The organism is Campylobacter sp. VBCF_04 NA7, assembly GCF_027737405.1.
GTDB lineage: Bacteria > Campylobacterota > Campylobacteria > Campylobacterales > Campylobacteraceae > Campylobacter_B.
On sequence record NZ_JAOVTT010000003.1, the window covers coordinates 115344 to 224357 of the forward strand.

At 41.0% G+C, this 109014-nt stretch carries 115 protein-coding genes, 1 tRNA gene and 3 pseudogenes (1 of these 119 cut by a window edge); 70 read left to right on the plus strand and 49 right to left on the minus strand.

Annotated features, from left to right (window positions below; translation table 11 throughout):
- The 4 genes from OFO00_RS03880 to OFO00_RS03895 form a co-directional block, all read right to left on the minus strand.
- A protein-coding gene (locus OFO00_RS03880; protein ID WP_270864949.1) for a lytic transglycosylase domain-containing protein crosses the window boundary here: on the minus strand, positions 1–497 show its start. 556 nt of this gene lie to the left of the window's left edge; 497 of the gene's 1053 nt are visible here — the first part of the coding sequence; the start codon lies at positions 495–497; its stop codon lies off the left edge, out of view.
- Positions 497–1288 (minus strand): TatD family hydrolase, encoded by a 792-nt coding sequence (locus OFO00_RS03885; protein WP_270864950.1) that lies wholly within the window; start codon positions 1286–1288, stop codon positions 497–499. Before OFO00_RS03885 ends, OFO00_RS03880 begins: the two co-directional genes overlap by 1 nt.
- Before the next feature lie 110 nt (positions 1289–1398).
- Positions 1399–2919 (minus strand): AAA family ATPase, encoded by a 1521-nt coding sequence (locus OFO00_RS03890; RefSeq protein WP_270864951.1) that lies wholly within the window; start codon positions 2917–2919, stop codon positions 1399–1401.
- Entirely contained in the window at positions 2913–3794 is an 882-nt protein-coding gene (locus OFO00_RS03895; protein ID WP_270864952.1) for an NAD(+) kinase, read from the minus strand. Before OFO00_RS03895 ends, OFO00_RS03890 begins: the two co-directional genes overlap by 7 nt.
- Positions 3795–3880: 86 nt before the next feature.
- Here OFO00_RS03895 and aspS point away from each other — a divergent pair, with 86 nt between their 5' ends.
- The 7 genes from aspS to OFO00_RS03930 all read left to right on the plus strand — a co-directional run bounded on the left by aspS (position 3881) and on the right by OFO00_RS03930 (position 8925).
- Complete coding sequence (gene aspS / locus OFO00_RS03900) at positions 3881–5635, plus strand: aspartate--tRNA ligase (RefSeq protein WP_270864953.1); 1755 nt, start codon at positions 3881–3883, stop codon at positions 5633–5635.
- Complete coding sequence (locus OFO00_RS03905; protein ID WP_270858806.1) at positions 5632–6207, plus strand: adenylate kinase; 576 nt, start codon at positions 5632–5634, stop codon at positions 6205–6207. The genes aspS and OFO00_RS03905 overlap by 4 nt, the downstream gene beginning before the upstream one ends.
- A 23-nt stretch (positions 6208–6230) precedes the next feature.
- Complete coding sequence (locus tag OFO00_RS03910; protein ID WP_270864954.1) at positions 6231–6395, plus strand: hypothetical protein; 165 nt, start codon at positions 6231–6233, stop codon at positions 6393–6395.
- Between the two features lie 29 nt (positions 6396–6424).
- On the plus strand, positions 6425–6943 hold the full coding sequence (ppa, locus tag OFO00_RS03915) for an inorganic diphosphatase (protein ID WP_270858808.1): 519 nt from the start codon (positions 6425–6427) through the stop codon (positions 6941–6943).
- A 39-nt stretch (positions 6944–6982) separates the two neighbouring features.
- Entirely contained in the window at positions 6983–7405 is a 423-nt protein-coding gene (locus OFO00_RS03920) for a Sua5 YciO YrdC YwlC family protein (RefSeq protein ID WP_270864955.1), read from the plus strand.
- Between the two features lie 60 nt (positions 7406–7465).
- The gene (locus OFO00_RS03925; RefSeq protein ID WP_270862482.1) at positions 7466–7849 is read left to right on the plus strand and encodes a YgiW/YdeI family stress tolerance OB fold protein; all 384 of its coding nucleotides are present in this window, start codon (positions 7466–7468) and stop codon (positions 7847–7849) included.
- 350 nt (positions 7850–8199) lie between these two features.
- Complete coding sequence (locus OFO00_RS03930) at positions 8200–8925, plus strand: hypothetical protein (RefSeq protein ID WP_270864956.1); 726 nt, start codon at positions 8200–8202, stop codon at positions 8923–8925.
- Between the two features lie 122 nt (positions 8926–9047).
- On the opposite strand, the pseudogene OFO00_RS03935 reads toward OFO00_RS03930, so the two are convergent.
- Together OFO00_RS03935 and OFO00_RS03940 are read right to left on the minus strand one after the other, a co-directional pair.
- Positions 9048–9266 (minus strand): annotated as a pseudogene (locus OFO00_RS03935) (CDP-alcohol phosphatidyltransferase family protein); the annotation flags it as partial.
- Between the two features lie 32 nt (positions 9267–9298).
- A complete protein-coding gene (locus tag OFO00_RS03940; RefSeq protein WP_270864957.1) occupies positions 9299–9430 on the minus strand; it encodes a hypothetical protein in 132 nt (43 codons plus the stop codon).
- On the opposite strand from OFO00_RS03940, the gene OFO00_RS03945 reads away from it, so the two are divergent.
- The 3 genes from OFO00_RS03945 to OFO00_RS03955 all read left to right on the plus strand — a co-directional run bounded on the left by OFO00_RS03945 (position 9414) and on the right by OFO00_RS03955 (position 11137).
- Entirely contained in the window at positions 9414–9575 is a 162-nt protein-coding gene (locus OFO00_RS03945) for a DUF1328 domain-containing protein (protein ID WP_270864958.1), read from the plus strand. The genes OFO00_RS03940 and OFO00_RS03945 overlap by 17 nt on opposite strands.
- Before the next feature lie 93 nt (positions 9576–9668).
- Positions 9669–10853, plus strand: coding sequence for a replication-associated recombination protein A (locus OFO00_RS03950; RefSeq protein ID WP_270864959.1), 1185 nt, complete (start codon positions 9669–9671; stop codon positions 10851–10853).
- Complete coding sequence (locus OFO00_RS03955) at positions 10850–11137, plus strand: hypothetical protein (protein WP_270864960.1); 288 nt, start codon at positions 10850–10852, stop codon at positions 11135–11137. Before OFO00_RS03950 ends, OFO00_RS03955 begins: the two co-directional genes overlap by 4 nt.
- A 703-nt stretch (positions 11138–11840) precedes the next feature.
- Here the strand turns inward: OFO00_RS03955 and recG are convergent.
- The 6 genes from recG to OFO00_RS03985 all read right to left on the minus strand — a co-directional run bounded on the left by recG (position 11841) and on the right by OFO00_RS03985 (position 18421).
- Entirely contained in the window at positions 11841–13679 is a 1839-nt protein-coding gene (recG, locus tag OFO00_RS03960) for an ATP-dependent DNA helicase RecG (RefSeq protein ID WP_270864961.1), read from the minus strand.
- Entirely contained in the window at positions 13676–14938 is a 1263-nt protein-coding gene (locus OFO00_RS03965) for a M16 family metallopeptidase (protein WP_270864962.1), read from the minus strand. Before OFO00_RS03965 ends, recG begins: the two co-directional genes overlap by 4 nt.
- Positions 14935–15984 carry a dehypoxanthine futalosine cyclase gene (locus OFO00_RS03970; RefSeq protein ID WP_270864963.1) on the minus strand — a complete coding sequence of 350 codons (1050 nt, stop codon included), beginning with the start codon at positions 15982–15984 and terminating at the stop codon, positions 14935–14937. The genes OFO00_RS03965 and OFO00_RS03970 overlap by 4 nt, the downstream gene beginning before the upstream one ends.
- Positions 15985–16003: 19 nt before the next feature.
- Positions 16004–16402, minus strand: a complete 399-nt coding sequence (locus OFO00_RS03975) for an NfeD family protein (protein WP_270864964.1) — start codon at positions 16400–16402, stop codon at positions 16004–16006.
- Positions 16399–17334, minus strand: a complete 936-nt coding sequence (locus OFO00_RS03980) for an SPFH domain-containing protein (protein ID WP_270858837.1) — start codon at positions 17332–17334, stop codon at positions 16399–16401. The genes OFO00_RS03975 and OFO00_RS03980 overlap by 4 nt, the downstream gene beginning before the upstream one ends.
- 130 nt (positions 17335–17464) lie before the next feature.
- Positions 17465–18421: an SLAC1 anion channel family protein gene (locus OFO00_RS03985; RefSeq protein ID WP_270864965.1), complete on the minus strand. Its 957-nt coding sequence runs from the start codon at positions 18419–18421 to the stop codon at positions 17465–17467.
- Between the two features lie 181 nt (positions 18422–18602).
- Here OFO00_RS03985 and OFO00_RS03990 point away from each other — a divergent pair, with 181 nt between their 5' ends.
- The 13 genes from OFO00_RS03990 (at position 18603) to hypA (ending at position 29604) form a co-directional block, all read left to right on the plus strand.
- Positions 18603–20012, plus strand: coding sequence for an alanine/glycine:cation symporter family protein (locus OFO00_RS03990; protein ID WP_270864966.1), 1410 nt, complete (start codon positions 18603–18605; stop codon positions 20010–20012).
- A gap of 63 nt (positions 20013–20075) precedes the next feature.
- Positions 20076–20501, plus strand: a complete 426-nt coding sequence (locus tag OFO00_RS03995) for a hypothetical protein (RefSeq protein ID WP_270864967.1) — start codon at positions 20076–20078, stop codon at positions 20499–20501.
- Between the two features lie 10 nt (positions 20502–20511).
- The gene (gene hypB / locus OFO00_RS04000) at positions 20512–21339 is read left to right on the plus strand and encodes a hydrogenase nickel incorporation protein HypB (RefSeq protein WP_270864968.1); all 828 of its coding nucleotides are present in this window, start codon (positions 20512–20514) and stop codon (positions 21337–21339) included.
- On the plus strand, positions 21339–21620 hold the full coding sequence (locus OFO00_RS04005; protein WP_270864969.1) for a HypC/HybG/HupF family hydrogenase formation chaperone: 282 nt from the start codon (positions 21339–21341) through the stop codon (positions 21618–21620). Before hypB ends, OFO00_RS04005 begins: the two co-directional genes overlap by 1 nt.
- 3 nt (positions 21621–21623) lie before the next feature.
- Positions 21624–22139 carry a pyridoxamine 5'-phosphate oxidase family protein gene (locus tag OFO00_RS04010; RefSeq protein ID WP_270862455.1) on the plus strand — a complete coding sequence of 172 codons (516 nt, stop codon included), beginning with the start codon at positions 21624–21626 and terminating at the stop codon, positions 22137–22139.
- An 8-nt stretch (positions 22140–22147) separates the two neighbouring features.
- Positions 22148–22519 carry an MmcQ/YjbR family DNA-binding protein gene (locus tag OFO00_RS04015; protein ID WP_270864970.1) on the plus strand — a complete coding sequence of 124 codons (372 nt, stop codon included), beginning with the start codon at positions 22148–22150 and terminating at the stop codon, positions 22517–22519.
- 2 nt (positions 22520–22521) lie between these two features.
- Entirely contained in the window at positions 22522–23619 is a 1098-nt protein-coding gene (gene hypD, locus OFO00_RS04020; RefSeq protein ID WP_270864971.1) for a hydrogenase formation protein HypD, read from the plus strand.
- A 36-nt stretch (positions 23620–23655) separates the two neighbouring features.
- Positions 23656–24570 (plus strand): DNA adenine methylase, encoded by a 915-nt coding sequence (locus OFO00_RS04025; RefSeq protein ID WP_270864972.1) that lies wholly within the window; start codon positions 23656–23658, stop codon positions 24568–24570.
- Positions 24571–24819: 249 nt separating this feature from the next.
- The gene (locus OFO00_RS04030; protein WP_270864973.1) at positions 24820–26442 is read left to right on the plus strand and encodes an AlwI family type II restriction endonuclease; all 1623 of its coding nucleotides are present in this window, start codon (positions 24820–24822) and stop codon (positions 26440–26442) included.
- Positions 26435–27484: a DNA adenine methylase gene (locus OFO00_RS04035; RefSeq protein ID WP_270864974.1), complete on the plus strand. Its 1050-nt coding sequence runs from the start codon at positions 26435–26437 to the stop codon at positions 27482–27484. Before OFO00_RS04030 ends, OFO00_RS04035 begins: the two co-directional genes overlap by 8 nt.
- On the plus strand, positions 27481–28485 hold the full coding sequence (gene hypE, locus OFO00_RS04040; protein ID WP_270864975.1) for a hydrogenase expression/formation protein HypE: 1005 nt from the start codon (positions 27481–27483) through the stop codon (positions 28483–28485). The genes OFO00_RS04035 and hypE overlap by 4 nt, the downstream gene beginning before the upstream one ends.
- A 57-nt stretch (positions 28486–28542) precedes the next feature.
- Positions 28543–29247, plus strand: coding sequence for a hypothetical protein (locus OFO00_RS04045; RefSeq protein WP_270864976.1), 705 nt, complete (start codon positions 28543–28545; stop codon positions 29245–29247).
- Positions 29248–29262: 15 nt separating this feature from the next.
- Positions 29263–29604 carry a hydrogenase maturation nickel metallochaperone HypA gene (gene hypA, locus OFO00_RS04050; RefSeq protein WP_270864977.1) on the plus strand — a complete coding sequence of 114 codons (342 nt, stop codon included), beginning with the start codon at positions 29263–29265 and terminating at the stop codon, positions 29602–29604.
- 232 nt (positions 29605–29836) lie between these two features.
- Here hypA and OFO00_RS04055 read toward each other — a convergent pair whose 3' ends face one another.
- The 4 genes and pseudogenes from OFO00_RS04055 to OFO00_RS04070 all read right to left on the minus strand — a co-directional run.
- A complete protein-coding gene (locus tag OFO00_RS04055) occupies positions 29837–30412 on the minus strand; it encodes a metallophosphoesterase (protein ID WP_270864978.1) in 576 nt (191 codons plus the stop codon).
- A 133-nt stretch (positions 30413–30545) separates the two neighbouring features.
- The gene (locus OFO00_RS04060) at positions 30546–31742 is read right to left on the minus strand and encodes an acetate kinase (protein ID WP_270864979.1); all 1197 of its coding nucleotides are present in this window, start codon (positions 31740–31742) and stop codon (positions 30546–30548) included.
- Positions 31742–33142, minus strand: a complete 1401-nt coding sequence (pta, locus tag OFO00_RS04065) for a phosphate acetyltransferase (protein ID WP_270864980.1) — start codon at positions 33140–33142, stop codon at positions 31742–31744. The genes OFO00_RS04060 and pta overlap by 1 nt, the downstream gene beginning before the upstream one ends.
- Positions 33143–33286: 144 nt before the next feature.
- Positions 33287–33521 (minus strand): annotated as a pseudogene (locus tag OFO00_RS04070) (IS1595 family transposase); the annotation flags it as partial.
- Between the two features lie 325 nt (positions 33522–33846).
- Here OFO00_RS04070 and OFO00_RS04075 point away from each other — a divergent pair.
- From OFO00_RS04075 to OFO00_RS04095, 5 genes and pseudogenes are all read left to right on the plus strand, one after another.
- On the plus strand, positions 33847–34635 hold the full coding sequence (locus OFO00_RS04075; RefSeq protein ID WP_270864981.1) for a hypothetical protein: 789 nt from the start codon (positions 33847–33849) through the stop codon (positions 34633–34635).
- A 9-nt stretch (positions 34636–34644) separates the two neighbouring features.
- Complete coding sequence (locus tag OFO00_RS04080; RefSeq protein ID WP_270864982.1) at positions 34645–35220, plus strand: hypothetical protein; 576 nt, start codon at positions 34645–34647, stop codon at positions 35218–35220.
- Positions 35221–35369: 149 nt separating this feature from the next.
- On the plus strand, positions 35370–36431 hold the full coding sequence (gene ispG / locus OFO00_RS04085; RefSeq protein WP_270864983.1) for a flavodoxin-dependent (E)-4-hydroxy-3-methylbut-2-enyl-diphosphate synthase: 1062 nt from the start codon (positions 35370–35372) through the stop codon (positions 36429–36431).
- A gap of 49 nt (positions 36432–36480) precedes the next feature.
- A pseudogene (locus OFO00_RS04090) lies at positions 36481–37839 on the plus strand (replicative DNA helicase); the annotation flags it as partial.
- Between the two features lie 462 nt (positions 37840–38301).
- A complete protein-coding gene (locus OFO00_RS04095; RefSeq protein WP_270864985.1) occupies positions 38302–39537 on the plus strand; it encodes a multidrug effflux MFS transporter in 1236 nt (411 codons plus the stop codon).
- Between the two features lie 403 nt (positions 39538–39940).
- Here OFO00_RS04095 and hemC read toward each other — a convergent pair whose 3' ends face one another.
- From hemC to lolA, 4 genes are read right to left on the minus strand one after another with little or no spacing between them, the layout of a single operon-like run.
- A complete protein-coding gene (gene hemC, locus OFO00_RS04100) occupies positions 39941–40882 on the minus strand; it encodes a hydroxymethylbilane synthase (RefSeq protein WP_270864986.1) in 942 nt (313 codons plus the stop codon).
- A complete protein-coding gene (locus OFO00_RS04105; RefSeq protein WP_270864987.1) occupies positions 40883–41323 on the minus strand; it encodes an FxsA family protein in 441 nt (146 codons plus the stop codon). It lies immediately after the preceding gene.
- Positions 41324–41358: 35 nt separating this feature from the next.
- Positions 41359–41835, minus strand: a complete 477-nt coding sequence (locus tag OFO00_RS04110) for a low molecular weight protein-tyrosine-phosphatase (protein ID WP_270864988.1) — start codon at positions 41833–41835, stop codon at positions 41359–41361.
- A gap of 9 nt (positions 41836–41844) precedes the next feature.
- Positions 41845–42357, minus strand: coding sequence for a LolA-like outer membrane lipoprotein chaperone (gene lolA / locus OFO00_RS04115; protein WP_270864989.1), 513 nt, complete (start codon positions 42355–42357; stop codon positions 41845–41847).
- 121 nt (positions 42358–42478) lie between these two features.
- Between lolA and secA the strand changes: the two genes are divergently transcribed.
- The 15 genes from secA (at position 42479) to OFO00_RS04190 (ending at position 57876) form a co-directional block, all read left to right on the plus strand.
- Entirely contained in the window at positions 42479–45145 is a 2667-nt protein-coding gene (gene secA, locus OFO00_RS04120; RefSeq protein WP_270864990.1) for a preprotein translocase subunit SecA, read from the plus strand.
- Between the two features lie 38 nt (positions 45146–45183).
- Positions 45184–46374, plus strand: a complete 1191-nt coding sequence (locus OFO00_RS04125) for an ABC transporter permease (protein ID WP_270858822.1) — start codon at positions 45184–45186, stop codon at positions 46372–46374.
- A 24-nt stretch (positions 46375–46398) separates the two neighbouring features.
- The gene (locus tag OFO00_RS04130) at positions 46399–46602 is read left to right on the plus strand and encodes a hypothetical protein (protein WP_270864991.1); all 204 of its coding nucleotides are present in this window, start codon (positions 46399–46401) and stop codon (positions 46600–46602) included.
- Between the two features lie 125 nt (positions 46603–46727).
- The gene (gene folD, locus OFO00_RS04135) at positions 46728–47582 is read left to right on the plus strand and encodes a bifunctional methylenetetrahydrofolate dehydrogenase/methenyltetrahydrofolate cyclohydrolase FolD (RefSeq protein WP_270864992.1); all 855 of its coding nucleotides are present in this window, start codon (positions 46728–46730) and stop codon (positions 47580–47582) included.
- Entirely contained in the window at positions 47583–48428 is an 846-nt protein-coding gene (gene lepB, locus OFO00_RS04140; protein WP_270864993.1) for a signal peptidase I, read from the plus strand.
- A 9-nt stretch (positions 48429–48437) separates the two neighbouring features.
- The gene (locus tag OFO00_RS04145) at positions 48438–48956 is read left to right on the plus strand and encodes an RpiB/LacA/LacB family sugar-phosphate isomerase (RefSeq protein WP_270864994.1); all 519 of its coding nucleotides are present in this window, start codon (positions 48438–48440) and stop codon (positions 48954–48956) included.
- Positions 48957–48965: 9 nt separating this feature from the next.
- Positions 48966–49208, plus strand: coding sequence for a hypothetical protein (locus OFO00_RS04150; protein WP_270858827.1), 243 nt, complete (start codon positions 48966–48968; stop codon positions 49206–49208).
- Complete coding sequence (gene apt / locus OFO00_RS04155; protein ID WP_270864995.1) at positions 49205–49768, plus strand: adenine phosphoribosyltransferase; 564 nt, start codon at positions 49205–49207, stop codon at positions 49766–49768. The genes OFO00_RS04150 and apt overlap by 4 nt, the downstream gene beginning before the upstream one ends.
- A 1-nt stretch (position 49769) precedes the next feature.
- Positions 49770–50393: a DedA family protein gene (locus tag OFO00_RS04160; protein WP_270864996.1), complete on the plus strand. Its 624-nt coding sequence runs from the start codon at positions 49770–49772 to the stop codon at positions 50391–50393.
- Positions 50362–51825 (plus strand): leucyl aminopeptidase, encoded by a 1464-nt coding sequence (locus tag OFO00_RS04165; RefSeq protein ID WP_270864997.1) that lies wholly within the window; start codon positions 50362–50364, stop codon positions 51823–51825. The genes OFO00_RS04160 and OFO00_RS04165 overlap by 32 nt, the downstream gene beginning before the upstream one ends.
- Positions 51825–52928: a redox-regulated ATPase YchF gene (gene ychF / locus OFO00_RS04170; RefSeq protein WP_270858831.1), complete on the plus strand. Its 1104-nt coding sequence runs from the start codon at positions 51825–51827 to the stop codon at positions 52926–52928. The genes OFO00_RS04165 and ychF overlap by 1 nt, the downstream gene beginning before the upstream one ends.
- A gap of 191 nt (positions 52929–53119) precedes the next feature.
- The gene (locus tag OFO00_RS04175; RefSeq protein ID WP_270862500.1) at positions 53120–53935 is read left to right on the plus strand and encodes a transporter substrate-binding domain-containing protein; all 816 of its coding nucleotides are present in this window, start codon (positions 53120–53122) and stop codon (positions 53933–53935) included.
- A gap of 410 nt (positions 53936–54345) precedes the next feature.
- The gene (gene hisD, locus OFO00_RS04180; protein ID WP_270864998.1) at positions 54346–55638 is read left to right on the plus strand and encodes a histidinol dehydrogenase; all 1293 of its coding nucleotides are present in this window, start codon (positions 54346–54348) and stop codon (positions 55636–55638) included.
- A gap of 58 nt (positions 55639–55696) precedes the next feature.
- Positions 55697–56815, plus strand: coding sequence for a hypothetical protein (locus OFO00_RS04185; RefSeq protein WP_270864999.1), 1119 nt, complete (start codon positions 55697–55699; stop codon positions 56813–56815).
- A complete protein-coding gene (locus OFO00_RS04190) occupies positions 56812–57876 on the plus strand; it encodes a hypothetical protein (RefSeq protein ID WP_270865000.1) in 1065 nt (354 codons plus the stop codon). The genes OFO00_RS04185 and OFO00_RS04190 overlap by 4 nt, the downstream gene beginning before the upstream one ends.
- A 542-nt stretch (positions 57877–58418) precedes the next feature.
- Here OFO00_RS04190 and OFO00_RS04195 read toward each other — a convergent pair.
- The 5 genes from OFO00_RS04195 to metK form a co-directional block, all read right to left on the minus strand.
- Entirely contained in the window at positions 58419–58781 is a 363-nt protein-coding gene (locus tag OFO00_RS04195; RefSeq protein WP_270865001.1) for a hypothetical protein, read from the minus strand.
- A 160-nt stretch (positions 58782–58941) separates the two neighbouring features.
- Positions 58942–59304 carry a tetratricopeptide repeat protein gene (locus OFO00_RS04200; RefSeq protein ID WP_270861734.1) on the minus strand — a complete coding sequence of 121 codons (363 nt, stop codon included), beginning with the start codon at positions 59302–59304 and terminating at the stop codon, positions 58942–58944.
- A 133-nt stretch (positions 59305–59437) separates the two neighbouring features.
- Positions 59438–60880: a pyruvate kinase gene (gene pyk, locus OFO00_RS04205; protein WP_270865002.1), complete on the minus strand. Its 1443-nt coding sequence runs from the start codon at positions 60878–60880 to the stop codon at positions 59438–59440.
- A gap of 72 nt (positions 60881–60952) precedes the next feature.
- Positions 60953–62299 carry an FAD-dependent oxidoreductase gene (locus OFO00_RS04210; RefSeq protein WP_270861732.1) on the minus strand — a complete coding sequence of 449 codons (1347 nt, stop codon included), beginning with the start codon at positions 62297–62299 and terminating at the stop codon, positions 60953–60955.
- Between the two features lie 163 nt (positions 62300–62462).
- On the minus strand, positions 62463–63662 hold the full coding sequence (metK, locus tag OFO00_RS04215; protein WP_270858903.1) for a methionine adenosyltransferase: 1200 nt from the start codon (positions 63660–63662) through the stop codon (positions 62463–62465).
- Between the two features lie 155 nt (positions 63663–63817).
- On the opposite strand from metK, the gene sstT reads away from it, so the two are divergent.
- The 13 genes from sstT (at position 63818) to OFO00_RS04280 (ending at position 78387) form a co-directional block, all read left to right on the plus strand.
- Positions 63818–65083 (plus strand): serine/threonine transporter SstT, encoded by a 1266-nt coding sequence (gene sstT / locus OFO00_RS04220; RefSeq protein WP_270865003.1) that lies wholly within the window; start codon positions 63818–63820, stop codon positions 65081–65083.
- A 91-nt stretch (positions 65084–65174) separates the two neighbouring features.
- Positions 65175–66890, plus strand: a complete 1716-nt coding sequence (locus OFO00_RS04225) for a M3 family oligoendopeptidase (RefSeq protein ID WP_270865004.1) — start codon at positions 65175–65177, stop codon at positions 66888–66890.
- Between the two features lie 2 nt (positions 66891–66892).
- On the plus strand, positions 66893–67294 hold the full coding sequence (locus OFO00_RS04230) for a hypothetical protein (protein ID WP_270865005.1): 402 nt from the start codon (positions 66893–66895) through the stop codon (positions 67292–67294).
- A 7-nt stretch (positions 67295–67301) separates the two neighbouring features.
- Positions 67302–69353 carry an ATP-dependent helicase gene (locus tag OFO00_RS04235; RefSeq protein WP_270865006.1) on the plus strand — a complete coding sequence of 684 codons (2052 nt, stop codon included), beginning with the start codon at positions 67302–67304 and terminating at the stop codon, positions 69351–69353.
- Positions 69350–70183 carry a tRNA pseudouridine(55) synthase TruB gene (truB, locus tag OFO00_RS04240; protein WP_270865007.1) on the plus strand — a complete coding sequence of 278 codons (834 nt, stop codon included), beginning with the start codon at positions 69350–69352 and terminating at the stop codon, positions 70181–70183. Before OFO00_RS04235 ends, truB begins: the two co-directional genes overlap by 4 nt.
- Entirely contained in the window at positions 70180–70935 is a 756-nt protein-coding gene (locus OFO00_RS04245) for a 4-(cytidine 5'-diphospho)-2-C-methyl-D-erythritol kinase (protein WP_270865008.1), read from the plus strand. The genes truB and OFO00_RS04245 overlap by 4 nt, the downstream gene beginning before the upstream one ends.
- A 4-nt stretch (positions 70936–70939) precedes the next feature.
- Positions 70940–71395, plus strand: coding sequence for an SsrA-binding protein SmpB (gene smpB, locus OFO00_RS04250; RefSeq protein WP_270861725.1), 456 nt, complete (start codon positions 70940–70942; stop codon positions 71393–71395).
- 12 nt (positions 71396–71407) lie between these two features.
- The gene (locus OFO00_RS04255; protein WP_270865009.1) at positions 71408–72022 is read left to right on the plus strand and encodes a TlpA family protein disulfide reductase; all 615 of its coding nucleotides are present in this window, start codon (positions 71408–71410) and stop codon (positions 72020–72022) included.
- Positions 72012–72308, plus strand: a complete 297-nt coding sequence (locus OFO00_RS04260) for an ATP-dependent Clp protease adaptor ClpS (RefSeq protein WP_270865010.1) — start codon at positions 72012–72014, stop codon at positions 72306–72308. The genes OFO00_RS04255 and OFO00_RS04260 overlap by 11 nt, the downstream gene beginning before the upstream one ends.
- The gene (locus OFO00_RS04265; RefSeq protein ID WP_270865011.1) at positions 72305–74656 is read left to right on the plus strand and encodes an AAA family ATPase; all 2352 of its coding nucleotides are present in this window, start codon (positions 72305–72307) and stop codon (positions 74654–74656) included. The genes OFO00_RS04260 and OFO00_RS04265 overlap by 4 nt, the downstream gene beginning before the upstream one ends.
- Before the next feature lie 2 nt (positions 74657–74658).
- Positions 74659–75330 carry a leucyl/phenylalanyl-tRNA--protein transferase gene (gene aat, locus OFO00_RS04270; RefSeq protein WP_270865012.1) on the plus strand — a complete coding sequence of 224 codons (672 nt, stop codon included), beginning with the start codon at positions 74659–74661 and terminating at the stop codon, positions 75328–75330.
- Entirely contained in the window at positions 75327–77141 is a 1815-nt protein-coding gene (locus OFO00_RS04275; RefSeq protein WP_270865013.1) for a peptidoglycan D,D-transpeptidase FtsI family protein, read from the plus strand. Before aat ends, OFO00_RS04275 begins: the two co-directional genes overlap by 4 nt.
- Positions 77142–77151: 10 nt before the next feature.
- The gene (locus tag OFO00_RS04280; RefSeq protein ID WP_270865014.1) at positions 77152–78387 is read left to right on the plus strand and encodes a nucleotide sugar dehydrogenase; all 1236 of its coding nucleotides are present in this window, start codon (positions 77152–77154) and stop codon (positions 78385–78387) included.
- 23 nt (positions 78388–78410) lie between these two features.
- Here the strand turns inward: OFO00_RS04280 and hemH are convergent, their stop codons facing one another.
- Both hemH and OFO00_RS04290 read right to left on the minus strand, forming a co-directional pair.
- The gene (hemH, locus tag OFO00_RS04285; RefSeq protein ID WP_270865015.1) at positions 78411–79358 is read right to left on the minus strand and encodes a ferrochelatase; all 948 of its coding nucleotides are present in this window, start codon (positions 79356–79358) and stop codon (positions 78411–78413) included.
- Positions 79355–80215 carry a Gfo/Idh/MocA family protein gene (locus OFO00_RS04290; RefSeq protein ID WP_270865016.1) on the minus strand — a complete coding sequence of 287 codons (861 nt, stop codon included), beginning with the start codon at positions 80213–80215 and terminating at the stop codon, positions 79355–79357. The genes hemH and OFO00_RS04290 overlap by 4 nt, the downstream gene beginning before the upstream one ends.
- Before the next feature lie 120 nt (positions 80216–80335).
- Between OFO00_RS04290 and alaS the strand changes: the two genes are divergently transcribed.
- The 4 genes from alaS to OFO00_RS04310 are packed head-to-tail and all read left to right on the plus strand — an operon-like array spanning position 80336 to position 85833.
- Positions 80336–82888, plus strand: a complete 2553-nt coding sequence (gene alaS / locus OFO00_RS04295; RefSeq protein ID WP_270865017.1) for an alanine--tRNA ligase — start codon at positions 80336–80338, stop codon at positions 82886–82888.
- Positions 82885–83379 (plus strand): hypothetical protein, encoded by a 495-nt coding sequence (locus OFO00_RS04300; RefSeq protein WP_270858886.1) that lies wholly within the window; start codon positions 82885–82887, stop codon positions 83377–83379. The genes alaS and OFO00_RS04300 overlap by 4 nt, the downstream gene beginning before the upstream one ends.
- Positions 83376–83936 (plus strand): septum formation inhibitor Maf, encoded by a 561-nt coding sequence (gene maf / locus OFO00_RS04305; RefSeq protein WP_270865018.1) that lies wholly within the window; start codon positions 83376–83378, stop codon positions 83934–83936. Before OFO00_RS04300 ends, maf begins: the two co-directional genes overlap by 4 nt.
- Entirely contained in the window at positions 83917–85833 is a 1917-nt protein-coding gene (locus tag OFO00_RS04310; protein WP_270865019.1) for a transglycosylase domain-containing protein, read from the plus strand. The genes maf and OFO00_RS04310 overlap by 20 nt, the downstream gene beginning before the upstream one ends.
- A 385-nt stretch (positions 85834–86218) precedes the next feature.
- Here OFO00_RS04310 and OFO00_RS04315 read toward each other — a convergent pair whose 3' ends face one another.
- Complete coding sequence (locus tag OFO00_RS04315; RefSeq protein ID WP_270865020.1) at positions 86219–86980, minus strand: pyridoxine 5'-phosphate synthase; 762 nt, start codon at positions 86978–86980, stop codon at positions 86219–86221.
- A gap of 55 nt (positions 86981–87035) precedes the next feature.
- Here OFO00_RS04315 and OFO00_RS04320 point away from each other — a divergent pair, with 55 nt between their 5' ends.
- The 7 genes from OFO00_RS04320 (at position 87036) to OFO00_RS04350 (ending at position 92038) form a co-directional block, all read left to right on the plus strand.
- Entirely contained in the window at positions 87036–88019 is a 984-nt protein-coding gene (locus OFO00_RS04320; RefSeq protein ID WP_270865021.1) for a Ppx/GppA phosphatase family protein, read from the plus strand.
- A gap of 50 nt (positions 88020–88069) precedes the next feature.
- The gene (locus OFO00_RS04325) at positions 88070–88510 is read left to right on the plus strand and encodes a GatB/YqeY domain-containing protein (RefSeq protein WP_270865022.1); all 441 of its coding nucleotides are present in this window, start codon (positions 88070–88072) and stop codon (positions 88508–88510) included.
- Positions 88511–88658: 148 nt separating this feature from the next.
- Positions 88659–88922 carry a co-chaperone GroES gene (gene groES / locus OFO00_RS04330; protein ID WP_270858878.1) on the plus strand — a complete coding sequence of 88 codons (264 nt, stop codon included), beginning with the start codon at positions 88659–88661 and terminating at the stop codon, positions 88920–88922.
- Positions 88923–88933: 11 nt separating this feature from the next.
- Entirely contained in the window at positions 88934–90571 is a 1638-nt protein-coding gene (groL, locus tag OFO00_RS04335) for a chaperonin GroEL (RefSeq protein WP_270861706.1), read from the plus strand.
- Between the two features lie 131 nt (positions 90572–90702).
- Positions 90703–91029, plus strand: a complete 327-nt coding sequence (locus tag OFO00_RS04340; RefSeq protein WP_270865023.1) for a hypothetical protein — start codon at positions 90703–90705, stop codon at positions 91027–91029.
- A 14-nt stretch (positions 91030–91043) separates the two neighbouring features.
- Positions 91044–91373, plus strand: coding sequence for a DUF4298 domain-containing protein (locus OFO00_RS04345; RefSeq protein ID WP_270865024.1), 330 nt, complete (start codon positions 91044–91046; stop codon positions 91371–91373).
- A 2-nt stretch (positions 91374–91375) separates the two neighbouring features.
- The gene (locus OFO00_RS04350; protein ID WP_270865025.1) at positions 91376–92038 is read left to right on the plus strand and encodes a tetratricopeptide repeat protein; all 663 of its coding nucleotides are present in this window, start codon (positions 91376–91378) and stop codon (positions 92036–92038) included.
- A 47-nt stretch (positions 92039–92085) separates the two neighbouring features.
- On the opposite strand, the gene OFO00_RS04355 is transcribed toward OFO00_RS04350, so the two are convergent.
- From OFO00_RS04355 to murA, 14 genes are all read right to left on the minus strand, one after another.
- Positions 92086–92892: a M48 family metallopeptidase gene (locus tag OFO00_RS04355; protein ID WP_270865026.1), complete on the minus strand. Its 807-nt coding sequence runs from the start codon at positions 92890–92892 to the stop codon at positions 92086–92088.
- Positions 92885–93355, minus strand: a complete 471-nt coding sequence (locus OFO00_RS04360; RefSeq protein ID WP_270865027.1) for a YbjQ family protein — start codon at positions 93353–93355, stop codon at positions 92885–92887. The genes OFO00_RS04355 and OFO00_RS04360 overlap by 8 nt, the downstream gene beginning before the upstream one ends.
- Positions 93356–93358: 3 nt before the next feature.
- Positions 93359–93700, minus strand: a complete 342-nt coding sequence (locus OFO00_RS04365; RefSeq protein WP_270865028.1) for a YbjQ family protein — start codon at positions 93698–93700, stop codon at positions 93359–93361.
- A gap of 54 nt (positions 93701–93754) precedes the next feature.
- Entirely contained in the window at positions 93755–94924 is a 1170-nt protein-coding gene (locus tag OFO00_RS04370) for a pyridoxal phosphate-dependent aminotransferase (protein ID WP_270865029.1), read from the minus strand.
- Complete coding sequence (locus tag OFO00_RS04375) at positions 94921–95394, minus strand: hypothetical protein (RefSeq protein WP_270865030.1); 474 nt, start codon at positions 95392–95394, stop codon at positions 94921–94923. Before OFO00_RS04375 ends, OFO00_RS04370 begins: the two co-directional genes overlap by 4 nt.
- A gap of 11 nt (positions 95395–95405) precedes the next feature.
- On the minus strand, positions 95406–96101 hold the full coding sequence (gene cysE / locus OFO00_RS04380; protein ID WP_270858868.1) for a serine O-acetyltransferase: 696 nt from the start codon (positions 96099–96101) through the stop codon (positions 95406–95408).
- 9 nt (positions 96102–96110) lie between these two features.
- On the minus strand, positions 96111–97946 hold the full coding sequence (gene speA, locus OFO00_RS04385) for a biosynthetic arginine decarboxylase (protein ID WP_270865031.1): 1836 nt from the start codon (positions 97944–97946) through the stop codon (positions 96111–96113).
- On the minus strand, positions 97943–99184 hold the full coding sequence (gene hisS, locus OFO00_RS04390) for a histidine--tRNA ligase (RefSeq protein ID WP_270865032.1): 1242 nt from the start codon (positions 99182–99184) through the stop codon (positions 97943–97945). The genes speA and hisS overlap by 4 nt, the downstream gene beginning before the upstream one ends.
- The gene (gene tmk / locus OFO00_RS04395; protein WP_270865033.1) at positions 99177–99806 is read right to left on the minus strand and encodes a dTMP kinase; all 630 of its coding nucleotides are present in this window, start codon (positions 99804–99806) and stop codon (positions 99177–99179) included. The genes hisS and tmk overlap by 8 nt, the downstream gene beginning before the upstream one ends.
- Positions 99806–100279, minus strand: coding sequence for a pantetheine-phosphate adenylyltransferase (gene coaD, locus OFO00_RS04400; RefSeq protein WP_270858864.1), 474 nt, complete (start codon positions 100277–100279; stop codon positions 99806–99808). The genes tmk and coaD overlap by 1 nt, the downstream gene beginning before the upstream one ends.
- A complete protein-coding gene (locus OFO00_RS04405) occupies positions 100276–100836 on the minus strand; it encodes a UbiX family flavin prenyltransferase (protein WP_270865034.1) in 561 nt (186 codons plus the stop codon). The genes coaD and OFO00_RS04405 overlap by 4 nt, the downstream gene beginning before the upstream one ends.
- Positions 100837–100867: 31 nt before the next feature.
- Positions 100868–100942: transfer RNA gene (locus OFO00_RS04410), tRNA-Gly, on the minus strand.
- A gap of 46 nt (positions 100943–100988) precedes the next feature.
- Positions 100989–102167 (minus strand): molybdopterin molybdotransferase MoeA, encoded by a 1179-nt coding sequence (locus OFO00_RS04415; RefSeq protein ID WP_270865035.1) that lies wholly within the window; start codon positions 102165–102167, stop codon positions 100989–100991.
- Positions 102164–103432: a UDP-N-acetylglucosamine 1-carboxyvinyltransferase gene (gene murA, locus OFO00_RS04420; RefSeq protein ID WP_270865036.1), complete on the minus strand. Its 1269-nt coding sequence runs from the start codon at positions 103430–103432 to the stop codon at positions 102164–102166. Before murA ends, OFO00_RS04415 begins: the two co-directional genes overlap by 4 nt.
- A 122-nt stretch (positions 103433–103554) precedes the next feature.
- Between murA and OFO00_RS04425 the strand changes: the two genes are divergently transcribed.
- From OFO00_RS04425 to OFO00_RS04435, 3 genes are read left to right on the plus strand one after another with little or no spacing between them, the layout of a single operon-like run.
- Positions 103555–104208 (plus strand): NlpC/P60 family protein, encoded by a 654-nt coding sequence (locus OFO00_RS04425; RefSeq protein WP_270865037.1) that lies wholly within the window; start codon positions 103555–103557, stop codon positions 104206–104208.
- Positions 104209–104228: 20 nt separating this feature from the next.
- Complete coding sequence (locus OFO00_RS04430; protein ID WP_270865038.1) at positions 104229–104786, plus strand: rhomboid family intramembrane serine protease; 558 nt, start codon at positions 104229–104231, stop codon at positions 104784–104786.
- 33 nt (positions 104787–104819) lie between these two features.
- Positions 104820–105308 carry a SixA phosphatase family protein gene (locus tag OFO00_RS04435; RefSeq protein ID WP_270865039.1) on the plus strand — a complete coding sequence of 163 codons (489 nt, stop codon included), beginning with the start codon at positions 104820–104822 and terminating at the stop codon, positions 105306–105308.
- Positions 105309–105395: 87 nt separating this feature from the next.
- On the opposite strand, the gene OFO00_RS04440 is transcribed toward OFO00_RS04435, so the two are convergent.
- From OFO00_RS04440 to OFO00_RS04470, 7 genes are all read right to left on the minus strand, one after another.
- The gene (locus OFO00_RS04440; RefSeq protein WP_270865040.1) at positions 105396–105881 is read right to left on the minus strand and encodes a hypothetical protein; all 486 of its coding nucleotides are present in this window, start codon (positions 105879–105881) and stop codon (positions 105396–105398) included.
- A 96-nt stretch (positions 105882–105977) separates the two neighbouring features.
- On the minus strand, positions 105978–106457 hold the full coding sequence (locus OFO00_RS04445) for a hypothetical protein (protein WP_270865041.1): 480 nt from the start codon (positions 106455–106457) through the stop codon (positions 105978–105980).
- 191 nt (positions 106458–106648) lie between these two features.
- The gene (locus OFO00_RS04450; RefSeq protein WP_270865042.1) at positions 106649–106939 is read right to left on the minus strand and encodes a type II toxin-antitoxin system RelE/ParE family toxin; all 291 of its coding nucleotides are present in this window, start codon (positions 106937–106939) and stop codon (positions 106649–106651) included.
- A complete protein-coding gene (locus tag OFO00_RS04455) occupies positions 106932–107195 on the minus strand; it encodes a hypothetical protein (RefSeq protein ID WP_270865043.1) in 264 nt (87 codons plus the stop codon). The genes OFO00_RS04450 and OFO00_RS04455 overlap by 8 nt, the downstream gene beginning before the upstream one ends.
- A gap of 26 nt (positions 107196–107221) precedes the next feature.
- Positions 107222–107737 carry a hypothetical protein gene (locus OFO00_RS04460; protein ID WP_270865044.1) on the minus strand — a complete coding sequence of 172 codons (516 nt, stop codon included), beginning with the start codon at positions 107735–107737 and terminating at the stop codon, positions 107222–107224.
- Positions 107738–108162: 425 nt separating this feature from the next.
- Entirely contained in the window at positions 108163–108468 is a 306-nt protein-coding gene (locus OFO00_RS04465) for a hypothetical protein (RefSeq protein ID WP_270865045.1), read from the minus strand.
- Between the two features lie 299 nt (positions 108469–108767).
- A complete protein-coding gene (locus OFO00_RS04470) occupies positions 108768–108905 on the minus strand; it encodes a hypothetical protein (RefSeq protein WP_270865046.1) in 138 nt (45 codons plus the stop codon).
- Positions 108906–109014 lie beyond the last annotated feature (109 nt).

Genomic DNA, 109014 nt, shown 5'->3' on the forward strand with positions numbered 1-109014 from the left:
TACGCCATGAGGGCAGTGTACCATTTGCCAAAATTTTGTCTTAAATGCAAAATATACGAAAACGCAGCGTCCGTCGAGGCTGCGGGGTCTCTACGCTCATCTACATGTGTATCTATACGCAGGCCGAAATTTTTGGCAGTTGTAGGCATGAGTTGCCACATACCACCTGCTTTGGCGTGCGAAGTAACGGTGTTTTTGAGGTGAGATTCTACCATAGCAAGGTAGAGCAAAAACTCAGGCGCTTCAATGCTTTCGATTTCGGTTTTTACCAAAAAGGCATTGTGAGCTTGTGAAGTGATGATGTCTTTGAATAATTTTTTATCCGAAGAATCGATAGAGCGGTAAATGTCAGCAACGACTTTTTGGCTTGAAAGGTTGTTTTCTATGCCAAATTCGTTCATAATGTAGTCGTGATTTACCCGTGAAATTTTTGACTGGCTAGCGTGCGCAAAACCTGCGAAAATTAGCATCAAAAAAATGATTTTAATGACTCTCATTAATCTCCTTTAATTTGATTTGCAAAAAGTCTGTAAGCATTTTGCGTAGTGATACTTTTAATCAATTCTACATCTTTATCCAAAATTTCGGCTATCTTATCCACGACAAGGCTCGTGAAGGCTGGCTCGTTGCGCTCGCCTCTGTGAGGGTGCGGAGTAAGATATGGCGCGTCTGTTTCGACGACGATTTTATCAAGTGGAAGTTTTGGTAAAATTTCGACTAAATTTTTTGCGTTTTTAAATGTCAAAACACCGCCGATTCCAAAATAAAATCCAAATTCGCTTAAATTTGCGAGTAGTGGGCTTGCATTGTAGCAGTGCAAAACACCGCCATTTAGCCCGTTTGCGTGAGTTTTTAAAATTTGATAAGCATCTTCGTTTGCATCTCTAATATGCACGATTAGTGGTAAATTTAGCTCTTTGGCAAGCTCAATTTGCGCCAAAAAAATCTCTTTTTGGCGTGCTTTTTCGCTAGATTTTTGCTCGTCGCTAAGGCCATTTAAGCGATAATAATCCAAACCGCACTCGCCCACACCCACGCATTTTGAGTCGTTTGCGAACTCTTTTAGCGTATTAATGTCAAATTCATCTATTTCATAAGGATGCACGCCCACAGCGAAGAATACATTTGTATAAGTGTGAGAAATCTCCCTAGCGCGCGCTAAATCCGACATACTAGCACCAGGGATGACGATAGTGCCGACATCGTGCTCGCCTGCTCTTTGAACTACGGCGTCAAGGTCGCTAAAATAGCTACTATCATCTAAATGGCAATGTGTATCAATAATCATAAAACTCACTTAAAAATTTATAAACAAAACATTTTACGCCAAAATAGCCAAATTAAAATTAAACAAAGATTAAATATACCAAATTAGTTTCATTTTTGGCTTAAATTTAGCTAATTTTTTAGCTTTTTGGCGAATTCTAATGCTTCCTTGCTTATCGTCTCGCCGCTAATCATTCTGGCTAGTTCTGTGATTTTTTCGCTCTCATTTAGCAGTTTTACGCTCGAAATTTCGCCATTTTTGGTGATTAAAAAGTGCGAGTGAGCTTTGGAGCTGAGCTGTGGCTGGTGCGAGATAGCGAAAATTTGGTAGTATTTCGAGATTTTTTCTAGCACGGTTGCGATACTCATCGCCTCTTTTCCGCTTAAATTCGAATCAATCTCATCGAGGATTAAAATCCCGCTTCCTTGGTTTGTAATCTCCAAATTTGCCCCGATGAAGGCGAGGCGCAGGCGGTTTGTCTCGCCTGAGCTTAAATTTTTAAATTCGGTATTATTTAGCATTACGCGCACTTCGTCGCTGCCGTTTGCTTCCAAGCTCTGCTCTAAAAATTCCAGCCTCACGCTAGGCATATACAAATCGCCCAAATAGCGATTTATCAGGCTTTCTAGCGCGTTTTTATTTGTTTTTCGTTTTGCGCTGATAAGAGTAGCTAAATTTGAAATTTCCAAATTTAGCGCGCCAAATTTCGCGGTCAAATCCCTTTTTTCGAAGCTGATTTGCTCGTAGTGCGCTAGCTCTATTTTGCGCCTTTCAAGCGTGTCAAGCGCGCCGGCAATGTCGCCGTAGCGTTTGTTTAGGCTAGAAAGCGCTTCTAGTCTGTTTAACACTGCCTCGATATCGATTTCATCTAGTTCGTCGAGATTTAAGCTTTCCATTTTTACGCGCAGTTCGTTCATGCTATCTTCGAAAAATGCGCTATCCATTTCGCTTAGATTTAGCGCTTCTATCACGCTTCGCTCAAATTCGAAAATCCCTTCGGCTCTCCCCCAAAGTTCTTCGATTTTATCCTTTTTGCTAAGCTTTTTTTTGACTGCTAAAAGCTCTTCATATTCGCCGATTTTAGGCGAAATTTGCTCGATTTTTTCGATTTCAAATTTGGCAAATTCTTTAAGTTCTTCGATTTTGTTTTCTTCTTCTTCGATTTTTCTAAGCTCTTTTTGCACTCTTAAAAATTCGCTAAATTTAGCCCTAAAATTCGCTAAATTTGCGCCATGAGTGCTATCGTTTTTGCAAATCATAAAATCAAGCAACTCCAAAAGCGAGGTAGAGTTTATCTCGTCGGCATTTTTTGCGCCTAGAAATTTCACATATTCGCCCGCGATTTTGGTCAAATTTTTCTTTGAAATTAGTTGCGAGTTTATGAAATACCGCACGGATTTATCCCGCAAAATGCGGAAATTATTCGGCGTTTCGTTTTCTATGCCAAACTCATCAAGCCCAAATTCGTGGCTAATGTCGGCTTCTATGATCTTCGCTTCTGCCTCCCTTAGCCCAAACACAGCCAAAATCGCGTTCATTAGCACAGATTTTCCAGCACCGCTCACACCGGTAAATACGCTTAGCCCTGGGGCGAAATTTAGCTCGATTTCGTTGAAGCTAAGGTGATTTTTGATATACACTCTCTCTAACATCCAGCATGTCCCCAGCGCAATTTTTCCTTCAAAACCGCGAAATAATCGTATGAACTAGCGCGGATTATTTGGGATTTGTGTTTTGAAATTTTCACTTCCACGCTTTTGAATTCGTCCATATTGTAAAAATTTTGCCCGTCGATGACTACGCAAAGCTCGGAATTTCCGCTGTTTTTGAAGCCTAGTTTGTATCTTTTTGGCAAAATTAGTGGGCGTTGGGTCAGGCTGTGAGAGCAAATCGGCGTTATAGCGAAAACTTCGCAAAGCGGGTAGATTATCGCGCCGTTTGCGCTCATATTATACGCTGTCGAACCCGCTGGCGAGCTGATTATGACGCCGTCTCCATAGTATGTGTTAAAGTGCGTATCGTCCAAAAACGCGTCGATTTTCGCCATTGACGAGATATGAGAGCGCGTGATAACCATATCGTTAAATGCGCTGATTTCGAGCTTCTCGCCATTTTTGCGCTCCAAACTCACGCTCAAAACAGGCAGTTTATCTAGCCTAAATTTCCCAGCCATAAATTCGCGCCAAAATGCGCTAAATTCGCTATTTTTAATGTCTGTTAGAAAGCCAAGTGTGCCAGCATTCACACCTATTATATATGCCCCTTTTTTTAGCACGCTTCTAGCTACGCCAATTAGCGTGCCGTCCCCTCCAAGGCTGATTAAAACTTTGGTGCGAGATAAAATCTCATCTATGCTAAATCCAGTTTTGCCAAAATACTGCGCGCAGGTTTTTTCGCATAAAATTTCAATGCCCCCCAAGCACAAAATTTTAGAAATTTCCTCCATAATAGGCAAAATTCCCGCCTCTGTTTTGGCGATGATTCCGACAAATTTTAAATTTTTTTGTAATGCGATTAAATTTTCCATGGCGCGATTTTATAAAAAATTAGCTTTGTAAAAGCAAAATTTAAATATAATCATTGGTTTTAATTATTTTTTTTAAGGAGAACACATTGCGAAGTCATTATTGCACCGATCTAAGCAAAGCAAATATCGGCGAAAATGTTAGCGTTTGTGGTTGGGTGAATTCTTACCGCGACCATGGTGGCGTTATTTTCATCGATTTGCGCGATAGAAGCGGACTTTTACAGCTAGTATGCGATCCAAAAGATAGCAAAAGTGCTTACGAAATAGCAAACGATGTCAGAAACGAATATGTTTTGCGCGCAAACGGAAAAGTGCGCGCCAGAGGCGAGGGTTTGGAAAATCCAAATTTAAAAACCGGAGAGATTGAAATCGTAGTCGATGAGCTAATCATCGAAAATCCAAGCCGTGCATTGCCATTTGTCATCGGAGATGAAAGTGTAAATGAGGAAATTCGCCTAAAATACAGATTTTTGGATTTAAGGACGAGCGATAAATTTGAGCGCTTTGCAATGCGTTCAAAAGCAGCCATTGCGGCACGAAATGCGCTTGATAGACTTGGTTTTGTCGAGGTTGAAACCCCTGTGCTAACTCGCGCTACGCCAGAGGGTGCGAGGGATTATTTGGTGCCAAGTCGTGTTTATCCGGGTAGCTTTTATGCACTTCCGCAAAGCCCACAGCTTTTCAAACAGCTTTTAATGTGCTCTGGATTTGATAGATATTTCCAAGTGGCAAAATGCTTCCGTGATGAGGATTTGCGTGCAGATCGCCAGCCAGAATTTACCCAAATAGATGTCGAGATGAGCTTTTGCGATCAAAACGATGTAATGAAGGTCGCTGAGACATTTTTGAAGGATATTTTTGCTGCTTGTGGTCACGATATTCCAACTCCATTTCGCGTAATGGAATACAAAGACGCTATGGAGAATTACGGTAGCGATAAACCAGATCTTCGCTTTGGTATGCCATTTATCGATGTGGCTGATATTTTCGCGCGTTCAAATAATGAAATTTTTGCTAATATTGCAAAAGACACCAAGAAAAACCGTGTAAAAGCCCTTGTTGTCGAGGGTGGAGATTTGAAATTTAGCAAACGCCAAATGCAAAGATTTGAAGAATATGTGCGTAAATTTGGCGCACAAGGCCTAGCATTTATCCAAGTCAAAGAAGATGGCCTTAAAGGACCTTTGGTTAAATTTTTCGATGAAGCAGATGTGGCCAAGCTAGTCAAACGCTGCAACCTAAAAGTCGGCGATGTCGTATTTTTCGGCGCTGGAAAGAAAAAAATCGTGCTTGATTATATGGGTAGATTTAGACTTTTTCTTGCAAACGAGCTTGGTATTATCGACGAGAACAAACTCGAATTTTTGTGGGTTGTAAATTTCCCAATGTTCGAGCAAAACGACGACGGAAGCTACTCTGCAATGCATCACCCATTTACTATGCCAAACAATGTCGATGAGCCAGATATGGAAGAAATCACCTCTATCGCTTACGATGTCGTGCTAAACGGCGTAGAACTTGGCGGCGGAAGTATCAGAATCCACAAAGCCGATATCCAAGAAAAGGTCTTTAAACTACTTAAAATCGAGCCAGACGAGCAAAGAGAAAAATTTGGCTTCTTGCTTGACGCGCTTAGCTTTGGCGCACCACCACACGGCGGTATCGCGATTGGCTTTGACAGACTTATGATGTTAGTAACTAAATCAAGTAGCATTAGAGATGTCATTGCCTTCCCTAAAACTCAAAGAGCGCAATGCCCTATGACAAAGGCTCCAAGCGAGGTTAGTAGCGAACAGCTCCAAGAATTAGGACTTAGAATAAATTTAAAGGATAAAAAATGAAAAATCTATTTTTAATCATCGGCGCACCAGGCAGTGGCAAAACCACAGACGCTAGCTTGATCGCGCAAAACAACGAGAGTATCGCTCACTACTCTACTGGCGATTTGCTTCGCGCAGAGGTAGCAAGTGGTAGCGAACTAGGCAAAACAATCGACAGCTTTATCTCAGCTGGAAATTTAGTCCCGCTTGAAGTGGTTGTAGGCACGATAACTTCTGCGATTAAAAGCTCGCCAAAAGATTTTATCATCATCGATGGCTACCCAAGAAGCGTGGAGCAAATGACAAAACTCGACGAAGTTTTAAAAAGCGACGATGAGATCGAGCTTAGCGCAGTAATCGAAGTTGCAGTTAGCGAAAACACAGCCAAAGAGCGCGTTTTGGGTCGTGCAAGGGGAGCTGATGATAACGAGCAAGTCTTTTATAACCGCATGAAAGTCTTCAACGAACCAATCGGCGCAATCCGCGAATTTTACGGCAAAAAAGAGATTTTTTACTCAGTTGATGGCGAACGCACAATCGAAGAAATCGTCGAAGATATCAACGATATAATCGCGAAAAAAATCATTGGCTAATGAGTGAAATTTAGGGAATTCTCGTGAAATTTAGCCCCAAATTTGGCATGAAATTTTGCCTTAGAATTTTCGCTGTTTTTGCTGTTTTGGTTTTTTGCGTTGGTTGTGAAGCCAAAAAATCCGTGAGCGCAGCAGGAAACAGCGGTGGTGGCGGAGTTTTCACGGGATTTTCTATAAGTGCGTGGTAAATTTACAAATTTAATAAAAAGGATAAAAAATGGATATTTCTAAAATCAAAGTAGGTTCAAACCCTGATAAAATCAACGCTGTAATCGAAATCCCTTACGGCTCAAACATAAAATACGAAATCGACAAAGAAAGCGGTGCAGTGTGCGTCGATCGCGTTATGTATTCGGCGATGTTTTACCCTGCAAACTACGGCTTCGTGCCAAATACACTAGCAGATGACGGCGATCCAGCGGACATTTTGGTGCTAAATGAATACCCGCTTCAAGCAGGCTCAGTTATCCCATGCCGCTTAATCGGCGTTTTGGTTATGGAAGATGAGAGCGGAATGGACGAAAAACTCCTAGCCGTGCCGGTTAGCAAAATCGACCCTAGATATGACAATATCAAATCTCTAAGCGATTTGCCAAAAATCACCCTTGATAGAATCAAAAATTTCTTTGAAACTTACAAGGCATTAGAGCCTGGCAAATGGGTGAAGGTCAAGGATTTCGAGGACGCTAGCAAGGCCGAGGCAATCCTATCTCGCGCAATCACAAACTACAAATAAAAATTTCGCCCAAATTTCGGGCGAAATTTCACTTCCGCTATGATTTACCTAGCCCAGACAGACACCACAGCCGGATTTTTAAGCAAGGACTTTATGCAGATTAACCGCGCGAAAATGCGCCCCAAAAACACTCCTTGCGTGCTAACCACGGCGAATTTAAACGAGCTAAAAACCTTAGCACGCGTGCCAGAAAAATTTAAAAATTTCGTGCGAAGAGCGAAAAAATCGACCTTCATCTACCCAAATCAAATTTCACTTCGCTATGTGCAAGGTTGTGAGCATGCGAAATTTCTGCGACAATTTGGCGCGATGTATTCGAGCTCGGCGAATTTGCACGGCGAGAAATTCGACGAGGAGTATGCTAGGGATATCGCAGATATCATCGTAGATGAGAAATTTAGCGAGCATGCCCCCTCGAAAATGTATAAAATTTCAAATTTTAAAATTAAAAAAATTCGTTAAATTTAGGTTTAATTCAAATATTGTAAAATCACACAAAAAATTTCTTAAAAGGAGCGAATTATGGTAAAAAAATTTCTAATCCTTAGCGCAGTTTGCGCATTTGCCTTGGCAAAGGGCGGTTTTGTCGGAGGCGATGGCAGCAGCAAGGGCGAGTTTGTCGAATACGGCGCCAAATCATACCGCGTAGTTAGCGTCAAAGAGGCGAAAGATTTGCGCGATGATACGAAGGTAACCCTAGTGGGAAATATCAAAAAACGCCTAAATAACGACGATAAATATCTATTTGTGGATAAAAGTGGCGCCTCTATCACCGTAGATATCGACGATGATGACTGGAACGGCCTAGTCGTGAGCCCTGATACCAAAATCCGCATAGTCGGCGAGGTGGATAAGGATTTAGTCGGCGTAGAAATCGATGTCGATGATGTCTTGCCTGTGAAATAAATTTTGTTTTTGGCTAAATTTGCACTAATTTAGCCAAATTTTACCAAATATGCAAAATTTAATGTAAAATTTTGCATATTTTTAAATTTCATATAAATTTTTTATTTAAATTTTTTTTCGTTTGCTTAAATTTACGCTATTTTTATACTATTTTCGCTGCCACAAGCCCGAAATACTGCCCCGTAATCTCAAAATTAGCAATCTGTGTGAAAAGGAATAAATACGCCAAAAACTAAGTGTAAAATTTGAAACAAATGTTTAAATTTCTAAGAATTATTTTAATTCACCAAATTTTCAGAAAATTTTAATGGGGGGGGGTATAATAAACAATTTTTTTCGAAAGGATTTTTATGTTTTTTTGGGGATATATCGAAGATGTCAAAAGGGAAATTGTAACAGATTTTCAAGTCAGTAGAACTCCGATAGAAGTAAATACTAAGGTTTCAGGTGGAGGTCCGCAGTTTGGGCTGGGATATGGTCATTTTTTGGCATTGACTGGAAGTGGCGTAAAAGCCGAAACTTCTGTTAGTGGTGGCGAAGTAAAAGTAAATTCTACCCGTGAGACGATTTGGACTTTTGATATAGGCGATACTTCGTTTAAATTAATTAGCGATACAATGCACCTAAAAAACGGCGATTTTGTAGTGGTGGAGAGCTATTTTAGGGACGGAGTTTATTATATTGCTGATTGTTTGGATAATGCTACAAAAAAATATTCAGAACCAAGTTGGTTTCCTAATTATTTAGAAAAAAAGAGTATTCCGCAAAAACCAAACATATTATTAATAATATTATTGATAATTTCGATTATTTCTCTTTTAACCACTATGTTACTATTTATATCAGGTAATATTTTTTATGGTATTATCGGAGCCGTTGTCTTTGGTGTTCTTTTTAGCATTCGTTCTTACAAGAGCGATGATTATAAAATAAAATTGCAAGATGCAATTGAACAAAATAACTGGATAGAACGCCATAACGCAGAATATAGAGAGTATGAAGGTAAAATTTGCAACGCATTACAAAACGAAGGCTTTCTACCTAAAAAAGAAGAAATTAAACAAATAAATAGCTAAAATAAAATTCGACAAATTCACCTTCAAATTTGTCGAATTTACAATATTTTAAAACTATGAATTTCAAAAGTAAAAATTAAAATGTCAATTTAGTAGTAAAATTTAGCCCACAGGGCTAAATTTTAATTTTTGTGATTTTTCGTGTAGGCCAAAATGTATTCTAGCCCTGAATATAGTGTGAGTGCGACCGCGACCCATAGCAAGAAATTTCCGCCACTCCACTGCATTGTCAAAAATCCTATGGCAAACATTTGCGAGACCGTTTTTACCTTGCCTGCCATTGAGGCCGAGACGCTGATATTTTCGCTCGCCATAACCGTGCGAAAACCTGTGATAAAAAAAGGGAATTTGGCAAATTTGCTAAATTCCCTTTTTATTTGCCAAAATTTGGCTCGTAGCTCAAAATTTCACAAATCTTTATCATTTCATTACCAAATAGAGTTAAAATTTCCTCAATCGCTTTGGCGAAATTTTTAATGGAGGCTAAAATGCTAAGATACGCCATAATCTTCCTAATCATCGCAATCGTGGCTGGAATTTTCGGCTTTGGCGGGATCGCTGGCACAAGCGCAGGTATTGCGAAAATCCTGTTTTTTGTATTTCTTGTGCTTTTTGCGATTTCATTTATTTTTAAGCTCATCAAACGCTAGCTTACGAAGCCTTTGCGCTTCGTAAATTTGGCGTGTAACTTAAAATTTATCCTTACTTCGCTACAATCACGCATTAAATTTCAAAGGTTAATCATGCAAAGTCTAGCGCTAAAATTTCGTCCCAAAAGCTTAAATGAAATTCTAGGTCAGAAAAAAATCGTGGAGCTTTTTAAAAAATTTATCGCCTCTGGCAAAATTCCACATAGTATATTTTTCGGCGCGGCAGGGTGTGGCAAAACCACTATGGCGCGCGTGCTCGCAAGCGAGCTGAACTACGATTTTTACGAGCTTGACGCCACGAGCCTAAAAGTCGAAGATATCCGCAAAATCCTATCTGCGCACTCTGGCGTGCTAGCCAAACCGCTGATTTTCATCGACGAAATCCACCGCCTAAGCAAAACCCAGCAAGAGGTCCTCTTAATCCCAATGGAAAATTACGAAGCGATTATCATCGGCGCAACTACGGAAAATCCGCAGTTTGTCATAAGCTCTGGGATTCGCTCTCGCTCGATGATTTTTGAGTTTGAGCCTTTGGGAGCGCAGGAAATGAGTGAGCTTTTTGAGCGAGTGCAGGGCGAGCTGGGCTTCGCGTGCGATGATGATGCCAGAGAGTATCTCATACACACTAGTGCAGGGGACGGGCGAAGTCTTTTAAATTTGCTCGAATTTGCGATTTTGGCTGATAGTAAAATCTCTCTCGATACTCTAAAAACACTGCGCGCGAGTGCCGTAGCACAGGGGGTAAGCTCGGACGATACGCACTACGAGCTAGCAAGCGCGATGATAAAAAGTCTGCGTGGAAGCGAAGCGGACGCCGCACTATACTATGTGGCGCGCCTAATCGAGGCTGGCGAGAGCGCGGATTTCATCGCTAGGCGCATGGTAATTCTAGCTAGCGAAGATATCGGCAACGCCAATCCAAATGCCCTAAATATGGCGGTTAATACACTTTTGGCAGTCAGCAAAATCGGCTACCCAGAAGCTCGCATAATACTAGGACAATGCGCGGTGTATTTGGCACACTCGCCCAAATCAAACTCTGCTTACAACGCCATAAACGAGGCTTTGAAATTCGTGCGAGAGGGGGAAATTTTGCCTACGCCAAGGCATTTGATAAACTCGGACAAAGAGATTGCAAACTACCTTTATCCGCATGATTTCGGTGGCTGGGTGGAGCAAGAATACACTAGCGCGAAAGTGAAATTTTACCACAGCAAACAAATCGGATTTGAAAAAACGCTAGATGAGTGGCTTAAAAAGATAAAGGGTGAAATTTGAATTTTATGAAAAATTTGGCTTTGGTTTTAATGGCTCTTTTGTTTTGTGGTTGTGCGGATAAACAAATCCATAGTGGCGATTATGCAAAAGCAAGTAAAGCGCATATTATTTTATCTTTTGTAAGTGGTCCAAATAAAGACCGCTTTTTAAATAAAAAAGGCAACTGCGAGTTTTTGGGGGCTGAGGCGATAGATAGTTCAGAGTTGTTAAATTTTATGATTGACGATTTTAATAAAATGTTCGACTATGACGATTATATAAAATTTGGAAGTTTATATATTTAAAGCGAAATAAGAAAAAGGGCTTATCAAAAAGGCGGAAATTTCGTTAAAATTTTAAACGGCTATACTTTTTCATCTTTATGGTTTGATTTAGAGGAGTCTAAAACCCTAAAATTTGATATTTATAAATGCAAATGTGAATGGGAAAATTGCCTTTAACCCTTAATCACATTTTTTATCACTTTTGCGCCACCGCGACTATTCGCCCAAATCTGTCATTGCGAGGCGACGCAGTCGCCGTGGCAATCTACGAGCCAAAATTACCAAACGCTATAATCCGTGTCATTGCGAGAAAACGAAGTTTTCGAAGCAATCCAGTAAAATTTAGAGAGAATTTCAAAATTAATCAAAATTTATCTGAATTTCCCTGGATTGCTTCGCTACGCTCGCAATGACAATAGCGGGCGAATTTTGCATAATTTGTCATTGCGAGAAACGGCGTAAGCCGTTTCGTGGCAATCTACGAGTGAAAAATTTAAGGTCGGTATTTTTGCAAATTCACCGCAAAGAATTTTAAACTCGTAGATTACTTCGCTTTCTGCGAAAGCTCGCAATGACAAATCAGAGCGAATTTGCTCCGCTAGCTCGCAATGACAAAATCGGGGCAGTATTTAAAAACTTGCGGTAGCGAAAATATCGCAATGACAAATCAGAGCGAATTTACTCCACTAGCTCGCAATGACAAATCAGGGCAAATTTGGCGATTTTAAAATTTAATCTCGCTACTTGTTTGCGTATCGGCGAAATTTTCCGCTCTGCTTTTGGCTCGTTCGGTTATATCCTCTTCATAATCATACCACGAAAATGTCGCTCCGTGCTGAACCGAGCCATCGAGCAAATCCCCGCCTTGGCGGTTTTTCAGATCAATTCCTGCGACCTTAAATCCATCTAGCGTTTGCGCGAATTCTTTTAGTCTTTCTGGTGCTTGCTTTAATTTCGTGTAGAGATAGCACCAGCCTTCGCCGCCGTTTCGCCCCACGCGACCGCGCAATTGGTGAAGCGAGGCTAGCCCCATGCGCTCGGCTCCGACGATTAAAATTATGCTAAGTCTTGGTAGTGAAATGCCCACTTCCACGACGGTTGTGGTGATTAGCAGTGAGCCATTGTCGCGGAATTTCAGCAAAATTTCCTCTTTTTCCTTGTCGCGCCCGTGTGTAACATACACGCCAGAGAATTTCGCCTGCCAAAACGGCGCGGCTTCCTCGACGCTTTGGTAAATCAGCTTTTCGGATTGTTCGACGAGCGGATAGACGATGATTGCTTGATTTCCTTTGTCGATTTCGCGCTTTAAATGGCTCATAAAGCCCTCAAATCCGGCGTTTTGCAAGATTAGCGTGTGGATATGTTTTTCGTAAGGCATTTGCTTTAAAAAGCTAAAATTCACAAGCTCGGATTGGATTAGCGAGAGTGTGCGCGGGATCGGCGTGGCGCTAAATTGCACGAAGTGCGCGCGATACTCGCCACACTGGGTGAGGGCGTTGATTTTTTCGCGCTGATTTGAGCCGAAGCGGTGCTGTTCATCGACCATGATGAGATTTGATGGCGTCAAATCATGATAGAGCAGGGCGTGCGTGCCGATGACTAGGTGCGCGCCCTCTAAATTTAGCGATTTCTCGCCACCTTTGACCTCCAAAATATTCATAAACTCTGGCAAAAGTCGCACCGCTTCTGCGTAAATTTGATCGGCTAAAATCGAGGTTGGCACCATTAAATAGCTGGTGCGAGGGTAGTTTAGCAAGGCTGCGCCAAGGATTATTAGCGTCTTGCCCGAACCCACATCGCCCATTACCACTCTGCGCCTTGCAAGCGGGCTAGATAGGTCGGCTCTGATATCATCAAGTGCCTTTATTTGGTCGTTTGTGGGGGTAAAAGGCAGGGTGCTAAGCCACGAGGAAATGTCGTTTAAAGGGTAAATTTGCGCCTTAAAATCCATTTTTTTGGCTTTTAGTTTTCTTAAATAATTATAAATTTCAACGAATTTTAAAATTTCAAGCCCGTTTTCGTTTTCTTCTAAATTTTGCACCAAACGCACGCTGTTTTGGTCGTTTTGGTGAATTTGCATTAAAAATTCAGCCTCATTTTCACCAAGCCCCTCATCAAGCAAGGCCTGCTTGGAAATGTAGCTTAAAATGAGCTTTTGCGTCGTGGCGTCCGTGAGGGCGTTTTTGTATTTGGGGATAATTTCGCCTACTTTGGTGACGATTTTGGGATTTACGAACTGCCATGCGCCGTAAGCGTTGTCGCTTTTGCCATGGATAAACATCTGCTTGCCGATTTTAAAGACGCCGTGGTGCCAGCTTTTGGCGTTGAAGATGACGATTTTGATCTCGCACTCCCAGCTTAGGCAAAATGCGCTGATGATGAGCATGCCATTGGCGCGACGGCTTGCTGTTTTGCACTCGATCAAAACCGTGTTTTCGCCGGTGTTTGGCTCATCTTTGACGCTTAAATCATCATAGCTTTTTGGAAGTGCCAAGGCTAAATCAAGCAGTGAAAAAACGCCGATTTTAGCGAGCGTTGCGCTGTCTTTGGGGCTAAATTTCATAATTTAAAATTTGACTTTGCAACTTCTGAGCAAACCACGCAAAAGCTTAAATTTAAAATTTCAGCGTGCGAGGCGATAAATTCATTTAGTGTGCGCAAATCTAGATTTTTCGTGCGCTCTAAATTTCGCTCAAACTCGCCAAATTCGAAGCCTTGATAGTATTCGTTGGCACTGATATTTGCGCGCTTAAACATAGTCTCTTTTTGTAAAACCGCGCTTCCTAGGATAAATTTTTTCGCACTTTCTAGCTCGCTTTGCGTAACGCCGTTTTGGACGAAATTTGCGATTTCGGATTTGATTAGCTCGTAGGCTTTGGCTAAATTTTCGTTTTTGGTCTGCAAAAATCCCCAAAAATCGCGCTTAGACAGGTCGAAATTCGCTCTGGCATACACGGAGTATGCAAGGCCGTGTTTTACACGGATGTTTTCCATGAGGCGTGAGCCAAATCCGCTCGAACCAAGGATAAAAAGCGCCACATTTGCGATATATTTTTCTGCGATTTCGGCGTAAAATGGCGCGCCAAAATAGATATAGGCTTGCTCGCTTTTTTGGGCGATGATTTGGGATTTGGGCGTAGAATTTGTCGCAAAAACGGGTAGTTCGCGCGCGCTTGTGGCGGCGAAATTCTCTAAAATTTTGGTTATATTTTTGCGCACAAGGCTAGCCTCATCGCTTGCGCCCTGCGCGTCGCCCACTACAAGGACATAGGCGTTTGCAAGATTAAGCGAGGCGAAAAATTCCTTGACATTTTCAAGGCTGATTTGCGCGATACTAGCCTCGTCGCCGATTAGCGGGGAGGCTAGTTTGGTGCCCGAATAAAGGCAGTTTTGCAAGCCTTGGTTTGCGATGTAGTCAAATTCGCTCTTTAAAATATCAATTTCGCCTAAAATTTGGGTTTTGATTTTATCTAAAATTTCATCTGTGAAATTTGGCTCTTTTAGCAGATTATCCAGCATTTCTAAGGCAAATTCGAAGTGTTCTTTGAGCGAATTTACCTCGATTACGAAGGTCTCAAACCCTGCGTCGATATCGAAATTTATCGCATAGATATCGAGTTTTTCGTAAAATTTATTTACCCCTAGGCTCTTTGTGCCCTCATTTAGCATTTTTGCGGTGAGTTTGGCTAGGCCATTTATCTTTTCGCTCACTGCGCCACTGGCTTTGAAAACGAGCTTGAAACTCGCCACTGGCAGGGAATTTTCGATTTGTGTGAGAAAATCTACTTTAGTATTTTTTGCTAAAATTTCGCTTTTTATCATTTATAAATCTCCAAAATATCATAGTTTGTGTTGCGTTTGGCTGGGATTTCGCCGATGTCTTTGATTAAGCTTATCATTTCGTTTGCGCTCATGCGAAAGGACGCACCAGCTGCCTTGACAACATTTTCTTCCATCATGGTTGAGCCTAGGTCATTTGCGCCAAATTTTAGTGCGAGTTGCCCTATGTAGCTGCCTTGCGTAACCCACGAGCTTTGGATATTTTTAAAATTATCCAAAAACAGCCTTGCCACGGCTAATAGCCTTAAATAGCGATTTGAGCTTGTTTTTTTGATTTCAGGGTGCTGGGCGATGAGTTTTGTGTTTGCTGATTGAAAGCTCCACGAGATAAAAGCTCTAAATCCGCCCGTAATATCTTGCAGATTTCGCAGTTTTTCCCAGTGTTCGATGATTTCTTCGTCAGTTTCGACCGTGCCAAACATCATCGTGGCTGTGGTTTTCATACCTATTTCGTGGGCTGATTTATGGACGCCTAGCCAACTGTCTGCGCCGATTTTTTTAGGCGAGATTATATCCCTAACTCTATCGCTTAAAATCTCAGCCCCAGCACCTGGAATGCTGTAAAGTCCCTTTGCTTGAAGCCTAGATAAAACTTCTTTGTGCGTTAAATTTGAAATTTTAGCGATATAATCAATCTCGATTGCAGAGAAGCCATGAATCGTGATTTGCGGGTATTTTTGCGCTATGTGAGCGACTAAATTTTCATACCAATCAATTTTTAGTTTCGGATGAACGCCGCCTTGAAAAAGGATTTGCGTCCCGCCGATTGCGATTAGCTCATCGATTTTTTCATCAATCTCATCAAAGCTCAAAATATAGGCGTCTTTTTCGTTTATTTTGCGACAAAACGCGCAAAATTTGCAATCCACAAAGCAAATATTTGTGTAGTTTATATTGCGATCGACTACAAAAGTCGTGATTTTATCAGGGTGAAGCTTTAATTTTTTTTCATACGCCATAGCCCCAAGCTCGTGCAAAGGGGCGTTTTTTATCAAATTTAATGCCTGTGATTTAGTAATTCTACTCAAATTTAACCTTCTTTTTGATTTATTTTTCTAGTATGATTTGTCCGTCTTTGACGCCACGCACGCGCACTTTCGTGCCTTCTGCCATGTTTTTTACCTCATCGCTTTGCCATAGCGTGCCCTTGAAATAGACCATGCCCTCTTTGACATAGCCATCGCCACTCTCGTCTAAGAAATTGTCTTTAATCTCCTCGGTTGGCTTGAAAAATTTGGATTTTAGTGGCTTTTTTAGGGCGAGCAAAAGCGCGAAAGATAGCACGAAAGAGGCTAGGATTTGCACCTCCCATGATAGCGGAAGCGCGAAGCTAAATAGCCCCACGATCAAAAATCCTGCGCCAAAAAACACAAAGGTGAAATCAAGCACCAAAAGCTCGATAATCACCAAAATAACGCCAATTATGATAAAAATAAGTGGGCTCATTGATTGTTTTCCGTGATTAAATTTTTATCCCCAGCCTTGCCTAAAAATTCGCTTAGCACAGAGAGCGAGCCGATGATTTCGCTGGTTTCATACGGTATGATGACCTTGTCCTTGCTTGCGCTTTTTGCTAGCTCGTTGAAGGCATTTACGCGACTTTGCGCGAGCAGGTATTCAGCGGCGAATTTCGACGCAGCCATAGCCATATTGATATTATCCATAGCGTGTTTTTGACCCACAGCTAGGGCGATTTGCTCGTATTTTTTCGCGTCTGCCATACGCTCGATTGCCTCAGCTTCTAGCACTTTTTCTTGTTTTTGCGCTTCGGCTGTGCGGATAAGGGCAGCTTTTTCGGCTTCGGCTTTTAGCTCGATTGCCCGTTTTTCGCGCTCGGCTTTCATTTGCATATTCATAGCGTCCTCTATGCCTTTTGGGACTGAAATTTCAGAAATTTCGACACGCATGATTTTTACGCCCCAGTTATCTGCTGCATCGCCAAGGGCGACTTGGAGTTTTGAGTTTAGTTGATCGCGGCTTGATAGGGTCTGATCTAGGCTCATTTCGCCGATTGCTGAACGAAGTGTAGTCATAGCCAAATTCGATATTGCTTTGCGATAATCCTCGACATTATAAAGCGCCATTTTGCCATTTACGATTTTCAAAAATACGATTCCATCGACCATGATATTGACATTATCTTTGGTGATGACTTGCTGTTTTGTGATATCTACTAGCTGTTCGCGAACGCTCATTTTAGCGCGCACGCTGTCAAAAAACGGCACAATTACATGAAATCCGCCGTCTAAAACCTTGTGAAATTTACCAAGTCGCTCGATAATCATAATCTCAGATTGCGATACGATTTTGACACCAAGCTTCAAAACCAGCGCGATTAGCGCACAAATTACCACAACGGTAGCTGCGAAACCTTCCATTTTTTCTCCTAAAATTTCTAAAAATTTAAATTTGGCGATTATAGCAAGTTAATGTTTAATACTAAATTTAAGTTTTGGTAGTTTTGACTAGCGTAAATTTTGCAATATCTGGCGAAATTTGCGCTAAATTTCACTCCTGCACGCAGATTTCGCCGTTGATTAGTCCTTTTATGGTGTGGTATCCCACAACTGCTATCAAAACGCACAAAAGCGCGAACATACCAAGCCCGAGCCTTGCAAACCAGACCTCTGCGCTTAAAAAATACGCCTTCATAAAGGCAATGCACCCAGCCGCTGTCGGGAAAGTGAAAGCCCACCACGATAGGAAAAATTTAAGCCCAAAAAAGCTTTTTGCCATGAAAAATATCAAAAGCGTGAAAAATAGCACCAAATTTATTAAAATTTTAGCGAGCATATCAAACTCGCCGCCGATGTTGATATAGCCCAGAAACGCCACAGACGGGGGCGCAATCATTATAAAAAGCGTTGGGACGAATTTTTGGGCGAGCTGGTCGTGAAAAATAATGCGGTAAAAAACAATGCTAAAAAGCACAATCCAAAAGAAAATCCCAATGCTAAAAAAATACCACAGATATTCGCCCTTTTCGGTCGCGGCGATTACCACGATGAGATTGCCTACGATTGGGATAAACCACGCTGGATTTGAGTGGGTGATGAGCATGTTTTTTTGTATCCAAAACGAAATGATATAAAGCGTCAAAAACGCATGAAATATCATCGCTACGCCGTAAAATGCGCTATGAAGTGCGCTAATATCGTTAAACGCAATGGCTAGTAAAAGCAGGCTAATCGAAAATGTGGCAAAAAAACTTAGCTTGATTGGGTGGGTAAATTCTGCCTGCACAGCGCGCGGAAATTTGATGATTTTTGCCGTGTAAAACGCCGAAATCAGCGCAAACACACCAAGAGCGAAAAATCGCAAAATTTCAAATATAAAATGTGGCGCACCATACGCCTCGCTAATGGCGCGATAAGCGATACTAAGCCCGCCAAGCCCCATTGTTACGGCAAAAAACATAATCGGGAAATTTGAGAGTTTGGAGATATTTTCGTTTTTTAGATTCATTTTAGCCTCGATGAATTTCAAATTTATTTAAAAACGGCGCGAATTTTAGCAAAATTTGGCGCCATAAATTCTTACAATTATAAATTAAAACTGAAATTTATAAAATTTTAAGTTTTATTAAGCGCGAAAAAAGTAAAATAATCGATTTTTAACAAATTCGAGGCAGATCAAGGCGGACAAAATGGAAAATTTTATCAAAATCGTAACCGACATAAACTCATTTATCTGGGGGCCATACTTTCTCATAGCCCTTCTTTGCGGAACTGGCGTCTATTTTACAATCAGATTAAAATTCGTTCAAATTTTGAAATTTAAGCTTGCTGGAAATAGACTTTTGGGCGATTTTTCGCTCCATGGCAAAAAGGCGGGCAAACACGGTATGAGCTCGTTTCAGGCGATTTCGACTGCGATTGCGGCGCAGGTTGGCACGGGCAATCTAGTTGGAGCTTCGACTGCGCTTATTATGGGCGGACCTGGGGCGATTTTTTGGATGTGGTTGGCTGCGTTTTTTGGTATGGCTACAAATTTCGCCGAAATCTGTCTGGCTCAAATTTACCGCTCCAAGGACACCAGCGGTCATATCATAGGCGGACCTGCGTTTTATATTTCGTGCGGTATTGGTGGGAAATTTGGCAAAATTTTGGCTGTGGTTTTTGCCATAGCGATAATCTTAGCACTTGGTTGCATGGGAAATATGGTGCAAGCAAACGCCATTTCAGACGGATTTAGCAAGGCTTTTAATATCGATAAAGTCTATGTCGGCGAAATTTTGGCTGTGGTTTGCGCGATAATCTTTATCGGCGGTGTCAGGGCGATTGCGCGCGTAGCCGAAAAGGTCGTCCCGCTTATGGCGATTTTATACATTTTGGTGGGATTTAGCATAATCTGCGCCAATATCTCCGAGCTTCCTGGCGCTATTTCGCTGATTTTCAAGGCTGCCTTTGATCCAAGTGCTGCATGGGGCGGTGCGACGGGAGCGAGTATCGCTATGGCTATGAGATATGGTGTGGCTAGGGGATTATTTAGCAACGAAGCTGGTATGGGCTCTACCCCACACGCTCACGCAGCTGCCAATGTCGCTCACCCAGTAGATCAAGCAATGCTTGGCATTATGAGCGTTTTTATAGATACATTTATCGTGCTAAATATCACGGTTTTTGTGATACTGACCTCGGGCGTGGTGGAGTTTGGGGCTGATGGCAAGGCTGTATTTAGCGGGATTGCACTCGTGCAAGAGGCTTTTTCGTCGAATTTTTTGGGCAGGGAGCTTGGATATAGCTTCGTGGCGATTTGTCTTTTGTTTTTCGCATTTACCACGATTATGGGCTGGTATTATTTCGCTGAGATAAATATCCGCTATCTGCTTGGACCAAAAGGGGTGAAATTTTTACAGCTTTTGGTTATTGGCTTTGTTTTTATGGGCTCACTGCTTAAAATCGACCTTGTTTGGGAGCTAGCCGATCTTTTTAATGGACTTATGGTAATTCCAAACCTGATTGCGATTTTGCTTTTAAGTGGCATTGTAGTGCGCTTACTGCGGGATTTTGACGCGGGCAAGGCATACAACGCTAGCGATTACATTAAAGGCTAAATTTCAGCGTTAAATAATTAAATTTAGGTAAAATCGTAAGTTATTTTACGATTAGGAATTTTTATGTTTTTACATACTTTTCACCAAAAAAGTATTAAAGAAAAATTAGATTATTTAGCGGATTTGGGGCAAATCGACAAGGCTACATACGATAAAATTTTAAAATTTTACGCCCTCGATAGCGAGGGGCAAATTTCAGCCCTAATCAAAATGCAAAGCGCAACCAATAAAGTTTTATGGAGCGTTAAAAAAATAGATTCTTACAGGATCGAACCAGACGGGGCAATGCGCTATAATGGCGAATTTGTCGATGTCAGGCGCGCTGTTTTAAGTAGCGCGGATATGAGGGCAAAAGATTTTTATGAAAACTCACAAAACAAAGTCGCAACTCACGAGCAAAGTAGCAATAAATTTTGGAAAAAATTTGTTATTTGGTCGGTGGTGTGGGCTTTGGTTTTAATTTTTCTTGTATATTTAATCTCAAATTAAAGGATAAAAAATGTGTAAAGATTGCGGATGTTCTATCGCAGGACACACTCACAGCCACACGCACTCTGACGGCGTTACGCACACACACGAGCATAATCACGCTCACGCTCACTCTCATGGAGAGGCGCATGAGCACGAGCACGGCGAAATTCACACTCACGGCGACCACGCACACCCTGTGCTAAATGATAAAAAAACCGTCGAAGTAATCACAAAAATTCTATCTGCAAACGATGCCGAAGCAGCGCATATCAGAGAGCATTTCGACGAAGACGGGATTTTATGCGTAAATTTGATGAGTAGCCCAGGAAGTGGCAAAACAACGCTACTAGAAGCTACTATCAAAAGTGGCAAATTTAAAATCGGCGTAATCGAGGGCGATTTAGAAACCAATCGCGACGCCGATCGCGTATTGCAAGCAGGCGCGCGCGCTCATCAAATCACCACAGGCCAAGCATGTCATTTAGATGCATTTATGGTGCATGAAGGGCTTCATCATCTCGATACCACTGGGCTTGATTTAGTTTTCATAGAAAATGTCGGAAATCTCGTCTGCCCTGCAAGCTACGATGTCGGCGCACACGCAAATGTCGTGCTTCTAAGTGTAACCGAAGGAAGCGACAAGGTTGCAAAATACCCTGTAATGTTTAGGGCTGCGGATTTGGTCGTGGTAACCAAACACTCGTTAATCGAGCATTTTGATTTTAGCGTCGAAGAGGTGGTCAAAGAGGTGCGAAAACTAAACCCAAAAGCCGCTGTAATCGCCCTAGATAGTAAAACTGGCGAGGGCGTGGATAAGTGGCTAAAATTTTTGGAATTTAAAAAGGAATTTAGATAATGTGCCTTTCAATCCCGTCAAAAGTGATTTCAATCGATGAAAATAATTTCGCGACCGTCGAAACGCTCGGCGTTAGGCGTGGTGTGAGCTTGGATCTGATTTCTGAGCCAGTTAGCGTTGGGGATTTCGTGCTTATTCATGTGGGCTTTGCGATGGAAAAAATCGACACAGCCGTCGCCTTAGAGAGCCTGAAAATTTACGAACAAATCGCCGAAGAGATGAATAGTGGCGAAATTTCGGCAGATGAGGGCGATATGGGGCTAGCGAATTTAAAAGGCTAAATTTTGCGCAGAATTGATAGAGCTTTAAGCGTATCCGAAGCTTACGAAATAATCGATAATGCCGAATATGCCGTGTTTTCATGCGTGAGGGATAATGGAGAAATTTTTTCAATCCCGCTTTCAATCGTGCGTGAAAATGACAGCATTTTTATTCACGGCGCGACAAAAGGAAGCAAAGCTGAACTTTTCACTGGCGGACGCGATGTAAGCGTGGTTTGCGTCAGTTTCAACGCTGTACCAAATTTAAACGACGCCGAATTTGAAGCGATAAAAGATAATTCAAAAGAGCTTGGAAATAGGGTTTTTACGACCGAATACAAAAGCGTTGTCGCAAAAACAAAAGCCTACGAAATCACAGACAAAAACGCCAAATTAGAGGCTTTGCGAATTCTTAGCGCTAAATACTGCGCGAAATTTATGGACGCTTTCGAGACAGCGGCTTTGGGTGCGTTAAGTCATACTAAAATTTATGAATTTAAAATTTACGAGATGACAGCGAAAGCGAAAATTTTAAAATAAGGCGCGCGGTGGAAGCAGAAGCACTAATCCAAGAAATCTGGCGCAGGTATTGCGCAAAACCTGAGTATTTGTGGAAAAGTGCGCCAAACTTTTGCGTTTTTCGCCACGAAAAAAACAAAAAATGGTTTGCCGTGCTGATGAAGGGCGTGAGTGTAAAAACTCTGGGCGTCGAACCTAGTGCGTTTATGAGCGAAAAAATGCTTGATATTTTAAATTTGAAAATCGAGCCGAATTTGGGCGAAATTTTGCGCGACGGCAAGAGCGTCATAGAGGCGTATCACATGAACAAAAAGCATTGGATTAGCGTAATTTTGGGCGTTTGCGACGAGGCGACGACATACGATTTAATCGAAGAAAGTTATAAACTTACAAAGAAGTAAAAATGGATTTGATAAAAGATTTTAGAGATAAAAAGCTGATTTTGGGGCTTTCAGAAGCGATAAAGCAAAAAAGCAAAAAGCCCATAAATATAATGGAAATTTGCGGCGGTCATACGCACAGCATAATGAAATTTGGGCTTCCTGCGCTCGTGGGCGAAAATATAAATTTCGTGCATGGTCCTGGCTGTCCCGTATGCGTAATGCCACGAGCTCGCATTGACGAAGCCATTGCTCTTGCTTCGCTTGACGGCGTGATTTTTTGCACTTTGGCTGATATGCTCCGCGTTCCCGGAAGCACCACGAGCCTACAAAAACTACGCGCAGACGGAGCCGACATACGCGCACTTTATAGCCCGCTCGATGCCCTAAAAATCGCCGCCGAAAACCCGGATAAAAATGTCATTTTCTTTGCGATTGGCTTTGAGACGACCACGCCGATGAGTGCGGTTTTGGTGGATAAAGTGATAAATTTGGGGCTAAAAAATCTATTTTTTCACATAAATCATGTAACCGTCCCAGCCCCAGTAGAAGCCATTTTGCAAGACAAGGAAGCCAAAATAGACGCATTTTTAGGACCTAGCCATGTCAGCGTCATCACAGGAAGCAAAATTTACGAAAATATCGCCACAAAATATAAAAAACCAATCGCCGTGAGCGGTTTTGAGCCACTTGACATTATGGCAGGTGTGCTAAATTTGGTAACTCAGTTTGAAAATGGCACTTTTGAAGTCTATAACGAATACGACCGCGTGGTTAAGGCTGACGGCAACAAAACTGCCTTAAATTTGATAGATAAATATTTTGAAATTTGCGATTTTTCGTGGCGGGGTTTAGGGGAAATCCCAAAAAGCGGTATGAAGCTAAAAGCCGAATTCGCCGAATTCGACGCAAGAGTGAAATTCGCTGAAATTTTGCAAAATATCCAAAGTAAGGGCGAGAGCAAAGCCTGTATTTGTGGAGAAATACTGCGTGGCAAGGCAAAACCTTATGATTGCAAGGTTTTTGGCAAGGTCTGCACCCCGCAAAACCCGATAGGCTCGTGCATGGTAAGTAGCGAGGGCGCGTGTGCTGCGTATTTCAAATACGCACGAAATTCATAAAATTTTGCGTAAAATTTTACAAAATAAGGATAAAATTTGACAAAAATAGAAACTAGGACTTTAAAATTATGTAATTCTCCATTGAATTACACTGGCTCTAAATTTCGTCTTTTGTCTCAAATTTTGCCTATTTTTCCAAAATATAATGAAACTTTCGTAGATTTGTTTTGTGGTGGGTCGAGCGTAGGTGTAAATTCAAATGCAAAAAACATTGTTTTAAATGATAAAAATAGATTTTTAATTGGGCTTTTTAAATATTTTAAAAATAATCCTTATGAAAAAATTTTTAGTGAAGTTATGGGAGTGATTGAGAAATTTAATCTAAGTCAAAGTAGTAAATTCGGGTATAAATTTTATAATTGTGATAGCTCAAAAGGTTTATCTAGTTATAATCGTATAGGTTTTAATGCTTTGCGTGAAGAATATAATAAAACAAAAAATGTGCTTTTGCTATATGTGTTAATAATTTTTTGTTTTAATAATCAAATAAGATTTAATGCAAAAGATGAATTCAATTTACCTTGTGGAAAAAGAGATTTTAACGATAAAATGCAAGAAAAATTGAAAAATTTTGTAGAAATTTTAAAAATAAAAAATTTTACTTTTACAAATTTTGATTTTAGAAATTTTGATTTTAAATTATACAAAGAAGCTTTTTTTTACATAGATCCGCCGTATTTTTTGGCTAGTGCAAGTTATAATGAAAATGGTGGTTGGGGTTTAAAAGATGAATTGGATTTGTTAGATATTTTGGAAAATTTGGATAAAATTGGAGCAAAATTTGCCTTTTCGAATGTCATTTTTCACAAAAATAAAGAACATAAAATATTAAAATCTTGGCTTGAAAAACATGCAAATTTTAGGTTGCATTATTTAGATTTTTCCTATAAAAACTGCAACTATCAAAGGCAAAAAAATAATTCGCAAGAAGTCTTGATAACTAATTATTAAAGGAATATGATGAAATATAGTTATTTTGGTAATACAACTTTGAGAGTAAAACAAATGCTTTTAAATTTCGAAACTCAAATTTTAATTTTTGATGAACTTTTTAATAATTCCGATAATGATGATACTTGGGCGAACGATTCTGATTTACAATGGAAATTTTTACACGAATTACAAAAACGAAATTTGATTGATAATTCTAAAAAAAATAGCGATTTAGGCACAAAAGATGCTAGGGCTAAATCAGCTCCATTGGAGGATTTTGGATTAATTGTTAGAAAAGATAAAAAAATCACACAAAGTGGCTATGAACTATTGAGTTTGCTCAAAAATGAAGCTTATAAAAAAGAAAATTTATTTTTGCAAATTGATTTAATATCATTATTTTTTTTAAAAGCATGTCTTAATTTTAAAAAAGATTACGATGATATGTTTGTAAAATATTTACAGGTTTTTAAAAAATATAATGGAATTTTGGATAAAAATAAATTTAAATTCTTGCCGCTCATTTCAAATTTCGAAAATTTAGATGATTTTTTTCATTTTTTAGATAATGCTGATTTAAGAGAATTTGTAAATTCACAAAGTAGGGCTGAATTTTTAGAAAAAGCTAAAAAAGGAAATTTCGATGCTAATTTTTTTAAAACTGCAAAAGGGAATAAAACTGCTTTAAACATAATCGAAGTTTTGAAAAAAATGCTAGAATTTCGCAGTAATGGCAATAAAAATATATTAAAAGAAATTATTCATAATAAAAATTTTAAATCTTTTAAAAGTCCATATTTGGGTTATATTTTAGATGGCAAAACAAAAGAAACAGATAAAATTTCAGAACTTGAAAAATTTTGCAATGGCTCTTTTGATGAATTTGTAAATAACTTTTACGATACTATTTTTATTGCTAGAATATCTGCAAATTTAGATGATTATGCCGATTTAAATAAAAGACACTTGGCGCTTACGGGCATTTTTGATTTTTCCGGTAGTAGCGTAGAATTAAGTCAAATTTTTAAAATTATTTTGCAAAGCTCAAAATATGATGAGATTTTAAGCGCTATAAAAATGGGTAAAATTTCGATTGAATTATTGAACGAGTATTTGGACGACGATGAACTAAAAATAGAATTTTTAAAATTAGGAATTTCAAATTTTAGCGATTTAAAAGATTTCAAACGCAGAGAAAATTTGAAAAAAATGGAAAAATTGATAGCCCAAAAATTTTCAAAAGAAAACATTATTGAGATTTTAAAATTGTTTAGTGACAGAAATAATGATGACAAAATTGCATCTTTTGTCACAAAAGAAGCGACAATTCCTACTATTTTTGAATACATTGTAGCTATTGCATGGCATTATATTGATGATTGTAAAATAGAAAGAATTTTAGATGCTGGGCTTAGTTTGGATAATGATTTATTGCCAAAGAGCCACGCAGTCGGTGGGGCTAGCGATTTTTTGTATGATTATAATACGCACGAGCTAATGATAGAAGTTACGCTTACAGAAGCTACAAATCAACGCCGTGCCGAAATGGAAAGCGTTTCAAGACATCTTGGAAATTTGCTTTTAAATTTAAATGAAAACAAAGCCGAAAAATCTTATGCAATTTTTATTGCTCCATATTTAGATAAAAATGTTTTAAACGATTTTCGCTCACGAATTTATTGTTATTTTGAAAATGACAAAAAATTTATCAAAGGTATGAATATTTTGCCATTAAGTAGCGATGATTTGGTGCAAATTTTGATTTCAAATAAAACATATTTGCAAATTAATGCTGATATTTTGGAGATTTTTAAAAGTAAAAATGACTTTGGCTCTCATTGGTATCAAAACGAAATTAAAAATTTTATAGAGAATTTGCAAAATGTTTGAATTAAAAAATCGCAGATATACAGGAGCTAAAACAAAACTTTTGCCACAAATAGAAAAGTGTGTAAATTTGGCACTTAAAGATCTGAATTTTGGTGGGAATTTAAGTTTTTTCGATGCATTTGGCGGAACTGGTGTTGTTGGCGAATATTTTATCAAAAAAGATTGTTTTACAAAACTTATCATAAATGATTTTTTGTATTCAAATTTTGTTATTTATCGTGCTTTTTTTAGTCGTTATGATATAAATAAGCTTGAAAACAAAGTTAAAATTTTAAACGAAATTCCGATATACGAAAATTATTATAGTGATAATTTTGGTAATAAATTTTTTAGTTATGATGATGCTAAAAAAATAGGAACAATTAGAGAAAATTTAACAAATTTGCTTCAAAAAAAAGAGATTAGCAAAACGGAATTTTTTATTTTGCTTTCTAGTTTGATTTATAGTATTGATAAAATCGCAAATACCGTCGGACACTATGATGCTTATCGCAAAAATATCAAGTTAGAAAATAAATTTAAATTTGAACTTATTAAACCTTTAAATCTTGGTAAAAAAATTGAAATTTACAATTTAGATACAAATATTTTGGTTAGAAATTTGGTAAAAAACAGTGAAAAAATCGATATTTCATTTATTGATCCGCCCTACAATTCTAGGCAATATTCAAGATTTTACCATTTATTAGACAATTTGGCACTCGATGAAAAACCAGAACTTTTTGGAATAGCCAAAAAACCAAAATCTCATAATTCAAGCCTGTATTGTAATAAAGAAGCAAAGAAAATTTTTGAAGATTTGATATTTAATTTGGCTAAAATTTCAAAAATTATTATAGTTACTTATAATAATACAAATTCAGCTAATCCAAGAAGTAATAATAGAATTAAATTTGATGAAATTGTGCAAATTTTAGATAATATTGGCGATATACAAATACATAGTTTTGATTTTAAGCCATTTAGCAGTGGCAAAACTGACCTAAATAGGGCTTTTAAAGACCATAAAGAAAATATATTTATATGCAAGGTGGGAAAATGAAAAAAACGATTTTGCTTAGCCACGGTGGTGGTGGCGAAGAGATGAATAAACTCATCAATGATACGATTTTTAGGGCGTTTGATAATGAAATTTTGCGTGAGTGCAACGACAGCGCGATTTTGCCAAATTTCGGTGGCGAGTTAGCTTTTACGACCGATTCGTATGTCGTTACGCCGATATTTTTTAGCGGTGGCGACATCGGTAAAATCGCAGTTTGTGGCACGATAAACGACCTTTGTATGGTCGGAGCTAAACCGCTTTTTATCAGTGTTGGCTTCATCATCGAAGAAGGGCTGGAATTTGCCGAATTTGAGCGAATTTTAAGCTCAATTGCTGAAACTGCCAAGCAGTGTGGCGTAAAAATCGTCTGTGGCGATACCAAGGTCGTCCCGCACGGCAAATGCGACAAGATTTTCATAAATACAAGCGGAATAGGGCAAATTCTTTCGCCAAATATCAAGGCGAAAAATATCAAAATCGGCGATAAAATCTTGCTTAGTGGCGATGTGGGCAGACACGGGGCTGTGATACTAGCAGCCAGAGATGAGCTTTCGCTTGAAAGTGAGCTTAAAAGCGACTGCAAACCGCTTGGTAGCGTGGTAGGGGAGCTTTTGGCAAGTGGCGTGAAAGTTCGCGCTATGAGAGATGCTACGCGCGGGGGTTTGAGTGCGGTTTTGAACGAATTTGCCGAGATTTCTGGCAATGAAATTTTGGTTTTCGAAGAAAAAATCGCGCTGAGCGATGAAGTCGTGGGCGTGTGCGAGTTGCTAGGTTTTGAACCTTACGAACTGGCAAACGAAGGCACTTTTGTCGCAGTTGTTGCTAACGGCGATGAAGCAAAAGCATTAGAAGTGTTGCGTAAATTTGATAAAAATGCGCAAATCATCGGCGAAGTAACAGGCACAGCAAAATCGCAAAATAGGGTGATAATCCAAAATGCGTATGGCTCAGGGCGATTTTTGGAGCTTCCAAAGGGTGAGCTTTTGCCTAGAATTTGCTGAAATTTAAAATTCAGTATCAAGCGATACTGACCGAACAGCAAAAACAAAAGGATAAATTTGGAAAACGAAAATTTAGAAAATAGACCAAATGTTAAAAAATCAAATTTGCGAGATTATGATGAAAATCCGATTGCTATAAGAGATTTTATAAAAGAAATTTCGTTTTATATGTTTTTCCCTGCCATTTTTGATTTAATTTTAACAAAGATACTTTTTGATAAGGGAGTTATTACATTTATGACCACAAATACAATTTATGACAAATTTAATAACAATGTTAATTTTATTTTTTCGATTATTTTAGCGATAATAGTAGCGTTTTGGTTTAAAAAACGCATAGGCACGAACGACGATGAATTTAAATTTTTTAACTCTAAAATCGCCCTAACTAGTATTGTATCCATAGAAACAAATTCATTGAAAGCTTCAAATTTTATTATTGACAAAAGAACGATGCTACTTCCTATTTTTATAGTGGCAATGTTTTTTTCTTTATTTATGGGCGCGATGAATATGGCGAATATTTTTGGTGGAATAATTATATTGTTTTATTGCCCGTTTATGATACTTTCTGTTGTCAGAAACGGGTCGCTTAGCAGTCTGTTTTCATTTGGTTTTTTACTCATAAAAACCAAGCACGGCGAAAAAGTCATACCTATAATCACAAAAAAAGATAAAGATGATTTGAGAAAATATTTTTTAGAAGTTGCAGGTATTGATATTGAGAAAAAAATCAATTATTTGATGATAAAAACATTTTAATAAAATGGAGATAATATGCACGAAATGTCGATAGTGCAAAGCCTAGTGGAGCTTTGCGAGAAAAATTTAAATGCAAACGGTGGCGGAGAAATCAAAGAAATCGTAGTCAAAGTAGGCAGGCTTAGTGGCGTGGAGGCGCATTATTTGCAGAGTTGCTACGATGTGTTTAGGCAGGGCACGGTCTGCGAAAATGCCGAGCTGAAAATCCATATCCAAGATGTCGTTATAGAGTGCGAAAAGTGCGGATATAACGGCGTTTTGGAGCAAAACAACTTCATCTGCCCAAAATGCGAGAGCAGAAATTTGCGAGTAACCGACGGCGAAGATCTGTATCTAATGCAACTTGTGATTGAGTAGGTGCGCTATGGATTTAAACGAATTTGAGAATTGTAAAATTTATATTGACGGCGAATATGGTGATTTTTGGATTATCGAAAAGATGATGCGTTTTATTTTAAGAAGCTTTGAATTTTGAGCGAAGTTAAATTCTGCGCCGAATTTAGAAAATTCACGCAAATTTAAAATTTGTCAAATTTCGGCACAGTATTCCAAACTATGCCAAAAACCCAAACCCATGCTAAAAATCCCATTACTCTTCGTTATCATCATCGCTAGAATTATGTATAAACCCGCTAAAATCCAGCTTCTCAGCCATTTTTAAAATTTCTTTAAATTCCAAAAATCTGCCGTTATAATCATAGCAAACATTAATCGCGCGCCCTTTTAGTGGCGGGGTTTTGTCATGCACATGGCCGTATAAATGCACCGAGCCATAATGCGCGCCGTTCCACTCCAAAATCGGGTAGTGAAATAGCACGAAGCCCTTTTTTACGCCTGGGGCTTTGAAATATTTATAATCGCAAATTTCGTCGAAATAGCCCTGCAAATCGGCGTTTGCGATGATTTGTTTGTCGTGATTGCCCAAAATCAGCCTATGCGAGCCGTTTAGCCGCTCTAAAATCCGCGCTGTTTTGGCGCTGTCTTTGTGAAATGAGAGATCGCCTAGATTATAGACGATGTCATCATCGCTCACAGTGTCGTTCCACAGGGCGATTAGATACTCGTCCATTTGGGCCACGCTATTAAAATTTCGGTATTTTGGGCTGTATTTCATAATGTTTTCGTGTCCGAAATGCAAATCGCTGATAAAATAAATTTTACTCATTTTAAACCCTTAAATTCGGTGAAATTTTAAATTTTGTGTGGAAGTGAAATTTTAAAATTTAAGCGCGTATTGTAGCGTAAATTTTGAAAAATAGGCAAATTTTAGGCGATTTCTCGCCTAAAATTTACGGAATTTAGGCTAAATTTTTAGCTTTTAGCACTTCGACTACTTGCTCGGCGATCGCTAACTCTTCGTTTGTAGGGATAATTAGAGTTTTGATTTTTGCTTCGCTCGTGCTTAGATCGCGGTTGATTTTCCTGCGGATATTGTTTTCGGCCTTGTCGATTGCGATACCAAAATGCGCTAGCTTCTCGCAAACTCTCTCGCGCAAGATATTTGCGTTCTCGCCGATACCGCCGGTAAAGACGATAGCGTCGATTTTGCCAAGCACTGCGTAGTATGCGCCTACGAGTTTGACGATTTGATAGACTAGCATATCATAGGCGAGTTTTGCCTTTTCGTCGCCTGCTTCCATCATTTCCTCGACTTTGCGCAAGTCGCTAGTGCCACAAACGCCCAAAAGTCCGCTTTTTTTGTTCATTATCGCGTCCATTTCTTGTGCGCCATGACCTGCCACGCGCTCCATATACGCGATAATCGCAGGATCTATCGAACCACATCTAGTGCCCATCATAAGGCCTTCTAGTGGAGTCATACCCATTGAAGTATCGACGCATTTGCCATTTTTGATAGCGGTGATACTAGAACCATTTCCAAGGTGAAGCGTAATGCAGTTAAATTTATCATAATCCACGCCTAAAAATTCAGCCGCTGTGCGCGATACATACCAGTGAGAAGTGCCGTGTGCGCCGTATCTGCGGACTTTGTTTTTTTCGTAGAATTCATACGGAAGCGCATACATATATGCTTCTTTTGGCATGCTTTGGTGAAATGTAGTGTCAAAAACAGCCACATTTGGGGTTTTTGACGCGCTCATACATGATTTGATTCCAGCAACTGCTGCTGGGTTATGAAGTGGAGCAAGTGGGCAAAGTTCTTCGATTTTGGCTAGCACATCGCTATCGACAAATGCTGCTTTGTCGAAATAATCAGCGCCTTGGACGATTCTGTGTCCGATACCCTCGATATCGTTGATATCTTTTAGCGTGCCACTTTCTTTTAGCAAGCGATACATTATCTCAATGCCTTCTTCGTGCGATTTAATCGGCTCTTTGACCTCTTTTTCAAACTCGCCTGCCTCAATTTTGGCTTTTGAATGCTCTGAGCCAATCTCTTCGATGACGCCACTTGCAAGGCAAGTTTTATTATCCATATCTTGGAATTTAAATTTGATTGAACTGCTACCTGAGTTTATGACTAAAATTTCCATTAATTTACTCCTGCTTGAATTGCGCTAATAAGCACTGTATTTACGATATCCTCGACCTTGCAACCTCTGCTTAAATCATTAACTGGTTTTTTAAGACCTTGCAAGATTGGTCCGATTGCCACTGCGCCAGATGTGCGTTGGACTGCCTTGTAGCCGATATTTCCTGCATTTAAATCAGGGAAAACAAATACATTTGCCTTGCCAGCTACCGCTGAGCCTGGGGCCTTTTTGCTTGCGGTTGTAGGATCAAATGCTGCGTCGAATTGCAATGGTCCATCGACTGCCAAATCTGGGGCTAGCTCGCCAACTAGTTTAGTAGCTTCTTCGACGATTTCTACACTTGGTCCTGTTCCACTTCCTTTTGTTGAATAGCTTAGCATGGCTACGCGTGGTTCTAGTCCAAATGCGCGCGCAGTATTTGCCGAGCTAATCGCGATACTTGCAAGAGCGTTTGCGTCAGGGTTTGGCACGACGGCGCAGTCTGCGAAAATCACGATTTGGCTATCAAGACACATGATAAATGAGCCACTAACCGTGCTAACGCCCGGCATTGTTTTGATTGTTTGTAGTGCAGGGCGAATAGTCTCGGCTGTGGTCGTGCTAGCGCCACTAACCATAGCGTCAGCCTTGCCACTATACACTAGCATAGTGCCAAAAAATGTGCGATCTTTGACTAGTTTTTGCGCTTTTTCTAGCTCCATACCTTTGGCTTTGCGAAGCTCGTAAAGTGTGTTTGCAAACTCATCTGAGTATTCGTTATTTGCTGGGTTTATGATTTTAACACCATCTAAATTTAGCCCTAAATTTCCAGCTTTTGCTTTGATTTCGCCCTCATCGCCAAGTAGCACCAAATTTACCGCCCCGCTTTTATTTACGATGTCGGCAGCACGTAAAATTCTCTCATCATCGGCCTCAGGTAGGACGACTGATTTTTTGTTTGACGCTGCTTTGGCATAAAGTGTGCTCTCAAATCTCACTGGGGTTAGAATTTCGCATTTAGCGCCTTTTAGCGCCTCGCCTAGGCAATCAGCGCAGACATCTTTTGTGGTGAAGCGCAAAACTTGTGCGCCACATTTTTTGGCGAAATTCTCGGCGATTTTCGCCTTGCTCTCGCTCGTATATAGTCCCACCACAGGCAGAGCCAAATCCTTGCTAAGGCCGAAATTTAGCACCTCATCGAAGCCTTTTGCGCCATAGACGATTACGCATTTTGCGTTTTTTGAGACTGCGTCAAATTTGGCTATTGCCATTTTTGAGATTTGTGCAATCTCGCCTTTTTCTAAAAGCGATATGATTTCGCTCTCGCTCGCCACATCTGGGACGATATTTAGTGCCACAGCGCCGTCAAATTTGGCTGTGACATCGCGCACATCGTCGCCTAAAACAAAAAATGCGTTCATAAGCAATCCTTATAAAAAAATTAAAAAAACACTTGCATTTTATCATATTAAAGTTGGTATTTGTTTTAAATTTGGCAAATTTGGGTGAAATAAAATTTCATTTTGTTTTTTTATTTAAGGACAAATTTATGCAATTTTATAGGGTCAAGTAAGGCAAATTTGATTTTTTCTTACTATTTTTAACAAAACTTTATACAAATTTTCTTTACTAATTTTTGTATTGTATCTAAATTCACTTTCTTTAAGATAAAGATAGAAAAAATCCTTTTTTATACCCTTGAATCTTAGTTAATATATGCTTTGTATAAGCTGTGAAACTCTCAATTTCATTGATTTGGTTTTTACTATTTGCAAATTCATTTTTGCAGTGTTTAATCCTAATTTAGAGATTTTATTTATCTCTAAATCTTAGCAAAAATACTTCAAAATTTCTCTAAATTTAGCTTCCAACATTTTTGAATTTTTCATATATTTGCTGTTTTATTGTTGTCATAGTAACCAAAAGCTCTTTTTATTATGCTTTTGCTTTTACTTGACCCAAAAAATTTATATCTTGGTATTTTTTTATAAATAACGATATTAAAAACAGTGTCAAAAAATACTTCAATTGATAAAATGTATCCTTAATTTTGTCATTTAAGACAAAATTTTGTAAAAAAAAGAATATAATACTTATTTTATTTTAAAATCAAAAGGTGAAGTTTATGAAAATAAAATTTTTCTTTGGCTTAAAAATTTTCTTTATTGCTTTTTTTAGTCTATTTTTAAGTTCTTGTGCTAGTGTAAATTTTTTTCAATCAAGCGCTACTAATGCTAAAAGTCATGAAAATTCAGCAGTAAGAAAAGCAGAGATAATTCAGCAGTGTAAAACAAGTCCTACGCCTGAAATTCAAAGAGAGTGTTTTAATGGTGTTCGTGAAAATATAGATGTTTATTTGGCTCAGATAGATAAATGTAGAGCTTTAACAGATAGTGAAAGTCAAAAAGATTGTTTAGCAAGACTGAATGCGATGATAGATGTCAGAAGGAATACTTTTAACAAAGCGTTTTACGAAGAAGATATTCCATACAAAGCACTAACATTGCAAACCGAGTGTGACTTGTTTGGAACTGAGTGCTTAATGGCTGCTTTATTTATGGATAGGACTAAGCTATTGGCTGGCTATAATGATGGAGAAAAAAGTAAAAAAATGGAGGAAATTATCACAAATTATTGGTTAAAAGGTTGTGAAAATGAGAATTTAGATAAAAATTTATGCAAAAAACAAAAAACTTTTTTACAAAGAAAAGATTACTTTTTAAAATACAATCAGCAACTAGAACAGAAATTAATTGCTAAGCTTAAAAAAATGGAACAAGAAAATATTAAAAAAGCTGAACAAGAAAGATTAGCTCTACAAAAAAGAGCGGAAGAACAAAGAGTAATGGAGGCTGATAATCAATGTTTGGCTTTAAATGAAACCAGCGTTGCAGGTGCTGTTGCTGCCAAATAAACTAGCGAAATGGCTAATTTAATTGGAAATTTATTGGGTGGTAAAGCCGCTGGCAAACAGCTTGTAGGCATAGTTAATTCTTATACTCCATTTACGGCAAAAAGTCCTTCTGATATTAAAGGTATTTGTCAATCAGCTTGCAATTCAAAAAATGGCAAGGCTTGTTTTCTTATAGGAATCGCTTATTTTGATTCCGATATTTCAATTTCTGAAAATTATATAAAAAAAGGTTGCAATTATGGTTATGCGCAATCTTGTTTAAAAGCGGAAGGTTTTTATTATAAAGAAAAAACATATCGCAGAGTTCGTGAAAAAAAAGATAGAGGCAAAACTTGTCGTTATGAATATGGGTATAAAATGGAGTGTTGGGAAAATAGCACTCCTTTTAGCGTTTTTACAGATAATAAAATTAAAGATGTTGGACCTTCTAATTATGTAAAGGGAAGAGCTCTTAACAAGCCACAGGCTATGCAATATCGCAAAAAAGCTCTTGCCTTACTACAAAGAGATTGTAGTAAAGGTGATGGTTATAGTTGTCAACAATATAAAACCATACAAGATTATTCAAATTTAGGTGGATATTAAAAAGCGTCGTAGGGTGACAAATGATGGTCGCCCTATAATGTTAAATTCGCTTTGTTTGACAAAACTCTTTATAGAAATCAAAATTTAAACCGCATTTTGGTAAAATCCAAAAACGCAAATTTTTTAAAATTTTTAAGGTAAATTTAGTGATGAGATACAAAACAAAACAGATAAAAGTAGGCTCCCTTGCTATCGGTGGGGACGCGCCGATTTCGGTGCAGTCGATGACATTTTCGAAGACAAAAGATATAAAGGGCACACTCGCGCAAATAAATCGCCTGTATTTTGCGGGAGCTGATTTGGTGCGATGTGCTGTGCTAGATCATGACGACGCAAAGGCTTTGGCGGAGATAAAGAAAAACTCGCCCTTGCCGATAGTTGCGGATATTCATTTTAACTATCGCTTGGCGCTTGAAGTCGCACCTTTTGTCGATGCGATTCGCATAAATCCGGGTAATATCGGCGGAAGTGAGCGCATAAAAGAAGTGGTAAAAGCGTGCAAAGAGCGAAATTTGCCGATTCGCATAGGGGTAAATTCCGGCTCACTCGAAGAGCAGTTTGAAGCCAAATTTGGTAGAACCCCACAAGGCATGATCCAAAGTGCGCTTTATAATTTCAAATTGCTCGAAGACTTCGATTTTACCGACATTGCGATTTCGCTAAAAAGCTCCGATGTGCCCCGCACGGTTGAAGCCTACCGCACACTTCGTCCGCTTTGCGAGTATCCGTTTCACTTAGGCGTTACCGAAGCCGGGACGACTTTCCACGCGACGATAAAAAGTGCAATCGCACTTGGAACGCTTTTATTAGAGGGTATCGGCGATACGATGAGAGTAAGCATAACGGGCGAACTCGAAGAAGAAATCAAAGTCGCCAAAGCGATACTCCAAGACGCCGGAGTGCAAAAAAGTGGCATAAATATCATCTCGTGTCCTACTTGTGGGCGTTTGCAGAGCGATTTAGTAAGTGCGATTAAAATCGTAGAAGAGCGAACAAAACACATAAAGGCACCTTTAAATATCTCTGTTATGGGCTGCGTGGTAAATGCACTTGGCGAAGCCAAAGGCGCAGATGTCGCAATCGCCTTTGGCAAGGGAAATGGTCTAGTTATTCGCCACGGCGAAATAGTAGCAAAGCTAAAAGAGAGCGAGCTTGTGGAGAGATTTTTAAGCGAAGTAGAGGACGAAGTGAAGCGCTACGAAGAGCGCTAAATTTTGGCAAATTTAATGAAATTTAATCAAATTTAATCAAGGCAAATTTATGGAAGTAGCTGCAAATTTATATGATTTGGATATGGAAAGAGCGATTTTAAGCGCGCTCATACAAGACGACGAGGCATACAGCGAAATCGGCGATATGATTGGCGTGGGGGACTTTTATTTCAAGCCACATGCCGATGTTTATGAGGCTATCACGAAATGCGTGGCGCATGATGAGCCTATCGCGCCTAGTTTTATCAAAAAATGGCTAGAAGGCAGGTATAACGAGCAAATTTTCGCCGAAATTTTAGCCACAAGCGGACTAATCGACGCACGAAAATACGCAAACGAGCTAAAAGAAAAATCTATCAAGCGCGGGCTAAATTCTATCGCGCACAGGACGCCTACTATCGTAAATGAAACCCAAAAAGCCAAAGAAGCCGCCGATAAAATCAGCGCAGAAATCTACAAACTAATCGACGAGGAAAAGCACGGCGGGGTCAAAACCAGCCCCGAAATCATCACCGAAGTCGTCAGCGAGCTACGCAAACAAAAAGAGCAAGCAGGCTCCGAGCTAGTGGGGCTTGACACGGGCTTTACATACCTTAATAAATTCACCAAAGGCTACAAACCGGGCGAGCTTATCATTATCGCTGCGCGCCCAGGTATGGGAAAGACAGCCTTCGTGCTAAACTCCATGCTAAAAACGCTCGAAAAGGGTAAGGGTGTGGTGTTTTTTTCACTCGAAATGCCAGCCGTGCAGATTATGTATAGAATGCTAAGTATCGGAAGCTCTGTGCCACTAAATTCGATTTTAAGTGCGACGCTAAGCGATGATGATTGGAGCAGGTTTAATGCCGAGTGTGAGCGTATGATGGATTTGCCGCTTTTCGTCTATGATAGCGGTCATGTCAATATCCAGCAGGTGCGCACCCAAATGCGCAAACTCAAAGCTGCGCACGAAAATATCGAGCTTTGCGTGGTGGATTATATCGGTTTGATGACAAGCACGAGTAATTTTAGCGAGAGGCATTTGCAAATCGCTGAAATTTCGCGCGGATTAAAGCTACTTGCGCGCGAGCTAAATATACCGATTATCGCGCTTTCACAGCTCAATCGTGGCGTGGAGCTTAGATCGGATAAACGCCCGCAAATGGCGGATTTGCGCGAGAGTGGGGCGATCGAGCAGGACGCGGATATTATACTTTTTGTTTATCGCGATGAGGTCTATAAAGAAAGGGCGTATCGCGAGAAAAGAGCTGCGCTGGAAATGGCGGGCAAGGATCCGAGCGAAATCGAGGAATTTAAGCGAAATGAGTTAGAAGAAAAGGCAGAAATCATCATCGGCAAAAACCGCTCAGGCGAAGCAGGGCGCACGATAGAGGTCGCATTTCAGGGGCCTTATACGCGTTTTGTGGATTTGGTGAGCTTCGGTGGTGCGCCAATGGAGAGTAGCGAGTTTGAAATGACGCCTGATATGACGCCGGATTTTGCCGAAGCAATGCCAATGGTGGGCGAAATTTCGCTAGAAAATGGGGCAGGTGCGCCAAATACTGCGCCAGAATTTGCGCCAAATTTTGCGCCTCAGGGTGCGGGAGATACTGCGCCAAATTTTGCGCAAGAAAGCGAGAGCGGGGAATTTATCGAAACTGGGGCAGATGAGATTATGCAAAGCGTAGATGTGCCAAGCCAAAGCGTAGATATCGAAAGCTTCGCAATCCCTGATACAAATATGGCAAATGTCCTAAAACAGGGCGCATATACGCAAAATCAAAGTCAAGGCGAAGAGCTTTTTGGCGATGAAAATGCGAGCGAAAATGATGAAAACCCTGTGGATATTTAGGGGTAAAATTTAGCTAAATTTTGAAATTTAAGGAATTTAATGTTTGAAAAAATCGGCGAATTTTTAAATTCGCCCAAAATCGCAAAACCATATTTAATCATAGTTTTGGCCTATATGTCGGCTGTGGCGCCACTTTCGACGGATATGTATCTGCCAGCGCTCAAAAATGTCCAAACCAGCTTTGAGACGAGCGAATTTTACACTCAGCTCTCAATCAGCGCGTTTTTTGTGGCATTTGCGCTAGGTCAGCTAATATATGGCCCACTAAGCGACATTTATGGTCGTAGAAAACCCCTGCTAGCGGGCATTGCGCTATTTATCGTGGCGAGTATTTTATGCGCCAATACTCAAAATATCTACGCTTTTATATTTTTTAGGTTTGTCCAAGCCCTTGGCGGGTGCGCTGGCGTGGTGATTGCACGCGCTGTGATAAATGATAAATTTGACACCGCCCAGGGCGCGTCGGTTTTGGCGCTGATGATGATAGTAGGCTCCATAGCGCCTATGCTAGCGCCCACATTTGGGGCGTTTATACTCGATTTTGGCGGGTGGAGAGTGATATTTGGCACGCTTTTTGTGCTTGGAATAATTTTGTTTTGTATGATATTTTTAGGGCTTAGGGAGAGCGCGATTATCGACAAGAGCCTAAAACTGGGCTTCAAGCCCGTTTTTATAAACTACGCTAGAATTTTGCAAAACCGCAAATTTTTCATTTTTACGCTTTCGTCTGCGCTTACAATGGCTGCGATGTTTGCCTATATCACGGGCTCTGCGTTTGTTTTTAAGGAGCATTTTGGGCTAAGTAGCAAGGAATTTGGGCTGATTTTTGGCGTAAATGCGCTGTCAATGACGATTTTTTCGGCGATAAATGCCAAAATCGTGCAAAAAATCTCGCCTTTTGTGATTTTGCAATTTGCCTTTTTAGCGATGATTGTGGGGGCTTTGTGCTTGCTTGGGTGCGGGCTTTTGGGGCTTGGATTTTGGGCGTTTGAGGTTTGCCTTTTTTTTACGCTGGGTATGAAGGGGCTCATAATCCCAAATGCTGTGGTGCTTGCCATGGCGCGCTTTAAGGGCAAATCAGGCTCTGCCTCAGCCGTGCTAGGCGCGGTGCAAATGGCGGTAGCTGGGCTAATCGCTGCGATCGTGGGAGCTGTCGGCGCAAATCACCCATTTTCGCTAGCTGTGGTAATGGCGATTTGCATTTTCCTAGGATACGGCGTCTATCTGTGCGCGAATAAAAAATTCACTAAAAATTTAAAGCGCAAATTTGGCTAAATTCGCAGAATTTTAAAATTTTATGAAATTTCACCAAAACACTGCGCCGATTAACCAAAATTTACACATTATTATCAAAATTTGCGCTAAATTTTGGCGCAAATTTAGCGTTTTTACCTTTGATTTTTAGATAAATTTTTTCGGAATTTCTATCATCTTATTCCTTTTGATAAAAAAATACGGCTCTTTGGTTTTTGCGTTGTTTTTAGTCCTTTTTGGTGGCGAGTATGATAGAGACTTTTAATCATACTATGCGTTAAGTTCTCGCTCTCGTGAGTTGTTTTTAAATTATCTAAAAATAAAATTCAAGCTTAGCGTTTCGTGGAATTTGAAATTTTAAAATTTTGTAGATTTATGCCTTGCAATGGTAAATTTGCGCCACCGCAAGGCATAAAAGGCAAATTTACGCCATAGCTTCGGCGCGGGCTAGAAGCTCTTTTGCCCCTTTGGCGATAAATTTATCGGCAAAATCTGCGCCGATTTTTTGCGCCATTTTCGCATCGATTCCTGCGCGTGCAAGGCAGAGTTTATCCTCGATAAACTCGCTTCCATCGGGCAGTCCCACGACCGCGCGCACGATCACGCTATCATCTGAGATTTGCGCATTTACGCCGATTGGCACTTGGCAACCGCCCTCCAATCTCGCCACAAACGCCCTTTCTAAATTTGTCGCAAGCACGCTGTTTTCGTCGTTTATGAAATTTAAAATTTCGAGCAACTCTTTTTTGTCGGCACACTCAATCCCAAGTGCGCCTTGACCCATTGCAGGCACCATTTCATCGAGCTCGAAGGTATAAACATGCGCCACTTCGGCTCTTAAATTTAGCCTATTTATCCCAGCCATTGCCAAAATTATCGCGTCAAATTCGCCGTCTTTTAGCTTTTTGAGGCGTGTTTGGACATTTCCGCGAAGCGAAATAATCTCTAAATCAGGGCGCATTTTTAGAAGTTGCATTTTGCGGCGAAGGCTTGTGGTGCCGATTTTTGCACCCTTTGGCAGGTCGCTAAATTTAGCGTATTTTTCGCTAATCATCGCGTCTCTTTCGTCCTCCCTAGCGCCGATTGCAGCCAAAACTAGACCCTCGGGAAACACAACCGGCACATCTTTTAGGCTATGCACAGCTAGGTGGGCTTCGCCTCGGAGCATACACTCTTCGAGTTCTTTGGTAAATAGCCCCTTGCCGCCGATTTTTGCAAGCGGTGTGTCTAAAATTTTATCGCCCTTGGTTTTCATACTTTTTAGCTCGACCTTAACTCCGTGTTTTTGCTCGATTAGCGATTTTATGTGTTCGCTTTGCCACAAAGCTAGCACGCTTCCGCGGGTGGCTATGATTAGATTTTGCATTTATTCTCCTTTTTTCTCTTCGATGATTTCAGCGTCGATTATATCGTCGTTTGCGTGGTTTTTGGGTCTGTAATGGGTGCTGTTTTGCGCGCTATAATCGCTGCTGTTTCGATAAAATGTGTCGTTTTTGGAAGCGGGGTTTTTCAGGTATAAAATCACCGCCGCTACAAGCAAGCAAACGCCCAAAATATCGCTAAGTATGAGTGGCACACATAGCGCAAAACCAGCCGCGACAAAACCAAATTCACTCAAAATATATTTTGGCGTGATACGGGCGAAATTTGCCAAATTTACCATTGGGCGTTTTGTCATCAAAAATAGCCCCAAAATCGTGCTGGCAAGGACTTCGATGACAAAAATCACAAATCCGTTTGCATGCAAAAAATGGTATGTGATTATCATTTCTAGCACCAAATACGGAAGTATCAAAAACCTAAACATTTCTATCCTTGCTGAAATTTAAAGCGCCAATTTTATCAAAAGCTTTCTAAATTTTCTATTTTTTGCATTAGCGCTTCGCACGATTTGGCGATATCCTCATAACAGCTCTCAAAATCGCGCGTGTAGTATGGATCTGCGATGATTTTTTGCGATTTTGGCGCGTTTTGGCCTACCGCAAATTCGAGCAAGAATTTTACTTTTGGCGAATTTAGCCCAAAAATTCGGGCAAGGGCGCGCATATTTTCTTCGTCCATACACAAAATCAAATCAAAATTTTCAAGATCAGCTTTTGTGATTTGCGTGGCAACATGAGCCATGAGAGGCACGGCTTTTTCGCGTAATACTCGCTTGGTTTCGTAGTAGGGCGCAGAGCCAATTTCATCGGTGTGAGTGGCTTTGGAATCGCAATGAATTTTATCTTGCAAACCGCGAATTTTTACTAAATTTTCCATGACGGCCTGCGCCATTGGCGAGCGACAAATATTTCCGTGACAAACGAATAAAATTCTCATTTCTGCCCTTTATTGCGTGATTATGTCGTAGTGATTAGGGATATTTGGCGCGAAAATTTTCTCGTCGATTTTCTCGTTTTTGCGCACGCTTTGCAGATTTATCACGACTTTGTTATCGAGTTTGTCGGTGTATGAGATCTGGCTAGGGGCGTCGTTTTGGGTAGTGATGAAGTATTTCACGCCGTCAAGCTCGGCCTCATAAGCGCCTGATTTGTTTTGTTTCGCACCCGATAAAATCGCCACTAAATTCGGCGTTTCTTTGATATTTGTGATGATAGCTTGCTCCAAATCAGGCTCTATGACCGTAACCTTTGTGAAGCTAAAAAATATATTTTTTTTCGTTGGGCTTGTGTAGTGCCACACGGCATGCTCTTTGGTCGCGCTAAAATCGCCTGTGTAGTTGATTTTAGCGTCTTCGCTTTGGACGCTTTGGGTGAAATTTGCGCTTAGAGTGTCGAATTCGAGCGGATTTGCGAGCGAAAAGATAGCGCAAAACGCCAATGCAAAAACAGATTTTTTCATATCTCAAACCTCTTTAAATTTAAAATTTTGCGTTATTATAGCTGTTTTTATTAAGTTTAATTAAATAAAAACTAAAAATATGGTAATATGTTCGGTTAAAATTTTAAAATGAAGGTTTGAAATGTTTAAAAGAGTAGTTAGAGGGATTTTTGGCACGAAAAACAATCGTGTGGTCAAACAATACGCAAAACGCGCAAAAGAGATAAACGCGCTAGAAAAAAAATACGAAGCACTCGATGATGAGGCGTTAAAGGCTGAATTTAACGCACTTAAAGAGCAAATCCAAAAGGGCGAAACGACAACTGATAAAATTTTATATGATGTTTTTGCTATCGTCAGAGAGGCCTCAAAAAGGGTGCTAAATATGCGCCATTTCGATGTCCAGCTAATCGGCGGTATGGTTTTAAACGACGGCGCGATAGCTGAGATGAAAACAGGCGAGGGAAAGACGCTGGTTGCAACTTTGCCTGTGGTTTTAAACGCTATGAGTGGTAAGGGTGTGCATGTCGTGACGGTCAATGACTACCTAGCCAAACGCGACGCCGAGCAAATGGGCGTTTTGTATAATTTCTTAGGACTTAGCGTTGGCGTAGTGGTCGGTGGCGAGTATAACGATACTAAGCGCAAAGAGGCTTACGCTTGCGACATAACTTATGGCACAAACAACGAATTTGGCTTTGATTATTTGCGTGATAATATGAAATTTAGCAGCGAAGACAAAGTGCAAAGAGGTCATCATTTCGTAATCGTCGATGAAGTCGATAGTATTTTAATCGACGAGGCTAGAACGCCACTAATCATCTCAGGCCCTACAAACCGCACACTTGATGGCTATGTCAAAGCAAATGAAGTAGCCAAACAAATGGTGCAAGGCCAGGCGCCAGATGATCCAAAAGAGAAGCCAACCGGCGATTTTATCCTAGATGAAAAAAATAAAAGCGTGCTAATCACCGAAGCAGGTATCGCAAAGGCTGAAAAACTCTTTGGCGTAGATAACCTATACAAGCTTGAAAACGCCGTTTTAAGCCACTATTTAGACCAAGCATTAAAAGCAAATTATATATTTAAAAAAGATGTCAATTATGTCGTGCGTGACGGACAGATTATCATCGTAGATGAATTTACAGGCAGACTAAGCGAGGGGCGCCGTTTTAGCGAGGGCTTGCACCAAGCACTAGAAGCCAAAGAGGGCGTGCAAATCCAAGAAGAGAGCCAAACCCTAGCCGATATTACATTTCAAAACTATTTTAGAATGTATGAAAAACTAGCGGGCATGACCGGCACAGCCCAAACTGAGGCGACTGAGTTTTCTCAAATTTATAAATTAGAGGTCGTTTCAATCCCTACAAATATCCCAGTGCAAAGACTAGATCAAAATGATTTGATTTACAAAACAGAGCGCGAGAAATTTAACGCCGTAATCGAGGAGGTAAAAAGGCTAAACAAAAAAGGTCAGCCAGTCTTAGTGGGCACCGCGTCGATCGAAAAATCAGAGCTTTTGCACGAGCTTTTGGTTAAAGAAAAAATCGCTCACTCTGTGCTAAATGCCAAAAACCACGAAAAAGAGGCGCAAATCATCGCCGAAGCTGGTGCAAAGGGCGCTGTAACAATCGCCACAAATATGGCGGGTCGTGGTGTAGATATTCGCATAAATGATGAAGTCAGAGAGCTTGGCGGGCTTTATATCCTAGGCACAGAACGCCACGAAAGTCGCCGTATCGACAACCAGCTCCGTGGTCGCTCAGGCCGTCAGGGCGATCCGGGCGAGAGTAGATTTTATCTAAGTTTAGAGGATAATTTGCTTCGAATTTTTGGTAGCGATAAGATTAAAAATATTATGGAGCGTTTGGGATTAAAAGATGGCGAACATATCGAGTCTAAAATGGTCTCTCGTGCCGTAGAAAATGCGCAAAAAAAGGTCGAGAGCCTGCATTTCGAGGCTAGAAAACATATCCTAGAATACGATGATGTCGCAAACGAGCAGAGAAAGACGATTTATAAATACCGAAACGAGCTTTTGGATAAAGAATTTGACCTAAAAGACAAAATTTTGCAAAACCGCGAAGAGTATATCGCAAGCGTGCTAGATGATTTGGAGATTTTCGACGGAGATGAGAAGGAAAAATTCGATTATGAGGCGATAATAAACCGCATTTTAAATGATACTGGCGAAACGCTAGATGAGGCGAATTTGAAAAATGCTAATGATTATGGCGAGCTAAAAAGCGTGATTGTAGAGCAACTTCAAAGCTCTTACGAGGAAAAAATGAGCCAAATCGATCAGGCTCAGCGCAAAGAGATTGAAAAAATGCTTTATTTGCAAATCGTTGATCGCGACTGGCGTGAGCATTTATACCAAATGGATACCCTAAAAACGGGCATTGGACTAAGAGGATACAATCACAAAGACCCGCTAACCGAGTATAAAAAAGAAAGCTACAATCTCTTTATGGAGCTTGTTTTGCGCCTAAAAAGCGATAGTATCCGCACCTTGCAACTAATTCGCTTCAAAACCCAAGAGGAAATCGACGCCGAAAGAGAGGCTATGCAAGAGCAAATGCGTAGCGAAGCGCAGGACGAAATAAACAAAGCTAACACAAATGAGGACGAAATTTCAAATTCAAGCGAAAATTCAAATTTGAGTGAAAATCAAAGCACAGAAAATAGCGAATTTTCGCTAGGCGCGAAAAAACCTAAACGAAACGACCCATGTCCATGCGGAAGCGGTAAAAAATACAAAGACTGCCACGGTAAAGGTGGCCCTAAAAAAGGCGGTTTTGCAAGGTAACTTGCAAACGCCTAATTTCAAAATTCACAGGGCAGACTTTGATAAAATATCTACTTTTTAAATATTTGCGTTTCGACAAATCCCAGCCATTTATCACGCTTTCTGCGATTTTGGCGTTTTTGGGCGTGAGTATTGGACTAATGGTGCTAATCATCGCAATGGCGATAATGAACGGTTTCGATAAAGAATTCCAGCGCAAACTCTTTACGATGAACTATCCTATCACGATACACAGCCAGTTTCGTGGCGGTATCACAAACGATGATGTCGAAATTTTAAAGGGTGATTTCCCAAATTTAAAATTTAGCCCATATATCAGCTCGCAAGTCATCGCTAAAAACGGCGATAGATTAGAGGGTGGGATAATCTTTGGCGTAAATTTGGCTGATGAAATTCAAATAAACTCAGTCGTCGCACAGGGGGCGAAAGACGCGAATTTGAGCGAATTTGGCATTATGGTCGGTAAGGGCATAAAGGACGAATTTATGCTAGATATGGGCGATAAAATCACAATGATTTTTACCAAAAACGACCCAGGCGGATTTGCGCTGATTCCTAAAATGAAGCGATTTGAAGTGCGCGCTAGCTTTGATTCTGGTTTGATTGCTTATGACAAGGCGTATTCTTACGCGAGCGTGGGCGATTTGGCGAAAATTTTGGGCTATGACGAGGGGCGATATGACGGGGTGCATGTTTTCTCAGACGATCCATTTAAGGATTTAGAAATCATTAAAGAAAACCTCCCGCCGAGCGCGCGCGCTGTTGGCTGGTGGCAACAAAACGGCAACTTTTTCTCAGCCCTTGCGCTTGAAAAACGGGCGCTTTTTTTGGTGCTTTTGCTAATAATCTTAGTGGCTAGCTTAAATATCGTTAGTTCGCTTTTGATGACCGTGATGAATCGTCGCCAAGAAATCGCGCTTTTGCTTAGCCTTGGAGCGAGCAAAAAAGAGGTGAAAAAGACATTTTTCTCGCTTGGGGCGACGATTGGCGGAAGCGGAATAATTTTTGGCCTTATTTTAGGGCTTTTTGGGGTTTGGTTGCTTGGAAATTTCGATATCATCGACCTGCCAGCCGATGTTTATGGAAGCAGCAAACTGCCTATGGAGCTCTCATTTAGCGATTTGATTTCTACCGTGGTAGGAGCTGTGATAATAGTAGCGCTCTCATCGTGGTATCCAGCCAAAAAGGCCACAGAAGTCGATGTTTTGCAAACTTTGCGTAATGAATAATTTAAATTTAATAAAGGAGAATTTATGAAAAAGTTAATTTTATGCGCCCTAGTGGCTGGATTTTTTATCGGTTGTGCTGGCACAAAAGAGCCGGGCGTGAGCGAGAGCACGCCAATCGAGCAGAAAAAAATCGAGCCAAATTTCAACCAAAATAGCGCTGGTTGCACCACAGGCTGCATGGACGCTGTAATCAAAGCCCAAGAAGCAAACAAAAATATAAAAAGATAAATTTCAATGGTAGTTTTTTAACTACCATTTCCACTTAAAATTCCCAAATTTAGCCCAAAAATAAATCTGATTTTTATTAAATTTAAGGTAAAATTGAAGCTTCAATTTTTATTTAAAGGTTTTTTATGACTTTAATCGACGGAAAAGCGATAAGCGCAAAGGTCAAAGAAGAGGTAAAAATCGCAGCCAAAGAGCTTAGTGCTAAGGGTGTAACTCCGGGGCTTGCGGTGATTTTAGTGGGCGAGGACAAGGCTAGTGCTACTTATGTGGCTAGCAAAGAAAAGGCGTGCGTAGCGTGCGGGATAAATTCTTACCCATATCATCTAAGCGCGCAAACTACCGAAACTGCGCTATTAGAGCTAATTGATGAGCTTAATGCTGATGAAAATGTCGATGGCATACTTGTCCAACTTCCACTTCCAAAACACATTGATACAAATAAAATTTTAGAAAAAATCGATCCTAGCAAAGATGTCGATGGATTTCACGCTGTAAATGTCGGCAGACTAGTTAGCGGATTAGAGGCTTTTGTGCCATGCACGCCACTTGGCATTATGCGACTTTTGGCTGAATACGGCATAGAAACAAACGGCGCAAACGCTGTGGTAATTGGTAGAAGCAATATAGTCGGCAAACCTATGGCAAATTTGCTTTTAAACGCGAATTCTACCGTTACTATCACACACTCTCGCACCAAAAATTTAGCCGAAATTTGCTCGCAGGCTGATATCTTAGTCGCAGCGATTGGAAAGCCAAATTTCGTAACCCCTGATATGGTAAAAGATGGCGCGGTGGTCATTGATGTAGGCATAAACCGCCTAGAAAACGGCAAACTAACCGGCGATGTGGATTTCGACGCAGTCGCGCCTAAATGCTCGTTTATCACGCCAGTTCCTGGTGGCGTGGGTCCTATGACAATCGCAATGCTACTTCAAAACACAATCACATCGGCGCGCAACCGCCTAAAAAGAAGCAAATAAATGAAATTTTTAGGTTCGCTTTATCGCTTTTCATCTAGCTGGGTTGGCACGATTTGCATTGTGCTTTTTATCATACTTTTTGTGGCGCAAGCTTTTGTGATTCCAAGCGGATCGATGAGAGTTACGCTTTTAGAGGGCGATTTTTTGTTTGTGAAAAAATTTAGCTACGGAATACCAACCCCTCATATCCCATTTATCGAGGTTCCAGTAGCCCCTGATAGCGACGGGGACGGACATTTAATCCAAGGCAAACGCCCACAGCGTGGTGATATCGTGGTATTTCGCTATCCAAAAGATGAGAAAATTCACTATGTCAAGCGAAATTTCGCCGTTGGTGGAGATGAAGTCATTTTTGATTTAGATAATTTCTACCTCAGACCAAACGAAGGCGATGAATTTATAGAGCAAAACTACGATAAAAGCGATATTGTCATCTTAAACGGACAAAAATATGTCAAAGAGCCGTATAAATTCAAAGGCATAAATTACAATCCGCATTTTAGAAACGCCATGCGGGCAAGCATGCTTGGAAATTTAGAGCGCAAAAGCTTAGCAATGCGCCCTATAATGGTGGCTGAGAGCGAGAAGGTATATGAATACGGCGGTGTGAAATTTAACGCATTTTATATCAAAGTTCCGCAAGATGAGTTTTTTATGATTGGCGATAACCGCAACAACTCAGGCGATAGCAGGTATTGGGGCACCGTGCCGTATCGCCTAATCGTAGGCAAGCCGTGGTTTACTTATTTTAGTATCGACCCAGATAAAAAAATCCGCTGGGAGAGAATAGGGCGCTTCATCGACACTCTTCAAAGCGATGAGAGCTTGATTTATGAGCAAAAATAAAGGGAAAATATGCAGATAAAAAAGGTTTTTATTGCGGGTGATCACGCTTCGCCAGCTGTGAAGGAAGAGGTCAAAAAAATAATCGCAAATTTGGGCTATGAGTTCGAAGATTTAGGCACAAATGACGAAAATATCAGCGTGGATTATCCTGATTTCGCGAAAATTTTGGCTGATAAAATTTTGGTTGAAAGCAAAAATTTAGCCAGCGCAAACGGCGAGCAAAACAGCGAAGATAGCACAAAATTTGGAATTTATGGAATTTTAATTTGTGGCACAGGTATTGGGATTTCGATTGCGGCAAACCGCCACGCACATATTCGTTGCGCGCTTTGCCACGATAGCTTAACTGCTAGGCTTTGCAGGGAGCATAATAACGCAAATGTGCTTGCATTTGGCGCAAGAGTGCTAGGAATCGCAGAGATTGAGGATATGATAAAGACATTTTTTAGCACAAAATTTAGCGGCGGCAGACACGAAAGACGCGTGAATAAGCTAGGCGTGATTGCCTGCGATATGAGCGCAAAATAGGGCGAGAATATGATAGTGGTTTTTGAAATTTTAAGCTTTGTTTTGGCTGTATTGTTGGTGCTTTCGATCCGTAAAAATATGAAAATTTACGATAAATTGGCAAAATGCGAAGATGAAATTTCAAAATTAAAAGAAAATCAAGAAAAGCTAAAATCTGCGTTGGAGCTTAGCATACAGGCCTTGCAAAGCGACGAAGCAGAAAAGTTAAATTTAAGATTGCAAAATGCAAAATTATTAAAGGATAGAGGATGAAAACTTTAAGCAATGATGATAAAGCTTATCTTTTTAAATCATTAAGGACTATCGAGGATTTCCCTAAACCTGGGATTTTGTTTTACGATGTAACGACGCTTTTGGGCGATAAAAAGGCATTTAGCTTTTTGCTAGATCATCTCGTAGATCGCTACAAGGATTACGAGCTTGATTATATCGTAGGGATTGAAAGCAGGGGATTTATCTTTGGTGCGGCACTTGCGGCTAGGCTAAATTTGGCTTTCGTGCCGATTCGCAAACCAAAAAAACTTCCATATATCACCATTTCGCAAAAATACTCTCTCGAATACGGCTTCGATCAGGTTGAAATGCATGTCGATGCCTTTGACGCAGTCGCAAACGCACAAAACCGCAAAGCCAGAGTGCTTTTAATCGACGATTTAATCGCTACTGGTGGCACAGCCAAAGCCGCGCTTGATTTGATCGCGCAAACAAACGCCGATTGCGTGGAAGCGTGCTTTTTGCTAAATTTGCGCGCATTAAACGATCTGGGCGAATTTGAAGCAAGAACGAAAGTTTATTGCGTTTTAGAGGCTTAGTTTGGAAGAAACGCTCAAAGAAATTCTAACCCAGTATCATCAATACGCTTATATCGTGCTTTTTGCGTGGTGCGCATTAGAGGGCGAAATCGCGCTAGTTTTGGGCGGGATTTTGGCGCATGAGGGGCATATAAATTTACCACTTGGTATTTTTGTCGCGGCGTGTGGGGCGTTTGCGGGCGATCAATTTTATTTTTATATCGGCAGGTATAATAAAAACTACATTAGCAAAAAGCTCGCCACCCAACGCCGTAAATTTGCTATCGCGCACCTGCTTTTACAGCGTTGGGGCTGGATTTTGATATTTATCCAGCGATATATGTATGGGCTTCGTATGATAATTCCGATGAGTATCGGCATTACCCGTTATAGTGCGAAAAAATTCGCCTTTATCAATTTTTTGAGTGCGATTGCATGGGCGAGTATGACGATGATACCTGCATGGTATTTTGGCAAACAAATTTGGCAGGCGATAAATTTGATCGAGCAATACTGGTATTTTGCGATACCGCTGATTGCCGGAATTGTCTTTGGGTTTTATAAAATTTTTGCAAGATTAGAAAATCATTTTATAAATTTAAGAAAGGATAGAGATGAAAGTAACATTATTGAATCAAAATTTTGACGCGATAAATGCGGATTTTGAGGTGATTTTTATCGTCGGTGGCGACACGGCTCACCGCTTTGTCAAAGACGGTGATAAATTTGATTTTTTTGATTACAAAGGCGAGGGAAATTTGCTTTTAAGCGAGCAAAAAAGGCTATATGTAGGCATAAAAGCCCTAGAATACGACCGCGTGAGAGTGGGCGTGGCACAGGCATACAACACGCTAAAAAATCTTAAAATTTCAAATTTTAAAATCGCATTTTATGATTGTGGTTGCACGAAAAAAAGCGCAATGGCTATGGCTGAGGGCGCAGTGCTAGGCGCGTATGAGTTTAACAAATACAAAAGCGAAAAAAAATCCTACACTCTAAATGAAATTTTTATCGCTAGCGACACATACACAGGCTCTACGCTAGAAGCCGATAAAGCTAGTCGTGGCGTGAAATTTGGCGCTATTATGGCGGACGCAGCGAATTTCGCCAAAAACGGAGTCAATGAAATCCCTGAAATTTACACTCCGCATAAAATGGCAGACGAGGCTGAAATTTTGGCTTCAAACTACGATGATGTCAGCGTAGCTGTGTATGATGAGAGATTTTTGGAAGAAGAGAAAATGAACGCGTTTTTGGCTGTCAATCGCGCCTCAGCTCATCGCCCACGCCTAATCCACCTTACCTACAAACCTGAAAAATGCCTTCAAAAGGTCGTTTTCGTGGGCAAGGGTTTGACCTATGATAGTGGCGGACTTAGCCTAAAACCGAGCGATTATATGCTGACAATGAAAGCTGACAAAAGTGGCGCGCTTGCAGCTATGGCGATTATCAAAGGCGCTGCCGAGCTTGATTTGCCTTTTGAAATACACGCTATCATCGGCGCTACCGAAAACATGATAGGTGGCAACGCCTACAAACCAGATGATGTGCTAATCTCTCGCTCTGGCGTGAGTATCGAGGTGCGAAACACAGACGCAGAGGGCAGACTAGTGCTGGCTGATTGTCTAAGCTACGCGCAAGATTTAAACCCTGATTTGCTAATCGATATGGCGACACTTACAGGGGCTTGCGTAGTGGGACTTGGCGAATACACAAGCGGAATTTTAGGAAATAACGAAGAGTTAAAGCTAAAATTTAAAAATTTAACCAAAGCTAGTGGCGAGCTTTTTACGATTTTAGAATTTAATGATTATTTGCGAGAACTTATCAAATCAAATATCGCAGATGTCTCAAATACAGCGTCTAGCAGATACGGTGGCACGACCACAGCGGGGCTTTTCCTTGATAAATTTATCAAACCTGAATTCAAAGACAAATGGCTTCATCTTGATATCGCAGGCCCAGCCTATGTCGAAAAAGCGTGGGGATATAACCAATTCGGCGCGACAGGTGCGGCAGTTAGAGCAAATCTATACTACCTAATGGCTCTGCAAAAAGAGCTAGAAAAGAGGGGCTAATGGGGCTTTCTGTTGGAATCGTAGGTTTGCCAAATGTGGGCAAATCTACCACCTTTAATGCGCTAACAAAGGCGCAAAATGCCCAAGCGCAAAACTATCCATTTTGCACGATTGAGCCAAACAAGGCTATCGTGCCAGTGCCTGATACTAGGCTTGATGAGCTAGCCAAAATCGTAAATCCGGAGCGTATCATGCACTCGACAATCGAATTTGTTGATATCGCTGGACTTGTAAAGGGTGCTAGCAAGGGCGAGGGTTTGGGAAATAAATTTCTCTCAAATATCCGTGAAGCTGAGATTATTTTGCATATAGTGCGTTGCTTCGAAGACGGCAATATCACGCATGTCGAGGGCAGTATCGACCCTATCCGCGATATCGAAATCATCGAAACTGAGCTTGTTTTAGCCGATATCGAGCAGTTAGGCAGAAAAATCGAGCGACTAAACAAAGAAGCCAAAGCAAACGCCAAAGGCGCCAAAGAGGCCTTAGCACTCGCAAATGAGCTTTTGGAGCATTTAAATTTAGGCAAACCTGCTTCAAATTTCGCAGACAAAGACAGCGAAGTGTTTGCGAGCCTAAACAAAGAGTTGCGCCTGCTTTCTGCAAAAGAGGTGATTTATGGCGCAAATGTCGATGAGGACGGCATAGCGCAGGATAATGAGTATGTAAAAGCTGTAAAAGAGTATGCAAATGCGCGAAATGCCGAAGTTATCAAGCTTTGCGCTAAAATCGAAGAGGAGTTAATCGGTCTAGGTGATGATGAGGCGCACGAAATGCTTCAAAGCCTAGGCGCAGAAGAAAGCGGACTAGATAATATCATCAGAAGATCTTTTGCGAAGCTAAATTTGATAAGCTATTTTACCGCTGGGGTTATGGAAGTGCGCGCATGGACGATAACCAAAGGCTGGAAAGCGCCAAAGGCGGCTAGCGTGATACATAATGATTTCGAGCGTGGCTTTATCCGTGCAGAGGTCATTAGCTACGATGATTTCGTGGCGCATGGAGGCGAAAGTAGGGCAAAAGAGGCAGGAAAAATGCGCCTAGAAGGCAAGGATTATGTCGTAAATGATGGCGATGTAATGCATTTTAGGTTTAATGTGTAATTTAATTTTTTTTTTGAAATATGCAAATTTTGATTATTTTTCTTAAAATTTAAGTTTTTTTACATTAAAATTACTTGAAATTTTTGAAGTAAAATTTGCAAATTTATCTAAAATTTATGGTAAATGGGCGCGTGTTATCTTTCTATTTACTTTTTTTAGGTATTTTTCGGTTTTATTTTTAAGGAGTTAAAATGAAAAAGTTTTTAGGTCTTTTGGCATTAGCAGGCGCAGTGACTTTTTCTGGTGCTAACACACTAGAACAAATCAAAGCGAGCAATACGCTAAGAATTGGTGTAGGTGAGCACGATGCTCCAATGAGTTCTATTTCAAAAAGTGGCAAATTTCAAGGTTTTGAAATTGAGTTGGCAAAAGAACTAGCAAAAGCCATTTTAGGAGACGGCGGTAAGGTAGAATTTGTCGCTGTTAAAGATGCTGAGCGTATGGATGCTGTAACTCAAAACAGAGTTGATTTGCTAATCCACAATTATTCAAGAACACCTGAGCGCGAGAAATCAATGGACTTTTCTATGCCTTATCTTTCAACAATGGATGCTGTTGTTACTAAAAAAGATTTAGGCGTCCAAAGACTAAGCGATTTAAGAGGTAGAAGAGTTCTAGTTGTCCCAGGCACATCAGCTGAAGTCGCTCTTAACAAAGAACCACAAATCCAGCAAGTTCCTTGCTCTACATCAAAAGAGTGCTTGGATAAATTAAGAGCTGGCGAAGCTGACGGCTATGCTAGAAAAATTACTGCAATCGCTACTATTCCATTTGTTGATGATAGATTTGAGCTTGCTATCAAACGCATAGGAGCTATCGCTTTCAACTGCGTAGGTACTCAAAAAGGCAACCGTGATCTAATGGAAATCGTAGATAGCAAAATCCTATCTCTATCACAAGAAGGCTTCTTTGCTGATATGTATGAGCAAACTTTCGAGCTATTCTATCGTGGTGAGCTAGAAGAGAAAATGTTCGTTCTAGATGATATTTATGAAGCATTATTATAATTAGTGCTTTTTGATACTATACTTGGGCGCCTTTTTTAAGGCGCCTTTTTTTATGGCTGAAAATTTTATTTGTCTAATCTGTCGTTGCGAGAAAACTAAGTTTTTGAGGCAATTCAGTAAAATTCTTTAATCTCTAATTTGTCATTGCGAGGCGACGCAGTCGCCGTGGCAATCTACGACTTTAAAAATTAAGGTTAGCGTTTTTTGCAAATTTACCGCAAAGAATTTTAAACTCGTAGATTGCTTCGTCGCTGTTTCACAGCTCCTCGCAATGACAAAATCGAGGCAGTATTTAAAAACTTGCGGTAGCGAAAATCTCGCAATGACATTAAATTCCCAAATTTATTAAATTCAAAACCAAATTATGCTATAAACTTCAAATTTTTACAATCAAAATTTTAGGATTAAATATGAAAATTTTAAAAAGCACAGACAGCAATTTCGCGCAAGAATTCGAGGCTCTGGTAAATCGTGGCAATATGGACATGCAAAAGGTAATGCCGATCGTAAGCGGTATCATCGATGATATCAAGGCGCGTGGCGATGAGGCGCTAAACGAGCAAATAGCCAAATTTGACAAATGGGAAGTTAAGGGAAATTTGGCGATTTCGCAAGACGAGATGAAAAAGGCTTTCAACGAGCTAAGCGATGAGCTAAAAACCGCGCTTAAAGTGGCGTATGATCGCATTTATGCCTATCACGAAAAGCAACTCGAAAAAAGCTGGATTGACTTCGGCGCACACGGCGAAATCTTGGGTCAAAAAATCACGCCCGTAGATCGCGCGGGGCTGTATATCCCAGGTGGCAAGGCTGCCTATCCTAGCTCGCTTTTGATGAACGCAGTGCCTGCAATCGTCGCAGGTGTCGCTGATATCACGGTCTGCACCCCTGCTGTGGGCGGAGTGGTAAATTCGCTTCTTCTAGCTGCCATGCATGTGCTAGGAATCAAAAAAGCCTACAAAGTAGGCGGTGCGAGCGCAGTCGCAGCCATGGCGTATGGCACGGAAACGATAGACAAGGTCGATGTCATCACGGGTCCTGGAAATATTTTCGTAGCGACGGCTAAAAAGCTCGTTTTTGGCGATGTGAATATCGATATGATAGCAGGTCCTAGCGAAGTGGGCGTGCTAGCAGATGCTAGTGCGAGTGCGTATCACACGGCTGTGGATTTGCTAAGCCAAGCCGAACACGACGAGATCGCAAGCAGTATTTTGGTAAGTGCAGATGAGAAATTTGCCCTTGCTGTAAAAGATGAAATTTATAAAATTTTGCCTACATTAGAGCGCGAGAGTATCGCTAGAAAGAGCATTGATGACAAGGGCGCGATTATTATCGCGCGAGATTTTGACGAGGCGATAGATTTGATGAACGACCTAGCCGTCGAACACCTAGAAATCGCCATGGACAACGCCTACGATTACCTTGCGCGCATTAAGCACGCAGGCGCGATTTTCTTGGGACACTACACGCCTGAGGCTATGGGGGATTATTTGGCGGGGCCAAACCACACGCTTCCGACAGGTGGCAGTGCTAGATTTTTCTCACCGCTTGGGGTTTATCACTTCATCAAACGAAGCTCGGTAATCGCGCTAAATAAGGGCGCAATCGACGCTCTGGGCGAAGCGTGCATGGCACTAGCGCAGGCCGAGGGCTTAACAGCGCACAAAAAATCGGTGGAAATTCGCTATAAAAATAATGATTAAAAAAATTTTCAAATTTTTTCTTTGGGTTTTTGTTTTTATATTGGCTTTGAGCCTTGCTATGATTGTATTTTTTTATTTTCTGTTTTCGCCAGCAGATGGCGATTATATAAACACAAATTACGAAAGCCAGTTTAAACACACCAAACCAAACCCCTTTCCTGCGGATTTAACCCCAAAACCTATATTTTGGGAAAATGCGATTGAGAGGGCTTTCCCTGATGCGATTAGTGTGCCTTATATCTACTTGCGAGATAAGCATGGCGTCTGGCTTCGCTATAATGATGGCTTGTCGTTTGATTATCTTTTGGGCGAAGATATGCCAGAAAAGCATTATTTATACAACGAAGATGATTTTTCGCCAAGCGAGGAAGTGCGAAAAAAGGAGAAATTTTTCAGGCACAAATCGTGGAATATCACCCTAAAAGAGGGCGCAAACGAAATTTATAAGCAAACGGCGCATAAAATCACTAGACAATACATTGGCTCGTTTGATCTGCACTCAAACCCGGGCAAGACAGTGTGGTTTCCTAGCAGTGCCGAGCAAAATTTCGAGGCGATTTCAAGATTGCAAATCCCGCTTGAAGCTTACGATTTCCCACATAAACTAAATAGAAATACCGAAATCACGCCCCAAAAATACGGCAAATTTCACGGAGATAGCGAGGTTTTGCCAGTAGATGAAAATGTCTATGAAATCAAAACCCACGAAGGGACGCAGAAAATCCGCACCTCAAATATGAGCAAATGGTCAGTAGAATACAAAAAACAAAAGGCGATTTGCGGGGATAAATTTTGCCTATTTCTCTTCACCGATACGGATAAAAAGCGTAAATATTGCGAAAATATAGGCAATGAAACAGCGATACTGTTTTTAAATTTAGAGCGCAAATTCACATCTAGCTCATACAGCAATAGTCCGCTATATAGGACTAATGGCTATCATTTTGGGCTAAAAGATGGCTACGAAATCGACGATATAGCCTCATTTGAGATGATACCGAGCGAGTTTGCGGAGTTTGAGAAAAAGCAACAACCCGATAAAATGACCTACAAAAATGTCCCCACAGGCGAAAAATTTATCGAATATGAGCTTAAAATTTACGCCAAAGACGGCGCGCTCATAAATCAGTATTGCGACCACTACTACATGCACAAGCCAATAAGGGAGTTGCAGTGAAAATAGGGCAAATGGGCGGAATTTTTTGTTTTTTGGTTGCGTTCGTTTGTTTGGCTAGCGCAAATGAGCAGAATTTTACACAGAATTTATCGCAAAATTTTACGCAAAATTCAAGCGAGAGTGTTTTTGCAGATACTGCGCCCGATACTGCGCCGAATTTGGACACAAATTCTAGCCATGGTGTTTTTACAGATACTGCGCCAAATTTTGAAATTTTCCACGATGAAAACGCTACAAACGAGCAAATTTCTAGCGCACTAGACGCACTTTTGGATTTTGCGCGCGCAAATGCTGAGCGCATAAATGACGAATTTGGCGAGTATGGCGAGCGGATTTTTACTCATTTTATCTATAATCCCAAAATTTCGCGCACAGGCAAATTTGACTTCGACAAAATCACTGAAATTTTAAAATTCAGCCCAAATTTGAATTATAACGAGGGCGAATTTGACAATCCTTTAAATATCGTAAATTCCTATGGTTGCGATATCGGCGCAGGTGTGGAAAATGACGAAAATTCCACTAAATTTGATAGCGAGGAGCTGTTTGCGCTAATAGATTTGCTGGTAAGTAGTGGCGCCAAACCTAGCGAAAATGACGCTAAAATGGCTAGTGCGTGCGATAATTTCGACGCGTTTGCATATTTTTTGGCTAACGGCGCACCGCTAGGAAATGGCGTGGTCGCTGATATAACTTCGAGCGAGGCGGAGTTTATCAAGGACCAAAATATCACGCTTGATTATCTTTTAAAAACCCCGCCAAGCGATCTTAGGCGCATTGCGCAGAGTTACGATTTTTCGAAATTTCACGCCGATAAAATGCGGTTTTTCGAGGAAAGTTTGAAGTATAAAGGGATAAATGAGCTCGATAAAAAGGAACTTCAAGGCTTTATTAAATTTTCTGCGCTTATGGATAATTCGCTCGCGGTGCAGTTTTTGTTGGAGCACGGCATTTGCGAGAAGGACCGCCAAATGTGCGCTTATATGAAGGCGCAGGCGAAGTATTTCGAGGCTGAGAAAATCTCGGATATGCTTAGCTTGGAGCTGAAACATAAATTTTGAAATTCTGTGAAATTTGAAATTCTGTGAAATTTGAAATTCTGTGAAATTTTGAAATTCTTTAAATTTTGAAATTTCACGCTGGCGCAACCTTAAAATACTGCACCGATTTTGTGTCATTGAGAAATTTTGCAAATTTTATTTGCTTTGTCATTGCGAGACCACGCAGTGGTCGAAGCAATCCATTAAAATTTAGAGAGAATTTTACTGGATTGCTTCGGCAAAGCGTCTTGACGCTTTGCTTTTGCTCGCAATGACAGCAAAAACACACGCTTTAAATTTTATACTCGTAGATTGCTTCGCTTTCTACGAAAGCTCGCAATGACAAATCAGAGATTATGGAATTTCCCTGGATTGCTTCGGCAAAGCGTCTTGACGCTTTGCTTTTGCTCGCAATGACAAAAATCGGGCAGTATTTAGGAACTTGCGGTAGCGAAAGCTCGCAATGACAAAAATAATGCTTCTTGCAATAACAAAGAATTTTCGGGCATAAAAAAAGCGCCGAAAAATTCGGCGCCGAAGTAGAAATAATAGTAAAATAACGATTATTTATCGTGTGCAATTCTCTCTCTCATAGAGCAAGCTTTTTCGTGACCTTGATCGCAAGCCATTTGTAGTGATAGCATTGCACGATCGTGATTATGCCATTTGCCGTCTAAAACTGAGTGGAAGATACCGTCGCGGTAGCAAGCCTCAGCCCATTTAGCGATATTGCAAGTTTTGTCATAATATGAGTGAGCTTTGTCATAGTCTTTTGGCAAACCATCTTGACCACGGAAATATTTCATACCAAGCTCAGTGCAAGCTTGATAATCTCCTGCTTCGCATTTAGCGTCCATTTCCTCTGCTATACCAGCGAATGCGCAACTCGCAAAACCAAATAGTGCTAAGAAAACTAGTTTTTTCATAACTTTCTCCTTGTAAAAATAATATGTGTTTCCTTTAAAACGCGTGATTATACACTAAAATAGTTATAATAGAGTTAAATTTTAATTAAATTTTGTGTAAATTCGATAATTTGCGCCGAATTTTATCGGCGCAGTGGTAAAAACAGAGTAAAAATAGCGATTAATTATCGTCTTTGATTCTCTCTGCCATTTTACAAGCTTTTTCATGACCTTGATCGCAAGCCATTTTCAAAGATAGCATTGCGCGATCGTGGTTGTGCTCTGCACCAACGCCTACTGAGTGGAAGATACCGTCGCGGTAGCAAGCCTCAGCGTAATTGTGTTGGTTACAAGTTTTATCATAATATGAGTGAGCTTTCTCGTGGTCTTGTGGCAAACCGTCTTGACCGCGGTAGTATTTCATACCAAGCTCAGTGCAAGCTTGATAATCTCCTGCTTCACATTTTGCGTCCATTTCCTCAGCTATACCAGCGAATGCACAACTCGCAACACCAAACAATGTTAAGAAAACTAATTTTTTCATAACTTTGCTCCTTTTAAATAAAATATTCGTTTCCTTTAAAACGGGGCGTATTATACTCCAAAAATTTGCTAATAAAGCTAAATTTTACTTAAATTTTTAGTAAATTCGACAAATTTTATTAATTTACTAGGTTTTACGCGTCTTGTAAGTAGTAGGATATTTGCTCGTCCTTTAACATACGGATAAGATTTGTAGTCCCACTTACACCTGTTGGATAACCTGCCGTCATGATATATGTTCCATCAAGCTTGATTGCGCCACAATCCACGCCGCTTTTGATAGCCTTTGCCATGAGCGTGTGAAGCTTGGCTTCTTCTGCTATAACTAGGCTTTGGCCTATACCCCAACAAAGCGTGAGATAGCGCGCTGTGTTTATATCGTGGGTAACGGCTAGGATATCGATATTTGGGCGATATCTCGCCATTTGCACGGCTAGTTTGCCAGAGGAGGTTAGGGCGATGATTTTATCCGCGTTTAGCTGACCTGCTAGCCTAACGGCAGATTCAGCCATGATATCGGTGCTATCGTGGTTTTCGTGCTTGAAGCGGTTGTAAGCGTAGATCTCTTGCGCTTCTAGTATCGTATGCGACATAGCGCGCACGACAGCGACTGGATTTATGCCTACTGCGCTCTCTTCGCTTAGCATTACAGCGTCTGTACCGTCAAGCACGGCGTTGGCGACATCGCTGATTTCGGCTCTGGTGGCCGTTTCGTTACGCGTCATACTAAGAAGCATTTGAGTGGCTGTAATTACTGGTTTGGCAGCTTCGTTTGCCTTTTTTATAATTAATTTTTGGATTGAAGGCACCTTATAAAACGGCACCTCGATACCCAAATCGCCCCTAGCGACCATGATTCCGTCGCTTTGCTCGATTATGCTATCTATATTTTCCACAGCGTCAAATTTTTCGATTTTTGCCAAAACATGGGCGTGTGAGCCAGAGGCGCGCAAAATTTTCTTTGCTTTGATTATGTCGTTTGCGCTTTGCACAAAGCTGATTGCCACAAAATCCACGCCAAGTGTGGCGCCAAATTCCATATCGGCTCTATCTTTTGGCGTGATGACATCTATGCCAAGAACGGTATTTGGGAAATTTACACCCTTTTTCGAGCTTAGAGTGCCGTCGTTTTCGATGACGGTTTGGACGACATCGTTTCCGCTGTGAGCGACCCTAGCACGGATTATGCCGTCGTAGAGATAGACATATTCGCCAGCTTTTAGCATAGGCAAAATTTGGGGTTGATTAATGCTAAGAGCGTAGTGGTGTGGGGCGATTTTGGTGCCGATTTGCTCTTTGGCGTAGATATCAAGCCTATCGCCAGCTTTTAATTCAAACGGTGCTTCAAGCTCGCCAATGCGGATTTTAGGGCCGCAGATGTCTTGCAAAATCCCGATATGAAATCCGACCTTTTTCTCCACGCTACGGATTTTTGCGACATTTTGAGCGTGGTATTCGTGCGAGTTGTGCGAAAAATTTAGTCTAAAAACATTGACCCCAGCCCTAACCATGGCTTCCATTATCTCTTCGTTATCGCTAGCTGGGCCAAGCGTGGCTATGATTTTTGCTTTTTTCATTAAATTTTCCTTTGTGTTAAAATTTGAAATTTAAAAGTAAAATTTATGCAGAAAAATTCTGCATAAATTTGATTATTTTACAAGTTCGTTTTCGAATTTTTCAGCGTCGAATTTTTTGCCCAAAAACGAGCAGATTGAGATAGCGTCGCGCTCTGCGTTGCCAAAACAGCTTGTCGCACCCGGGCTTGGAGTCATATTGAAAATCACGCCGTTATTATCGTCAATTCTAGCCTCGCCTAGAAGCAATTCAAGCTTGTCTTGGTCGATGATTTGGGCTCTGACGCCTCCAAAACCTTTGGCATAGTAAATATCTTCTTCTCTAATGCTAGGTATGATTTTTTTGGCATTTTTGACAAAGAGTTTTTTGCCTAAAACTGGGGCTTCAAACGCGATATTTCGCAACAAGAAATTTCTAACATCGCTATCGCCGAAATTGTTCCAAAATACCTTTGCGACCTTTGGCGTGAAATTTAGGGATTGGAAAAACTCAGGCACCGAGCGACAGCCTTTGTAACGCTCTAATTTTGGCATAGTTAGCGCAGTAGGGCCAAATCTCGTGCAACCATCAGCTAGCAGGTCAGGGTCTCCGTGAAGTGCGGCAAATGGGAGTTTTGGGTTTTGCACCATATAGACTTTGCCGTTTAATAGCTTTTGTTTGGTTAGATAAAAGCTTCCGGCGATACAAATCGCGCTAAGGTTTTTGCCATAGCCCATTTTGTGCGCTAGCCATAGTGAGTGCGCGCCTGCATCGACTACGACGAAATCAGCGCTGACTGAAATTTTATTTGCAGTGCGGATATAAAATTTATCGCCTACCTTTGTGATATTTTGAACCTCAGAATTTAGGTATAAATCGCAAATTTTGCCCTTTGTTTTTTGCGCATTTTCGACTAGGGTATTTGTCATGGCGCCAAAATCAATCGTGGTATATGCGCCAGTTTGCACGCCAAGACCTGCGACATCTTCGGGGCGAGGGTTGCCGTTGCTATCGAAAATGACCTTTGGCTCGATCTGTTTTAGCTTGTCTTTGTCATAAAATTCCAAATACGGATAAAGCTCTTTAAAAACCTCATAGCGATCTTTGATAAAAGCGACCTCGCTGTCGCCCACGCCGATTGCCATTTTTTGCCCTTCAAAGATAAATTTACCGATATAATCGTGCTTTTTGCAGTATTTCGCAATCATATCGGCTGCGCGTTTGACCTTTTTGGCTTTGTCGATTGTGTAGTTTGTCTCGATATCGCCACAATGGATCGTTTGCGAATTTGCCGTGCCTTTTGTATTTAGCGTGGCTAAACCCTCGTATTTTTCGATGATTGCGATGGATTTTATATCAGTGTATTGCGCCAAAGTGTATGCTAGCGCACCGCCAGAAATACCGCCGCCGACGATGACGACTTCGTAGTGTTTTTCTTGCATTTTCACCCCTTAAAAGTATGCGATATTTTGCAAAAATTTTACTTAAAAAAGTGTTAAATTTCGCCGAATTTATCGGAATTTCTCGGAGTTAAATTTAAGATTAAATTGTCATAAAATAACTAAGAATTTAAAAATTTCGCAAGGTTAAATTCCTTGCGAAATTTTATTTTTTCAAAGATTTGAAAAGCTCTACGCTATCGAGTTGCTCCCATGGGTATTTTGGGTTGCCGACTTGGCCGTAAGCAGCTACTTTTGCGTATAAAAATGTCTGGGCACTTGGTTTGTCTAGGCCGAATTTCTCAGTAATCCAGCGCGGGGTTAGGGCGAAATTTTCGAGGACAAATTTCGATAGCGTATCATCATCAATACCAGCGTTTGTGCCCATACAATCGACACTCACGCTAACTGGTTTTGCCACGCCGATAGCATAGCTTAGCTGGATTATACATTTTTTCGCTAACCCTGCTGCGACGATATTTTTAGCGATATAGCGCGCTGCGTAAAGCCCCGAGCGATCGACTTTTGTGTAGTCTTTGCTAGATTGTGCGCCACCGCCTATCGGCGAATATCCGCCAAAGCTATCGACGATGAGTTTGCGACCTGTTAGACCGCTATCGTGAAGCGAGCTGTGATTTACATAGCGACCTGTTGGGTTGATATAAATTATGGTTTTTTCTTTTTGATAAAGCTCTTTTGGAAGACCTGCTGTGTCGATTAAATTTTGGATTAGTTCGCGCACATACTCGATACTCATACTCTCCACGCAAGGCGCGCTAACTACGATTGTGTGGATTGATTGTGGTTTGCAGTCTTCGAAATTTGACTTCGTGCCATAATCAAGCGTAACTTGTGTTTTAATATCCACGCCAAGCTGATTTGGGTGAGTTTTGGCATACTCATAAACCTTATCGCAAAGAAGCCTTGCATAAGTAATCGCTGCTGGCATGAAATTTTGCGTCTCCGAGCTAGCAAAGCCAAACATTATGCCTTGATCTCCCGCGCCGATCTCGCCACTTTCTTGATCTACGCCTTGGTTGATATCTGGGCTTTGTTGGTTTAGATATACATCGACCTCGACATCTTGCGGGTGCAGGCACTGCTCGCGGGTAAAAAATGGATTGTCATTGTAGCCAATGTCGCTAAGAGCGCGTTTGACGATATGGCGATAATCATCGTGTGTAAAATCGACCTTGGCATTTACTTCGCCGCCGATTACGATATGTTTGCCCGCTACGAAAACCTCGCTAGCTACGCGTCCTTTGGGATCTTTTTTTAAAATTTCATCGACGATTGAATCTGCGATTATGTCGGCGCATTTATCTGGGTGACCAGGGCTTACGACCTCGCTCGTGAATAGATACATTTAAGCTCCTAAAATTTTGAAAATTTTGGGCGTAATTCTAGCGTTTAATATTTAATGTAAAATGAAATTTTATTAAATTTTTAAAGAATTTAAATAATGTTAAATAAAAATTTAGATATATTGCGACAAATTTTACTCATTGAAAGGGAGGCAAGATGACTTACTTAGATAAGCTGATACAAAGTTACAGCAACAAAAGCCTGATAATGCGCATTATCATCGGACTTTTGCTCGGTGCTGCGCTAGGGTATTTTGCTAGGGTCGGTGTATCTGGGCTGGATTTAGACGGCGGTGAAACAAATGCGTGGAGTAATATAGCGAATTTGGCTAGATTGTTTGGTGATTTTTTCGTAAGTGCGCTTAAAGCTGTCGCCCCAGTGCTAGTTTTTATTCTAATTTTAAGTTCGCTTGTCAATAAAACTTTTGGAAGCACGACAGGACTAAAAAGAGTTATCGTGCTTTATATCGTCGGCACGCTTTTGGCTGCTTTTGTTGGCGTTGGCGTTAGCTTTATGTTTCCGACTCCGATTGCACTTGACGGCGTTGGCGCGGCAAACTCACCTGCACCTGCAAATGTCTGGGAAGTGCTAAAAACTACATTTTTCAAAATCGTTGATAACCCTGTAAATGCCCTTTCTAGCGGTAATTATGTCGGTATTGTCGCATGGGCGGTAGGACTTGGAATCGCGCTTAAATTTTGCACGAACGAAACCAAACGCTTCATCGGCGATTTAAGCGAAGGTGTAACAAAAATAATTCAAGTCGTAATCCAGCTTGCCCCAATCGGTATTTTTGGCATTATTACTTACACTGTGTATGATTTGGGCGTGGAAGGTCTAGCAACCTATGCTAAGCTTACAGGCGTGCTTGTGCTAGCACTTATTTTAGTAGCTGTTGTGGTAAATCCGCTAATCGTATTTTTCGTAACCAAGAAAAACCCTTTCCCTATCGTCTTTACCTGCCTTAAAGAGAGTGGAATTCCAGCGTTTTTTACACGCTCATCGGCTGCGAATATCCCTGTAAATATGAACCTTTGCAAAAAACTTGGCGTCGATGATGAGCTAAGCTCAATTTCAATTCCGCTGGGAGCTACCGTAAATATGGCGGGAGCCGCTGTGGTTATCGCTATTTTGGCACTTTCGACTGCATACACGCTAGGAATTCACCCTGATTTTGGCACGGCTTTGCTACTATGTGTAGTCTCAGCCGTGGGCGCATGTGGCACAAGTGGCGTGCCTGGCGGTTCGCTTATGCTTATTCCGCTTGCGTGTGCGCTTTTTGGTATCGACAACGATATCGCATTTAAGGTCATCACCGTCGGTGTCATAATCTCTGTAATCCAAGACTCAATGGAAACAGCCCTAAATAGCTCCACCGACGCACTTTTTACAATTATCGTTTCACAAACTTCAAAACATTAAAATTTAAAAATTTAAGCGACCAAATTTTTGGTCGCTTACCACTGTATAACTCTTTTTGGCTAGAATTGCGCCAAAAATTTAAAGGAAAAGTATGAATTGGGATTTGAGTGAATTATTTCAAAACGAGGAAAAATTTGAGTTTGCGATCGAAAATACGCGCACTAAGACTAGCGAATTTGAGGCGAAATTTAGGGGAAATTTGGCGAATTTAACCTGCGATGAATTTTGCGAGGCACTAGGTGAATACGAGCGCATAAACGCGCAAATTTCAAAGATTATGAGCTTCGTGCATTTGGATTTTGCCAGAGATACTACGCGTGGGGCAAGGCAAGCCAAAGTGGAGCAAATCTGCAACGATATCGCCCAAAATTTGCTATTTTTCGAGCTAGAATTTAACGAGCTTAGCGAGGAGAAATCGCAAAATTTCATTGCGGGTAGTGGCCGTTTTGCTTACTATTTAAATTTGCTTAAAAAACACAAATCACACCAACTAAGCCTGCTTGAAGAAAAGGTTTTGCTAAAAACGAGCGTGGTTGGCGCAGAGGCGTTTTCGAGGCTTTTTGATGAGAGTATGGCAAGGCTAAAATTTGACTTTGGGGGCGAGAAAATCAGTGAAGAGGAGCTTTTATCGCACCTTTACGATAGCGATAGAGATGCACGCAAGCAGGCCGCAGCCTCGCTAAGTGCGGTCTTAGAGCAAAATTTGCACCTTCTAACCTACATTTATAATATGATAAAAACTAGCCTTAAAATCAGTTGCGAGCTTCGTGGATACGCACAGGGCGAGCTAATCATGCACGAAGAAAACCAAATCGAAAAATCAAGCGTCGATGCGCTTATTAGCGCAACCGAGCGAAATTTCGATTTAGTGTGGCGTTACTATGATAAAAAGCGCGAAATTTTGGGGCTTGAAAAGCTCTATGATTTTGATCGATACGCACCGCTAAATTTAAACGACGATAGCAAATTTAGCTTTGATGAGGCTAGGCAAATCGTCCTTGACGCCTTTGATAAATTTAACCCTAAATTTGGGCAAATCGCAAGGGAAGCATTTGCAAAAAACTGGATTGATGCAATGCCAAAGCCAAATAAACAAAGTGGCGCATTTTCGCACTCTGGTTCGGCTGATACGCACCCGTTTGTGCTACTAAATTTCACTGCCAAGCGTCGCGATGTATTCACCCTAGCGCACGAGTTAGGTCATGCAATCCACCAGTATCTAAGCTACAATGCTGGATATTTTTACTCATTTACGCCACTTACCACGGCTGAGACAGCCTCTGTATTTTGCGAAATGCTAGTCTTTGACTATATGCTCTCGCGCGCGGATAAAAGCGTGGCAAAAGCCATGATAGCAAACAAACTCGAAGATATTTTTGCTACGCTGTATCGCCAGATAGGATTTACGACATTTGAGCGCAGAATTCACGCCTCGCCTGATGAGCTAACCACAGAGCAAATTAATGAAATTTGGCTAGAAGAGTCCAAAAAAATGTTTGGCGATGCGCTAGAACTTAGAGATGAATATAAAATTTGGTGGAGTTATATACCGCACTTTATCCACACGCCGTTTTACTGCTACTCTTACGGCTTTGCGCAGTTGCTAGTTTTGGCGCTTTATGGGCTGTATAAAAGTGGCAAAATTTCAAATTTCGCCGAAATTTACACTGAATTTTTAAGCTCGGGCGGAAGCGATTCGCCTAAAAATTTAGTCGCAAAATTTGGGCTAAATTTAGACGATGATAAATTTTGGGAGATTGGAATTTCTCAAATTCGCTCCCTTGTTAGCGAGTTTGTAAAGGAGTAAAGATGATTTTAGAAAACGAAAAATTCATACAAAAAGAGATTGCGCATATAAAAGAAATTTTGGAGCTTTTTTTCGAGCTTGGCGAGAGTTTTGGCGTGGTAGCGCGCACAAGCGAGGTAAAATTCGACCCCGAACTTCCTAACGAGATAAGTGCGGGCTTTATCAAAAAACCCGTGATTTTCTTCGAGCTAGAAAACTACACGCTGTCAAGCGCGCATATCCAAAAGGACGATTTAAAATTTGAAGCTGGTTTTGGTAGCGAGGATTTCGCAGCGGTCGTATCAATCCCGCTGTATGCTATAATGGAGCTAGTCCAAAATAATACCCCAGTGGCTGTAAATTTAGCCAAAATTGATAGCGAGTGGATCAAAAAAGAGAGATCTCGCAGAATTTTCGCTAGATAGGAAAGATATGAAATTTTTAGACGAATTAAACGAGGCTCAACGCAGGGCAGCACTGCATATAGACGGAGCTATGCTGATTTTAGCGGGCGCAGGTAGTGGCAAAACAAAGACAATCACCGCGCGCCTAGCTTACCTGCTAGCAAACGGAGTGCCCGCGCAAAACACGCTCACGCTAACTTTCACAAACAAAGCAGCTAGTGAAATGCGCTCTCGCGCGCTTAATCTAATCGCAAATTTAGGGCTTGAAGTGGGTGTGCCACTACTATGCACATTTCACAAATTTGGACTTTTGTTTTTGAAATTTTACATTAGCGAGCTTGGCCGTAAGCCAAATTTCGCCGTCATAGACACTGATGATAAGAAAAAAATCCTAAAATCGTTTGAGATAAATTTGCAAACAAGCACCATGGCAAATGAAATTTCAAAATACAAAAACGCCCTAATTAGCCCAGATGAGCTTAAAAACAATATCGCCTCGCTAAGCGATGATATCAAGCAGGCAAACGAGGGATTTTACGCCAAAATGCTAGAAGCCTACACCAGATACGAGGAGTATTTGCTAAGCAATAATTTAGTCGATTTCGACGATTTGCTCGTGCTTCCTTACAAAATTTTAGACGCAAACGAGGCACTTTGCGATGAAGTTTCGCGCCAATACACCTACATAACCGTCGATGAGTATCAAGACACGAACGAAATTCAGTTTAAACTACTACAAAAGCTTTGCAAAGCGCACCAAAATTTAACCGTCGTGGGCGATGATGATCAGAGCATTTATAGCTGGCGTGGGGCTAGGGTGGAAAATATCCTAAAATTTCGCGATCAATTCGAAAATGTAAAATATGTGAAATTAGAGGAAAATTACCGCTCGACTAGCCAAATTCTCTTCGCCGCAAACGAGCTAATCTCGCACAACAAAAACCGCCTTGGCAAAAATTTGAAAAGCACATTTGGCAAGGGCGAAGATGTCAAAATCCTACACTGCGAAAACGAAAGCGACGAAAGCGCGCAGGTAGCTACAAAAATCAAAGAGCTCATAAACTCAGGTATCCACCCAGCCCAAATCGCCGTGCTTTACCGCGTAAATGCCCTTTCGCGCGCACTCGAAGAGGGGCTAAACCGCGCGAAAATCGCATATCGCATAGTAGGTGGCGTGAAATTTTACGAAAGAGCCGAGATCAAAGATATCATCGCATACCTGCGCCTAATCATCAACGAAAACGACGATTTTTCAATGCGACGCATTATAAATGTCCCAAAAAGGGGCATTGGCAAGGTTAGCCTTGCAAGGCTCGATGAAATCGGCGCAAGGAAGCATTTAAGCCTGTTTGACGCGTTTTCGGATCAGGGTGCAAATCTAAGTGCCAAAGCAAAAGAGGCCCTAGAAAAGCTCAAACTCCACATAAACGAACTCTCGCACGAGCCAAGCGTGGAGAAAAAAATCGACGGGGTGCTGGATAAATTTGAGCTAAAAGAATACTACGAGAGCATGCCAGAGGGCGATGATAGATTGGCTAATATCAACGAATTTTGCGCCATGCTAAAAGATGAAGCCATAAATAAGCCAAATTTTGATTTGGGCGAGTTTTTAAACGATTTGGCACTTCTTAGCGATCAAGACAATATCAGCGCAGAGGCGATAAATATCATGAGCGTGCATGCTAGCAAGGGTTTGGAGTTTTCGCACCTGTTTGTCATCGGGCTTGAAGAGGGGTTTTTCCCAATCATCAGCGACACGACAGATTTAGAAGAGGAACGCAGGCTAGCGTATGTAGCCATAACTAGGGCGAAAAAAGAGCTAACGCTTAGTTTTGCAAATTCGCGCTTTTATCGCGGGAAACGGGATTATCTATCCAAATCGCGATTTTTAGGCGAAGCAGGGCTAATCGATACTCCACTTAGCCCACAAAGTGACGGCGAGTTTAAAAAGGGCGATTTAATCACCCATAAACTCTTTGGTATGGGCAAAGTAAGCGCAGTAAATGGCGACAAACTTACCATAAATTTCGGCGGAATCGAGCGCATGATAATGAAAAATTTCGTGCAAAAACTAGTATGAATAGACTTTTTTTAGCAAACAAACCCTCTGGGATCTCATCAAATCAGTTTTTAGGACGCTTGAAGCGCAAATACGGCGTGAAAAAAGCCGGTTTTTCTGGCACGCTAGATCCCTTTGCTAGCGGGGCTTTGGTCATTGGCTTTGGCGAATACACGCGGTTTTTTCGCTTTTTGCGTAAGGCCCCAAAAATCTATATCGCCACGCTGTGGTTTGGTGCTAGTAGCGAAAGTGGCGATAACGAAAATATTTATAGCGTAGAAAATGTGCCAAAGCTTAGCATGGAGCAAATTTTGGGCGCAAGGGATAGCTTGCTTGGGCTTGTGCGATACATACCACCAAAATTTAGCGCGAAAAAAATCGATGGCGTGCGTGCGTATGAACTAGCAAGGCGTGGCGAGGAAGTAGCGCTTAAAGAGCAGGTTATGAGCGTATATGAGTGCGAAATCCTAAGCTATCGCCACCCGTTTTTGAGCTTTAAAATTTCAGTTAGTGAGGGTGGTTATATCCGCTCATACGGCAAACTTTTATGCGAAAAGCTAGGAGTTAGCGGGACACTAAGTGCGCTTAGGCGTATAAGCGAGGGCGAATTTAGCCTAGAAAATGCCAAATTTGATGACGAAGCGAGTATAAATCCCAAAGATTATCTAAATGTAAAAGAAAATTTTTATAATGGCGATAAAAATGAAATTTTGCTCGGCAAAAAACTTCGCGCGCAAAATTTTAAATTTCAAAACAGTGGTGAATATCTGGTAAATTTGGGAGAATTTCACGCAATAATCGAAATTTGCGATGGCGAAGTAAAATATTTATGGAATAGGATAAAGATTTGAAAAGTTTTGCTAAAATAAATGTTTTTTTGAAAATTACTGGCGCAAACGGCGCATTTCATAACATCGCCTCTCGTTTCGTGCTTTGCCATGAGCTTTATGACGAGATTAACTTTGAGCGGGGCGAGCGGGGCGGATTTTGCATAGAGTGCAACAAAGAAATCGCCGGTAAAAACATAATCCAAAGCGCATACGAGCGGCTGTGCGAGAGCGGTTACAAAAACGAGCTCAATGAATTTTTTGCAAAATTTTATGTAAAACTTTACAAACAAATTCCAGCAGGCGGCGGATTGGGTGGTGGTAGTAGCAACTGCGCCGCGTTTTTAAAAATGATAAATGATGAGCTAAATTTGGGAATTTCAAAGCCAAATTTAATGCAAATTGCAAATTCGCTCGGAAGCGATATTTGCTTTTTTTTAAGTGGCGAAAAAAGCGCAAATGTGAGTGGCAAAGGCGAAATAATCGAAGCGTTTGATGATGAAATCCCGCCACTTAGGCTTTGCCTAAAAGGGCTATTTTGCGATACTGGTGCGGTGTATAGGGAATTTAGAAAAAATTATTTTAATAAAATTGATTTAGGCCTAGCTAACAAGCTTTTAAAGCTAAAATCAAGCGAAATTTTAAATAATTTTGACGCTGAGAGCCTAAATGATTTACTAGCCCCAGCGTGCGCACTTTATCCAGATTTGCGCCTAGAAAAGGGCGAGTTTTTAAGCGGAAGTGGCAGTTCGTGCTTCAAGGTAGATTTAAGGTAGAAAAATGATAAAAGAACTTACAAAAAACAGAAAAGCCTTCCACGACTTCGAAATTTTAGAAAATTTCGAAGCTGGCGTGGTTTTAAAGGGTAGCGAGGTCAAATCCTTGCGCGCTGGCAGGGCAAATCTCAAAGACAGCTTTTGTCGCATAATAAGAGGCGAGTTATTTTTGCTAGGGGCGCACATAAGCTATTTGGAGCACACTAACCCGCATTTTCGTCCAGACGAAAAGGCCCCAAGGAAGCTTTTAATGCACAAAAAGCAAATCGACAAACTTTTAGGTCATGTCAGCAAGGACGGCCTTACGCTGGTCGTTACCTCGCTGTATCTAAACGACAAAAACCGCGTCAAGGCTAGGGTAGCACTAGCGCGTGGTAAAAACCTGCATGATAAAAGAGAGGCGCTAAAACGCAAGGAAGCCGACAGAGAGGCTAGAAGCGCTATGAAAAATTTTAAGTAAAAAGGAGAGATTATGAGAAAAATTTTAACGCTGATTTTTGCCGGATTGCTTCTTTGTGGTTGTAATGATGAAAGTGCGCAAAATGCGCAAAATAGCGAAGTGGCGGCGAAATTTACCCCATTTAGCGTGGGCGAAAAATTTAGCTTAAAAAGCGTCGTGGGTGGCGAAGTGGTGATCGAGCGCACAAATAAGGGCTTTAAATTAGCTGGAAGCGATAAAATTTTGATGTTTGATATCTTTGGGACATACTGCGAGCCGTGCAAAATCGAGGCTCCGCACCTAATGGACTATCAGCTAAAAAACGCAGATGATTTTATGATGGTTGGATTAATCCACTTCGAGGATATCACAGACGCGCAGGTCGTGGAGAATTTCACCAAAAAATACAATGCGTATTATTTTATAGCAAACGACAAGCAAAATTCCCGTATCGTGGAGCAAATTTTAACCGATATCAACTACCGCCACGCACTTTCAATCCCATTTAAGGTGGTTTTTAAGGACGGCGAGTATCAGACACTGACAGATATAAACGAGGGAGATGAGCGCGGAAAGCCGTATTATTTGGGTATGGTTTCGACAAAAGTGATAGAAAAAGATATGCTTAGGATAAAAAATGGCAACTAAAACCAGCACAAAGGTGCGAGTCAAGACCTTCAAACCTTCGCCGTATCGCGTGGTGCTACTAAATGACGATGTTACGCCAATGGATTTTGTGGTGATAATTTTAATCGAAATTTTCGCTCACACCACGCAAAACGCAGTCAAAATCATGCTAAATGTCCATAAAAACGGGCGCGGGATTTGTGGGGTGTATGCCAAAGAGATCGCCAAAAGCAAGCAAGAAGCCGTTTTAGAGGCAGCCGCGAGAGAGGGCTTCCCACTAAAATGTATTATAGAGGAGGATAAATGATAGGATTTTATTTACAAAAAGATATTGATAACGCTGTGCGAAACGCCGTAAAGGGCGGGTTTGAATATGTCAGCATAGCAAGCGTGATATATGAAATTTTCTCAGATAAAAATTTTAGAAATTTTTTTGAAAACGAGTTTTCAAATTTTGAGTATGAAAATTTCAAAACCAGCATTGGCGAACTAATCGCTTCAATGCCAAAATCAGACGAAAAAAACCGCACCAAGGTCGCAGCCACGACCGATTTGGCGCGCATTATGGGGCTTTTCGAGGAAAGCATTGACAACGAAAACGAGCTAGATTTTATATCTTATGTCCTTGCTAGCAAAGATACTGACGCGGCTAAAATTTTCGAATTTTACGGGATAAATTCTTACGATTTTGATAAATTTAGAGATAGATATTTGCAGTGGTTTGATAACCGCGATATGGCGCAAAACGGCGAAAATGGCGAGATGGACGAGGGGCTTTTTAATGATTTTTTAGGCGAAGATGACGAGAGCAAAAAGAAAAAAAAGCCAGCTAGCGAGCTATATACGACGAATTTAAACGAAATGGCAAAAAGTGGCAAAATCGACCCGCTAATCGGGCGCGAAAAAGAGATCGAAAAGACCTTACAAACCCTTTGCCGCCGCAAAAAAAACAATCCAGTCCTTGTGGGCGAAGCAGGCGTGGGAAAAACGGCTATAATCGAGGGAATTGCGCTAAAAATCGCAAATGGCGAGGTTCCAGCAAAACTAGCTGATAAGACGATTTACGCCCTTGATATGGGCGCGCTCGTGGCTGGGACGACGCTAAGGGGCGAATTTGAGGAGAGATTAAAAAATGTAATAGATGAATTTAGCAAAAATGATAAAGCTATACTTTTCATCGATGAAATTCACACGATTGCGGGTGCAGGTGCAGGATCGCGCGAGGATTTGGATATGTCAAATCTGCTAAAACCGGGCCTTGCAAACGGCACGCTTAGCCTAATTGGCGCCACGACTTACGCCGAATTTCGCAATCTAAGCAAAGATAAGGCGCTTGCTAGAAGGCTATGCAAAATCGACATAAACGAGCCTAGTATCGAAGATAGCGTGGAAATTTTAAAAGGAATTGTGAAAAAATACGAGGAATTTCACAATGTCAAATTTAGCGATGAAATTTTGCGCGAGGCTGTGAATTTAGCCAAACGCTACGAAAGCGACAAATTTTTGCCAGATAGCGCGATTGATTTGATTGACGAAGTGGGCGCGAGCTACGCATTTAAGGAGCATAGCGAGGCGATAAATGTCAGCAAAGAGGATTTGGTAAATGTGCTAAGTGCTAGCGCAAATATCGCAAATTTAAGCCAAAGCGTTGATAACAAAGAGACCTTGCGAAATTTAGAGGAAAATATCAAAAAGGAAATTTTCGGTCAAGGCGAGGCAGTTTCTAGCCTAAGCAAGGCGCTTTTGCGCTCTTATGCAGGACTTAGACACGAAAATTCGCCAATTGGAGTGTTTTTATTCACAGGAAGCTCGGGCGTGGGCAAAAGCGAGCTAGCCAAGGTTTTGGCTAAAAATTTAGGTGTAAATTTCGAGCGATTTGATATGAGCGAGTATATGGAAGCTCACAGCGTGAGCCGCCTAATCGGCGCGCCTCCGGGGTATGTGGGGTTTGAAAACGGCGGAATTTTGACAAATCAGATCAAAAAACACCCTTACAGCGTGGTGCTTTTCGACGAAATCGAAAAGGCTCACCCTAGCATGACAAATATATTTTTGGGTATTTTTGATAACGGCGTGCTAACTGACACAAACGGCACGAGTAGCGATTTTAAAAACACCATTATCATTATGACCTCGAATTTAGGCACCAAAGAAGCGCCACAAGTGGGCTTTACCAAAGATGAAAGCTATAAAATCGATAACGCTGTGAAGAGCTTTTTTGCCCCTGAATTTCGCAATCGCATAGATAAAATCATAAATTTCAATCCGCTAAAAGGCGAAATTTTAGAAAAAATCGTGGATAAAACAGTGCGAGAAATACAATCAGGACTCAAAAATATCGAAATTTCACTAAGCAAAGGCGCAAAAGAGTATTTGATAAAAAAAGGTTACAGCGCAGAATTTGGCGCAAGAAATCTCAAACGAGAGGTGCAGTTGCAAATCTCAGATGAGATTAGCTCGGAAATTTTATTTGGAGCGTTGCAAAATGGCGGTAGGGTTTTTGTGGATTTCGCTGATGAAAAGCTTAAATTTGACTTCGAAAGCGTGCCAATGCTGGACGCGAAGGTATCAAATACTGCCCAAATTGGCGAAGATAAGAACGGCGGTTTAACCAAAAATCCAGACGAACCCCAAAACGCCACGCTCATAAAATAAAAATGTCGAAATTCTACGCCTTCCCAAACCCAAAAACCGCGCCAGATTTCGCTCCGCTAGCTAGCGGGGGAGATTTGAGCGCAGAGTGTTTGCTAAGCGCATACACGCAGGGGATTTTCCCATGGTTTTGTGAGGGAGAGCCGATTTTATGGTGGTCGCCAAACCCGCGCGCGATCTTAGAACCAAAGGCTGTGCGCACCCAAAAGTCGATAAAGCCATATTTAAAACGATATGAAGTAAAATTCGACCAAAATTTTGCTAGATTTATCACCCTTTGCAAACAAACCCGCCAAAACTCAGATGATGGGACTTGGATTAGCGATGAGATTGTAGAGGCGTATGTAAATTTAGCAAATTTAGGCGTCGCTCACAGCGTTGAAGTCTATGAAGAGGGCGTTTTAATTGGCGGATTATACGGGCTGATTTTGGGCAAGATGTTTTGTGGCGAGAGTATGCTCAGCCTAAAAACAGGCGCGTCAAAGGTCGCTTTAATCACGCTTTGTAGGGTTTTAGAAAAATTTGACTTTTTGATTGATTGTCAGATTATGAACGAGCATTTGCGCTTTATGGGGGCGCAAGACATGCCAAGGGGCGAATTTTTAGCCAAATTTCAAATTTTGCAAAACTTGCCAAGCGGATTTGAAAAATTTAAAGATTTAGAAAAGTTGATATGATTTTACGGGATAAAAACTCAAATATCGGTATTTGCGTGCTTGCGGCTGTGCTGGGATTTTTGATGTGCGTGTTTGTGTGGATGATGTTTTACTCTGCTAGTAGCGATCGCAGGCTTCCACGCCTTGACATAAACGAAACAAACAGCGCAATCAGGGGCTCAATCATCACCAAAGACAAATATGTCGTCTCAAACTCGACAAAACTCTACAAGGTCAGCATAGACTCTCGCTCTCTTGATCCGCACAAGCTCGATTTGTTTGTCAAACTCTACTGCATTTACACAGGCGACAGCGAAAAACGGGTCAAAAAAACAATCCAAAGCTCAAAGGGCACCACGGTTTTATCCTACAAAATCGACGCCAAAACAGCCGTGCATTTAAAAGAGTTAGCCTACAAACTAAATTTAAAGAAATTTTTCGTAGCCTTTGAGACGGCTAGTGGGCGTGTAAATCCGCCAGTGCGTATGAGTGTAAGCGAAAGCGGCGAAAAGCGCACTTACAATATCCAAAACTCCCTAACCCCGCTTTTAGGCTATATCAACAAAAAAGAGGTTTCGGGGATTACCAAGGTAGTCGGCATTAAGGGCGTGGAGAAATACTATGAGTATTATCTAACCCCGCTAAAAGATGAGTTTATCACGGGCCCAAGGGATCTAAAAGGCAATATTATCCTAGAAAAAAGCACCAAAAAAACAAACAAAATCGACGGATATAATGTCCATTTAAGCGTGCCTTTGGCGCTACAAAGAGATGTCGAGAGGCTAATTGATAAAGCAAGCTTGGCTTACGATGCCAAAGAGATAGTCGTAGGCATAATGAACTCAAAAACAGGCAAAATTCTCTCCCTTGCCACAAACGCTAGGTATAATCCCGAAAATATCACAAAACAAGATGTAAAAAACCTAAATTCGACCGCTAGCGAATATGCTTACGAGGTCGGCTCGATTATGAAGCCGATAATTTTCTCAATCGCTTATGAGGGAAATTTAGTCAAACCAACCGAGATTATAAACACCCACAATGGCGCATACAAGCTAGGTTCGCGCACTATCCGCGACACTCACCCAGCAAAGTCAATGAGTGGCGAGGAAATCATTGTGCATTCATCAAATATCGGTATGATTAAAATCGCCGAGCGTATGAGTGGGCAGATGATTTATGACGGGCTTTTAAATTTCGGTATGGCGCAAAAAACCGGTATTGATTTGCCTTACGAGCAGATTGGCAATATCCCTAGCGTGCGAAGCTTGGAAGGCAAGGTTTATAAGGCTACGATTAGCTATGGTTATGGCGCGCAGATGACATTTTTGCAGATGTTAAGCGCGTATGGGGTTTTTAATAACGGCGGAGTTTGGATTAGTCCAAGACTGGTCGAAAATTTAGAAATGAACGGTAAAATTTACCCTGTAAATGAGAGCGAAACACGCACCGTGCTAAGCCCGCAAACAGCAGATGTTATGAGAGAAATTTTGATTAAGGTAGTCGAAGGCGGCACAGGGCGCAAAGGGCGCACGAGCGGTATCGAAGTAGGGGGCAAAACAGGCACTGCTAGAATTGCCAAAGGTGGCGGATATTCTAGCGCGTATAATAGCTCGTTTTTTGGCTTTGCGAACGACGCTCACACTAGCTACACCATAGGCGTGCTAGTTAGAGAGCCCAAAAAAGGCAGTTATTACGCGGCGCAAAACGCCTTGCCTGTGTTTAAAAGCATAGTTGATTTGCTAGTCGAAAAAGGATTTTTAACCCCTAGTGGCGATAGCGACAAGATAAATCATGTAGATATTAAAGATTTAAATGAAATCAAAGATTAAAGGATAAGCGATGAAAATAGGAATTATCGGACTTGGTTATGTGGGGCTTCCCCTAGCAGCGGCATTTAGCGCAAAACACAGCGTAGTGGGCTTTGATATAATGAAATCTCGCATAGACGAGCTAAACGGGGGGCATGATAAGACCCTAGAATTAGAAGATGAGAAACTTGCCACAGCGCTAAAAAATGGACTTAAATTTACCTGCGATATAAATGATTTAAAAGATTGCAACTTTTATGTCGTTTGCGTCCCAACGCCTGTGGATAAATTCAACCGCCCAGATATCACGCCACTAATCAAAGCTAGCCAGAGTGTGGGCTCGGTGCTTAAAAAGGGCGATATCGTAGTGTATGAAAGCACGGTCTATCCAGGAGCAACAGAGGAGGACTGTGTGCCTGTTTTAGAGCGCACTAGTGGGCTTAAATTTAACGAGGATTTTTTCTGCGGATACTCGCCAGAGCGCATAAATCCGGGCGATAAAATTCACACTGTAACAAAAATCAAAAAAATCGTCTCAGGTAGCAATGAGCGCACACTTGATATCGTCGATGAAACATACTCTTCTATCCTAGAAAACGGCACTTTTCGCGCCAAAAGTATCAAGGTAGCAGAAGCTGCCAAAGTCATCGAAAATACACAGCGCGACATAAATATCGGCTTTATCAACGAGCTTGCGATTTTGTTTAACAAACTAGGAATCGATACCAATGATGTCATCGACGCAGCTGCGACAAAATGGAATTTCCTAAGCTTCCGCCCAGGGCTTGTGGGAGGGCATTGTATCGGCATAGATCCATACTACCTAGCCCAAAAAGCCACAGAAGTAGGCTATCACCCGCAAATCATACTCGCAAGTCGCCGTATCAACGACAATATGGGCAAATATGTCGCCACGCAAGTCGTGCAGATGATGATAAAATTTGACAAAAAAATCAAACATAGCAAAATTTTGATTTTAGGTCTTACCTTTAAAGAAAACTGCCCAGACATACGCAATACGCGCGTTATTGATATGATTGATGAGCTTAAAAATTTCGGTTGCGCGGTCAGTGTGTATGATCCATGGGCGAGCAAGGACGACGCGAAACGCTACTACGATATCGAGCTAATCGAAAAGCCAAATTTAGGCGATTTCGACTGCGTTGTAATCGCTGTGGCGCACAATCAATTTAGGGAATTCGACTACTCTACTTCACTAGTATATGATGTGAAAAATATCTACGAAGGCGCGCAAGGCAGGCTATAATAAGCTATAATCCGGGGCTAAATTTAGCCCTGGGTTTTTTGAGCGTGAGTGATGATAAACGAGGCAAACTCATCGCAAAAATTCGGACACTCGCAAACCTCAAAATAGCTAAATTTAAGCTCTTTTGCCACATTTCTAAAATACATATCAAGCTCAAATTTCGTTTCAGAATTGTCTATACAAAACGAAATCGGAAAAATCAGCGCGCGCTCATTTTGCAAATTTGCCAAATGCTCGTTTAGGTTTGGTTCTAGCCATTTTACGGGGCCTAAGCGGGATTGATAGGCGAGCGAAATATCTTTAAATTTTATGCCAGATTTTTGCAAAATTTCACTTAGAATTTTGACATGCTCATTAACCTGCGCCTCGTAAGGATCGCCAGCGGCGATGATTTTTACAGGCAGTGAGTGAGCCGAGAAAACTAAGCTTGTGCGCGAAATTTCATCAGCGCTTAAATTTTTGATTTTTTCTTTGATTAAATTTAGCAGGATTTGGTTGTAAATTTCGCTTTTGTAAAAAATATCAACTATTTTAAAATTTGAAATTTCTAAATTTGCTAGGGTTTTTTTAGCGTCGTCAATGCTTGATTTCACCGTCGTTTGCGAAAAATGCGGATAAAGTGGAAAAAGCAAAATTTCATCAAATTTCGCATATTTTGCCAAAACATCATGAGCAAAAGGGGCAGTGTAATTCATAGCAAAATCGCAAACAAACTCATTTTGGTATAAATTTATCTTATCGCAAAGTCGCTTTGTAAGCCCAGCGATAGGGGACTTTCCGCCAAGTTTTTCGTAGTTTTGGCACGCTTCTTTAACGCGCATTTTGGTAATCAAACTAGCTAAAATTTTGCGCAAAATTTTGCTTTTGACCCCCAAAATATTTGGATCGCAAAACATATTTTTTAAAAATACGCTAACCTCGTCTAGGGTATTTGGACCGCCCATATTTAGGAGAATTAAGGCTTTTTTCACGAGATTAACTCTCTTAGTTTGATTGCTTCATCAGGGGTCGCAATTCCCTCAAATTTAGAATTTTCGATTAAATTTAAAAACGCTTTGTGCTGGTATCTAAGCGCGTAATCATCGCGATCGACGCGCTGATTTATCCGTCCGTCGTTTGTGACTTTGAATAAATTTAGCGATTCTAAATCGCCAAAATAAACACCAGAATTTGTGCAAATCTCCACGCCGTGGCGTTTGAGCGGATATAAATTTGAGAGCAAAATCGTGCAATTACTCATTGACTTTGTGCGAAATGCAACGCCAATGCCGTTAGAATCGCTGTTTTTGCAGATATTTTGTGATGAAATTTCAGATTTGCTAAGCAGGGCAATCAAATCCAAATCCCTAATCAGCGCATTTTGCAAGCAGTTTGCACTCTCAGAGCTAAATCCATCTACGAAATTTATCGAATAAATTTTCTCGTCCTTAGCTAACTCTCTACACAGCGAGATTATGACAGGATTATAGCGCCCAGCATATCCCACGCCAAGCTTCGCGCCATTAATCGAAATGGAGTAATTTATCTCCCTAGCCTCAGCTAAATTCCCAGCGAGCGGGGATTCTACAAAGATATTTTTGGTAAAAGGTATGCATTTTAAAATGATTTCTTTGTGCGTCGCAGGCGGTGTAGCTATGACCACAGCGTCTGGTTTGGCGCTTTCGAACATTTTCGATAAATCATTATAAAGTGGATATCTAGGGCCAAAATCCTCGGTTTTTTCTTTGTCATAAAGCGCGACCAAATCGAAATAATCGCTTCTTCTAAGCTCTTTGAAATGTTTTGCGCCAAGCTCCCCTAAGCCTATTATGGCTATTTTTTTCTTCATTAATTAATCCTGTAAATTTTGCATATTTTTCATTATAACGAATAAGAGTAAAAATTTATATTTCTTAAAATCAAAATTTGCTAAAATGGGCGCTAAATTTTACTAAATTTAGGATAGTTAATGGATATTAGAAAAGCTTATTTAGACTTTTTTGCGTCAAAAGGACACGAGGTTATGCCAAGCTCACCGCTTGTGCCAGATGATGATAGTTTATTATTCACAAATGCCGGTATGGTGCCATTTAAAAGCATTTTTACAGGTGCGGTACCACGCCCAACTCCACCGATTCGCACGAGTTGCCAAACCTGCATTAGAGCAGGCGGCAAACACAACGACCTTGATAATGTCGGCTACACAGCGCGCCACCACACATTTTTTGAAATGCTTGGAAATTTCAGTTTCGGCGAGTATTTCAAAACAGATGCGATAGCCTACGCATGGGAGTTTGTAACCGAAATTTTAAAACTCCCAAAAGACAAACTATATGTTACCGTCCATGATAGCGATGATGAGGCGTTTGAAATTTGGTCACGCCATATCGCAAAAGAGCGAATTTATCGCTTCGGCGATCACGATAATTTCTGGGCTATGGGCGATACTGGACCTTGTGGGCCATGTAGCGAGATTTTTTACGATCAAGGAAGCGAGCATTTCCATAGCGATGAGGATTATATGGGCGGAGACGGCGATCGTTTCTTAGAAATTTGGAATTTAGTTTTTATGCAATACGAGCGAAGCGCAGACGGCAAACTCTCGCCACTTCCAAAACCATCAATCGACACAGGTATGGGTTTAGAGCGCGTAACAGCGATAAAAGAGGGTAAATTTAGCAATTACGATAGCTCGCTATTTATGCCATTAATCGGCGCAGTAGAAAAGCTATGTGGTAAAAAATACGAGTATGAAACTGGCGCGAGCTACCGCGTCATCGCAGATCATATCCGCTCTGTTACATTTTTACTAGCCCAAGGCACGAACTTTGATAGAGAGGGCAGAGGCTATGTGCTTAGAAGGATTTTACGCAGGGCGGTTAGACACGGATATTTGTTAGGTATAAAAGAGCCATTTATGTATAAGCTAGTCGATGATGTTTGCGCTAGTATGGGCTCTCACTATACATATTTAAACGAGAAAAAAGAGGCGGTAAAAGAGCTAGTAAAACTCGAAGAAGAGCGATTTTTCGCCACTTTGGCAAACGGAATCGAGCTATTTAACGAAGAATTAGCCAAAACCTCAGGCAATGTTTTCTCCGGCGATGTCGCATTTAAGCTCTATGATACTTATGGATTTCCGCTCGATCTCACAGCCGATATGCTAAGAGAGAAAAATCTTAAAGTCGATGAGGCTAAATTTGATGAGCTAATGGCGGAACAAAAACGCAGAGCCAAAGCCAGCTGGAAGGGCTCAGGAGATAAAGCACAAGCCAAAGGCGATTTCGCGCAACTTATCGAAAAATTTGGTAAAAATGAGTTTGTGGGGTATTCATGCCAAGAGAGTGAGGGTCGAATTTTAGCCCTTTTGGACGAGAATTTTAAAATTTGCGATAGTTTAGAGCCAGGACACACTGGCTGGGTAATGCTAGATATCACGCCATTTTACGCTACAAGTGGCGGTCAGTGCGCAGATACCGGCACAATTGAGAAAAGCGAGGTTATCGACACGCAAAAATTCTTTGATTTAAATTTATCTCAAATCAAAGTAAAAAGCCTGCTTAAAACCGGCGATCTCGTAAAATGCGTGGTAAGCGCAGGCAAAAGAGCGATGATAGCGCGTCATCACAGCGCGACACACCTGCTTCACGCTGCGCTAAGAGAGGTTTTGGGCGAGCATATCGCGCAGGCTGGATCGCTTGTAGAGGCAAACAGGCTTAGATTTGACTTTTCGCACCCAAAAGCGATGAGTAGCGAAGAGCTTGCCAAAGTCGAGCAAATCGTAAATCGCTGGATTAGTGCGGGTGCGCAGAATAAAACCGAAATTTTAGATATCGATGAGGCTAAAAAATCAGGCGCAATCGCACTTTTTGGCGAAAAATACGGCGCAAAAGTGCGCGTGGTAAGCTTTGGCGATGTAAGCAAGGAGCTTTGCGGTGGCACCCATGTCGAAAACATAAGCGAAATCGGAGCGTTTTTAATCTCAAAAGAGAGTGGCGTAAGTGCTGGCGTGCGTAGAATCGAGGCGATTTGTTCGCAAGAAGTGCTAAATTTCACGCTAAATTTAAGATCACAAATTAACGAAATCGAAGCTGAATTTAAAGGTGCAAACCCGGTAGAGGGCATTAAAAAGCTAAAAGATGAAATCAAAGGCTTAAAAGAAAAATTAAAACACGCAGGCGATCAAAAGTCTCTGCCTTGCCAAGAAATCTCAGGCGTGAAGCTTTGCGTAACAGTGGTAGAAAACGGCGAAATTAAAACCATGATTGATGAGTTTAAAAACGCGAACGAAAAGGCTGCGATTTTGCTAATGCAAGTGGGCGAAAATGATAAAATCACAGTCGCAGCCGGAGCGAAAAACGCCCCAATCAAGGCTGGCGAGTGGGTCAAGATGACGGCTCGAATTTTAGGAGGTAACGGCGGCGGACGCGATGATTTCGCTACTGCTGGCGGAAAAGATACTAGCATGGTTTCTAGCGCGCTAGCTGGGGCACTAGAATTTGCAAAAGGTAAGCTAGGTTGAACGAATTAGAAACGAGCTTTGCCAGAAGTGATCAAATTTTGCCCCTAATTCACATTTTAGGGGCGATTTGCTTTATTTGCGCGCATGTTTGCATTATCATGCTGATTCGAATTTTCAGCGATAAAACAGACATCACAAACTCAAATTTCGAAAAAATCAAATTTTATCTTTCGAAATTTAATCTTTTTTTCGGCTCGTTTTTTTTGATTATAATTGTGAGTGGATTTTTTCTAAGCATAGGCAACAACTTCAAATTCGCAGACCCTATGATAAATGCCGTAATCGTTACGCTGTGGGTTTTAGCGGTGTTTATTTTGATAAATTTTGGCTATGTTTATTTTAAATTTTACTCGTTTAAAAAGGCGCTTTTAGCAGGCGATAAATTCGAAGCTAGCGAGCATTTGATTATCATCGCTAGATATTTTGTCCCGCTAAATGTCGCTGTATCGGTGCTTTGCACCTATCTTTGTGTAGCGGTGGGTAGATTTTGATTTATTTGGTTTCATCTTCGCCGACAAGGGCGCAGATTTTGCGGGAGGCTGGGATAAAATTTGAGCAAATCAGCTTTGAATTTGACGAAAATGTAGGCGACATAGCCGATGCCAAAACATACGCTTACCGCGTGGCAAGTGCGAAAAAATCGCAGTTTTTAGCCAAAAACAAAAATGCAAAAAATTTGCTTTTTTGCGATAGCTCGGTTTTGGTAGGTGGCAAAATTTTAGGCAAAGCAAAGGACATTGGCCACGCAAGAGCTATGCTAAACGCCCAATCTGACGCTATTAGCGAGGTTTATACGGCGATGATTTTTGTGGGCGAGGGTTTTGAGATAAGCACGCTTTTGGTGGCTAGTTACAAATTCGCCAAATTTAGCGAGGCAGATTTAGAAGCGTATCTAAAAAGTGGCGATTGGCGCGGCAAAGCAGGGGCTATGAGTATCGAGGGATTTAACAAAAAATATATCCAAAGCTTTCGTGGCGATACTAGCACCGCTATGGGTTTAAATGTGGAAATTTTAAAAAGGTATTTAGATGGTAAGAATTTTATTTAGTTTTATTACGGTTTGTTTTTTCGCAGGGTGCGGTGTGTTTATGTATTTTTATACGCAAATTCGCCTAGAATCGAACTCTATTATTGATTATCACCCAGAGCTAACGACCAAAATTTACGATCGCAACGGCAACTTGCTTGCCAATATTTTCAACGAACAAAACCGCCTTTATACTAGATTTGACGAGATTCCAGGCCGTATGGTCGAAGCCCTAGTAGCTATCGAGGATACCGCGTTTTTCGAGCATCAGGGTATCAATACAGAGGCGATTTTTCGCGCGATTGTAAAAGATATAAAAGCGATGAAATTTGTGGAGGGAGCCTCTACTATCACGCAACAACTTGTCAAAAATTTGGTTTTATCTAGCGAAAAAAAGATAGATAGAAAAATCAAAGAGATGATTTTATCGCTAAAAATCGAAAACACCCTAAGCAAAGAGGAAATTTTAGAAAGATATTTTAACGAAGTGTATTTCGGGCACGGGTATTACGGCGTCAAAACCGCCGCGCTTGGGTATTTTAAAAAGGATTTAGCCGACCTTAGTATCAAAGAAATCGCCATTTTGGTGGGTTTGCCAAAAGCCCCTAGCCAGTATGACCCTACCAAGCACCTAGATTTGGCACTTTCTCGCGCAAACAATGTAATTTATCGTATGCACGAGCTTGGCTGGATAAACAAAACCGAGTATGAAATCGCAATGGCAGAAGAGCCGTTTGTCTATGATGAAACCCTAACCCAAAATGTCGCCCCATACGCAGTCGATGAGATCGTCAAAGAGGCTGAGAGACTGCTACCAGATGTGCGCACAGGCGGGTATAGAATCGAAACAAGCCTTGATTTAAAGGCGCAAGAAATGGCGCAAGAGGCGCTGATTTTTGGCTACAACGAAATTTTAAAACGCAACAAAGACGCAAATGCTAGCAATGTAAATGGCGCGATTATCGTTACGCACCCGCAAAATGGCGAAATTATCGCGCTTGTTGGCGGTGTGGATTATGCGAAGTCAAATTTCAACCGCGCTAGCCAAAGCAGACGCCAAACAGGGTCAAGCTTCAAGCCATTTATCTACCAAATCGCCCTAGATAGCGGGTATTCGACGATGACAGAGGTCCCTGATATCGCGCGCGAATTTGATGATGGAAGCAACAAAAGCTGGAAACCGAAAAACTACGATAGCACATACAGTGGCTATATCACGATAAAAGAGGCCTTGCAACGCTCTCGCAACCTCGCTTCGATAAATTTAATGCAATCAATCGGCATTGAGCGCACGATTCGCAAACTAAACGAATACGGCTTTAAAAATGTCCCGCCAGCGCTGTCTGTGGCGATCGGAAGTTACGGCATTTCGCCACTTGAATACTCGACTATGTATTCGATGTTTCCTGGTCTTGGCATTAGCACAAAGTCTAAATTCATCACCGCAATCACCGATAATAACGGCACTACGCACTATATCGAGCCTGAGCGCAGACGCATTTTGCGCCCAGAACAGGCGTATTTGATGACAACGCTAATGAAAAACATCGTCCAGCGAGGAACTGGCACCAGAGCGCGCGTGCAAGGCATCGAGATTGCTGGCAAAACAGGCACTTCAAACGATAGCATTGACGCGTGGTTTTGCGGATTTACGCCTGATTTGCAAATCATTGTTTGGTATGGAAACGACGATTACAAGCCTATGCGCAAGGTAGAAGGTGGCGGTAGAACAGCTGCGCCTGTGTTTGCGAAATTTTTGGAAAATTATCTTAAAGAATACCCGCAAGCTAAACGAAATTTCAGCGTCCCAAGTGGCGTATTTACCCGTAGATACGGCGCTGGCGATGAGTATTACACCAAAATTTCCCCACTTCCAAGAAGGGTTGAAACAAACGCAGAAGACGGGCTGATGTTTTAGGGCGAAATTGCTGTCATTGCGAGCTTTCACAGAAAGCGAAGCAATCTACGAGCAAAAATCACCAAAACGCAAATTCCATGTCATTGCGAGGCGTGATAACGCCGAAGCAATCCAGAAAAATTTAAAGTAAAATTCTACTTAAATTTAGCATTGAACGATTTTTTAAATTTTAAGCGAAATTTGAAATTCTCTGTAAGGGGGATGGCGCGCTTTTTAGGAGACGCTACCCTCCCCCTTACCAACCCCCACCCCTGTAAAACCTTAGAAGTGGCTAAATTTAAAGCTTCGCTTTAAATTTAGCTGATTTTATTTTTACGGAAATGCTTCGCATTTCTCGCAATGACAAATCAGGCGTAAAATTTGGCAAATTTCACGCTAAATTCCGCTATTTTATCACCTCTTTCATCTCTTTTATCGCATTTTCAAGCCCTACGAAAATCGCGCGCGAAATGATACTTTGACCGATATTTACGAGCGAAATTTCGCTGTTTTTTACGAGCGCAGAGACATTTTGATAGTTCAGACCCCCGCCAGCAGTTACATTCATACCTAGCCCCTTGGCATACGCGCTCATGTGGCGAAGCTTGGAGATTTCATCTTTTAACATCGATTTTAGCGTATCAAGCGGGAGATTATACGCCTTTATCGCATGTGGCGTAAAAGCCAAATTTGACCTAATCGTCGCAAACAGCGCAGAGTATGTGCCGGTGCGAAGCTCGATCGAGCGGACATTAAAATCATTTGCCATGTCGATTACTTCGCGCACAGGCTCGATAAACAGCCCCACACGCACGCCCGAGTGTTGCAAAAACTCGATATCACTCGCGATTTGCTCAGAGTGCAGATTTAGCCCACAATCCTCGCCAGAGTGCGGCACTAGCGTGATACGATATGGTTTAGCCTTGACCAAAATCTCCAAAAGCTCGCTCCCGCCGCTACACTCGACATTTACAGGCACCTTTGAGTGGCGCACGATATCGGCGATATCATCTTCGTTGATATGGCGTCGATCCTCGTGCAAATGAAGTGTGATTTGATTTGCACCTGCGCTGATTGCGGTGTAAGCCGCCATCAAGATATCGGGGTCGTTCATCGCCCGCGCCTCGCGCAGAACCGCGACATGATCGATATTTACTCCAAGTAGCATTTTAACTCCTAAGAAAATTTTCGCTATTATAACCAAAAAAGGTAAGGAGAAATTTATGGTTTTAGGCTTTGATTTGGGCTCGAATACACTGCGCGCATGCGTGATGAAGCCAGCCAAAACGGGCTTTGAGATAGTTAAATCTAGCGAGCGCATAGTCGGCTCGGCTAGGGGATTAGTGGCAAACAAACCTTTGCAAACAGACGCCAAAGAGCGTATTTTGCGGGCTTTGGGCGAAATTTTAGAGGAACTTTCGGATTTGATTTATGAGCGAAATTTGGATTTTGAAAATACTAGCGCGCGAAATTTTAAAAATGCCAAATTTAGCCTGCCTTACGCCGCTGTGGCGACGGAAGCCTTTCGAGTCGCCAGCGATAGCGTAGAATTTTTCGAAAAACTTTACAAAGAATTTTGCGTAAAATTTAGCATAATCGACGGCGAAATAGAGACAAATTTGACTAGGCTTGGTATCGAAAACAGACTTCAAATTTTAGGTATCAAAGCGCAAAATGCCGTCAGTATCGACCTCGGTGGGGCTAGCACAGAGATAAGCAGTGCTGAATTTGGACAAAGCTTTAAATTTGGCATTGTGAGATTTTGCAACGAAAATCCCGGAATTTTACAAAATTTTAATTACGCCAAATTTAGCCAAATCGCAAACGAGCAGACAAGAAGCGCAAGGGAGTTTTTGCGCAGTTTTGGTGCAGGAAAAATCGTGCTCACAAGTGGTGTGCCAACCACGATAAGCGCCCTTAAATTGGGAATTTGTGCCAAAGATTACGACGCAGGCAAAATCAATGGAAGCGTTTTGAGATTTAGCGATTTTGCTGGGGCGATAGGGCAAATTTTGAAATTCTCAAAGCGCGAAGCCGATGAAGCAATGGGCGAAAATAGGGCGGAAGTTATCGTGGCTGGGGCGCTACTTTTAGAGGCGATTTTGAGCGATTTTAGCGGTAGTGGCGCAGATTTTATCGTCGTTGATGATGGATTACGAGAGGGCGTGTGTATAAATTTAATGCAAAATTTGGCGATTAAGAATTAAATTTTAAATCCAAAAATAGTATCATACCCAAATTTTATCAAGGAGAAAAAATGGTAAGAGAGCAAATTTTAGAAGATATCAAAACCTCTATGAAATCCGGTGATACGGTGCGTAGAGACGCTTTGCGTATGCTAAATTCTACGCTTAAACAAATCGAAGTTGATGAGAGAATTACTTTAAGCGATGAGAGGGTTTTTAGTGTTTTGCAAACCGAAATCAAGCGCAGAAACGAAAGCGCGGCGCAATACAAAGCTGGCGGGCGCGATGATTTGGCGCAAAAAGAGCTTAGCGAGGCTGAAATTATCGGCGCGTATCTGCCAAAACAGCTTAGCGATGACGAGCTTAGCGCGGCTTTGGGCGCACTGCTTAGCGAACTTGGCGCAACGAGTGCCAAAGATATGGGGCGCGTGATGAAAGCCGCAAAAGAAAAATTCGGCGCTAGTGTCGATGGCAAACGCCTAAGTGAAGCGGTAAAATCGGCTTTAAACTGAAATTTAAAATTCAAAATTTAGGCTAAAATTTAAGCAAAATTTTAGCCTAAAACTATTGACAAAAAATCAAATTTTGCATATAATCTAGCACTCAAAGATACAGAGTGACAACTTTTAGAAAATCAAAACTAATTTAGAAAGGACGAAAATGAATTTTCAACCACTTGGAAAACGCGTTTTAATCGAGCGCGAGGAAGAGACCAAAACCACAGCTAGCGGTATCATTATCCCAGATAACGCTTCAAAAGAGAAGCCATCAACTGGCAAAATCGTGGCTGTCGGCACAGAGTGCGATAGCGTAAAACTTGGCGATGTTGTAGCGTTCGCAAAATACGCTGGCGCGGATATCACAATCGATGATAAGAAATATCTTATCTTAAATTTAGAAGATGTTTTAGGAATACTTAAATAAAAGGAATCAAAATGGCAAAAGAAATTTTTTTCTCAGACGAAGCTAGAAACAAACTTTACTCAGGCGTAAAAAAACTAAACGACGCAGTTAAGGTTACAATGGGACCAAGAGGTAGAAATGTGCTTATCCAAAAAAGCTTTGGCGCACCTGCTATCACAAAAGACGGCGTAAGCGTAGCAAAAGAGATCGAGCTTAAAGACACTCTCGAAAATATGGGTGCAAGCTTGGTTAGAGAGGTAGCAAGCAAAACTAACGACGAGGCAGGCGATGGCACAACTACTGCGACCGTGCTAGCTCACGCGATTTTCAAAGAGGGCTTACGCAATGTAACAGCTGGCGCAAATCCTATCGAAGTAAAACGCGGTATGGATAAATTTAGCGCAGCCGTAATCGAAGAGCTAAAAAAATCTGCAAAAGCAGTAAGTGGCAAAAAAGAGATTGCCCAAGTCGCTACAATCTCAGCTAACAACGATGAGAGCGTGGGTGATTTGATTTCTGAGGCTATGGAAAAGGTCGGCAAAGACGGCGTAATCACAGTCGAAGAAGCAAAATCAATCAACGACGAGCTAAATGTGGTCGAGGGTATGCAGTTCGACAGAGGCTATCTAAGCCCATATTTCATCACAAACCCTGAAAAAATGCTAGTGGAGCTTAGCTCACCGCTAATTTTACTTTTCGATAAAAAAATTACAAATTTAAAAGATTTGCTTCCGGTTTTAGAGCAAGTGCAAAAAACAGGCAAACCACTTCTAATCATCGCAGAGGATATCGAGGGCGAAGCGCTTGCGACTTTGGTCGTAAATAAACTTCGTGGCGTGCTAAACATTTCAGCCGTAAAAGCCCCTGGATTTGGCGATAGAAGAAAGGCAATGCTAGAAGATATCGCTATCCTTACAGGCGGAACAGTCGTAAGCGAAGAGCTAGGCAGAACGCTAGAAAGCGCAAATATGGCTGATCTTGGTCAGGCTGAGCGTATCGTAATCGACAAAGACAACACTACAATCGTAAATGGTGTAGGCGAAAAAAGTGCAATCGACGCTAGAATCGCGCAAATCAAAGCTCAAATTTTAGAGACAACAAGCGATTATGATAAAGAAAAATTACAAGAACGCCTTGCAAAACTAAGCGGTGGCGTAGCCGTAATCAAAGTAGGCGCAGCAACCGAAACAGAGATGAAAGAGAAAAAAGATCGCGTCGATGACGCCCTAAATGCGACAAAAGCAGCTGTCGAGGAAGGTATCGTAATCGGCGGTGGCGCTGCGCTAATCAAAGCTAGCAAAAATGTCAGCCTAGATTTAAGTGGCGATCAAAAAATCGGCGCAGATATCGTCAAACGCGCACTTTACGCTCCACTTCGCCAAATCGTAGAAAACGCTGGATATGACGCAGGCGTAATCGCAAACGCAGTCGAAAACGCAAGCGATGAGGCGCAAGGCTTCAACGCTGCAAGTGGTGAATTTACAAATATGTATAGCGCTGGAATCATTGATCCGCTAAAAGTAGAGCGCGTAGCTTTGCAAAATGCAGTTTCAGTCGCTAGCATGCTACTAACCACAGAAGCGACAGTCAGCGAAATCAAAGAGGACAAACCAGCTCTTCCACCAATGCCAGATATGGGTGGCATGGGCGGTATGGGCGGTATGATGTAAGCTTGCCTAGCGCAAATTTAAGAGGGGCAATTCCCTCTTAAATTTGCAAAATTTATTCTATTTCTCGCCATAATCTTATTAAATTTTTAATTCTTTTTTTGTAAAATCAAGGCTTTTTAAAAGGAGAAAATATGAGAAGTCAAATTTTAAATTCCTTTGTTATTTTTGCCGTTTGTTTAGGGCTAGCAGGGTGTGTCCAAAACAAGCCAAAACCGCGCGTGGAGCCATATCCGATAGTCAAAGACAGCTCCAAACAACCGCCTAAAAAAACAAAAAGAGTTAAGAAAAAACAAAACGCCTCTAAACAAGATAGCACGAAAAAACCTATCGCGCAAAATTCAGAGAAGCGTTGGGTTGTAGATATCGACTCTCTAAAAAGAGAAGAACCGCCAGCTACGGAAAAAAAGCCAAAGGTGGATAATGGCACTCCTCGCAAATACACTGTCCCGGTAGAGTAAATTTAGGCTAAGCGATGAAACGAGTAGAGCGAGTAGAACAAATGAGCGAGATTTTAGCAAAAGTGCAAAAGTTCCTAGATGCATTTGAACTCGCCCTTGATGAGTATAAAAATTCGCAAAAACTTATCAAAAAACTTAGCAGATATTATTCTAGTAAAATTTGGCTAAGTGATTACGAGGCCGATGAAAGCGGTAAAATACCGCGCGAAATAGGTGAGGGGAAAAGCCTTCGTGCGATCAATCGCGGTGCGCTAAGCGAAGATGGGATTTACAACGCTATTTGGCTAAACAAACGCCTAGCGCGCGATATGAAAAAATTATCAAATTTGATTTGTAAGGAATAAAAATGAACAAAAAATATGTTTTTATCTTGGTTTTACTAGCGCTCTGCGCTGTGGGAGCGCTTTTAGGCGTGGCTAAAAAAGACGAGCTTAAATGCTACGCAAAAGATGCTCAAAGCTGCCTAAATGTCGGTATGAAATACTTCGAAAACAGCCATGACCCAGTAGCGCAAAAGTATTTCAAAAAATCTTGTGATTTAAAAAGCGCGTATGCATGCTACAATCTAGGCGTTATGTTTGACAACGGCTTTGGCGTGGCTAAAATGGAGCCAGAGGCGATTAGGTATTATACCAAGGCCTGCGATAGTGGCTACGCCCCAGCATGTGTAAATTTAAGCTACATTTACTACGACAGCTTAGTTTATAGCAACACAACCCAAGCTATCGAATTAGCCAAAAAAGCCTGCGATTTAGGCGAGGGAAGTGGGTGCTATAATCTAGGCTTTTATTATCTAAATGCTAACGGATATCGCAAAGACATACCAGAGGCCATAGCTAGCTACGAAAAAGCCTGCGATCTAAACTACTCCCCAGCGTGCAGACTAATCGGAAATATGTTTGCCAAAGGCGAGTATTTGCAACAAAACAATCAAAAAGCCATAGCTTTTCACCAAAAAGCCTGCTCTCTTGGCAACGAAAAAAGTTGCGCACTCTTTAAAAAACAATAAATTTAGCTAAATTTTCTGGCGTTAAATTTGCAAATTTAACGCCAAATTTATCTTTTAAATTTCACTACTTCGCTTAAATTTTCATTGAGTTTGGTTGTATTTTCTACGCTAAAATTCGACAATTTTATCGCGTCAATGCGCTTTTGCAAAAGCGGGTGCGATTCAAAAAGATTGATGAAGGTATCGCTATCACCAAGCTTTTTTGCGCTAGCGAAAAACTCATCTGCACCGCCAATGTGCCCATAAGCGCAGTTTAAAATCCTAAGCGCCTCGCTATCGGCAGCGGCTTCTTGCGAGCGCGAGTATTTGCCAGCAATCGCTCCGCCTAGAATTTGGCTTAGTCTCTCATCGCTAAAACCGAACAAAATCGCCATTACAGCGCCATTTCCTAGACCTTTTATGTGATCGCGGTGCTTAAAATGCGCTAGCTCGTGAGCTAAAACAAAGGCTAGCCCATTTTCGCTTTTAATATGCGAAAAAAGCCCGGTATTGACCGTGAGTGCGCCATTTAGGGCTGCGCTTGCGTTTGGAATTTTGCTTTCGTTTATCACGATGAAATATTCGTTTTTGACCTTGGCGCATGAATTTAGCCGTGAGGTTAGGGTGCGAATTTGTCTGACAAGCCTCTCGTGTTTTGGCTCGATTACACGCTCGCTTTCACTGGCTTTGAAAATTTTATACTCTTTGCCCTCTGGGATAAATTTCACAGCCACGCCCACGAAAATATTTAGCGCGAAAAACACACACGCGATAATTGCGACAAGCCCCACGCCAAGGGCTAGGAAATTTATAGCATGATTTTCTTTGGAATAATTTTGCTCGCCCTCGTTTTGCGAGGGAATAAATTTAGCCATTGAGTGTTGCCTGTTTTGGCTCTTTGGCGTAATAAATCGCCGTAGCGTAAGCTAGGATTTCCACGCTTCCGACATTTTTCGTGGTTTGGTTTATCGAGCTTGTTTCTATGCGTAAATTTATAATCTCGTCCGCGCCTAGCGCCTTTTCTTTCAGCCTAATCACAGCCTCGCGTCTAGCGCGGTCTAGCAGGCTTTCATACGGCACGACATCGCCACCGAAAAAATTTATCACGCTGGCGTAAATTCGCTTGAAATAATCAATACTTATAACCACATTTCCGCTTACAAATCTCACCCTTTCGATTTTGCCCGAATTTAGCAATGGGTGTTTTGAGTTTGTGGTGGGTATGTGTAAAAACAGAGCCTCTTTTTTGCGAATTCTAGCGAAATGGCGCACCTCAGCTTGCTTGCCAAAGATATATCCAACCCCAAGCAAAATGAGAAATATTATGATATCGCTCATAGCTTACCTTGCCAAAACTGCCGTGCCATAGACATAAATTTCACTCGCACCAGCCGCAACCGAGCTAGTGGAAAATCGCAAATTTACAATCGCATTTGCCCCCATGGCTCTGGCCTGAGAGCACATACGCTCGATTGCTTGTTCGCGCGATTCTTCGAGTAGCTCGGTATATCCTACTAACTCGCCACCTACGATATTTTTCAGGCTCGCCATGATATCGCGTCCGAAGTGCTTAGCTCTGACTGTGCTTCCACTCACCACACCGAAAACCTGCTCGATCTCACGCCCTGGGATTGTCTCTGTATTTACCAAAGTCATCATAAGTGAATTTTTAAAATTTGCCATATTTTCTCCCAAATTTTACAAAATTTGCGAAATTTTAAATTTCGCAAATTTAGCTTATTTATAATTTTTCACAAATTCTGCTATGCGCGCGATTCCCTCTTTTATCTCGTCCATTGAGCAAGCATAACTAATCCTAAAATGCTCGTCCATACCAAATCCCACGCCCGGCACGGTCGCCACGAGCGCCTCATCTAGCAATTTTGTGCAAAATTTCATGCTATCTTTTTCTACGCCCCCGCAGTTGATAAATAGATAAAACGCGCCATCAGGTTTGACTACGCTAAGACCCTCTATCGCATTTATCACATCTACGGCGTAATCACGGCGTTTTTGATACTCTTTATTCATCATAGCGATATATTCATCAGCCTTGCCTTCTAGCACAGCCACGGCACCTGCTTGGACTATGCTTGAAATATTGCTCGTGCTTTGGCTTTGAAGTTTTTTCATAGCTTTGTTTAGCTCGTCGTTCGCGCACGCTGTATAACCAAATCTCCACCCAGGCATTGCGCCACATTTGCTAAGGCCATTTACGGTGATAGTGCGATTAAACATATCATCACTAATACTTGCACAAGCTACAAATTCTTTATCAAAAATGATTTTTTCGTAAATTTCATCTGCAATTACAATAATATCCGTGCCTTTTAGCACCTCAGCAATCGCAATTAACTCATCTTTGCTATACACAGCTCCTGCTGGATTTGACGGAGAGCAAAGGCTAAGCGCTTTCGTGCGTGGAGTGATAGCTGCTTTTAATTCATCTGCTGTGATTTTGTATTTATTTTCTGGTTTGGTATCGATTATGACAGGTTTGCCGCCGCAAAATTTAACAATCTCAGGATATGTTACCCAAAATGGCGCTGGCACAATAACCTCGTCGCCATCATCTATCAAACATGAAAAAATATTAAAAAGCGAGTGTTTAGCCCCTACATTTGTGATAATTTGGCTAGGTTTGTAATCCAGGCCATTATCTCGTTTTAATTTTAGTGCGACTGCGTTTAGAATTTCAGCTGTGCCAGGTATTGGTGTGTATTTACCGCAGCCCTTAGCCATAGCCTCTATTACGGCATTTTTCGCCACCTCGGCAGTATCGAAATCAGGCTCACCTGCGCTAAAAATAATCACATCTTTTCCACTAGCTTTAAGCTCTTTTGCGCGTGTGCTAATGGCGATTGTTAGGCTTTCGCTTAGTCTGTTTATGCGTGAAGCAAGTTTCATTTTTTCTCCTTTTGATTTGATTTTAAGCACTCATATATCATCTCTTTGACGCTGAAAGTTTCGTCTTTGCCTTCATAGTTTGCGGTATTATAAATATCACTTATCTTGCAATCATCTTCACCGCACTCTAATTTATAGATTATTTTTTGACTTTCTGGCGTCCAACCTTTGCAAATTTGCTCCACCTCTACATCGCCAAATTTTAAAATTTCAAATTTATATTCTGGGTTATCGCAAACATCTTGCCCAGAGATTGTAGGAGCATAATCTAGGCAACCAATCTCTCCGTTTGCGAATTCCTCATCTTTCAAAAATGCGATTTTTAAAGAATTTGTGCAAATTTCGCCACAAATTTTATCAAAATTTTCTTGATTTTGATATATTTTTTTAACTGTTTCTATTTTAAGATTATCAAATTCCCCAGCGTTTAACGCACCGCAAATTCCAAGCAAAATCAAAATTTTTCTCATTATTCCCCCTGTTATTTGAGTGATTTTAGATAGTTTTCATACTCTTGGTTGATCTCTTTTTCTTTGTCGCAGAGATTTTTATCGCCATTTTGTATGCAATCTTCTAAAATTTCAATTCGTTTGATTAGATATTTCATCAGCTCTTTGTTGATATCTGGGAGTTTGTTATGCGCTAGCGGATCGCTGTCGCACTCGCCTAAAATCCTAGCTGGCACGCCTACGGCTGTGGAGTTTGCGGGGACATCTTTTATCACGACAGAATTTGCGCCGATTTTAGAGTGCGCTCCGATTGTGATATTGCCTAAAATTTTCGCCCCAGCTCCCACGACTACGCCATTTTCTAGGGTAGGGTGCCTTTTGCCTTTTTCCAAGCTAACGCCACCTAGGGTTACATTTTGATAAATCAAACAATTATCGCCGACAATCGCTGTCTCGCCGATGACCAAACCAGCCGCATGGTCGAAAAACACGCCACTGCCGATTTTCGCCCCTGGGTTGATATCCACAGCGGTGATTAAGCGTGTAATACCAGAGATTATGCGCGCAATAAGTCGAAATTTGCGCTCATAAAACCAGTGCGCGAAACGATAATTGATCAGCGCCCACACACCCGGATAGCAAAAAATCACCTCAAATACGCTATTGCATGCCGGATCTTGGCGAGATGGCTCGGTGAAATCGTGTTTTATAGTTTGCCAAAAAGTCATAATCCCGCCTTATTGGATAGTTTTTAAATAGCTATTATCGTTTAGGAACAAATACAGCTCGCCTAGGACATGCTTTTTCTCTTTTTCTGAAAGCAATGGTGAGTTTGCGATTCGTTCATTTAAGCTCTCTCTGATATCGACTACATCATAATCCATATCATCTAAAATATCAATGACAGATTGCGACTCGATAAAATCCGTAATCTCAAATCCGCCATCTTTTAAAATCACGGTTGCCTCATTTGGGTGAGCGAAGAGGTTGTGATTCATACCAAGCACCTCTTGATACGCCCCGACTAAGAAAAATCCGAGGAAATACTCTTCCTCTTCTGGGTCGATATCGTGCAAAAACAAAGGATTATGCTCTTTGTCAAATGTAATCTCGCCGTCGCTATCGCAGGTGATATCCCACAGCGTAGCCGAAAGCGTAGCGCGCTCGTCGAGGTGTTCGAGTGGCATGACTGGGAAATGCTGTTTAATGCCCCAAAAATCAGGCAAGGATTGGAAAAGCGAGAAATTTACCAAATACCGCTCTTGCGCGTTTCCGAGTGAATTTAAGAAATTTCCATACTCTTGCTTATTTCCCAAAAGCGCATAAGCCTTGCGCACGACCAAATGCACCAAAATTTCGCCATTTGAGCGATCTGTGAGATCCACATAGCCCAAATCAAAGAGCGTCAGCACGCTTTCCATGTGCGCCATAGCGTCATGCAGGTATTCAAGGGCGTTTGAGGGCTTTAACGAAGTGTAAAGATCGTAAAGCTCGGTGATGACTGGCGGATTTTCCTTTTTCAAAGCCAGTTTGGCCTCTGTGTATTCTTGGGTAAAAAGCTCCAAAACAGGCGCGACCAGCACAGCGTGGCTAGCTGCGACATAACGGCCACTTTCTATGAAAATATTTGGCTCGACCTCGTTTTTATCCTGCGCGATTGATTTTAAAAGAAAAACGACATCGTTTGCGTATTCTTTGAGGGTGTAATTTCTGCTGAAATTTTCCTTCACTTGCGAATATTCTATCGCCAAACCGCCGCCTAAATTTATCGAATTTAGATTTTTTGCACCCATTTTGCGAAGTTCGGCATAGATGTTTCCAGCCTCGACTAACGCCTTTTTGAGCGGGTGAATTTCGGTGATTTGCGAACCGATATGGAAATGAATCATCGTAAATTGCTCGATTAGATTATTTTTTTTGAGCAAATTTACAGCCTCGATTAGCTCGGTCGAAGTAAGTCCAAATTTGGAGTTTATTCCGCCACTTTTGACCCAAATTCCACTACCTGAATTGTGAAGTCGTATGCGAAGCCCGATAAATGGCTTTGGCGCAAAGCGCTCTTTGGCGGTTTCGATTATGGTTTTTAGCTCGTTTAGACCCTCGATTGTAAGCGTGATATTATGCCCCATCTCCGCGGCGATAAAGCCGATATTGATAAGCTCTTTGTCCTTAAAGCCATTTACGGTGATTGGCGCGTTGTCGTTGTTATACGCCATGGCTAAAAGTAGCTCTGGCTTAGAACCAGCCTCCAAGCCATATCCGTAAGGCTTGCCGATTTCGACCAAATTTTTCACAAATCCCGGGAATTGATTTACTTTGAGCGGATAGACGGCGTTAAATTTACCCTTGTAGTCAAATTCTTTTATCGCGCGGTTGAAATTCGAGTAAATTTCGACAATTTGTTTTTTGATAAGGTGCGGAAAACGAAGCAAAATAGGACCTCTAATGCCATCAGCCCTGATTTCTTTAACCATATCAACAAGTGGTTGTTTGAAGTCAGAATTTACGCACAACTTGCCAGAATCAATGACGAAATTTGAATTTCCCCAAATATTTAGTCCATAATCGTTCATACTCTATCCTTAAAAAAGTCTTCGATTTCGTTAAATTTAACCATGTCTTGGCTTTTATCCTCTAAATTTTTGCACCATACGCTAGCGTTTTTAAACTCGTCTTCGCCGATACATAGGCAAAATTTAGCCATTTTTGAATCTGCGCTTTTTAGGTGTTTTTGCAAATTTTTTGGCTCGTATGCGATATGAGTTTTGGTGATTGCGCGCAGTTTTTGTCCGATAGCAAACGCGCAAGACACGATTGCCTCGTCCATTGCGCCGATGTAAATTCCAGCTCGTGTGCTAGGGGCTTCTTTTAATTTTAAAATTTCGATTAGCCTTTCAATTCCTATCGCAAAACCCACGCCAAATGTGCTTTTGCCACCCAAAAACTCTACTAGTCTATCGTATCTGCCGCCGCCACCGACTGCGCTTTGTGCGCCAAGCTCACTGCTAACGAACTCAAATGCGGTTTTGCAGTAATAATCTAGCCCTCTAACCAATCGTTTGTCGATTTCGAAATTTAGCCCATTTGCAAGCAAAATTTCTTGCAATTTTTCAAATTCGCCTTTGCACTCATCGCTTAGATTATCGGTGATTAGTGGAGCGGCGGCAAGCTCGCTTTGGCAGGCTTCGTTTTTGCAATCAAGCACGCGGATTGGGTTTGTGATAATGCGCCTTTTGCAATCCTCGCAAAGCCTATCCTCGCGCTCATTTAAAAATTTGATTAGCTTGTTTTTATACTCTGGCATGCACGAGCTATCGCCTAGGGAGTTTAGTTTGAGCGTGGTTTTTACGCCTAGTTTGCGCAAAATTTCAGCTAGTAACAAAATCACGCTTGCGTCCTCATACACGCTTCCCTCGCCAAAACACTCTACGCCAAATTGGTGAAATTCGCGTAGTCTGCCTCGTTGCGGGCGTTCGTAGCGAAACATCGAGCCGGTGTAGTAAAATTTGCGCACGCCACCAGCCTTGTCAAATTTATTCTCGATAAATGAGCGAACGACCCCAGCCGTGCCCTCTGGGCGCAAGCAGACGCTATCGCCACTTTTATCGCTAAACTCATACATTTCCTTGCCGACTATATCGCTACTCTCGCCCACGCTTCGGCGAAACAGGGCGGTTTGTTCGAGTTTTGGGGTTTCGATTAGCTCAAATCCATAATTCCTCGCCACGCTCTCACAAACTTGCACGATTTTTGCGAAAAGTTCGGCTTCATAGCCCATTAGGTCGTTCATACCACGCAGTGCTTTAATCATCTATAAATTCCTTTATTTTTTTTGTTATTTTATCAATATCATCGTTTGCATTTACGATTAAAAAATTTAATTTTAGCTTTTGTAAGGTAAATTTTATCTTTTCTTGCACTCTAAGCAGATACTCCGCGCCACGAAGCTCGATTTTATCGTATCCCGCGCGAGTATTTAGCCTGGAAATCAAATCATCTTTACTAATCTCAAAAAATACAAATTTACCATAAATTTCACCACCAAGCGCGATTTTATTTAGCATTACAAGCTCGTCAAATTTAGCGTTTTCATCGTTGGCTAGGGCGTAGGCGATACCTGAGATGAAACTTCTATCACTTAGGATTAGATTGTGCGAATTTGGCAAAACAACCTTCTCGTGGTGCTCAGCGCGATCAGATAAAAACAAAAACATCTCAGCAGTTTTTGAGATACTTCCGCAAATTTGACCTAAATTTATGTGGTTGTCGCCGTTAAATTTGAAATTTTCGTTTAAAATTATACTACGCAAAATTTCGCCAAACCTCGTAGCGCCCGGTTCTTTGGTAACTATCGCGCCAGGATAAATTTCAGCTAGGCGCGATATTTGCGTGCTTTTGCCAACTCCGTCAATCCCCTCAAAGGCTACAAACATCAATTTTCCTTTTTAAGCAGTGGCAAAATTTGCTTTGGCACAAACTGCGAAACATCGCCGTCGTGGCGCAGTATCGTGCGAACCATAGAGCTCGAAATAAAGGCGTTTTTCAGGCTTGGCATCAAAAACACACTCTCAAATTTATCCCATAGCGATGTGTTTGTGTAGCTAAGCTGTAATTCGTATTCGAAATCGCTCACCGCGCGCAGTCCCCTAATACAAAAATTCGTGCCATGGGATTTGGCGAAATCGACTAGCAGGTTCGAAAACGGCTCGACTTTGACATTTTTTAGATCGCTAAGGGCAAGCCTTGTCATCTCTAAGCGCTTTTCTAGCGAAAAACAAGGGCTTTTGCTCTCGCTAAGTGCGATTGCGACGACGACCTCGTCAAAAAGCCCAAGGGCGCGTTTGATTACATCTAAATGACCATTTGTGATAGGATCAAAAGTCCCAGGATAGATACATTTTCTCATTTTTGCCACCTTTTAAAGAGATTGTTTGCCACGCCCATAGCGTCGCACCATTTGCCGATTATGAAATTTTGCATATCTTCTAAATTCTTCGCACCGCTGTATCCGCCGATAATGGGCGGAGCGATGATGACGCCGAGATTTGCTAACTCGCTCATTGAACGAAGCGAAATAGGCGAAAAGGGCATTTCGCGCACGCCAAGGATTAGTTTTTTGCGCTCTTTTAGCGCGACGGCTGCTGCGCGAGTGCTAAGAGTATCGGCGATACCTGCGTGAATTTTCGCTAGTGAATTGATAGAGCAGGGGGCAAAAATCGTAGCGTCTATACCAAACGAACCAGACGCCACACTCGCGCCAATATCGCTATCATCGAAGAATTTCACAGCTTGATTTTCGCTAATGAAATTTGCAAAATTTATATTATTTTCGGATTTTAAGACGATTTTTGCATTTTCGCTTATGATTGCGTAAATTTCGTTTGGTGTGGTCGATAAAAATTTGATTAAATTTAACCCAATTTCGCAAAAACTAGCACCGCTTACACAAACTAGGATTTTCATAAGCAAACTTTTTGATTTGGATTTAAAAAAGTGGAGCGGGAAACGAGAGTCGAACTCGCGACATCAACCATGGCAAGGTTGCGCTCTACCACTGAGCTATTCCCGCACGAAGTAAAAAAGAACTTGGATTTTAGCAAAAAATTTTTCATTTGTCAATACTTTCTAAAAAATCTAAGCATTATAGGGCTATCATCGCCAATATCGCTTAGTGCAATAGAGTTAAATTTCAATAAAGGCATTATCATAAACGAGCCGAATTTATCGCATTTTGCCTCAAATTTGCCACCTGCAAAATCGCCGAAAATTACATTTTCTCGTTTTGGATTGCATTTTATTTGCTCTTCCAAAAAAGCTTCAAAGCCTTCACTCATACAATCAAATTTTCCGCCTAAATAGCGCAAAATAGGGAGCATAAAAAGTAGCGATACAATGTAGGCTGCCATTGGATTTCCAGGTAGGACGAAAAAGAACTTCTCACCTTTTTTAAAGCATTTTGTAGGCTTTCCGCCGGGTTTTAAATTTATCCCGTTTAGGATATTTTCAAATCCAAGCCCGGTTAAGACCTTTTCCATAAAATCAGCCTCCCCGACGCTAGCTCCGCCACTTGTGATAACCACATCGTAACTTTCATAAGCTTTCTTCAAAGTATCCAAAACCACATTATAATCATCTTTTATAATGCCCAAATTTTCGCACTCAAAGCCATTTTGCAAAAGCAAAGCGCAAATTCCTGCCGAGTTCGCATCATAAATGCTAAAATCATCCGCCCTCTCGCCAATTCTCAAAAGCTCGTCTCCGCTCGAAAATAGGGCGATTTTTGGCCTTGCAAACACTTCAATCTCGCCCACGCCTTGGCTAGCTAAAAGCATAATCTCAGGCGGGGTTAGGGCTTTGCCTTTTTTTATTAGCACTTCGCCCACGCTAAATTCTTCGCCCGCTTTTCTATGTCCGTCGCCAAATTTAGGATTTTTTGGCATTTGTAGTTTTTCACCCACAAACTGGGCGTCTTCTAGGCGAATTACGGAATTTGCGCCCTTTGGGAAGGGTGCGCCTGTCATTATTTTTTGCGCTTGATTAGCTTTGATTTCATAAATTTGCTTAGCCCCTGCAAAAATAACAGGCTCTACGATTTCTAAACTCTCTCCCTCAAATTTGGCATTATAAGCATATCCGTCAAGCGCAGAATTATCAAAAAGCGGCGAATTTCGCAAAGCTTTAAAATCCATAGCCAAAATTCGCCCTAATGCAAAATTTAAGCTAACAAACTCACTTTTTAAATTTAAATCAATGCTAGAAATTACCGAATTTATCGCTTCATTTAGGCTTTTCACTCTTCAAGCCTTTTTATTTTTGCGCCAAGTTTTGCGAATTTTTCCTCTAATTTCTCATATCCGCGGTCTAGGTGATATATGCGATGCACGCGCGTAGTGCCACTTGCTGCAAGAGCCGCTAAAACAAGAGCCGAGCTAGCGCGCAAATCTGTCGCCATGACATCAGCGCCTGCGAGTTTGCCACCCTTGATTGTAGCGATATTGCCGTTTAGTTTGATATCTGCGCCCATGCGGTTTAGTTCGCTCACATGCATAAAGCGGTTTTCAAACAGCCTTTCCTCGACCGTGCTAGTGCCCTGCGCGACGCAGGTTAGCGCCATAAACTGCGCTTGCATGTCGGTCGGAAAGCCCGGATATTCGGTAGTGATGATTTTGGTTGCTTTGATTTCGTCTGTTGGCAAAATGGTGATTTTAGAGTCGTTGCCGCTTCCTAAAATTTCAAATTTAAATCCCATATCCTCAAATTTCGCTAACACAGCGCCCAAATGCGCAGGATTTACGCTTGTAACGCTGATTTTAGAATTTGTTATCGCCCCGGCGCATAGATATGTCCCAGCCTCGATACGATCGGGGATTACGGTGATTTCGTTGATATTTAAAAGTTCGCCCGCTGTGCCTGTGATTTTAAGCTCGTCAGTGCCGATTCCTTCGATTTTTACGCCAGCACTAGCTAGGGCTTCGCACACAGCCACGACCTCTGGTTCTTTGGCGGCATTTATTATGCAAGTCTCCCCGCTAGCAAGCGCAGCCGCCATTACGACATTTTCGGTGCCTGTAACGGTGATTTTATCAAACGAAATATTCGCACCCTTTAATGCGCCCTCGCACACGACATAGCCTTCTTCGATTTTGACCTGCGCGCCCATTTTTTCGACTGCCCTTAGGTGCAAATCAATCGGCCTTGCCCCTATCGCGCATCCGCCTGGCATGCTAACTTCTGCCTTGCCAAAACGCGCTAGCAATGGACCAAGAACTAAAATCGAAGCGCGCATTTTGCGCACGATGTCATAAACTGCCTTAGTTGAGTTTATCCCTCTTGGATCAATTACGGCGGTGTGAGCGTCTAGATACTCGCATTTTGCGCCTAAATTTGCCAAAAGCTGGATTAGGGTTTTGATATCTGAAACATCTGGTAAATTTTTAATTGTAACTGAGTTTTTGGATAGTATAATTAGCGCGATTAGCGGTAGTGCCGCGTTTTTGGCGCCTGAGATTTTTATTTCGCCACTAAGCTTAGCTTCGCCTTTGATTTGTAAATAGTGCATTTTCTCTCCATTTTGATTGCAAAAATTTCGCCGTGATTATACATAAATTTGCTTTAAAATTACTATTTTATTACATTTGGTTGCTAAAATGAAAACACATTTTGTATTTTTTAAGGTAGTTTATGAAAAAAATTTTTGCTTTATTTTTAGGGGCGTTTTTGATGAGTGGCTGCTCGTGGCTAGCTCCGTTTTCATCGCCTGCAAACCCCACTACGCAAGCAGACTATGAGGTTTATGAGGATAACTCTGGCTCATCACAAATCCCAGGAAATACCTACAACACAACACTCATTTCATGGGTCGATAAATACACCGGAACTAGGGTAGGCGGGGATTGTAGCGGGTTTATCACAGCGCTAAATTCTAAAAACAAAGAGATTTTTTTCAACTCAAAAGAGCTACCTAAATACTTCACAAACGGCAGAAAATCACAAGCGATTTATAATTATTACAAAAAACGCGACCTAATCGCGCACAAAAACCCGCGAGTAGGGGATTTAATATTTTTCCAAAACACCCTTCAATCAAATAAAAAACGCATAAACAACGAAATCAGCCATATCGGCGTGATCCGCGAAATTTACGCAGATGGCAGGATAAAATTCGTGCATAATTCGCGCGGTAGAAACAAGGTCGATTTTGTAAATTTAAACAAAAAAAATACTCACAAAAACGGCAAAAAAATCGAAAATAGCTATATCGTGCGCTGCGGAAGCAACAAGATTTCTTGCCTAGCTTCAAATCGCTTCGCAGGATATGGTCGCGTAAAACAATAAATTTTAGGAAATTTATGCAAATGGCAAATTTCGGACAGGTCGGCAAGGTCACGCTAGCTATCATCATCGCAAACTGCGTGCTTTTTGTCCTAGCGAATTTAATCCCAAATTTGGGCGCGTATTTGGGGCTAAATTTGCTATTTTTTGACGGATTTTTTTGGCAAATTTTATCATCATTTTTCATGCACGCTGGAATTGCGCATTTGGCGATGAATATGGCTGTGTTGTATCAATTCGGTTCTATTTTAGAGCGATTTTTCGGTAGCGTTAAATTTACGATTTTGTATTTTGGGCTTGGAATTTTTACAAATTTAATCTGCCTGATTTACATTTTTTGCGCTTACAAATTTATGGGACAAAATATAAATTTAATCGGCGCGAGTGGCGTAATCTGCGCGCTTTTGGGCGTGATTTTGTGCTATGAGAGGCAAAATTTAAAAAGCGTTTTGGCTATGGTTGCGCTTATTAGCTTTGCTCCGCTTTTGCTAGCTTCAAATGTGGCGTGGTATGCGCATTTGATAGGGTTTGGGGCAGGGTTTGGATTCGGCAAGATACAGCAAAAATTTAAAATTTTGTAAAATTTTGCGTAAAATTATACGAAAAGGAAATTTATGAAACAAATTTATTTTATCAGACACGCCAAAGCCGAGGCTTTCGCACAGACAGATTTCGAGCGCAAACTAAGCCAAAAGGGCGAAGATGACGCAGGCAGGCTAGGGGAGCTTTTGGCAAAAGAGGGGATAGCGCCTGATATCATCATCACTAGCCCTGCCAAACGCGCACTAAAAACCGCCAAAATCATAGCCAAAAATATTGGCGCCAAAGATATTTTAAAAGAAAAAAAAGAGCTTTACGACATCAGCACGCGAGAGCTAGCGGAGTTTGTGCGCATGCTCGATGAAAAATACAAAGTAGTTTTCATAGTAGGCCACAACCCCACAATCGGCGCAGTGTGCGAGTATTTCAGCAACTCAGTAATCGAAAAATTCCCAACTTGTGCGATTTTCGGATTAGAATTTGAAGCGGAAAATTTCGCTGAGATTAGCGAGCATAGCGGGAAAGTTTTGCTTTTTGATTATCCAAATTTGCATTTACAATAGATTTTGCAAGGGAAATTTTAAAGTATTTTGCAAAATTTAAACGCCAAAACGGCGTTTAAATTTATAAATTTTATCTCGCAACGCAGATTATTCCGCTGCGCCGAGCGTTCGCTCTCTTTTGTCGATACTTATCTGTCCGGCGTAGAGATTGCGGTATTGCGCGTGCAGGTTGTATCCGTCGAAATCGTCGTCCTTATAGACGGCCTTGTAAAGATCGATCGCCTTTTTTATCCTGAAATGTAGGCTGTCGCGCGGATACTTGACATCTTTGCTATACATTTTGTTGAAAATATAATTCAGCAAGATAAACGCCTCTTTTCGCGTTAAATTTTGCTTGTTTTTGAAAAACTCTTTTTCGTCGAAAATCAGCACGAAACCATAGTTAGAATCGGTGTTTGTTTCGGTTTCGTTATAGTCAAATTTGACATAAATTTTCTCTTTGATTTGCACGAATTTCATTTCGTTGAAATCGAATTGAAAATAGTTCGGAACGCCCCTAAAATTCGAACGCCCACCAAATTGCTTTAAATATAAATTTTTATTATCGCCGATTATTACAACATCGAAAAGCATATCAAACCTTTATCATATATATAATTCATAATTTTAATAAATTTGGGTAAAAACTCGGTAAATTTGTAAGCCAAATTTCACAATTTTCAATGAAATTTAAACGAAATTTTGCGCCAAATTTTCGCGATGATCGATACTCAAACACCCCACAAACACATTGCGATACTGCGCGTGCATATTGAATTTATGGTCTTTTTCTTTGGTGAAATTATAAATTTTGTTTAAAAACTCAATCGTTTTTTTTATTTTTGCGTGCAGGCTGTCGCGCGGGTATTTGACATTTTTGTCATAAATTTTATCAAAAAGATAGCTTAACATATAAAAAATCTCTTTTTTAGAAAGGTGAGTTTTGTTGTTTATAAAAAATTTATTGTCCTCGAAAACGAGGTAAAATCCGTAGTCCAAATCAGATTTGCAACCTGTGGATTTGATAGAAAGTTTGTTGTTTAGCTTGACGAAAGACATCGCAGAAAAGTCGAATTTTAGGTAGTGGGGGACGCCGTTTAGGTTCGAGCGACCAAACCGCTTTAAATATAAATTTTTCGTATCGCCAATTAAACTGATATCAAAAAGCATGTCAAACCTTTCTCATCTGATTGGTCTGGGCATTATAGCACAATAAATTTAATATAAAATTAGAAGCGTGATTACATTTTAGGTTAGGGCGGATTATTAGGGCGGATTAATGGGCTAGGGCACAGATACACCCTCATAGCCCAAAATTCGATTATATAGTTTTGATCTTATTTTGCCAAATTTGCCTTTTTTTAATCTTTTTCTGCCCATAAATTCTCTTTATAAATACCCAAAATTTCGATTTTATCGTTAGTTATGCGAAAAGGAATTACATAGCCTTTATAAATTAAGTCTTTTGTATTTTTATTGCTTGTTAGTTTATTTTGGCGATAACTAAACGGCATAAAGGGGATTTTATCTATTTTGGTGTAAATTTCATTATAAAATTTCTCTGCCCTTTGATATCCATCGTGCTGTGCGATAAACTCTACGATAAACATTAATTCATTTTCAAAGCGTTCTTTATAAGCGATTTTACGCATATTTTTCTTTCAAATTTGCTAAATGTTTATCGGTGCGCTTTTTCATCTCATCGGCACTAATAAATTTTAATTCACCTTTTTCTAGTAGTCGCAAAGTATCTTTCAAATCCGCTTCATCTTTTTCGCTCATAATATGTATTTTGCGTTTTGTGTTTTTTTCAAGTATAAATTTTAAATCGTTATGACTTTTTAAAAATGCGTTTAAAGCGTTAAAAATGCTTTGGTTTCCGTTTTCGATTTGTAAAGCTATTTGCATATTATTTCCTTTCAAGTTCTTTATTATCAAAAATCGTAACGATGACAACCTTCTTGTGTTTGTGCTGGCATAGATTTGATACGATATTTTCCATTTTCGATAGAAATAATCATAGGTTTATTGTTTTCGTTATATTTTAAGCCCATTTGACCTTGTGCATCTTTGACAACACAAGGCATAGCAATTTCGATTGTGTTATCATCATTTATCTTTGAAACTTCATATCCTATCAGAATTTTAGAAGTCATTTGTCCTTTATAAGTATCATAATGTCCTTTATAAGTATCATAATTATCAAGGTTTTTAACAATTCTATCTTTTAAGTCCTCTTGTGTAAGTGGCAGTCCTGCCTCAGAAGGCAAAACTTGACTTGAATAAAAATCTAAAATGTCGATGTCGCCAGCTTCTGCCATTATAGCCATTGCTCTTGCAAAATCTGCCACACTTTGATTATTGTCTAGCACAGCATCATCAATATCTGCCATAAGCGAACTAGAACCTAACATTGCCATAAGCGCAACACTTAATAATGATTTTTTCATTTTTATCCTTTTATGTTTTAAATTTTATTTTTAGTATTGAAAACTGCAATTTTCATTTTTACTTTTATATCCAAAGCCCCTAATCTACAAGATGATAAAAATTCTTGAACTAGTTTTTGGTATAAAAATATGTTTCATTATGTTATCTTATTATTACTTAAAAAGCATTAAAGAAAAGATTTAGATTTAGATAACCTTATTTGTGATAAATGGCAAGGAAAACTTGATAGAGCGTATTTAAATGGAAAAAGATTGTATTCTAGGATTTTCATTAAGCACATAGCTGATACTAGATAGAAATAAGCGAATTGAAGAATAACAAATTCTCAAATCCTAAAAGATTTAAGAATTTGTGCTTGTTGTTTTTTCAAAATTCCTAGAATTTTAATCTGTGTTTTTGTAATGCGAAGCACTATTGATTAAAATTAGAACATACTCGGAAGAGCATAAGAATTTATATTTACTTGAGATTGATTACGAGAGCCATTTTTCTTTTTGCCTTGATTTGACTTTTTATTTTGTGCTACTTTTTTATTGCTTTGTGCTGATTTCTTTTGCGCTTGTGCTACCTCTTGTTTAAGGGCTTTGTTTTCTTGTTCTTTTGCATTAAGTTTTGCTTGTAATTTCTCAACCTGAATTTGGCACTCTAAAAGTGTTTGACAACTAGGACTTGCCATAAGCAAACTAGAACTAAAAGCTAACGCTAAACTACCTAAAAATATTTTTTTCATTTTGACTCCTTGGGTAAATTAAAGTTCACTATTCTACCCCTCCCACTTTAAAATTGAGTAAAATTTGTGGAATTTTTTGGGGAATTTTAAATTTTTTTGATTTTTATTGTGAGTAAGTGCGAAGCAATGACGAATTATGCAAAATTTGCCCGCTATTGTCATTGCGAGCTTTCGTAGAAAGCGAAGCAATCTACGAATTTAAAAATTTAAAGCGTGTGTTTTTGCTGTCATTGCGAGCGTAGCGAAGCAATCCAGGGAAATTCAGATAAATTTTAATTAATTCAAATTCTCTCTAAATTTTACTGGATTGCTTCGTCGCCTTGCTCCTCGAAACGACACGGATTGTGGCGTTTGGTTATTTTAGCTCGTAGATTGCCACGCTCGTTATACACTTGCTCGCAATGACGAATTATGCAAATTTTGCCCGCTATTGTCATTGCGAGCTTTCGTAGAAAGCGAAGCAATCTACGAATTTAAAAATTTAAAGCGTGTGTTTTTGCTGTCATTGCGAGCGTAGCGAAGCAATCCAGGGAAATTCAGATAAAT

Bases quoted from the DNA above. Each gene is read 5' to 3' on its own strand.
- OFO00_RS04260 (WP_270865010.1), top strand. From the start codon at position 72,012: ATGGCAACTAAAACCAGCACAAAGGTGCGAGTCAAGACCTTCAAACCT.
- OFO00_RS04185 (WP_270864999.1), top strand. From the start codon at position 55,697: ATGATTGTATTTTTTTATTTTCTGTTTTCGCCAGCAGATGGCGATTAT.
- OFO00_RS04075 (WP_270864981.1), top strand. From the start codon at position 33,847: ATGAAAATAAAATTTTTCTTTGGCTTAAAAATTTTCTTTATTGCTTTT.
- OFO00_RS04375 (WP_270865030.1), bottom strand. From the start codon at position 95,394: ATGAGAAAAATTTTGATTTTGCTTGGAATTTGCGGTGCGTTAAACGCT.
- OFO00_RS04165 (WP_270864997.1), top strand. From the start codon at position 50,362: ATGAAAGTAACATTATTGAATCAAAATTTTGACGCGATAAATGCGGAT.
- OFO00_RS04035 (WP_270864974.1), top strand. From the start codon at position 26,435: ATGTTTGAATTAAAAAATCGCAGATATACAGGAGCTAAAACAAAACTT.
- OFO00_RS04340 (WP_270865023.1), top strand. From the start codon at position 90,703: ATGAGAAGTCAAATTTTAAATTCCTTTGTTATTTTTGCCGTTTGTTTA.
- groES (WP_270858878.1), top strand. From the start codon at position 88,659: ATGAATTTTCAACCACTTGGAAAACGCGTTTTAATCGAGCGCGAGGAA.
- OFO00_RS04370 (WP_270865029.1), bottom strand. From the start codon at position 94,924: ATGAAACTTGCTTCACGCATAAACAGACTAAGCGAAAGCCTAACAATC.
- OFO00_RS04460 (WP_270865044.1), bottom strand. From the start codon at position 107,737: ATGAAAAAATCATTATTAAGTGTTGCGCTTATGGCAATGTTAGGTTCT.
- OFO00_RS04105 (WP_270864987.1), bottom strand. From the start codon at position 41,323: ATGTTTAGGTTTTTGATACTTCCGTATTTGGTGCTAGAAATGATAATC.
- alaS (WP_270865017.1), top strand. From the start codon at position 80,336: ATGGATATTAGAAAAGCTTATTTAGACTTTTTTGCGTCAAAAGGACAC.
- OFO00_RS03885 (WP_270864950.1), bottom strand. From the start codon at position 1,288: ATGATTATTGATACACATTGCCATTTAGATGATAGTAGCTATTTTAGC.
- sstT (WP_270865003.1), top strand. From the start codon at position 63,818: ATGACTTACTTAGATAAGCTGATACAAAGTTACAGCAACAAAAGCCTG.
- tmk (WP_270865033.1), bottom strand. From the start codon at position 99,806: ATGTTTGTAGCCTTTGAGGGGATTGACGGAGTTGGCAAAAGCACGCAA.
- OFO00_RS03905 (WP_270858806.1), top strand. From the start codon at position 5,632: ATGAAAAATCTATTTTTAATCATCGGCGCACCAGGCAGTGGCAAAACC.
- cysE (WP_270858868.1), bottom strand. From the start codon at position 96,101: ATGACTTTTTGGCAAACTATAAAACACGATTTCACCGAGCCATCTCGC.
- OFO00_RS04445 (WP_270865041.1), bottom strand. From the start codon at position 106,457: ATGCTTTTTGATATCAGTTTAATTGGCGATACGAAAAATTTATATTTA.
- OFO00_RS04325 (WP_270865022.1), top strand. From the start codon at position 88,070: ATGGTAAGAGAGCAAATTTTAGAAGATATCAAAACCTCTATGAAATCC.
- OFO00_RS04230 (WP_270865005.1), top strand. From the start codon at position 66,893: ATGATTTTAGAAAACGAAAAATTCATACAAAAAGAGATTGCGCATATA.
- OFO00_RS04255 (WP_270865009.1), top strand. From the start codon at position 71,408: ATGAGAAAAATTTTAACGCTGATTTTTGCCGGATTGCTTCTTTGTGGT.
- OFO00_RS03985 (WP_270864965.1), bottom strand. From the start codon at position 18,421: ATGAATCTAAAAAACGAAAATATCTCCAAACTCTCAAATTTCCCGATT.
- OFO00_RS04425 (WP_270865037.1), top strand. From the start codon at position 103,555: ATGAAAAAAATTTTTGCTTTATTTTTAGGGGCGTTTTTGATGAGTGGC.
- OFO00_RS04150 (WP_270858827.1), top strand. From the start codon at position 48,966: ATGATAGTGGTTTTTGAAATTTTAAGCTTTGTTTTGGCTGTATTGTTG.
- OFO00_RS03995 (WP_270864967.1), top strand. From the start codon at position 20,076: ATGTTTTTACATACTTTTCACCAAAAAAGTATTAAAGAAAAATTAGAT.
- OFO00_RS04360 (WP_270865027.1), bottom strand. From the start codon at position 93,355: ATGAGCGATATCATAATATTTCTCATTTTGCTTGGGGTTGGATATATC.
- OFO00_RS03940 (WP_270864957.1), bottom strand. From the start codon at position 9,430: ATGGCGTATCTTAGCATTTTAGCCTCCATTAAAAATTTCGCCAAAGCG.
- OFO00_RS04405 (WP_270865034.1), bottom strand. From the start codon at position 100,836: ATGAAAATCCTAGTTTGTGTAAGCGGTGCTAGTTTTTGCGAAATTGGG.
- OFO00_RS04435 (WP_270865039.1), top strand. From the start codon at position 104,820: ATGAAACAAATTTATTTTATCAGACACGCCAAAGCCGAGGCTTTCGCA.
- OFO00_RS04355 (WP_270865026.1), bottom strand. From the start codon at position 92,892: ATGGCTAAATTTATTCCCTCGCAAAACGAGGGCGAGCAAAATTATTCC.
- groL (WP_270861706.1), top strand. From the start codon at position 88,934: ATGGCAAAAGAAATTTTTTTCTCAGACGAAGCTAGAAACAAACTTTAC.
- murA (WP_270865036.1), bottom strand. From the start codon at position 103,432: ATGCACTATTTACAAATCAAAGGCGAAGCTAAGCTTAGTGGCGAAATA.
- OFO00_RS04195 (WP_270865001.1), bottom strand. From the start codon at position 58,781: ATGAAAAAACTAGTTTTCTTAGCACTATTTGGTTTTGCGAGTTGCGCA.
- OFO00_RS04095 (WP_270864985.1), top strand. From the start codon at position 38,302: ATGTTTGAAAAAATCGGCGAATTTTTAAATTCGCCCAAAATCGCAAAA.
- hemC (WP_270864986.1), bottom strand. From the start codon at position 40,882: ATGCAAAATCTAATCATAGCCACCCGCGGAAGCGTGCTAGCTTTGTGG.
- hypB (WP_270864968.1), top strand. From the start codon at position 20,512: ATGTGTAAAGATTGCGGATGTTCTATCGCAGGACACACTCACAGCCAC.
- hisS (WP_270865032.1), bottom strand. From the start codon at position 99,184: ATGATTAAAGCACTGCGTGGTATGAACGACCTAATGGGCTATGAAGCC.
- OFO00_RS04440 (WP_270865040.1), bottom strand. From the start codon at position 105,881: ATGCTTTTCGATGTTGTAATAATCGGCGATAATAAAAATTTATATTTA.
- OFO00_RS03920 (WP_270864955.1), top strand. From the start codon at position 6,983: ATGATTTACCTAGCCCAGACAGACACCACAGCCGGATTTTTAAGCAAG.
- OFO00_RS04310 (WP_270865019.1), top strand. From the start codon at position 83,917: ATGGTAAGAATTTTATTTAGTTTTATTACGGTTTGTTTTTTCGCAGGG.
- OFO00_RS04055 (WP_270864978.1), bottom strand. From the start codon at position 30,412: ATGAGTAAAATTTATTTTATCAGCGATTTGCATTTCGGACACGAAAAC.
- metK (WP_270858903.1), bottom strand. From the start codon at position 63,662: ATGTATCTATTCACGAGCGAGGTCGTAAGCCCTGGTCACCCAGATAAA.
- hypD (WP_270864971.1), top strand. From the start codon at position 22,522: ATGGATTTGATAAAAGATTTTAGAGATAAAAAGCTGATTTTGGGGCTT.
- OFO00_RS04265 (WP_270865011.1), top strand. From the start codon at position 72,305: ATGATAGGATTTTATTTACAAAAAGATATTGATAACGCTGTGCGAAAC.
- OFO00_RS04110 (WP_270864988.1), bottom strand. From the start codon at position 41,835: ATGAGAATTTTATTCGTTTGTCACGGAAATATTTGTCGCTCGCCAATG.
- lolA (WP_270864989.1), bottom strand. From the start codon at position 42,357: ATGAAAAAATCTGTTTTTGCATTGGCGTTTTGCGCTATCTTTTCGCTC.
- OFO00_RS04080 (WP_270864982.1), top strand. From the start codon at position 34,645: ATGGCTAATTTAATTGGAAATTTATTGGGTGGTAAAGCCGCTGGCAAA.
- OFO00_RS04060 (WP_270864979.1), bottom strand. From the start codon at position 31,742: ATGGAAATTTTAGTCATAAACTCAGGTAGCAGTTCAATCAAATTTAAA.
- OFO00_RS04350 (WP_270865025.1), top strand. From the start codon at position 91,376: ATGAACAAAAAATATGTTTTTATCTTGGTTTTACTAGCGCTCTGCGCT.
- OFO00_RS04200 (WP_270861734.1), bottom strand. From the start codon at position 59,304: ATGAAAAAATTAGTTTTCTTAACATTGTTTGGTGTTGCGAGTTGTGCA.
- OFO00_RS03980 (WP_270858837.1), bottom strand. From the start codon at position 17,334: ATGGAAGGTTTCGCAGCTACCGTTGTGGTAATTTGTGCGCTAATCGCG.
- OFO00_RS03895 (WP_270864952.1), bottom strand. From the start codon at position 3,794: ATGGAAAATTTAATCGCATTACAAAAAAATTTAAAATTTGTCGGAATC.
- OFO00_RS04235 (WP_270865006.1), top strand. From the start codon at position 67,302: ATGAAATTTTTAGACGAATTAAACGAGGCTCAACGCAGGGCAGCACTG.
- OFO00_RS04450 (WP_270865042.1), bottom strand. From the start codon at position 106,939: ATGCGTAAAATCGCTTATAAAGAACGCTTTGAAAATGAATTAATGTTT.
- OFO00_RS03975 (WP_270864964.1), bottom strand. From the start codon at position 16,402: ATGAGCCCACTTATTTTTATCATAATTGGCGTTATTTTGGTGATTATC.
- OFO00_RS04290 (WP_270865016.1), bottom strand. From the start codon at position 80,215: ATGAAGAAAAAAATAGCCATAATAGGCTTAGGGGAGCTTGGCGCAAAA.
- OFO00_RS04315 (WP_270865020.1), bottom strand. From the start codon at position 86,980: ATGCTACTTGGAGTAAATATCGATCATGTCGCGGTTCTGCGCGAGGCG.
- truB (WP_270865007.1), top strand. From the start codon at position 69,350: ATGAATAGACTTTTTTTAGCAAACAAACCCTCTGGGATCTCATCAAAT.
- OFO00_RS04130 (WP_270864991.1), top strand. From the start codon at position 46,399: ATGAAAAAGTTAATTTTATGCGCCCTAGTGGCTGGATTTTTTATCGGT.
- OFO00_RS04430 (WP_270865038.1), top strand. From the start codon at position 104,229: ATGGCAAATTTCGGACAGGTCGGCAAGGTCACGCTAGCTATCATCATC.
- recG (WP_270864961.1), bottom strand. From the start codon at position 13,679: ATGAAATTTAGCCCCAAAGACAGCGCAACGCTCGCTAAAATCGGCGTT.
- lepB (WP_270864993.1), top strand. From the start codon at position 47,583: ATGAAATTTTTAGGTTCGCTTTATCGCTTTTCATCTAGCTGGGTTGGC.
- secA (WP_270864990.1), top strand. From the start codon at position 42,479: ATGTTTAAAAGAGTAGTTAGAGGGATTTTTGGCACGAAAAACAATCGT.
- OFO00_RS03925 (WP_270862482.1), top strand. From the start codon at position 7,466: ATGGTAAAAAAATTTCTAATCCTTAGCGCAGTTTGCGCATTTGCCTTG.
- ychF (WP_270858831.1), top strand. From the start codon at position 51,825: ATGGGGCTTTCTGTTGGAATCGTAGGTTTGCCAAATGTGGGCAAATCT.
- aat (WP_270865012.1), top strand. From the start codon at position 74,659: ATGTCGAAATTCTACGCCTTCCCAAACCCAAAAACCGCGCCAGATTTC.
- OFO00_RS04175 (WP_270862500.1), top strand. From the start codon at position 53,120: ATGAAAAAGTTTTTAGGTCTTTTGGCATTAGCAGGCGCAGTGACTTTT.
- hypE (WP_270864975.1), top strand. From the start codon at position 27,481: ATGAAAAAAACGATTTTGCTTAGCCACGGTGGTGGTGGCGAAGAGATG.
- OFO00_RS04225 (WP_270865004.1), top strand. From the start codon at position 65,175: ATGAATTGGGATTTGAGTGAATTATTTCAAAACGAGGAAAAATTTGAG.
- OFO00_RS04345 (WP_270865024.1), top strand. From the start codon at position 91,044: ATGAAACGAGTAGAGCGAGTAGAACAAATGAGCGAGATTTTAGCAAAA.
- OFO00_RS04005 (WP_270864969.1), top strand. From the start codon at position 21,339: ATGTGCCTTTCAATCCCGTCAAAAGTGATTTCAATCGATGAAAATAAT.
- coaD (WP_270858864.1), bottom strand. From the start codon at position 100,279: ATGAGAAAATGTATCTATCCTGGGACTTTTGATCCTATCACAAATGGT.
- speA (WP_270865031.1), bottom strand. From the start codon at position 97,946: ATGAACGATTATGGACTAAATATTTGGGGAAATTCAAATTTCGTCATT.
- OFO00_RS03990 (WP_270864966.1), top strand. From the start codon at position 18,603: ATGGAAAATTTTATCAAAATCGTAACCGACATAAACTCATTTATCTGG.
- OFO00_RS03950 (WP_270864959.1), top strand. From the start codon at position 9,669: ATGCAAAGTCTAGCGCTAAAATTTCGTCCCAAAAGCTTAAATGAAATT.
- OFO00_RS03890 (WP_270864951.1), bottom strand. From the start codon at position 2,919: ATGTTAGAGAGAGTGTATATCAAAAATCACCTTAGCTTCAACGAAATC.
- pyk (WP_270865002.1), bottom strand. From the start codon at position 60,880: ATGAAAAAAGCAAAAATCATAGCCACGCTTGGCCCAGCTAGCGATAAC.
- folD (WP_270864992.1), top strand. From the start codon at position 46,728: ATGACTTTAATCGACGGAAAAGCGATAAGCGCAAAGGTCAAAGAAGAG.
- smpB (WP_270861725.1), top strand. From the start codon at position 70,940: ATGATAAAAGAACTTACAAAAAACAGAAAAGCCTTCCACGACTTCGAA.
- apt (WP_270864995.1), top strand. From the start codon at position 49,205: ATGAAAACTTTAAGCAATGATGATAAAGCTTATCTTTTTAAATCATTA.
- OFO00_RS03965 (WP_270864962.1), bottom strand. From the start codon at position 14,938: ATGATAAAAAGCGAAATTTTAGCAAAAAATACTAAAGTAGATTTTCTC.
- pta (WP_270864980.1), bottom strand. From the start codon at position 33,142: ATGAACGCATTTTTTGTTTTAGGCGACGATGTGCGCGATGTCACAGCC.
- OFO00_RS04320 (WP_270865021.1), top strand. From the start codon at position 87,036: ATGGTTTTAGGCTTTGATTTGGGCTCGAATACACTGCGCGCATGCGTG.
- ispG (WP_270864983.1), top strand. From the start codon at position 35,370: ATGAGATACAAAACAAAACAGATAAAAGTAGGCTCCCTTGCTATCGGT.
- ppa (WP_270858808.1), top strand. From the start codon at position 6,425: ATGGATATTTCTAAAATCAAAGTAGGTTCAAACCCTGATAAAATCAAC.
- OFO00_RS03945 (WP_270864958.1), top strand. From the start codon at position 9,414: ATGCTAAGATACGCCATAATCTTCCTAATCATCGCAATCGTGGCTGGA.
- OFO00_RS04275 (WP_270865013.1), top strand. From the start codon at position 75,327: ATGATTTTACGGGATAAAAACTCAAATATCGGTATTTGCGTGCTTGCG.
- OFO00_RS04470 (WP_270865046.1), bottom strand. From the start codon at position 108,905: ATGACAATAGCGGGCAAAATTTGCATAATTCGTCATTGCGAGCAAGTG.
- hypA (WP_270864977.1), top strand. From the start codon at position 29,263: ATGCACGAAATGTCGATAGTGCAAAGCCTAGTGGAGCTTTGCGAGAAA.
- OFO00_RS04365 (WP_270865028.1), bottom strand. From the start codon at position 93,700: ATGGCAAATTTTAAAAATTCACTTATGATGACTTTGGTAAATACAGAG.
- OFO00_RS03930 (WP_270864956.1), top strand. From the start codon at position 8,200: ATGTTTTTTTGGGGATATATCGAAGATGTCAAAAGGGAAATTGTAACA.
- OFO00_RS04280 (WP_270865014.1), top strand. From the start codon at position 77,152: ATGAAAATAGGAATTATCGGACTTGGTTATGTGGGGCTTCCCCTAGCA.
- hisD (WP_270864998.1), top strand. From the start codon at position 54,346: ATGAAAATTTTAAAAAGCACAGACAGCAATTTCGCGCAAGAATTCGAG.
- OFO00_RS04145 (WP_270864994.1), top strand. From the start codon at position 48,438: ATGCAGATAAAAAAGGTTTTTATTGCGGGTGATCACGCTTCGCCAGCT.
- OFO00_RS04210 (WP_270861732.1), bottom strand. From the start codon at position 62,299: ATGCAAGAAAAACACTACGAAGTCGTCATCGTCGGCGGCGGTATTTCT.
- OFO00_RS04455 (WP_270865043.1), bottom strand. From the start codon at position 107,195: ATGCAAATAGCTTTACAAATCGAAAACGGAAACCAAAGCATTTTTAAC.
- OFO00_RS04465 (WP_270865045.1), bottom strand. From the start codon at position 108,468: ATGAAAAAAATATTTTTAGGTAGTTTAGCGTTAGCTTTTAGTTCTAGT.